This window comes from Cedecea sp. FDAARGOS_727 (assembly GCF_012273235.1).
Taxonomy (GTDB): Bacteria; Pseudomonadota; Gammaproteobacteria; order Enterobacterales; family Enterobacteriaceae; genus Cedecea; species Cedecea davisae.
This window is the reverse complement of sequence record NZ_CP050966.1, coordinates 3,847,854-3,963,196: the sequence shown is the minus strand read 5'-3', so window position 1 is coordinate 3,963,196 and position 115,343 is coordinate 3,847,854. Positions and strand designations below refer to the sequence as shown.

The 115,343-nt window shown below is 55.6% G+C and carries 109 protein-coding genes (2 of these 109 cut by a window edge); 33 read left to right on the top strand and 76 right to left on the bottom strand.

Features of this window, described 5'->3' with window-relative positions; translation table 11 throughout:
• The 5 genes in view from sirB1 to hemA are tightly spaced (at most 36 nt apart) and all read right to left on the bottom strand, a layout consistent with a single transcriptional unit that may run on beyond the window.
• On the bottom strand, positions 1-699 hold the 5' portion of the coding sequence (gene sirB1, locus FOC35_RS18730) for an invasion regulator SirB1 (protein ID WP_016536769.1). It extends 111 nt beyond the left edge of the window; 699 of the gene's 810 nt are visible here — the first part of the coding sequence; it begins with the start codon at positions 697-699; its stop codon lies beyond the left edge, outside the window.
• Between the two features lie 2 nt (positions 700-701).
• Positions 702-1,091, bottom strand: coding sequence for a SirB2 family protein (locus FOC35_RS18725; protein WP_172569796.1), 390 nt, complete (start codon positions 1,089-1,091; stop codon positions 702-704).
• A gap of 17 nt (positions 1,092-1,108) precedes the next feature.
• A complete protein-coding gene (prmC, locus tag FOC35_RS18720) occupies positions 1,109-1,939 on the bottom strand; it encodes a peptide chain release factor N(5)-glutamine methyltransferase (protein WP_172569795.1) in 831 nt (276 codons plus the stop codon).
• On the bottom strand, positions 1,939-3,021 hold the full coding sequence (gene prfA, locus FOC35_RS18715) for a peptide chain release factor 1 (protein WP_016536772.1): 1,083 nt from the start codon (positions 3,019-3,021) through the stop codon (positions 1,939-1,941). The genes prmC and prfA overlap by 1 nt, the downstream gene beginning before the upstream one ends.
• Positions 3,022-3,057: 36 nt before the next feature.
• Positions 3,058-4,314 carry a glutamyl-tRNA reductase gene (gene hemA, locus FOC35_RS18710; protein WP_172569794.1) on the bottom strand — a complete coding sequence of 419 codons (1,257 nt, stop codon included), beginning with the start codon at positions 4,312-4,314 and terminating at the stop codon, positions 3,058-3,060.
• Positions 4,315-4,516: 202 nt separating this feature from the next.
• Between hemA and lolB the strand changes: the two genes are divergently transcribed.
• From lolB to dauA, 4 genes are all read left to right on the top strand, one after another.
• Complete coding sequence (lolB, locus tag FOC35_RS18705; protein ID WP_172569793.1) at positions 4,517-5,140, top strand: lipoprotein insertase outer membrane protein LolB; 624 nt, start codon at positions 4,517-4,519, stop codon at positions 5,138-5,140.
• Positions 5,140-6,009, top strand: coding sequence for a 4-(cytidine 5'-diphospho)-2-C-methyl-D-erythritol kinase (ispE, locus tag FOC35_RS18700; RefSeq protein WP_172569792.1), 870 nt, complete (start codon positions 5,140-5,142; stop codon positions 6,007-6,009). The genes lolB and ispE overlap by 1 nt, the downstream gene beginning before the upstream one ends.
• A 124-nt stretch (positions 6,010-6,133) precedes the next feature.
• The gene (gene prs / locus FOC35_RS18695; protein WP_008454180.1) at positions 6,134-7,081 is read left to right on the top strand and encodes a ribose-phosphate diphosphokinase; all 948 of its coding nucleotides are present in this window, start codon (positions 6,134-6,136) and stop codon (positions 7,079-7,081) included.
• Between the two features lie 115 nt (positions 7,082-7,196).
• A complete protein-coding gene (gene dauA / locus FOC35_RS18690; RefSeq protein WP_172569791.1) occupies positions 7,197-8,879 on the top strand; it encodes a C4-dicarboxylic acid transporter DauA in 1,683 nt (560 codons plus the stop codon).
• Positions 8,880-8,891: 12 nt separating this feature from the next.
• On the opposite strand, the gene FOC35_RS18685 is transcribed toward dauA, so the two are convergent.
• Together FOC35_RS18685 and FOC35_RS18680 are read right to left on the bottom strand one after the other, a co-directional pair.
• Entirely contained in the window at positions 8,892-9,101 is a 210-nt protein-coding gene (locus FOC35_RS18685) for a 2-hydroxymuconate tautomerase family protein (protein WP_016536778.1), read from the bottom strand.
• A gap of 29 nt (positions 9,102-9,130) precedes the next feature.
• Positions 9,131-9,871 (bottom strand): SDR family NAD(P)-dependent oxidoreductase, encoded by a 741-nt coding sequence (locus FOC35_RS18680; RefSeq protein ID WP_172569790.1) that lies wholly within the window; start codon positions 9,869-9,871, stop codon positions 9,131-9,133.
• A gap of 118 nt (positions 9,872-9,989) precedes the next feature.
• Between FOC35_RS18680 and FOC35_RS18675 the strand changes: the two genes are divergently transcribed.
• Entirely contained in the window at positions 9,990-10,901 is a 912-nt protein-coding gene (locus FOC35_RS18675; protein WP_172569789.1) for a LysR family transcriptional regulator, read from the top strand.
• Here FOC35_RS18675 and FOC35_RS18670 read toward each other — a convergent pair.
• Together FOC35_RS18670 and ychH are read right to left on the bottom strand one after the other, a co-directional pair.
• On the bottom strand, positions 10,816-11,910 hold the full coding sequence (locus FOC35_RS18670) for a MerR family transcriptional regulator (RefSeq protein WP_172569788.1): 1,095 nt from the start codon (positions 11,908-11,910) through the stop codon (positions 10,816-10,818). The two genes, FOC35_RS18675 and FOC35_RS18670, sit on opposite strands and share 86 nt — an antisense overlap.
• Before the next feature lie 123 nt (positions 11,911-12,033).
• On the bottom strand, positions 12,034-12,312 hold the full coding sequence (ychH, locus tag FOC35_RS18665; protein ID WP_016536782.1) for a stress-induced protein YchH: 279 nt from the start codon (positions 12,310-12,312) through the stop codon (positions 12,034-12,036).
• Positions 12,313-12,585: 273 nt separating this feature from the next.
• Between ychH and pth the strand changes: the two genes are divergently transcribed.
• The 3 genes from pth (at position 12,586) to FOC35_RS18650 (ending at position 15,451) form a co-directional block, all read left to right on the top strand.
• Positions 12,586-13,170, top strand: coding sequence for an aminoacyl-tRNA hydrolase (gene pth / locus FOC35_RS18660; RefSeq protein WP_172569787.1), 585 nt, complete (start codon positions 12,586-12,588; stop codon positions 13,168-13,170).
• 138 nt (positions 13,171-13,308) lie between these two features.
• A complete protein-coding gene (gene ychF, locus FOC35_RS18655; protein WP_016536784.1) occupies positions 13,309-14,403 on the top strand; it encodes a redox-regulated ATPase YchF in 1,095 nt (364 codons plus the stop codon).
• Positions 14,404-14,560: 157 nt separating this feature from the next.
• The gene (locus FOC35_RS18650; RefSeq protein ID WP_172569786.1) at positions 14,561-15,451 is read left to right on the top strand and encodes a LysR family transcriptional regulator; all 891 of its coding nucleotides are present in this window, start codon (positions 14,561-14,563) and stop codon (positions 15,449-15,451) included.
• Here the strand turns inward: FOC35_RS18650 and FOC35_RS18645 are convergent.
• The 38 genes from FOC35_RS18645 to FOC35_RS18460 form a co-directional block, all read right to left on the bottom strand.
• Complete coding sequence (locus tag FOC35_RS18645) at positions 15,417-16,310, bottom strand: DUF6282 family protein (protein ID WP_055696363.1); 894 nt, start codon at positions 16,308-16,310, stop codon at positions 15,417-15,419. The two genes, FOC35_RS18650 and FOC35_RS18645, sit on opposite strands and share 35 nt — an antisense overlap.
• Positions 16,307-16,981 (bottom strand): RraA family protein, encoded by a 675-nt coding sequence (locus FOC35_RS18640; protein WP_254065310.1) that lies wholly within the window; start codon positions 16,979-16,981, stop codon positions 16,307-16,309. The genes FOC35_RS18645 and FOC35_RS18640 overlap by 4 nt, the downstream gene beginning before the upstream one ends.
• Before the next feature lie 4 nt (positions 16,982-16,985).
• On the bottom strand, positions 16,986-19,145 hold the full coding sequence (locus FOC35_RS18635) for an isocitrate/isopropylmalate family dehydrogenase (protein ID WP_172569785.1): 2,160 nt from the start codon (positions 19,143-19,145) through the stop codon (positions 16,986-16,988).
• Complete coding sequence (locus tag FOC35_RS18630; protein WP_172569784.1) at positions 19,142-19,858, bottom strand: alpha/beta fold hydrolase; 717 nt, start codon at positions 19,856-19,858, stop codon at positions 19,142-19,144. The genes FOC35_RS18635 and FOC35_RS18630 overlap by 4 nt, the downstream gene beginning before the upstream one ends.
• Positions 19,855-20,796 carry a 3-hydroxy-3-methylglutaryl-CoA lyase gene (locus tag FOC35_RS18625; RefSeq protein ID WP_172569783.1) on the bottom strand — a complete coding sequence of 314 codons (942 nt, stop codon included), beginning with the start codon at positions 20,794-20,796 and terminating at the stop codon, positions 19,855-19,857. The genes FOC35_RS18630 and FOC35_RS18625 overlap by 4 nt, the downstream gene beginning before the upstream one ends.
• Positions 20,793-22,007 (bottom strand): multidrug effflux MFS transporter, encoded by a 1,215-nt coding sequence (locus tag FOC35_RS18620; protein ID WP_172569782.1) that lies wholly within the window; start codon positions 22,005-22,007, stop codon positions 20,793-20,795. Before FOC35_RS18620 ends, FOC35_RS18625 begins: the two co-directional genes overlap by 4 nt.
• A 186-nt stretch (positions 22,008-22,193) precedes the next feature.
• On the bottom strand, positions 22,194-23,630 hold the full coding sequence (locus FOC35_RS18615; RefSeq protein WP_172569781.1) for a cytosine permease: 1,437 nt from the start codon (positions 23,628-23,630) through the stop codon (positions 22,194-22,196).
• Positions 23,631-23,917: 287 nt separating this feature from the next.
• Positions 23,918-24,301, bottom strand: a complete 384-nt coding sequence (locus tag FOC35_RS18610; protein WP_172569780.1) for a DUF6515 family protein — start codon at positions 24,299-24,301, stop codon at positions 23,918-23,920.
• 207 nt (positions 24,302-24,508) lie between these two features.
• Positions 24,509-25,144, bottom strand: a complete 636-nt coding sequence (locus FOC35_RS18605; protein WP_016536798.1) for a carbonic anhydrase — start codon at positions 25,142-25,144, stop codon at positions 24,509-24,511.
• A 96-nt stretch (positions 25,145-25,240) separates the two neighbouring features.
• Positions 25,241-26,611, bottom strand: a complete 1,371-nt coding sequence (locus FOC35_RS18600; RefSeq protein ID WP_254065309.1) for a VasL domain-containing protein — start codon at positions 26,609-26,611, stop codon at positions 25,241-25,243.
• A 38-nt stretch (positions 26,612-26,649) separates the two neighbouring features.
• Positions 26,650-27,105, bottom strand: a complete 456-nt coding sequence (tssE, locus tag FOC35_RS18595) for a type VI secretion system baseplate subunit TssE (protein ID WP_039898304.1) — start codon at positions 27,103-27,105, stop codon at positions 26,650-26,652.
• Positions 27,105-27,644: a type VI secretion system lipoprotein TssJ gene (tssJ, locus tag FOC35_RS18590; RefSeq protein ID WP_172569778.1), complete on the bottom strand. Its 540-nt coding sequence runs from the start codon at positions 27,642-27,644 to the stop codon at positions 27,105-27,107. The genes tssE and tssJ overlap by 1 nt, the downstream gene beginning before the upstream one ends.
• A complete protein-coding gene (gene tssG, locus FOC35_RS18585) occupies positions 27,622-28,704 on the bottom strand; it encodes a type VI secretion system baseplate subunit TssG (protein ID WP_172569777.1) in 1,083 nt (360 codons plus the stop codon). The genes tssJ and tssG overlap by 23 nt, the downstream gene beginning before the upstream one ends.
• Positions 28,668-30,422 (bottom strand): type VI secretion system baseplate subunit TssF, encoded by a 1,755-nt coding sequence (gene tssF, locus FOC35_RS18580; RefSeq protein WP_172569776.1) that lies wholly within the window; start codon positions 30,420-30,422, stop codon positions 28,668-28,670. The genes tssG and tssF overlap by 37 nt, the downstream gene beginning before the upstream one ends.
• Positions 30,423-30,449: 27 nt before the next feature.
• Entirely contained in the window at positions 30,450-32,051 is a 1,602-nt protein-coding gene (gene tssA, locus FOC35_RS18575; RefSeq protein ID WP_172569775.1) for a type VI secretion system protein TssA, read from the bottom strand.
• Positions 32,051-35,482, bottom strand: coding sequence for an ImcF-related family protein (locus FOC35_RS18570; RefSeq protein WP_172569774.1), 3,432 nt, complete (start codon positions 35,480-35,482; stop codon positions 32,051-32,053). Before FOC35_RS18570 ends, tssA begins: the two co-directional genes overlap by 1 nt.
• The gene (locus tag FOC35_RS18565; protein ID WP_172569773.1) at positions 35,475-36,557 is read right to left on the bottom strand and encodes a hypothetical protein; all 1,083 of its coding nucleotides are present in this window, start codon (positions 36,555-36,557) and stop codon (positions 35,475-35,477) included. The genes FOC35_RS18570 and FOC35_RS18565 overlap by 8 nt, the downstream gene beginning before the upstream one ends.
• A gap of 44 nt (positions 36,558-36,601) precedes the next feature.
• Complete coding sequence (locus tag FOC35_RS18560; protein WP_016536807.1) at positions 36,602-36,859, bottom strand: PAAR domain-containing protein; 258 nt, start codon at positions 36,857-36,859, stop codon at positions 36,602-36,604.
• Positions 36,860-36,876: 17 nt separating this feature from the next.
• Entirely contained in the window at positions 36,877-39,330 is a 2,454-nt protein-coding gene (locus FOC35_RS18555) for a DUF2235 domain-containing protein (RefSeq protein ID WP_172569772.1), read from the bottom strand.
• Positions 39,318-39,848: a DUF3304 domain-containing protein gene (locus FOC35_RS18550; protein WP_172569771.1), complete on the bottom strand. Its 531-nt coding sequence runs from the start codon at positions 39,846-39,848 to the stop codon at positions 39,318-39,320. The genes FOC35_RS18555 and FOC35_RS18550 overlap by 13 nt, the downstream gene beginning before the upstream one ends.
• A gap of 140 nt (positions 39,849-39,988) precedes the next feature.
• On the bottom strand, positions 39,989-40,519 hold the full coding sequence (locus FOC35_RS18545) for a DUF3304 domain-containing protein (protein WP_172569770.1): 531 nt from the start codon (positions 40,517-40,519) through the stop codon (positions 39,989-39,991).
• A gap of 140 nt (positions 40,520-40,659) precedes the next feature.
• Positions 40,660-41,190, bottom strand: a complete 531-nt coding sequence (locus FOC35_RS18540; protein WP_172569769.1) for a DUF3304 domain-containing protein — start codon at positions 41,188-41,190, stop codon at positions 40,660-40,662.
• 140 nt (positions 41,191-41,330) lie between these two features.
• Positions 41,331-41,861, bottom strand: coding sequence for a DUF3304 domain-containing protein (locus FOC35_RS18535; protein ID WP_172569768.1), 531 nt, complete (start codon positions 41,859-41,861; stop codon positions 41,331-41,333).
• A 140-nt stretch (positions 41,862-42,001) separates the two neighbouring features.
• Positions 42,002-42,526 (bottom strand): DUF3304 domain-containing protein, encoded by a 525-nt coding sequence (locus FOC35_RS18530; RefSeq protein ID WP_172569767.1) that lies wholly within the window; start codon positions 42,524-42,526, stop codon positions 42,002-42,004.
• Between the two features lie 141 nt (positions 42,527-42,667).
• The gene (locus FOC35_RS18525) at positions 42,668-43,204 is read right to left on the bottom strand and encodes a DUF3304 domain-containing protein (RefSeq protein WP_172569766.1); all 537 of its coding nucleotides are present in this window, start codon (positions 43,202-43,204) and stop codon (positions 42,668-42,670) included.
• Between the two features lie 23 nt (positions 43,205-43,227).
• The gene (locus FOC35_RS18520; RefSeq protein WP_172569765.1) at positions 43,228-43,446 is read right to left on the bottom strand and encodes a YceK/YidQ family lipoprotein; all 219 of its coding nucleotides are present in this window, start codon (positions 43,444-43,446) and stop codon (positions 43,228-43,230) included.
• Positions 43,446-44,222, bottom strand: a complete 777-nt coding sequence (locus tag FOC35_RS18515) for a DUF4123 domain-containing protein (protein WP_172569764.1) — start codon at positions 44,220-44,222, stop codon at positions 43,446-43,448. The genes FOC35_RS18520 and FOC35_RS18515 overlap by 1 nt, the downstream gene beginning before the upstream one ends.
• A gap of 3 nt (positions 44,223-44,225) precedes the next feature.
• Positions 44,226-46,604 (bottom strand): type VI secretion system Vgr family protein, encoded by a 2,379-nt coding sequence (locus FOC35_RS18510; RefSeq protein WP_172569763.1) that lies wholly within the window; start codon positions 46,602-46,604, stop codon positions 44,226-44,228.
• Positions 46,601-49,255 carry a type VI secretion system ATPase TssH gene (gene tssH / locus FOC35_RS18505; protein WP_172569762.1) on the bottom strand — a complete coding sequence of 885 codons (2,655 nt, stop codon included), beginning with the start codon at positions 49,253-49,255 and terminating at the stop codon, positions 46,601-46,603. Before tssH ends, FOC35_RS18510 begins: the two co-directional genes overlap by 4 nt.
• Positions 49,256-49,425: 170 nt before the next feature.
• On the bottom strand, positions 49,426-49,917 hold the full coding sequence (gene hcp, locus FOC35_RS18500) for a type VI secretion system effector Hcp (protein ID WP_016536820.1): 492 nt from the start codon (positions 49,915-49,917) through the stop codon (positions 49,426-49,428).
• Positions 49,918-49,922: 5 nt separating this feature from the next.
• The gene (locus tag FOC35_RS18495; RefSeq protein WP_172569761.1) at positions 49,923-51,632 is read right to left on the bottom strand and encodes an OmpA family protein; all 1,710 of its coding nucleotides are present in this window, start codon (positions 51,630-51,632) and stop codon (positions 49,923-49,925) included.
• Positions 51,629-52,318, bottom strand: coding sequence for a type VI secretion system protein TssL, short form (gene tssL, locus FOC35_RS18490; protein WP_172569760.1), 690 nt, complete (start codon positions 52,316-52,318; stop codon positions 51,629-51,631). The genes FOC35_RS18495 and tssL overlap by 4 nt, the downstream gene beginning before the upstream one ends.
• Positions 52,315-53,655, bottom strand: coding sequence for a type VI secretion system baseplate subunit TssK (tssK, locus tag FOC35_RS18485; protein WP_172569759.1), 1,341 nt, complete (start codon positions 53,653-53,655; stop codon positions 52,315-52,317). The genes tssL and tssK overlap by 4 nt, the downstream gene beginning before the upstream one ends.
• An 11-nt stretch (positions 53,656-53,666) precedes the next feature.
• A complete protein-coding gene (gene tssC, locus FOC35_RS18480; RefSeq protein WP_016536824.1) occupies positions 53,667-55,214 on the bottom strand; it encodes a type VI secretion system contractile sheath large subunit in 1,548 nt (515 codons plus the stop codon).
• 33 nt (positions 55,215-55,247) lie between these two features.
• On the bottom strand, positions 55,248-55,745 hold the full coding sequence (tssB, locus tag FOC35_RS18475; protein ID WP_172569758.1) for a type VI secretion system contractile sheath small subunit: 498 nt from the start codon (positions 55,743-55,745) through the stop codon (positions 55,248-55,250).
• Positions 55,746-56,281: 536 nt separating this feature from the next.
• Positions 56,282-57,160 carry a cycle-inhibiting factor gene (locus FOC35_RS18470; protein ID WP_254065308.1) on the bottom strand — a complete coding sequence of 293 codons (879 nt, stop codon included), beginning with the start codon at positions 57,158-57,160 and terminating at the stop codon, positions 56,282-56,284.
• 100 nt (positions 57,161-57,260) lie between these two features.
• Positions 57,261-57,968 (bottom strand): SDR family oxidoreductase, encoded by a 708-nt coding sequence (locus FOC35_RS18465; protein WP_172569757.1) that lies wholly within the window; start codon positions 57,966-57,968, stop codon positions 57,261-57,263.
• Between the two features lie 92 nt (positions 57,969-58,060).
• The gene (locus FOC35_RS18460; RefSeq protein ID WP_172569756.1) at positions 58,061-59,428 is read right to left on the bottom strand and encodes a formimidoylglutamate deiminase; all 1,368 of its coding nucleotides are present in this window, start codon (positions 59,426-59,428) and stop codon (positions 58,061-58,063) included.
• A 107-nt stretch (positions 59,429-59,535) separates the two neighbouring features.
• Between FOC35_RS18460 and hutC the strand changes: the two genes are divergently transcribed.
• On the top strand, positions 59,536-60,297 hold the full coding sequence (gene hutC / locus FOC35_RS18455) for a histidine utilization repressor (protein WP_016536830.1): 762 nt from the start codon (positions 59,536-59,538) through the stop codon (positions 60,295-60,297).
• The gene (locus tag FOC35_RS18450; protein WP_172569755.1) at positions 60,294-60,848 is read left to right on the top strand and encodes a HutD family protein; all 555 of its coding nucleotides are present in this window, start codon (positions 60,294-60,296) and stop codon (positions 60,846-60,848) included. Before hutC ends, FOC35_RS18450 begins: the two co-directional genes overlap by 4 nt.
• 31 nt (positions 60,849-60,879) lie before the next feature.
• On the opposite strand, the gene FOC35_RS18445 is transcribed toward FOC35_RS18450, so the two are convergent.
• The 8 genes from FOC35_RS18445 to FOC35_RS18410 are packed head-to-tail and all read right to left on the bottom strand — an operon-like array spanning position 60,880 to position 68,652.
• Complete coding sequence (locus FOC35_RS18445) at positions 60,880-61,647, bottom strand: enoyl-CoA hydratase-related protein (RefSeq protein WP_172569754.1); 768 nt, start codon at positions 61,645-61,647, stop codon at positions 60,880-60,882.
• Complete coding sequence (locus tag FOC35_RS18440) at positions 61,640-62,536, bottom strand: 3-hydroxyacyl-CoA dehydrogenase family protein (protein ID WP_172569753.1); 897 nt, start codon at positions 62,534-62,536, stop codon at positions 61,640-61,642. Before FOC35_RS18440 ends, FOC35_RS18445 begins: the two co-directional genes overlap by 8 nt.
• 16 nt (positions 62,537-62,552) lie before the next feature.
• On the bottom strand, positions 62,553-63,749 hold the full coding sequence (locus FOC35_RS18435) for a CaiB/BaiF CoA-transferase family protein (RefSeq protein ID WP_172569752.1): 1,197 nt from the start codon (positions 63,747-63,749) through the stop codon (positions 62,553-62,555).
• Positions 63,742-65,301 carry a histidine ammonia-lyase gene (hutH, locus tag FOC35_RS18430; RefSeq protein WP_172569751.1) on the bottom strand — a complete coding sequence of 520 codons (1,560 nt, stop codon included), beginning with the start codon at positions 65,299-65,301 and terminating at the stop codon, positions 63,742-63,744. Before hutH ends, FOC35_RS18435 begins: the two co-directional genes overlap by 8 nt.
• Before the next feature lie 10 nt (positions 65,302-65,311).
• The gene (locus FOC35_RS18425) at positions 65,312-66,196 is read right to left on the bottom strand and encodes an ABC transporter substrate-binding protein (protein WP_172569750.1); all 885 of its coding nucleotides are present in this window, start codon (positions 66,194-66,196) and stop codon (positions 65,312-65,314) included.
• Between the two features lie 33 nt (positions 66,197-66,229).
• Positions 66,230-66,910, bottom strand: coding sequence for an ABC transporter permease (locus tag FOC35_RS18420; RefSeq protein WP_172569749.1), 681 nt, complete (start codon positions 66,908-66,910; stop codon positions 66,230-66,232).
• Positions 66,911-66,913: 3 nt separating this feature from the next.
• Positions 66,914-67,558 carry an ABC transporter permease gene (locus tag FOC35_RS18415; protein ID WP_016536838.1) on the bottom strand — a complete coding sequence of 215 codons (645 nt, stop codon included), beginning with the start codon at positions 67,556-67,558 and terminating at the stop codon, positions 66,914-66,916.
• A complete protein-coding gene (locus FOC35_RS18410; RefSeq protein ID WP_016536839.1) occupies positions 67,555-68,652 on the bottom strand; it encodes an ABC transporter ATP-binding protein in 1,098 nt (365 codons plus the stop codon). Before FOC35_RS18410 ends, FOC35_RS18415 begins: the two co-directional genes overlap by 4 nt.
• Positions 68,653-69,147: 495 nt before the next feature.
• Between FOC35_RS18410 and hutU the strand changes: the two genes are divergently transcribed.
• The 5 genes from hutU (at position 69,148) to gap (ending at position 74,981) form a co-directional block, all read left to right on the top strand.
• Positions 69,148-70,821 (top strand): urocanate hydratase, encoded by a 1,674-nt coding sequence (gene hutU / locus FOC35_RS18405; protein ID WP_016536842.1) that lies wholly within the window; start codon positions 69,148-69,150, stop codon positions 70,819-70,821.
• 50 nt (positions 70,822-70,871) lie between these two features.
• Positions 70,872-72,080, top strand: coding sequence for an imidazolonepropionase (hutI, locus tag FOC35_RS18400; protein ID WP_172569748.1), 1,209 nt, complete (start codon positions 70,872-70,874; stop codon positions 72,078-72,080).
• Positions 72,073-72,870, top strand: a complete 798-nt coding sequence (gene hutG / locus FOC35_RS18395; protein WP_172569747.1) for an N-formylglutamate deformylase — start codon at positions 72,073-72,075, stop codon at positions 72,868-72,870. Before hutI ends, hutG begins: the two co-directional genes overlap by 8 nt.
• 41 nt (positions 72,871-72,911) lie before the next feature.
• A complete protein-coding gene (locus tag FOC35_RS18390; RefSeq protein ID WP_016536845.1) occupies positions 72,912-73,892 on the top strand; it encodes a GlxA family transcriptional regulator in 981 nt (326 codons plus the stop codon).
• Between the two features lie 78 nt (positions 73,893-73,970).
• The gene (gap, locus tag FOC35_RS18385; RefSeq protein WP_172569746.1) at positions 73,971-74,981 is read left to right on the top strand and encodes a type I glyceraldehyde-3-phosphate dehydrogenase; all 1,011 of its coding nucleotides are present in this window, start codon (positions 73,971-73,973) and stop codon (positions 74,979-74,981) included.
• A gap of 47 nt (positions 74,982-75,028) precedes the next feature.
• Here gap and FOC35_RS18380 read toward each other — a convergent pair whose 3' ends face one another.
• The 3 genes from FOC35_RS18380 to FOC35_RS18370 all read right to left on the bottom strand — a co-directional run bounded on the left by FOC35_RS18380 (position 75,029) and on the right by FOC35_RS18370 (position 79,041).
• A complete protein-coding gene (locus tag FOC35_RS18380) occupies positions 75,029-76,339 on the bottom strand; it encodes a serine hydrolase (RefSeq protein WP_172569745.1) in 1,311 nt (436 codons plus the stop codon).
• A gap of 183 nt (positions 76,340-76,522) precedes the next feature.
• Positions 76,523-78,181, bottom strand: coding sequence for a malate dehydrogenase (quinone) (gene mqo, locus FOC35_RS18375; protein WP_172569744.1), 1,659 nt, complete (start codon positions 78,179-78,181; stop codon positions 76,523-76,525).
• A 299-nt stretch (positions 78,182-78,480) separates the two neighbouring features.
• A complete protein-coding gene (locus FOC35_RS18370) occupies positions 78,481-79,041 on the bottom strand; it encodes an NADPH-dependent FMN reductase (RefSeq protein ID WP_172569743.1) in 561 nt (186 codons plus the stop codon).
• 98 nt (positions 79,042-79,139) lie between these two features.
• Between FOC35_RS18370 and FOC35_RS18365 the strand changes: the two genes are divergently transcribed.
• Complete coding sequence (locus tag FOC35_RS18365) at positions 79,140-79,910, top strand: AraC family transcriptional regulator (protein ID WP_254065307.1); 771 nt, start codon at positions 79,140-79,142, stop codon at positions 79,908-79,910.
• On the opposite strand, the gene FOC35_RS18360 is transcribed toward FOC35_RS18365, so the two are convergent.
• Positions 79,874-81,295 carry an MFS transporter gene (locus tag FOC35_RS18360; protein WP_172569742.1) on the bottom strand — a complete coding sequence of 474 codons (1,422 nt, stop codon included), beginning with the start codon at positions 81,293-81,295 and terminating at the stop codon, positions 79,874-79,876. The two genes, FOC35_RS18365 and FOC35_RS18360, sit on opposite strands and share 37 nt — an antisense overlap.
• Positions 81,296-81,406: 111 nt before the next feature.
• On the opposite strand from FOC35_RS18360, the gene FOC35_RS18355 reads away from it, so the two are divergent.
• From FOC35_RS18355 to FOC35_RS18330, 6 genes are all read left to right on the top strand, one after another.
• On the top strand, positions 81,407-82,282 hold the full coding sequence (locus tag FOC35_RS18355) for a helix-turn-helix transcriptional regulator (protein ID WP_172569741.1): 876 nt from the start codon (positions 81,407-81,409) through the stop codon (positions 82,280-82,282).
• A 502-nt stretch (positions 82,283-82,784) separates the two neighbouring features.
• On the top strand, positions 82,785-83,279 hold the full coding sequence (locus FOC35_RS18350) for an SH3 domain-containing protein (protein WP_172569740.1): 495 nt from the start codon (positions 82,785-82,787) through the stop codon (positions 83,277-83,279).
• 123 nt (positions 83,280-83,402) lie between these two features.
• A complete protein-coding gene (locus FOC35_RS18345; protein ID WP_016536855.1) occupies positions 83,403-84,365 on the top strand; it encodes a hypothetical protein in 963 nt (320 codons plus the stop codon).
• 38 nt (positions 84,366-84,403) lie between these two features.
• Positions 84,404-85,786, top strand: a complete 1,383-nt coding sequence (locus tag FOC35_RS18340) for a protein kinase (protein WP_172569739.1) — start codon at positions 84,404-84,406, stop codon at positions 85,784-85,786.
• Between the two features lie 177 nt (positions 85,787-85,963).
• Entirely contained in the window at positions 85,964-87,703 is a 1,740-nt protein-coding gene (treA, locus tag FOC35_RS18335; RefSeq protein WP_172569738.1) for an alpha,alpha-trehalase TreA, read from the top strand.
• A gap of 249 nt (positions 87,704-87,952) precedes the next feature.
• The gene (locus FOC35_RS18330) at positions 87,953-90,130 is read left to right on the top strand and encodes a TonB-dependent siderophore receptor (RefSeq protein ID WP_172569737.1); all 2,178 of its coding nucleotides are present in this window, start codon (positions 87,953-87,955) and stop codon (positions 90,128-90,130) included.
• Positions 90,131-90,194: 64 nt separating this feature from the next.
• Here FOC35_RS18330 and FOC35_RS18325 read toward each other — a convergent pair whose 3' ends face one another.
• Complete coding sequence (locus tag FOC35_RS18325) at positions 90,195-90,446, bottom strand: GlsB/YeaQ/YmgE family stress response membrane protein (RefSeq protein ID WP_016536859.1); 252 nt, start codon at positions 90,444-90,446, stop codon at positions 90,195-90,197.
• Between the two features lie 236 nt (positions 90,447-90,682).
• Between FOC35_RS18325 and FOC35_RS18320 the strand changes: the two genes are divergently transcribed.
• Positions 90,683-91,414 (top strand): flagellar brake protein, encoded by a 732-nt coding sequence (locus FOC35_RS18320; protein WP_016536860.1) that lies wholly within the window; start codon positions 90,683-90,685, stop codon positions 91,412-91,414.
• On the opposite strand, the gene emtA is transcribed toward FOC35_RS18320, so the two are convergent.
• Positions 91,415-92,026, bottom strand: a complete 612-nt coding sequence (gene emtA / locus FOC35_RS18315; RefSeq protein ID WP_039898321.1) for a membrane-bound lytic murein transglycosylase EmtA — start codon at positions 92,024-92,026, stop codon at positions 91,415-91,417.
• Positions 92,027-92,121: 95 nt separating this feature from the next.
• Here emtA and ldcA point away from each other — a divergent pair, with 95 nt between their 5' ends.
• Both ldcA and FOC35_RS18305 read left to right on the top strand, forming a co-directional pair.
• The gene (gene ldcA / locus FOC35_RS18310; RefSeq protein WP_172569736.1) at positions 92,122-93,033 is read left to right on the top strand and encodes a muramoyltetrapeptide carboxypeptidase; all 912 of its coding nucleotides are present in this window, start codon (positions 92,122-92,124) and stop codon (positions 93,031-93,033) included.
• A 105-nt stretch (positions 93,034-93,138) separates the two neighbouring features.
• The gene (locus FOC35_RS18305; protein WP_172570397.1) at positions 93,139-94,869 is read left to right on the top strand and encodes a potassium/proton antiporter; all 1,731 of its coding nucleotides are present in this window, start codon (positions 93,139-93,141) and stop codon (positions 94,867-94,869) included.
• A 97-nt stretch (positions 94,870-94,966) separates the two neighbouring features.
• Here the strand turns inward: FOC35_RS18305 and dadX are convergent, their stop codons facing one another.
• A complete protein-coding gene (dadX, locus tag FOC35_RS18300; RefSeq protein WP_172569735.1) occupies positions 94,967-96,040 on the bottom strand; it encodes a catabolic alanine racemase DadX in 1,074 nt (357 codons plus the stop codon).
• Between the two features lie 11 nt (positions 96,041-96,051).
• Positions 96,052-97,350 carry a D-amino acid dehydrogenase gene (locus FOC35_RS18295; protein ID WP_016536866.1) on the bottom strand — a complete coding sequence of 433 codons (1,299 nt, stop codon included), beginning with the start codon at positions 97,348-97,350 and terminating at the stop codon, positions 96,052-96,054.
• A gap of 325 nt (positions 97,351-97,675) precedes the next feature.
• Here FOC35_RS18295 and FOC35_RS18290 point away from each other — a divergent pair, with 325 nt between their 5' ends.
• A complete protein-coding gene (locus FOC35_RS18290) occupies positions 97,676-99,208 on the top strand; it encodes a SpoVR family protein (RefSeq protein WP_039898323.1) in 1,533 nt (510 codons plus the stop codon).
• 48 nt (positions 99,209-99,256) lie between these two features.
• Here the strand turns inward: FOC35_RS18290 and fadR are convergent, their stop codons facing one another.
• On the bottom strand, positions 99,257-99,976 hold the full coding sequence (gene fadR, locus FOC35_RS18285; protein WP_016536869.1) for a fatty acid metabolism transcriptional regulator FadR: 720 nt from the start codon (positions 99,974-99,976) through the stop codon (positions 99,257-99,259).
• Between the two features lie 228 nt (positions 99,977-100,204).
• Here fadR and nhaB point away from each other — a divergent pair, with 228 nt between their 5' ends.
• Positions 100,205-101,770: a sodium/proton antiporter NhaB gene (nhaB, locus tag FOC35_RS18280; RefSeq protein ID WP_172569734.1), complete on the top strand. Its 1,566-nt coding sequence runs from the start codon at positions 100,205-100,207 to the stop codon at positions 101,768-101,770.
• Positions 101,771-101,915: 145 nt separating this feature from the next.
• A complete protein-coding gene (dsbB, locus tag FOC35_RS18275) occupies positions 101,916-102,446 on the top strand; it encodes a disulfide bond formation protein DsbB (protein ID WP_016536872.1) in 531 nt (176 codons plus the stop codon).
• Positions 102,447-102,496: 50 nt separating this feature from the next.
• On the opposite strand, the gene FOC35_RS18270 is transcribed toward dsbB, so the two are convergent.
• The 6 genes from FOC35_RS18270 to FOC35_RS18250 all read right to left on the bottom strand — a co-directional run bounded on the left by FOC35_RS18270 (position 102,497) and on the right by FOC35_RS18250 (position 105,779).
• Positions 102,497-102,736, bottom strand: a complete 240-nt coding sequence (locus FOC35_RS18270) for a DUF333 domain-containing protein (RefSeq protein WP_016536873.1) — start codon at positions 102,734-102,736, stop codon at positions 102,497-102,499.
• Positions 102,737-102,760: 24 nt separating this feature from the next.
• Positions 102,761-103,003 (bottom strand): hypothetical protein, encoded by a 243-nt coding sequence (locus tag FOC35_RS22800; protein ID WP_371810769.1) that lies wholly within the window; start codon positions 103,001-103,003, stop codon positions 102,761-102,763.
• Between the two features lie 71 nt (positions 103,004-103,074).
• The gene (locus FOC35_RS18265; protein ID WP_016536875.1) at positions 103,075-103,521 is read right to left on the bottom strand and encodes a YcgN family cysteine cluster protein; all 447 of its coding nucleotides are present in this window, start codon (positions 103,519-103,521) and stop codon (positions 103,075-103,077) included.
• 89 nt (positions 103,522-103,610) lie between these two features.
• Positions 103,611-104,270: a fumarylacetoacetate hydrolase family protein gene (locus FOC35_RS18260; protein ID WP_172569733.1), complete on the bottom strand. Its 660-nt coding sequence runs from the start codon at positions 104,268-104,270 to the stop codon at positions 103,611-103,613.
• Positions 104,271-104,360: 90 nt separating this feature from the next.
• Positions 104,361-105,428 (bottom strand): lytic transglycosylase domain-containing protein, encoded by a 1,068-nt coding sequence (locus FOC35_RS18255; RefSeq protein ID WP_172569732.1) that lies wholly within the window; start codon positions 105,426-105,428, stop codon positions 104,361-104,363.
• 75 nt (positions 105,429-105,503) lie between these two features.
• A complete protein-coding gene (locus FOC35_RS18250) occupies positions 105,504-105,779 on the bottom strand; it encodes a YcgL domain-containing protein (RefSeq protein WP_172569731.1) in 276 nt (91 codons plus the stop codon).
• Between the two features lie 126 nt (positions 105,780-105,905).
• Here FOC35_RS18250 and minC point away from each other — a divergent pair, with 126 nt between their 5' ends.
• The 3 genes from minC to minE are packed head-to-tail and all read left to right on the top strand — an operon-like array spanning position 105,906 to position 107,732.
• Positions 105,906-106,616 carry a septum site-determining protein MinC gene (gene minC, locus FOC35_RS18245; protein WP_172569730.1) on the top strand — a complete coding sequence of 237 codons (711 nt, stop codon included), beginning with the start codon at positions 105,906-105,908 and terminating at the stop codon, positions 106,614-106,616.
• A 24-nt stretch (positions 106,617-106,640) separates the two neighbouring features.
• Entirely contained in the window at positions 106,641-107,453 is an 813-nt protein-coding gene (gene minD / locus FOC35_RS18240) for a septum site-determining protein MinD (protein ID WP_016536880.1), read from the top strand.
• Positions 107,454-107,456: 3 nt separating this feature from the next.
• Positions 107,457-107,732, top strand: a complete 276-nt coding sequence (minE, locus tag FOC35_RS18235) for a cell division topological specificity factor MinE (RefSeq protein WP_016536881.1) — start codon at positions 107,457-107,459, stop codon at positions 107,730-107,732.
• 145 nt (positions 107,733-107,877) lie between these two features.
• On the opposite strand, the gene rnd is transcribed toward minE, so the two are convergent.
• From rnd to FOC35_RS18210, 5 genes are all read right to left on the bottom strand, one after another.
• On the bottom strand, positions 107,878-108,999 hold the full coding sequence (gene rnd, locus FOC35_RS18230; RefSeq protein ID WP_115586359.1) for a ribonuclease D: 1,122 nt from the start codon (positions 108,997-108,999) through the stop codon (positions 107,878-107,880).
• Positions 109,000-109,068: 69 nt separating this feature from the next.
• Positions 109,069-110,754, bottom strand: coding sequence for a long-chain-fatty-acid--CoA ligase FadD (gene fadD, locus FOC35_RS18225; protein WP_172569729.1), 1,686 nt, complete (start codon positions 110,752-110,754; stop codon positions 109,069-109,071).
• 203 nt (positions 110,755-110,957) lie between these two features.
• Positions 110,958-111,548, bottom strand: coding sequence for a Slp family lipoprotein (locus FOC35_RS18220; protein ID WP_172569728.1), 591 nt, complete (start codon positions 111,546-111,548; stop codon positions 110,958-110,960).
• Between the two features lie 40 nt (positions 111,549-111,588).
• The gene (gene tsaB, locus FOC35_RS18215; RefSeq protein ID WP_172569727.1) at positions 111,589-112,284 is read right to left on the bottom strand and encodes a tRNA (adenosine(37)-N6)-threonylcarbamoyltransferase complex dimerization subunit type 1 TsaB; all 696 of its coding nucleotides are present in this window, start codon (positions 112,282-112,284) and stop codon (positions 111,589-111,591) included.
• 68 nt (positions 112,285-112,352) lie between these two features.
• On the bottom strand, positions 112,353-114,263 hold the full coding sequence (locus tag FOC35_RS18210) for an ATP-dependent DNA helicase (protein ID WP_172569726.1): 1,911 nt from the start codon (positions 114,261-114,263) through the stop codon (positions 112,353-112,355).
• A 128-nt stretch (positions 114,264-114,391) separates the two neighbouring features.
• Here FOC35_RS18210 and FOC35_RS18205 point away from each other — a divergent pair, with 128 nt between their 5' ends.
• A complete protein-coding gene (locus tag FOC35_RS18205; RefSeq protein WP_172569725.1) occupies positions 114,392-114,736 on the top strand; it encodes a RidA family protein in 345 nt (114 codons plus the stop codon).
• A gap of 21 nt (positions 114,737-114,757) precedes the next feature.
• Here the strand turns inward: FOC35_RS18205 and FOC35_RS18200 are convergent, their stop codons facing one another.
• Positions 114,758-114,958, bottom strand: a complete 201-nt coding sequence (locus FOC35_RS18200) for a YoaH family protein (protein WP_016536888.1) — start codon at positions 114,956-114,958, stop codon at positions 114,758-114,760.
• Between the two features lie 71 nt (positions 114,959-115,029).
• On the opposite strand from FOC35_RS18200, the gene pabB reads away from it, so the two are divergent.
• Positions 115,030-115,343, top strand: partial view of an aminodeoxychorismate synthase component 1 gene (pabB, locus tag FOC35_RS18195; protein WP_172569724.1) — the 5' end (the start) only. Its footprint extends 1,045 nt past the window's final position; 314 of the gene's 1,359 nt are visible here — the first part of the coding sequence; it begins with the start codon at positions 115,030-115,032; its stop codon lies off the right edge, out of view.

The following is a 115,343-nucleotide window of genomic DNA, read 5'->3' as shown; positions in this document are numbered from 1 at the left end:
CACATGTTCGCAGTCCAGCTGGGCGTAGATCAAACCGCGGTCGCGAATTTCGTACGGATCTTCCGGATTGAACTGCAACAGCACTTCGCTGGCGCGCAGAGCAAGCTCCATCTGGCGCTCTTCCATCAGCGCGGACTTCAGAGTGTCCAGCAGCTTGCGGATAACTTCGGCATTATCCGACTCGTCGAGATCTTCGTCGAACAGCTCGGCGGTCGGGTTAATGTTGCCCTTGATCCACACTTCCAGCGTGTGCTCGTCCAGCGTATCGCCGTTAAACGGATTGATGAGCCACATTTCGCCATCCATCCAGTCGGCGCGCAGGATCAGCTGCGTAGGGAAAATCACCGGCATCAGCGGGATGTCGAGCTGCCCGGCAACCCACAATAAAATGGCCCCAAGAGAGACGGCGCTCCCCTGGCGGCTTTCTAAGACATTATCCAGCCACAGGGCGTCGGACAGGCGGTAAACGCCGCCTGAATCCTTAAAACCCCATTCGCCGTAAAAAAGTTCCAGCAGTTTTTCCAGCTGCAAATCAGGGTGTGCCCCCTGGCAAATTTCTTCTTTTGCCAGGCTGACTAATTGCCCGAGCTGCGCCTGTACTTCTTCAGTCGGAAAATCGTCACGAATCAGCTGCGAAATTAAAATCATGCCCTCGCAAAGCGGTGCCTGATTAAATTCGAAATCGGCTAACGACCTCATGCTTACCCCAGTATCGGTATTTTAGTGGTGGCGAGTTTAATGATGATGTAGAGCACCACCAGCCCCAGCAGAAAAGCAAACCAACGGATCTGCTGGCTGCGCGGGCGTTTGCCCAGCGCGATAAAACCCAAAGCGATATAGATGATAACGCCAAACAGTTTCTCCGTCAGCCAGCTTCCTTGAGGCGTAAACGGATAGAAGTGCGTAATCAGAACCAGCCCGAAGCCGCTTAACAGCAGCACGGTATCATTTACGTGAGGCACAATGCGCACCCAGCGCTTAGCGGATATTGCCGAGCCGCGATATTGCCACCAATAGCGTAATACAAACAGGCTAATTGAAATTACGACGGTGAAAATATGCAGATATTTAAGTGAAAAATAAGTCGCCACAGCATCTGTTCCTTAATTCAAAGATAGCGTCCTGACGTCAGGCGTTCATTGCCGCCATAATCTTTGGTGGTTTCAACATCCTGAAAACCGGCTTCGCACAATAGCTGCCTCACCTGCTCTCCCTGCTTCCAGCCGTGTTCCAGCATCAGCCAGCCGCCGGGTTCAAGGAAGCGCCGTGAATCGCTCACCAGGATTTCAATGTCCGCCAGACCGTGATTGTCGGCCACCAGAGCGCTCTTTGGCTCAAAGCGAACGTCGCCCTCTGCCAGATGCGGATCTTGCTCATCGATATAAGGCGGGTTGCTGACGATCAGCGTGAAATGCTGATTATTGAGCGCGCTAAACCAGCAGCTTTGCAATACCTTAACATTGGTAATGCCCAGATTTTGTGCATTCGCGCGCGCAAGCTCTACTGCCTCCGGCACCAGGTCCAGCGCCGTCACGTCGCAGTCCGGGCGTTCGCTGGCAAGGGCCAGCGCTATAGCGCCCGTGCCGGTGCCCAGGTCGAGAATCGAGCACGGCGTAGAAGGCAGCTTTGTGAGCGCCTGTTCGACCAGGCATTCGGTATCGGGCCGGGGAATAAGCGTGGCCGGAGAAACGCGCAGCGGCAGCGACCAGAATTCTCGCTCGCCAACCAGGTGCGCAATCGGCTCACCGCGCTCGCGGCGAACCAGTAAAGCTTCAAGCTCGGTTTGCTGCTCCTGCGTCAGCCGGGTTTCGCCAAAGGCGAGAATATAGGTTCTCGCCTTGCCGGTAACAAACCCGAGCAAAATCTCCGCATCGCGCTTTGGGCTTTCGCTCTGCGCCAGGCGCTGTACGCCCTGGCGGAGCCATGACTGAAACTCCATTAATCCTGCTCGGACAACGCCGCGAGCTGGTCAGCCTGGAATTCCTGGACTATCGGCTCAATCAGGGCGTCAATCTTGCCTTCCATCACTTCATCCAGGCGGTAAAGCGTCAGGTTGATGCGGTGGTCTGTTACGCGCCCCTGCGGGAAGTTATAGGTGCGGTTACGGTCTGAACGGTCGCCGGAGCCAAGCAGGTTGCGGCGGGTAGAAGCCTCTTCCTGCTGACGCTTAGCCACTTCAGCGGCGCGAATACGCGACCCGAGTACCGAAAGCGCTTTGGCTTTGTTCTTATGCTGGGAACGTTCGTCCTGGCATTCAACCACGATGCCGGTTGGCAAGTGGGTGATACGGATGGCGGAGTCGGTGGTGTTAACGTGCTGGCCGCCCGCGCCCGAGGAGCGGAAGGTATCGATACGCAAATCCGCCGGGTTAATATCCGGCAGTTCTGCTTCCGGGATCTCCGGCATCACGGCAACGGTACAGGCCGAGGTGTGGATACGCCCCTGAGATTCCGTAGCGGGAACGCGCTGCACGCGGTGGCCGCCGGACTCAAACTTCAGTCGGCCATAGACGCCGTCACCGCTGATTTTTGCGATAACTTCTTTGAAGCCGCCGTGCTCGCCTTCGTTAGCGCTGATAAGCTCAACGCGCCAGCGGCGGGCTTCCGCATAGCGGCTGTACATGCGGAACAGGTCACCGGCAAACAGCGCGGCTTCGTCACCGCCGGTTCCGGCCCGGACTTCAACGAATGCGTTACGCTCATCATCGGGATCTTTCGGCAGCAGCAGAACCTGAAGTTGCTGCTCAAGCTCTTCGCTGTTGGCTTTAGCTTCTGCCAGCTCTTCCTGCGCCATTTCGCGCATTTCCGGGTCGCTGAGCATGCTTTCTGCGGTTTCAATGTCTTCCTGTACCTGGCGCCATTGCAGGAAACAGCGTGATACATCGCTTAACTGGGCATATTCACGAGACAACGCGCGAAAACGGTCTTGATCGGCAATCGTCGCGGCATCGCCGAGCAGGGCCTGAACTTCTTCATGGCGCTCCTGCAAGGCTTCCAGTTTGGCAACAATAGAAGGCTTCATGGGCGGTGGTTCACCTTGTAATAAGAGTTGTGTGTGCTAATCCAGCCCGAGGCTGTTACGCAGGATTTGCAGGCGTTCGTCGTCCCCGTCACGGGCGGCCTGCGTGAGCGATTTGGTTGGAGCATGGATCAGGCGATTGGTCAGTTTCCAGGCCAGATCCTGCAAGACGGATTCCGCGTCGCCACCCTGCTGAAGGGCGGCCAGCGCTTTGGCAGCGAGGTCGTCTCTCACCTGTTCTGCCTGACTACGGTATTCACGAATGGTTTCGGAGGCGCTTTGCGCGCGCAGCCACGCCATAAATTCGCTGCACTCCTGGGCCACGATGGTTTCAGCTTCAACCGCCGCAGCTTTACGCTGGGCGAGGTTGTTCTGAATAATGGCCTGCAGGTCGTCCACGCTGTAGAGATAGGCGTTGGCAAGCTTGCCGACTTCCGGCTCCACGTCGCGCGGTACGGCGATATCCACCAGCAACATCGGCTGGTTACGGCGGGCTTTCAGGGCGCGTTCCATCATCCCTTTGCCGATAATCGGCAGCGGGCTGGCGGTGGAGCTGATAATGATGTCGGCGTCCGCCAGGCGTTCGTCTATCTCACTCAGGCTAATCACTTCCGCGCCGACTTCGTCCGCCAGCACCTGAGCGCGTTCGCGGGTACGGTTGGCGATAATCATCTTCTCAACTTTGTGCTCGCGCAGGTGGCGGGCAACCAGTTCGATAGTCTCCCCGGCGCCGACCAGCAGCACGGTGACCGAAGAGAGGGATTCAAAAATTTGCCGCGCCAGAGTACAGGCGGCGAAGGCGACCGACACCGCGCTGGCGCCGATATCTGTTTCGGTGCGAACGCGCTTGGCAACAGAGAAGGACTTCTGGAACATGCGTTCCAGCTCGCTGGAAAGCGAATGGCCTTTTTGCGAGTCGGCAAAGGCTTTTTTGACCTGGCCGAGAATCTGCGGTTCACCGAGCACCAGCGAGTCCAGACCGCTCGCCACGCGCATTAAATGGCTGACGGCGTCGTTATCGTGGTGCCAGTAGAGGCTCTTGCGCACTTCCTCTTCATTGAGGTTGTGGTAGTCGCACAGCCAGCGCACCAGCTGTTCGTGAAGATTTTCCTGTTGCTCAACGCTCAGATATAACTCGGTTCTGTTGCAGGTAGAAAGTACCACGCCGCCCTGCACCATCGGCTGCTCCAGCAGGCTTCCCAGCGCCTGGTCGAGCGTGTCCGGCGAAAACGTAACACGTTCTCGCAGCGATATTGGGGCCGTTTTGTGGTTAATTCCTAGCGCTAACAGGGTCATGGAGCGGTCTGAGTAATACCGATGTTGATAAGGATTTCTGGTCGCATCATACAGGATGAGCACGGTCAATAAAAGAGAGCTTCCCCTTGCGGAGTATGCGGATGATTTATGATTTAAGACAACTTGACCGTAGACGCCTTCCCGCCTGGCCGCTAGCATGAACGGTTGACCACCAAAATGACTTTAAGGATTTGCTGCCGCTATGTTTATGCCCAAAGCCCGTCTGATGCGCCTTCTGCCCCTTGCCAGCCTGGTTCTGGCCGCCTGTTCAGTCCACCAGCCGAGCGGGCCGGGTAAAAGCCCTGACTCGCCGCAGTGGTTAGAACATCAGCAACAAGTGCAAAAAATCACCCAGTATCAAACGCGCGGCGCTTTTGCTTATCTTTCCGATAGCCAAAAGGTATATGCCCGTTTTAACTGGCAGCAAACCGCCCCGGACCGCTATCGGCTGCTGCTTACTAACCCGCTTGGCAGCACCGAACTTGAGCTTAATGCCCAGCCGAACCAGGTTCAGCTGACCGACCGCGACGGCAAGCGCTACATCGCAACGGATGCCGAAGAGATGATTGGCAAGCTGACCGGGATGCCTATCCCGCTTAACAGCCTGCGCCAGTGGATGCTGGGCCTGCCGGGCGAGTCCACCGACTACAAACTTGACGACCAGTATCGCCTGCGTGAAGTCAATTACACCCAGGGCGGTAAAACCTGGAAAGTGGTGTACAGCGACTACGACAGTAAAATCCAGCCTTCCCTGCCGTCCAATATGGAGCTGCGTGAGGGCGACCAGCGCATCAAGCTGAAAATGGATAGCTGGACGGTGAAATAATGATTTCCCGTTGGCCTGCTCCCGCAAAACTGAACCTTTTTCTCTATATCACCGGCCGCCGCGCGGACGGTTACCATAATTTGCAGACGCTGCTTCAGTTTCTTGACTACGGCGACACGCTGACAATTGAACCGCGCCAGGACGGCGTTATACGTCTGGTGACGCCCATCGCTGGCGTACCGGACGAAGAAAACCTTATCGTGCGTGCCGCCCGCCTGCTGCACACCTTTGCCGCTGCGAAAGGCACTTTGCCCGCGGGCGCAGGGGCCGATCTAGGCGTGGAGAAGAAACTGCCGATGGGCGGTGGACTGGGCGGAGGCTCGTCCAACGCCGCGACGGTACTGGTTGCCCTGAATCAGCTCTGGAATACCCGCTGTAGCGAAGACGAGCTGGCCGGACTGGGCATTCGCCTGGGCGCGGACGTGCCGGTCTTTGTTCGCGGTTACGCGGCCTTTGCCGAAGGGGTTGGCGAAATTTTGACGCCGGTCGAGCCGGAGGAAAAATGGTATCTGGTTGCCCACCCCGGCGTGAGTATTCCGACACCGATTATTTTTGGCGATCCGGAACTGCCGCGCGAAACCCCGATAAGGTCAATTGACACGTTGCTAAAATGTGAATTTGGCAACGATTGTGAGGTTATCGCAAGAAAACGTTTTCGCGAGGTTGATGCGGCGCTTTCCTGGCTGTTAGAATACGCGCCGTCGCGCCTGACCGGCACCGGCGCTTGTGTGTTTGCAGAATTCGACACCGAGCAGGCCGCCCGGCAGGTGCTTGAGCAAGCCCCGGAATGGCTGCATGGGTTTGTTGCGCGAGGCGTTAATAGATCTCCGCTGCATCAGGCCATATCCGGGCAAGCTGGGCATTGGTGACAACGTCACCTCGTTTCAGACGTTGCATCGTGCTCTTTAATACACCGCCTGGATGGGGGCTACCCCGCCCGCACATTTGCGGTAGCAACCATCCGCCACTGGACGCATGCCTGAGGTTCTTCTCGTGCCTGATATGAAGCTTTTTGCTGGTAACGCCACCCCGGAACTAGCACAACGTATTGCCAACCGCCTGTACACCTCCCTTGGTGACGCCGCCGTCGGTCGCTTTAGCGACGGTGAAGTAAGCGTACAAATCAACGAAAATGTACGCGGTGGTGATATTTTCATCATCCAGTCCACCTGTGCACCAACGAACGACAACCTGATGGAACTGGTTGTCATGGTCGATGCCCTGCGCCGCGCTTCTGCAGGCCGTATCACCGCTGTTATCCCTTACTTTGGCTACGCCCGTCAGGACCGCCGCGTGCGCTCCGCTCGTGTGCCAATCACCGCGAAAGTCGTCGCTGACTTCCTCTCAAGCGTAGGGGTTGACCGTGTTCTCACCGTGGACCTGCACGCTGAACAAATCCAGGGCTTCTTTGATGTGCCGGTAGACAACGTCTTCGGTAGCCCAATTCTGCTGGAAGATATGCTGCAAATCGGCCTGGAAAACCCAATCGTGGTTTCCCCGGACATCGGCGGCGTGGTACGTGCCCGTGCTATCGCTAAGCTGCTGAACGACACCGATATGGCTATCATCGACAAGCGTCGCCCACGCGCTAACGTTTCCCAGGTTATGCATATCATCGGTGACGTGTCCGGCCGTGATTGCGTTCTGGTTGACGACATGATCGATACCGGCGGTACGCTGTGCAAAGCGGCGGAAGCGCTGAAAGAACGTGGCGCGAAACGCGTATTCGCTTACGCAACTCACCCGATCTTCTCCGGCAATGCGGTTCACAACCTGCGTAACTCGGTTATCGACGAAGTTATCGTATGCGATACCATCCCGCTGTCTGACGAAATCAAAGCGCTGCCAAACGTCCGCACCCTGACTCTGTCCGGTATGCTGGCCGAAGCTATTCGCCGCATCAGCAACGAAGAATCTATCTCTGCGATGTTCGAACATTAATCGACATTGCTTTTAAAACCCGCTGCGGCGGGTTTTTTCGTTTTTGTATTACTCTTTTTAAATGCCTCCTTCACCTGCCTGAATGACAGATGATGCGCTCACGGATGGAATCATAGTGAAAACCGTATCTTCTTCTCACGTAATGCCTTTTCGCGCCCTTATTGACGCCTGCTGGCGCGAGAAATACACCCTTTCCCGCTTTACCCGTGATGCTATTGCCGGCATAACCGTAGGCATAATCGCTATTCCCCTGGCGATGGCGCTGGCTATCGGCAGCGGCGTAGCGCCGCAATACGGCCTTTACACCGCGGCAGTTGCCGGGATTGTTATCGCCCTGAGCGGCGGTTCGCGCTTTAGCGTTTCCGGGCCTACCGCAGCCTTTGTGGTTATCCTCTATCCGGTAGCGCAGCAATTTGGCCTGGCCGGGCTGCTGGTCGCCACGCTGATGTCCGGCCTGTTCCTGATCCTGTTCGGACTGGCGCGGTTTGGCCGCCTGATTGAGTACATTCCGCTTTCGGTCACCCTCGGCTTCACCTCCGGGATTGGTATCACCATCGCGACTATGCAGGTGAAAGACTTTTTCGGCCTGACGCTCGAACATGTGCCAGAGCATTATCTGAATAAAGTCGCCGCCCTTGCGATGGCGATGCCGACCGTGAACGTCGGCGATGCGGCTATCGGGATTGTTACTCTGGCGGTGCTTATCTTCTGGCCGCGCCTTGGCATTCGCCTGCCCGGCCACCTGCCTGCGCTGCTCGCAGGCTGCGCCGTAATAGCTATTGTTACCGCGCTCGGCGGCGAAGTGGCAACTATCGGATCGCGCTTCCACTATATTCTGGCCGACGGTAGCCAGGGCAACGGCATTCCTCAGCTGCTGCCGCAGCTAATGCTGCCGTGGGACATGCCAAATTCAAACTTTACCCTGAGCTGGGATTCACTCAGCGCCCTGCTGCCTGCCGCATTCTCTATGGCGATGCTGGGCGCGATTGAGTCGCTGCTTTGCGCCGTGGTGCTGGATGGAATGACCGGCACCAAACACAATGCCAACGGCGAGCTTATCGGCCAGGGGCTGGGCAATATTATTGCGCCATTCTTCGGCGGAATTACCGCCACCGCGGCCATTGCCCGTTCGGCGGCAAACGTGCGCGCCGGGGCCACTTCTCCCGTGGCGGCAATTATTCACTCTCTGTTGGTTATTCTGGCATTACTGGTGCTGGCACCGCTGCTCTCATGGCTGCCGCTTTCTGCCATGGCGGCCCTGCTGTTGATGGTGGCGTGGAACATGAGCGAGGCGCACAAAGTCGTCAGCCTGCTGCGTAAAGCGCCGAAAGACGACATTATCGTGATGCTCATCTGCATGTCGCTGACCGTATTGTTCGACATGGTTATCGCGATAAGCGTTGGGATTGTGCTGGCTTCATTGCTGTTTATGCGCCGAGTGGCGCGAATGACCCGCCTGGCTCCGCTGAGCAACGTTTCGGTACCGGAAGGTGTGCTGGCGCTGCGCGTGACGGGTCCGCTGTTTTTTGCCGCCGCCGAAGGATTGTTCACCGAGCTTTCGCGGCAGGTTGCCGGGCATCACCTGATTATTTTGCAGTGGGATGCGGTGCCGGTGCTGGACGCGGGCGGGCTCGATGCCTTCCAGCGCTTTGTTGAAAAACTGCCGGAAGGCTGCGAATTGAGAGTAACCAACCTGGAGTTCCAGCCGCTGCGCACGCTGGCCCGGGCTGGCGTACAGCCAATCCCTGGCCGTCTTGCCTTCTTCCCTGACGTTCAGGCGGCTCTGGCCGCTGAATAGCGGCTAGCCCGGCTACCCTCTGGCTTCCCGCCGCCGTCTGCTGGTGACGCTTTCGCGGTTAACGCCCCAGTTATCGGTTTCGACCTCGTCGATGATGACAAAGGTGGTGGCGGGATCTTTATTCAACACCCTCATCAGCAGGTCGGTGGTGCCTTCAATCAGCGCCTGCTTTTGCTCCGCGCTAACCCCTTCTTTCGTCACCCGAATATTCACATACGGCATAAATTTACCCTTTCATTAACGGCCAAACATCACCAGGTTCCGGCGGTGCTGCCGCCGTCCACCGCCATCACCGTCCCGCTGACAAACGTGGAATCAGTCAGGTAGAGCACCGCATCAACCACATCCTGCGTTTTACCGGTGCGCCCGCTCGGTGAAAGCGAGCTAAGAAAGCCGATAGATCCCGAGTAATCTGAATGCAGTGGCGTTTCGATGATCCCCGGCGCAACGGCATTCACTCTTACATTGTCAGCCGCCAGCTCAAGCGCCAGGCCGCGAGTGGCTTCGTTCAACCCGCCTTTAATCATCACCGGCAGCAGCGCGGGGACTTTAACATTCGGCTGGAGCGCAATGCTGGCCGTAATGTTAACGATATGCCCCGCTTTGTTTTTGCTCATATGGCTGGCGGCCTGCTGCGACGGGAACAGGAAGCCTTTCAGATTGGTATTGATCAGCGCGTCGATATCCTGCTCGCTATATTCGGTCGCTGGTTTGGGAATAAAAATGCCCGCGTTGTTGATCAGAATATCGACCTTGCCAAAAGCGGCAATCGCCTCTTTAAACAGCTTTTCTGCCGTAGCCGGCAGCGAAATATCACCGGCAATCGGCAGGAAGTTTGGCGGATTGCCCAGGCTTGCCGCTGCGGTCTGCAAGCGCTGAAAGGTACGGCCGTTGCCGACCACGTTATAACCGCGAGCCAGATACGCTTCGGCGATGGCAAGGCCGATGCCGCTTGAAGCGCCGGTGACAATAACGGTTGGTGATGCCTGCATGATAGTGCTCCTGTTTGTGGATATGGAGCCGACTATACTTGTGACATAATGGACGATAAATCAGCCACCTGTAACATGAATAGATACATTATGTAATAAATGCGGAGAGAAAACCGGCATGAAACGCCACTTCGAAGAGATGCAGCTCGGCACCATCGCACTGTTTTGCCAGGCAGCTGAACGCCTGAGCTTCAGCGCGGCGGCGAATTTTATCGGCATCACGCCCGCGGCGGTAAGCCGCTCCATTGCCCGGCTGGAAGAACGGCTGGGCGTGCGCCTGTTTGTGCGAACCACTCGCCAAATCCGCCTGACGGACAGCGGCGAGCGCTATTATCAGCAGTGCCGACAGGCACTTCAGCAGCTGAGAGAGGCCGAGCGGGAAGTCACCGGCGCGCAGATGGAGCCTGCGGGCATGCTTCGCATAAGCGTTCCCACGCCCTATTCTCATTACCGCGTTCTGCCGCTGCTGCCCGAGTTCAGGCGGCTTTATCCCCGCGTATCGGTACAAATTCATATCAGCAACCGTAATATCGACTTCGCCGACGAGAGCTATGACATAGCCATCCGCGGGCGCTCTCCGGCGGACTCGTCGTTGATAACCCGCAAGCTCGAAGACGCGGAGCTGGTGCTGGTCGCCTCGCCCGATTATTTGCGGCGTGCGGGAACGCCAAAAACGCTGGATGAGTTAAGCCAGCACGAATGCATTCAATTTGATTTGCCCAGCACCGGGCGCAAAGTCCCCTGGACGTTCAGCCTCGATGGCCAGAGCACCGACGTTTTTACCAGCGGAGGTTTTACCTGCTGTGAAGACTTCTTAGGACTAGTCACCCTGGCCCGCAGCGGCGCAGGCCTTGTTCAGACCTATCGGTTTATTGTTGAACAAGACCTGGCCGACGGAAGCCTGGTGGAGCTGCTACCCGAATACGGCGGCAGCTCGCGGCCTTTTATTTTGCTTTACCCTCACGCCCGCCACCTGTCGCTGCGGGTTCGCTGCCTTGTTGACTTCTTAGCCCAGCGGCTTGGAACATAATCCCCACCACCTGCTGTAGCCAGGCCAGCAACTCGGGCGTCATCCACGTTCCACGGGCCAGCTCAGGCTCCTGAGCCATAGCCGCGCGGAACTTCATCTGGGTTTGCGAACTTGTACCTGCAAAAGACTGGAAGAGTTCCAGCCAGCGGCGGGCCAGGCGCTGGGCCTCGTCCGACGAAGGGGCCACGCCTTGCTCTTTGGCCTGGCATACGGCAGCCACCAGCGGCGGCCACTCCTGCATCCGGTCAAAGTAGTGGCGGCTGGTGAACGCAAATTCCTCATCGTCCAGATAGCGACGATAAATATCCAGTTTGCTTTGCCCGAAAGCGCGGGTGACATAGCCGGTCATTTCGGCAGTGATGCCCGTTTGTTTGCTCATTTCCGGCTCAACCTGATGCATTGCATTCAGGCGCACCAGAAAATCTGGCTCGCCCGCGGTATCGCGTACCAGCATCTCCATCCAGCGGGCAGCCAGCTGCTGCGCCCGTTTATCCTCCGGGGGCACGTTTTGCTGGCGCAGGGCGGCCACTTCAGCAACAATCTGCTTCCACTCTTCATCGCGGCCGCTGTCGGGCTGCGCAAAGGGCAGACGCCCTAACTCTTCTTTTGAAAAATAGCGATCGTACATCGTCATTAACTCCAGGGTAGTTAGCCATTCCCCGAGGTCAGGCTCCGCGCCGCGGCTTAACGTCTCACGCAGCGAAACAAGGCGCTGGCGCAAAGTGGTGATTTCCGCCAGCTGGCCGTCCAGCATCGAGATTTGTGAATCAATGATCTCGTTAAGCGACACGGCCTGACTCTCAAGACAGTCGCGCACCTCGCTCAGGCTCATTCCCATGCGGCTTAACGCCTGAATGTGATGGAGCCTGGTAATATCCTGCCGGTTATACAGCCGGTATCCGGCGGCGGTGCGGGCAGAAGGGAGCAGCAGGCCCATCGCTTCGTAGTGGTGCAAGGTGCGTACCGTAATACCGGCGCGCTTTGCCAGTTCGCCTACTTTAAACAACATATACCTGCTCCTTGTGCTTCTGCTGCCGGGAAGTGTGCAGCCTGACGTTACGTTAGGGTCAACACGCTAAGCATAAAAAAAACGGCTCCTTTTCAGGAACCGTTTTTTTAAATCTGATAATTATTAACCGTGGCGGTGGTGTTCATCCCTGCGGCAGCGTTTATCGTAGTGGCGAACCCACCAGTAGCGGTCGCACACCTGCTCGCGGCCTCCTATACGGGCCCCGGCGAGCCACAGTACCGCCCCAACGAAGATGCTAAGCACGGCACCGTGGGCGAAAAACTGCGGCAAATTCAGTTGCGGAAGCTGGTTCAGAATCGAATAGCCTACGCCAACTACCATCACAACCAGCCCCAATCCCATGAGGACATTACCGAGTAACGAAGCGTTTTTGCGTTTCATATGTCACCTCCGCAAGATTACGGGTCGGTGGGGAACATCCCCTTCCTTGTGGCTAAAGTATAGACAATGCCCCTGCAAACCATATGCGCGGGCGATCACAATTACGAACGAAAGCTCTACAAAAGTTTACAAATAAGCCGCTGAGTTACATGAAATTCTAATGGTTCAACCCCTCAACTATTCAATATTTCAGCGCGGCGGCCATTGCGCTTTGTCAACGCGGCGGCAGCACAGTAAACTACGCGGCTGTGAACGGTTTTCAGGAAGCTAAACGTGAGCATTAAATTGATTGTCGGCCTGGCGAACCCGGGCGCTGAGTACGCGGCTACCCGCCATAACGCCGGAGCCTGGTACGTGGATTTGCTGGCCGAGCGCCATAATCAGTCGCTGAAAGAAGAAGCGAAGTTCTTTGGCTATACCGCCCGCATTAATCTCGGCGGAGAAGACGTGCGCCTGTTGATCCCGACTACGTTTATGAACCTCAGCGGTAAGTCAGTTGCCGCGATGGCCACTTTCTTCCGCATTGCGCCGGACGAAATCCTGGTCGCGCATGACGAACTGGATCTGCCTCCCGGCGTGGCTAAGTTCAAACTTGGCGGCGGCCACGGCGGCCATAACGGCCTGAAAGACATCATCAGTAAGTTGGGCAATAACCCCAACTTTCATCGCTTACGCATCGGGATCGGCCATCCGGGCGATAAAAACAAAGTTGTTGGCTTTGTACTTGGCAAACCGCCGGTTAGCGAGCAGAAGCTGATTGACGACGCGGTTGACGAAGCGGCGCGCTGCACCGAAGTCTGGCTGAAAGAAGGCCTGACTAAAGCGACCAATCGTCTGCACGCCTTTAAAGCACAATAATCCCGCCAGCGGGCGCCGGGCAGCGATTTCCGCCCCCGCTGACGGTGGTTTAAGTGTATAATGGGCAAAGTTATCTACATTTTTTCAATGAGCACAAACAAACTCATTGATTATCAAGCAATTAAGGTGATTTAAACCATGGGATTCAAATGCGGTATCGTCGGCTTGCCGAACGTTGGTAAATCCACTCTGTTCAACGCGCTCACCAAAGCAGGTATTGAAGCGGCTAACTTCCCGTTCTGTACTATCGAGCCGAACACCGGCGTTGTGCCGATGCCGGACCCGCGCCTGGACAAGCTGGCCGAGATCGTTAAACCGCAGCGTATTCTGCCGACTACCATGGAGTTCGTGGACATCGCAGGCCTGGTAAAAGGCGCTTCCAAAGGTGAAGGCCTGGGCAACCAGTTCCTGACCAACATTCGTGAAACCGAAGCTATCGGCCACGTTGTTCGCTGTTTCGAAAACGACAACATCATCCACGTAAACAACAAAGTGGACCCGGCTGACGATATCGACGTTATCAACACCGAGCTGGCGCTGTCTGACCTCGACACCTGCGAACGCGCTATTCACCGCGTACAGAAGAAAGCTAAAGGCGGCGATAAAGACGCAAAAGCCGAACTGGCCGCGCTGGAAAAATGCCTGCCGCAGTTGGAAAACGCCGGTATGCTTCGCGCCCTGAAAAATCTGACCGAAGAAGACAAAGCGGCGATCAAATACCTGAGCTTCCTGACCCTGAAGCCAACCATGTACATTGCCAACGTTAACGAAGACGGTTTTGAAAACAACCCGTACCTCGACAAAGTTCGCGAAATCGCCGCCGGGGAAGGCTCCGTTGTGGTTGCCGTTTGCGCCGCCGTAGAGTCCGACATCGCCGAGCTGGACGATGCCGACCGCGACGAGTTTATGGCTGAACTGGGTCTGGAAGAGCCGGGCCTGAACCGCGTAATTCGCGCGGGATACGAGCTGCTGAACCTGCAAACCTACTTCACCGCTGGCGTGAAAGAAGTGCGCGCGTGGACCATCCCTGTTGGCGCAACTGCCCCGCAGGCCGCCGGTAAAATCCACACCGACTTCGAAAAAGGCTTTATCCGCGCACAAACCATCGCCTATGAAGACTTTATTACTTATAAAGGCGAGCAAGGCGCGAAAGAAGCCGGAAAAATGCGCGCCGAAGGTAAGGATTACATCGTTAAAGATGGCGACGTAATGAACTTCCTGTTCAACGTCTAATCCCCTTCCCCGCTTCAACAAAAATCCACGCAAATGCGTGGATTTTTTGTTTTCTGAATCCTGTCCATCAATTCCCGAGCGCCGTCAGGATCTCTCCCGGTAAATGCGATACATTAACGCCACTAAAGTTATGGATTAACTGGAGGGTCGGGCCGTGATGGAAAACATGAAAGCGTTCAGAATGGTGGTGGAGTGCAAGGGGTTCAGGGCTGCGGCTCTGGCCATGAAAATCTCCCCTGCTATGGTCAGCCGCCGTATTGAGAAGCTGGAGCATGAGTTAAAAACGCAGCTTTTTAAGCGTAATTCGCGCAAAGTGCTGCTGACGACTGCCGGAGAACAGTTATATCAGCGCTGCGTATCCATTATTGATGACTACGAATCCTGCCTGCGGGACGTGAAAAGCTTTAATGCCGAAGTCAGCGGCTGTCTGAAGGTGGGTATTCCCCACTCCATCAATCACCTGCACGTTATCCCTAACCTCCGCCAGTTTTTCGAACTGTACCCCAGACTCCGGCTGGAGACGGTAACCGGCAATCACTGCATGGAGCTGTTCAGCCACGGTTTCGACCTGGCCTTACAATGTGGCCCTCTGCCGGACAGCAACCTTTACTATTCTCTACTCGGCTACTGGCGAAAGCACGCCTGCGTCACGCCCGATTATGTACGGCGCTGCGGCCTGCCCGGCCACCCTGATGAGCTGCTAAGCCACACCTGCCTGTTCCACTTCGATAATCACCGCCGCTCGTGGAAGTTTATGATTGACGGCGAGTTAACGGAGGTTCGCCCCGCCAGCACCTCGAGAGTGAGCAACAGCCTGGATCTCTACCAAATGGTGAAAAATGGCCTCGGCATTTCGTACCTGCCCGAATTTACCGTGAGGGACGGAATTAATTCAGGCGAGATAATTTCCATACTTGGCGAGTTTATGCCGCCCCCGCTCCCGATGTATGTGGTGCACGTCAATCCCAAACCTTCGCCAAAAGAGCAGGCATTTATCGATTTCATCCGCACGCTTAATCTGGCGACGGTTGCGGATCCAGCATCCTGAGAGGATTAAGCCGCCTGACCGCATCAACTTTATCCACTCCCAGCCCGGCCCGACGAAACCAGGTTTCGCTGTCGGCCAGCCAGTGGCTGATACCCGGCTGGTGCGGCTGGCCGAGATCGGAGCTGTAAACCACATTATTCACACCCGACAGCACGTCATACATATCTTCTTCGGTTTGATATTTAAGGTAAACCGTGAGCGCGCATTGCTCGATATAAAGCCAGCTGTAGCGCCCAAGCGCCTTAAGCTCGGGGGCGGAAAATCCGGTCATAGGATTAGCCGGCTGATTCAGCATTAACCGGCAGCCGCCCGCTTTTTCCACGGCCTCAATAAGCCGCAAAGTCTGCCCTTTGCCCGCATGCCCCGAAGAAAGCACTATATTGTGATGCCGGGCGAACGCTATAATCGCTTCCACCTCGGGGCGGATCCGGCCATCGTCGTCAGTAATAGATAACGGCTGTTGCGCATTTTCACGAGCATATTTATTAGCGAATGTCCGGGTTAACGCGCTCCGGTGCTCGCTGCTAACAATGGTCGGCAGGTGAACCAGCAGCCGGGGCGCCGCGTCGAACTGATACTGGCTTAGCGCCTGTTTTATCGCCTCAAGGCTGAACCCGCCTGCCAGAGCATTGAGAACGATTGAGCCAAAGACCGGCAATCCCTGCTGTTGCAGCCCGGCGGCCAGAGCCGATACGCTGCCCAGATGGCTTTTCAGCACCACGCCGCCCTTTAGTTCAGCATAGCGCTGCCCGGCCTCAAGCGCGGTGTAGCGCCGCAGGTAGCTGTCCGGGCTGGCATGATAATGTACGTCCAGAAAGCGCAGCCGTTGTGACCAGCGGGCAAAAAAAGGGTGGGTCATCCTTTTAGCCCCCATGGTGCCGCGTATCCCAGCGTGCGGCGGGCATCTTCAAGCCTTGTGCCTTCGTTAATACTACTGAGGATTTGATGCTCGGTTTTTTCAACATTTTCGGCAAGTAAGACGACTTCCATTAGCCTGTCGCGCGGTATCGCTACTACCCCGTTATCGTCGCCCATAATCCAGTCGCCCGGCTCTATTTTCACGCCGCTAATCTCCAGGCCGCACTGTACTGCCCTGACGCGCGCCCGATTTTTCCCGGAAACCATAAAAATATTGGCCGCAAACAGCGGATAATTCATATTGCGGATATCGGCGATGTCCCTTGCCGAACCGTGAATTACCGTGCCTGCTATTTTTTTCTGCAACGCTTTGGTCGTCAGGATGTTGCCCCAGCTGGTGCAATCCTTCCGCCCCTGATTATCAACGACGATAATCGCCCCCTCCGGCACATCGTCAATGTAGGTTCCGGCGTTCATAAAGGTGTTTTTTTCCGGCTCATAAGCTTCATACTGAACAGTGAAAGCCGGACCCGCAATTTTACACCCCGCAACCTGCGGTTTAATGCCCGGAATTCCCCCGGCGATATAAATGCTGTCCAGCGCATCCGATACCGCCGCCGTATCCAGCGCCAACAGGCGCCGGCGAATATTGGTCAGAGTTTTGTTCATCATGCGCTTATCCATTATCTGCGGCCAAAGCATTCAGAACGCACCATGCGGCATATTCCGGGATACTTTGCGGCAGTAAGGTTTTGTTATACGGGAAGGTAGCCGTTTGTATCATTCCGCTTTCAAGGCGCACCGACATCTTCATTTTCCCCAACAGGTTATCGCCGGTGACAACGCTTGCCAGCGTCGGGTTAACGTTGATTTCGGCAGCAAGCAGCGGCTTGCCTCCGGCCGTATCTCTCTCATTCAGGAGCAAAACTGAAAGGGCGGCGTCCGGCGTAGTCCAGCGGATATCGCAAATATCATTCAGCAGGTTAACGGCTGTTTTATTATTTTTACTGACCAGTTGCGCATCGAAGATTTCATCCAGGGTATTGAGCATCGCCTGCGGCATGGGCTGCGACGGCGGCGTTTCTATTTGCACCAGCACATACGGGCTTTTCCACAAAAAATGGATATCCCATTCGGTAAACGGCAGCAACTCCCTGACCTTCGACCCCACTTCGCCCTCTGAGATACCAATCAACATCCAGTCGTACTTGTTCTTGCCCGCCTCACGCTTCTCCGTGAGCGATAAAAAACCGTCCATCATCGGGGGCGCCTGAGACGGCGGCCCCGGCAACACAACAACCTGGCTACCTCCACAGGCAATATAGAACCCGGGAGCAGTACCGGAAGGGTTAGCGAGAATGCGGGCGCCCGAAGGGAATAAAGCCTGCTGGCGGTTCGATTTATCATCCTGCACTCCAAGCTGACGCAGCTGTTGCTGGATGGTTACCCAGACATTCTCGTGGTGAATAAGCGGCTGATTAGCGGCGTGCGCTACCGCCTCGCGGGTTTTATCGTCCGAAGTTGGCCCCAGCCCTCCGCACACCACAATTAGCTCATCCTGCCCGCAGCAGGCGTTAATCTCACCGCTGATTTGCCGGATATTGTCCGCGCAGACCGCCTGCAACCTGACCTGATAATTGGCCTTCGCCAGTTGCTGGCTCAGATGCTGCTGATTGCTGTTCTGATACTGCCCCGACAGCAGCTCGTCGCCGATGGTTATCACGCTGGCCGTGCGCATTACCGCAGGTGCAATAATGGCGCGGATTATAGCGTTGGCCATTTGCTGCGTGGTCGCCGCGCCCCCCAGATCATAGGTGGTTATTTTGCCTTCCCGAATAACCCGGTCAACGGCACGATTAATCGCCTCTGCCTGACGGTTAAATCCCAGATACTCCAGCATCAGGGCGATGCTGTAAAACATCGCGGAAGGGTTCGCTTTGCCCTTCCCGGCCATGCCCGGCGCGCTGCCGTGTACAGGTTCAAAATAGGGAATATGGCTCCCGACGTTGGCGCTTGGAGCCAGTCCCAGACCGCCCATAATACCCGCCGCGAGGTCGGATAAAATATCGCCAAACATATTCTCGGCAACAATAACGCCGTATTCATCAGGCTTGAGTACCAGCCGCAGCGCCACGGCATCAACGTTCTGGATATCCGCCGCGATATCTGAAAACTGCGCCGCAACCTCGTAGAAGACCTCTGCGGCGAACTGGCCGCTTTCGCGCATAACGTTGGGCTTATCGGCAAAGGTTACGCGGCTAAAATGGTGCTGACGGGCATAATCAAAAGCCGTATAAAACAGGCGCTCCAGCCCAAAACGAGTTTGCAGGCGCACCGTCCACGCGGCCTCTTCCGAGCCATATTGATCGATGTTTGGATGTTTTAGCCAGCCGGAAACCTCCTCGCCAACACCTTTAAAATCCAACCCGGCATAAAGCCCCTCGGTGTTTTCACGAATAACGCAGCAGCGGAAAGGACGCCGGTCGCCTTCAATATATTTAACCGGCCGGATATTGGCGAACAGGCCCAGCCTTTGCCGTAGCTGGATAACGGGCGACAAATAAGCAATATTCTCGCCCTGAAGGTGTGAAGGCAGAGCGCGCTCGGCTTCGGCTTTACCTTTGCTGGTAACCGCACCGAGCAGTATGGCGTCCACCTGCTTTATCTCGTCCCACGTTCGGGCCGGGACAGGGTCTCCTTCAGCTTTCCAGCACTCCCAGCCTATCTCTCCCCACGAGAGCATTATTGGCAAATTTAACGCGCTAATCACCGGCAGCGCCGCCTCGCAAACTTCCTGACCGATACCATCGCCAGGTAGAACCAGTACCTTTTTCATAGTTCTTCAATCCATTCGTTAACCAGCAGATTGATGGCGGAGGCGTTATCATTCCATGGCCGCATGCCCGCCCCCGGTATACGCTCATAGCGGTGATTTGGGTTACCGCTGTGGGTCTGGTTACCCCAGGTCGCCAGCTGTGATTTTTCCCCAACAATGCCGAGATATTTCCCGCTGAACTTTGCCATTGCGGGCCTGGCATCTAACCTGCGCAATAAAGAAAACCCGCGCAGCATTCTTTCTATCGCCACTTTCCGCTGCGACTCGGGGATAGTATTTACAGCGTGCAAAGACGTTTGCCCCTTGGGTACCACAAACTGATTCAGCGCCTCGACGGCCTCATCCAGATACCCTTTGCTCAGCAACGACACCAGATAACCGACGCGTTCATTTAATAGATAGTCAGCGAAGCCCGGCGCGCTGATAGAAATAACGCCGGTCAGGCAATCCATTCTTGGCGATAATATCTGCACCAGTGTCCCTGCCATTGCAAAACCCACCAGCAGGAAAGGTGAACCCGCTCTGGCAATAAGCTCATGATGGACCGATTCAATAGTTTCTTTTGGGTCAGCGGAGTGGATCAGTGATAACGTATCCACAAGCGATACCTTAAAGCCTTTATTCGACAGCAGCGAAAGCAACGGTTTACAAAACATGCCATCGTCCCAAAGCGGCATTACCGGCGCCATAATAACGACGTCCATTCTACTCATGCCACTTTCTCCGCCGTAAGTTTTTTAATTTCTTTAAAAACCGAAAGGACATCCTGCCCAAGGGTAGCTTCTACTATTGCCCTGTAATCAGCACTGAGGTTTGACAGCCCCATAATCATATCCAGCACGGAGCGCTTAGAAGCATTAAAGAAGTCGCCGGACTGTAATATATTAATTTGGTTTAAAACAACGCCGATGTTGTATTTCTCTTGCTGCTCATAAAAATTAAGCAATGCGAGCCAGCTTTCCAGGGCTAAATTCCCTGCGCCTTTACCCATCCCGGTCAGCGAGCTATCGATGAATGTGGCGCCTGACCTAACCGCCTCGATTGAATTAGCCACGGCCAGACCAAGATTATCATGGGCATGAAAGCCAACGTCCAGATGAGTCTTGAGCCTGATAAGACACACCATGTGCGACACCTGCTCCGGCAGTAAACTACCGTTTGAATCGGCAAGGTAAAAAATATCCGCCCCGGCATCCTGGTAAAGATGCGCAATCTCAATCATCGTATCGGTACTTACCTGACTTACGCGCACTAAATTAATGCTGACCTTCAGGCCAACTGATTTGGCAAACTTACATAATTCAATAGCACGTTGTGGTTTATCTGCTTTAATACAAAGGCGAAGCATACTTAAGCCACTCGCTTTCATTTCTTTAATATCTTCGGTCGTAATATTATGCGGGTGAGCAATCACTACTATTTTAACATTGGGGGCAGCGGCGTGAATAAAATGTATATAGCTGTCCGGAGACAGGCCGGTCATGCCAATATTTGGGATTGGTTTAAAAGATCCATTGCGATAGCCAACCTCAATCCATTCAACGCCGCTTTCGGTCAGCATCTGAGCATGTTTTGCTGCATAGTCAGAGGGAAAACAAAAACCGTTCTGATAGCCGCCGTCGCGCAAAGTTACATCAATATTATTTATCACTTTATTTCACTCTCTTTATTTTCCATAAAATTAACCAGCCGTGCCTGGCCGAGCAAATAAATCACAAACCCAATTACCGCTACGGCGGCGATAATAAGCGCCGTCACTTCAGGGTTATGCGCTGAGACTTTGCCGATAAGAAAGGCTGACAATGCGGCGCTACCAAGCTGTAGCGCCCCCATCACGCCGGACGCCGTGCCGGACGCCCGTGAGTGGGCAGCAATAGCGGACGCCGTGCCCAACGGCAGTAAGAAACCGTTGCCAAAAGTAAGAACAGAAATAGCAATCACGCTGGAAACCAAAGGCTGCGGACTGATAAACATCTGTAATGCAAATATAATCCCCCCGAAAACAAAAATGATATATCCCTTACGCAGAGTTGCCTCAACGCCTTCCTTGCGGGATATTTTTTTGGCCGTCAGGTTACCCGCCACATAGCTCACCGAAAGCAGCACGTAGGTATAACCCACGTACACGGGTGAGAGTCCCAGTTTACCCAGCATAAACGGTGACTCTACGATGTAGGCAAAGTAAGCCGCATAGGCAAAACAGGGAATGGCCGCGTAATAGAGAAATTTTTTATTCAGTAAAACATTGCAGGTATTAATAAGTGATGCGGACAAACTCAGCCTGTGTCTTTTTTCCGGCGGCAAAGTCTCTTTTAATGACGTAAAACAGAGCCCCAGCGTCAGCAAGATAAATAAGGTTAAGAAAATAAAACATGCATGCCAGCCAAAATACTGCGTCAGTACGCCACCTATCATAGGTGCAATCGCCGGCGACATGCCGACAAAAGGAAAAATCACCAGATACAATTGCGCGGCAGACTTTTTATCCATCATGTCATTTATCAATGCCCGGCTAATAGTTATCCCGGCGCAGGAGCCTATCCCCTGAAAGAGGCGTAAAACCAATAGCTGGTTAATACTGGTGGTGTAGATTACGGCTATCGTTGAAATCAGCCAAATAATGCCCCCGACGATGAGTACCCTCTTCCTTCCGAGACTGTCGCTTAATGGGCCATATATCAGTTGAGAAAAAGAGACGGCAAATAAAAATATTGCGATAGCATTCTGTATTTGTGCCTCGGTAACCTTATAGTAATGGCTCATGCTTCCGAGCGCAGGCAAGAAAATATCGGTAGATATTAACCCGCCAACGGACAGGCAAACGATCAACACCACCAGAGGCGTTGTGAGTGTTTTTTCCATCAGTATATCAATACTCTGGTTTAACTGGGTGGACAGACGATAGGTTAAAATTCCAGCTCTATAAATCCTTATCTGCTAAACGCTCTGTTGCCGATCGGTAAACATTAAATGGCCCGAAGGTGTCACAACCTTCAAATGAAAAAAATCCACGCAAAGGCGTGGATTCGGTTTAATTCTATAACCAGATTATTGGTCAGAATGTTCAGGATAGAGGGTTGTTTTTGGCAACACACGTTTATCCAGTCGATGAAGGCCGTAATACAGAATAGCCGTCCCAAACCAGCCGATAATCCAGGAAACGTCGTTACCGTCGAAAATCCACGTTAGCGATCCATGGAATAAAGGATTTTCAATAAAAGGCAGCTGAATAAGGACGCCGAAAACGTACACGCCAATGCCAAATAGATTCCAGCGCCCGTAGCGTTTATCGGCATCGAAAAGCGCAGGAATATCTACGGCGCGGGCTGAGATCAGGTAGTAATCGGTAAGGCCAATCGCGCTCCAGGGTACAAAGAATGCCAGTAGAAACAGCAGAAAATGCGTAAAGTGTTTGAGGAAAGCCGGTTCGCTAAGCAATGCAATAACGCAGGAGGCCGCCACCATCAGCACCACAAACAGAACGCGATTTTTTTGGCTCAGCGTAACCTGCTTGCGGAACCCGGAAACGATTGTCGTCAGCGACATAAAGCTGCCGTAGGCATTGAGCGTGGTAAAGGTAATTTTGCCGAAGCAGATGGCAAAATAGATGACCATCGCCATGGTTTCGGTTTTCCCCAACCCGACAATGTAGCTCACCTCGTGGCCCGAGAAAGCGCTGCCCGCGATGGCGGCGGTAATCACCCCAAGAGACATTGAGGCCTGGGTGCCTAACACCGTCCCGCTAAAGACAGAAAAGAACACCTTCGGGCCTGAAACGCCGCGCGGCAGGTAGCGCGAATAGTCGGAGACGTACGGGCAAAAAGCTATTTGCCAGGACGATGAAAGCGACACCGCCAGTAAAAACATCGGTAGAGAGAAATGGTTGTTTTGCATAATCACGCTGAGGTCGGTATTCAATAGCAGCGAGGCAAACAGCCAGGCGAATGCCAGCACGCCGACGATGCTCGCCACCTTGCCCAGCTTGTGAATAACGCGATATCCCAGCACGGCAATAACAACAATAATGGCGCTGAATAAGATCATCCCGCTAACGTCGCTTACCGACAGCAGCCGCGCCATAGCCTGCCCCGCCAGCACGGTGCCGCTCGCCGAAAAGCCGATATACATAATGCAAACCAGCACCAACGGAATGACCGCTCCGTATACGCCAAACTGCGCGCGGGTAATTATCATCTGCGGTAATCCCAGCCGCGGCCCCTGTAACGCGTGGAATGACATCACTACCGCGCCAATGATTTGCCCGACCAATAATCCTATAAGTGACCAGACCACGTCTCCGCCCAGCACAACCGCAAGCGCGCCGGTCACAATGGCGGTGATTTGCAGGTTGCCACCGAACCACAGCGTAAACTGGCTAAAGGGGTGCCCGTGACGCTCGCCGTCGGGGATATAATCGATGGAACGGGATTCCGTAAGCCGGGCCGCCCCCTTAGACTGCTCTTCTGTAGATGAAAGTGAAGACATAACTACCTCGCTAAAACCTGTTTAAACGGCGCCATATCGGGCAAACATCACATGACCAATCATGTATATACAACCACTCTCGCGAGTAGACACCTGCGAAAAAGTGAAAGTGAGAAGCTGATTGTAGATTTTATGTAACCAAATTGATGCTTACATGTGCCAATACAAAACGGTGATGGCTGCAAACCGAAGGATAAGCAAGATGTATGGAAAGGCGTGGAGAGGTTCACCGCGGGAATCTGCACAACTGCCGCGGTGAACACTCATACCAGGTGAACGGCTACCGGCTAAAGCCCTTCGGGGCGAGGCACTTCGAAGTAATTACCGTTGATATCTTTCTGGAAGTAGCTCCCGTTACGCACGTAGTATCGCTTGCCGTTATAATCCAGCACGCTGATGCCGGCCCCCGGGCTGGATGGGGTTTCAACCCGAACGTACTCCGCCCCCTGCCGCTGGTAATAAATACCGTTGACGACATAGTAAGTCAGCCCGCCGACGATAATCGCGGTTGCAAGACCGGGCAGAACGGTCAGGCGTGGCCCCGGATAAAAGTAGTGAGGCCCGCGATAGAATCCTGGCCCATGCCCCCACCATGGCCCCGGGCGAGCCAGTGCCAGCTGAGGCACAACCATCAACGCAGACATCGCTAAAACATAAAGTTGTTTTTTCATCTTAACCCCCCACTCCCGTGGCCGGGCGTAACTTTTAGCCCGTTATCTGTCGATTATATGCCCGCCCTGTCCCGGTTTACCGTAGAGGAATGGTAAATCCCCAAAATCTCCACAATCCTCCTTCAGGTGTTTTTATTTATCCCCAAATGTAAAAAATCCACGCCGGGGCGTGGATTTTTTAGTCGATGCGATGTGACCGGCGTTGATTTATTCGAAGTACACTTCCGGGTTATCGGCCAGGGAAATATAGGTCTTGCTGTTTCTGTCCAGCGTGCGAATTTCACCGCTTTCGATGTCATAAACCCAACCGTGAAGACGCAGGCCGCCGTTACGCAGGCCAACCGCAACCGATGGGTGGGTTTTAATGTTATTCAACTGGGCAATAACGTTCTCTTCCACCATGGCGTTAACTTTGTCGGTTTCGTTATTCCAGGTTTTCTTTTCAACCACCGCTTTCGCCGCGTCTGAATAGTGCAGCCAGTGCGCCACGGCCGGCATCGGGTCAAGACACTGGCAGGAGGCGATGGCCTTCATGGCTCCGCAGTTAGAGTGGCCGCAGATAACGATATCAGTCACGCCAAGCGCAACCACCGCGTACTCAATTGTCGCCGACACGCCGCCCGGCTCAGGGCCGAAGGAAGGAACGATATTGCCTGCGTTACGGATAACGAAGAGCTGCCCCGGATCCTGCTGAGTCACCAGCTCTGGCACCAGGCGGCTGTCGGAACAGGAAATAAAAAGCGCTTTAGGATTTTGGCTGGAAGCCAGGCTGCGGAAGAGTTCTTTGCGTTGCGGAAAAACTTCTTTCTGGAAGCTCAGAAAACCTTCAATGATATGTTGCATAGCACATTCTCTTATTCTGTATTGACCACGACATGATAAAGATCACATCCAGTTAGTCCAGTCCCTGCGGCCAAAAAGAGAGATTTCTGGTCGCCCTTAACCGCCACTTTGCTCATCCTCATGCCGCATTTTAATAAGCATATAGCTGTTAAGCAGTTGCCGTAGCCTGCTCTCCAGCTGGCCTTGTAACGCCTGCGGTACGGGCTCATCGGCGGGCAAATCCTGTAACCGGCGAACCAGCTCTTCGGCAGGCACTTCGTCATTCAGCGATTTTGAAACAGAAAACACCACGGTTTTTAGCTCGCTAACGGTCAGGTATTTTCCCTTCTTCTCATCCAGCTGGTTCAGGCGCTGCTGGAGCATTTGCAGTTCGGCCACGCCGTGACGCCAGCCTGCCGCGCCGGATGCCGGTAGCGCATTGGCCACCATCATCGCCCGCCATTTTCCTGCGGCGTTTTTCGCCATTTCTGAACCAGGGTAAAGCTGCCAGGTTTGCTCCACCAGCCGCTCCCCGTGCAGCAGCGGCCAGTACGGAGGGAGCCTGCCAAGCTCTTCAAGGCGCGACTGCAATTGGCTGCCATAGGCCACGTTCTGATGCAGCCAGCCCGGGGATTCACGGTGCAGTGTTTCGACCTCTGCCGCTGGCAGAGTTGCCGGTAATTCTGCAACCGAGGCCATCAACGCATTTTCCGCCGGATGATTAAGCAGAGCAGGAATGGCTACGCCAACTAGTCCCGCAAGGGCCGCCGAAACCGCGAGGCCGCAAACAAAGGCTTTAAGCGGCGTAATACGGCGTGGGGCTTCGGTTTTAATCTCAACTTCTACTTCTGGCCTGTCGTGTACCACATAAACCCAGCGCGGAGCGCCTTCACTCGCTTCTGAATTTACCGTATGGATCGGCAAAACCACGGCCTGAGGCTGATGTTCCTCGGGTGCTGCCGCATCGCTGTTTTCAAGCCGGGTAATGTCGTTTTGCAGCATCTGGCGCAGCGCCTCAATCCCTGCCGCATTACGCAATTCGAGGCGCTGCAATACCTCGCCTATAGCCGCCAGTAACCTTTCACTTCTGTAGAGCGCCGCAAGGTCCACGCGCTGGAGGCTCAGCGTGCGGAACACCTGCTGAAGCCTTTTACTCAGGCCGCTGATTATCTCAATTCTGGCGTGTACCGAAGCGGGCCACATGGCCGACCACTGGTAGCGAACCAGGGCATCCACTATCGCCAGCCCTTCGTTAAAACCGTAAACCCCCGCAAGCTGGGTTCTTGCCAGAGTGAACCAGGCCGCCGTCTGAAGATCGACGCCGTTAGAGTCAAATAAATTAAGCGCCAGGCGTTCAACATAGGCCCAGTTAACATCGGGCCGCGCCGGGTGGGAAAGCTTGCCGAGTTCATCGCGCAGCGCTGCGTAATCCGGCATTGTTCGGGGATCGCCCCCGGTTTTGAGTTGGCGTTCGTATGCCTGGGACATAGTGATATCCATTTCGACTGTAAATGACAAAGTGAGGATTAAATAAACTGGCTGGTTTCGAGATAGTTTTGCTGTTTAAGGTGCCTGAGCATCACCTTGCCCTCCGGCATAAACTCGGTGCCGTAGCGCACCAGCCCAATGCCTTTTAGCTCCGCATCTATGGCGTAGCGGAGTTCGCCGGGGATATTTTGCCCGAGCATCACCACCTTGATGGCCTTAAGCCTCGGCTCGTATTTCAGCAGCACTTCGGACAGCGTCGCCATCAGCTGATGAGCCGTACCCGGCATGCCCTGAAGGATTTTGGTCATATCCGGCAAGCCGTAATCCGGCAGGTGTGCCAGAGTGCCAGCCCGCGCGTTGAGGATGCGCTGCATATTATCCAGCACCGACAGCACCACCTGGTTTTCTTCGCTCACGTTGTGCAATTCAAGGCCGCCGCTGTAGCTGCCGGTCAGCATTTCATACAGCGAAGGGCCATTATGATTATCGGGCATCATTCATCCTTAAGCGGGAGGAGTTTCAGGCCATGGCTTCCTGCCTCAATAACTCTGGCCTTATCCGGGTCGAGCGCTTCGCGGCTCATCACCAGCTTCCAGTTATTTTTTTCCATGTCGGGATGGCGGAAGAACCCAACCACCGCAACAAATTTAGCCTCAGCCTCCATCGGCATATCCAGCGTGGCATCCTCACCCGGTTTTATCACCAGGCTGCGGCTCGCAAGCTGGTCGCCGTCCAGCAGGCTGTCTCCCTCGGCCAATAACTGCTGATACAGCGCTTTATCAAATACCTGGCGATCTTTTAGCTGGTAAATACGCACCACCATAGGTTCGGAAAATGAGCGAATTTCAGTTGGATCGGTGTTAAGCGCCTCACGGGCGGTAAAGTCGAGATGCAGCACTTTGATTTGCTTATAAAATACTGAACTAAATGCCGATTTAGTTCCGTCCGCAACGCTCTGGCCAAGACCACAGCCGGACAAACCGCAGGCAAGCAGCGCCATCAGCATTGATTTAGTCAAATTTGTAGGTAACACGTCGATTTCCTTTTTGCAGTGTTGCCGGTTTAAGGCCGCCGTAGTAGCCAAGCTCCGTGGTAAACGTTCCCGGCACTTCCTCTTCCGGGCAGCCCTCATCGCCCCCCAGAACGCCGTTCATTCCAGGCCAAAAAGGCGCTTCGCCCAGGGGCGGTATGGTTAACAAATGCGTCGCGGCCGTCAGCGTGATCCGCGCCTTAAAACGCCAGCCCAGATAGACGCGCAGCATCACCATAAAGTCCTGATATAGCTGCCCGTCTGGCATCCAGCCTTGAGCCTCGTCCGCAGATCCGGTCTTCAGCTCAATGAGAAGTTGGCTACTGGCGTCCATCACCTCATCGCCGAGGGGGGCGTTGCCGTCCAGCAGAATGTCCTCTTCGCCACTGAATGCCAGAGGGTGTGCAACGGCAACCGGCCTCAGCGAATAAGGGCTAACACAAGCCGTTGTTTCCGGGGCCAGAAGCTGAACCAGGGCCCGCACCCCTTCCTGCGTTTTACCGGGCTGGCGCAGTACGCCAAGCAGCGCGAGAAAACGGGACACCGGCGTGGCAATGTGGTTTGCCGTCCCGGGTATCCCCAGCCCCACCAGCCCCAACAGCGACTGTGAAATAGCATCCGTCCCGCCATTTTCAAAAGTGGCCGGATAGGAGTATTTCCGCCAGATGCGATAAAATTGCGTAAGGATGCGGTGGCTGAAAATATCAAGAAAATCCTGGAGCGCCTCGTGCCCTTCCCTGCGTTGGGTAATATCATCCAGGTAAGCGGTAGGCAGCGGGGAGTCCACGCCGTACAACCCCATGAACGTGGTACGAATAACCGGCGGCTTGTCGGCATTATCCTCATCGTATTCAACCGCTCTTAGCTCACCGGCCGGGAAGCCCATGCCCGGCCAGGGGCTGAATCGCACCGGATCGTTTGCCGGACTACCGCCCCCCAAAGGCGCATTCTCCGGGTGCTGCTTCTCAATGAGCTGGCAAAAACGATAAAAGTTAACCCGCGAAATATCTTTTGCCAGGTCGCGGCTTAACCCGGAATGCGGCGGTTGTGTTTCTCTTCCCATTCCAGGCGCTCTCCGGTTGGTTGCAAAATGATAATCAGGCGATTAAACAGGTAGATATCGGTATACAGGGCAAAAAATCGACTCAGCATTTCACCGAACAAACAGATATCGCCGTGCCCGGCAAAACCTCCGCTGTTGAGGGTCACTTCTATTTGTACGCCGCGTAACAAATGGCCCTGTTCGAAGCGCTCCGTTTCACCGTGGCTGACATCAATAATCGCTTCGAGGCGGCGACGGTTCATTTCACTGTCCGTCCATTCATAAAGAGCCAGCGTGCCGCGCAACACCTCTGCGTTATCCATCATGGAAAGAAAATTACTGCCGAGGTGGCTTAAAATACGCCAGTGAAAGCGATCTCTGTCCGGGGGGTAACAGGGCAGAGTTGGCGCACAAAGATTACGCACGGCAATACTTGCCGAGGTGGTTTTCATCACGCTATCAAGCACCGTACTTTGCAGCGCCCTGCGCGGGAGTTGCCCGTTAGTGCCGGTCAGCGTTAAAGACAGGCTTTCATCTGCCGGCACGGTATGGTTATCAAATGCTTCGCCGCCGAGGATTATCCAGGTATTGTGCAGCCCGGAAGGGCCGCGCCGTATGCGAGTATGGTAATAATATTCGGGCGCTTCGTGCCGCATCATCCCGCCCTTATGGCGGAAGCTGGAAAACGGCACATAGGTGTTTTTCCCCGAAGACAGGACCGAGTCAACCGAATAGATCTCGGTGTGCCCGTCCTGAACACGCATTGGGCGCAGAAGGTATTCCGTTTGCAAAGCGTTAATGGTCAGTGGGTCCGATTCCAGCAAAAATAAGTTAACCACCGGCACGCAGTTCAGCCGTAAATGCTTCTCGGTGAAACTAAAGTCATGCTCCCAGCGCTCAGAAAGCACGACCTCAATTTCAAACCAGGGTAATTGAGGAGGAAAATCAATGCTATCCAGTCCATGAAGACCGGCGAACATGAATTTTTCACGAAAGGTAAAATACTCCAGCAGCAGCTGGTAGCCGCTAAAGCTGGCACTTCCTTTTGGCCATAAGCCGCTCTCCTCGTCAAAACCTGAAGCCGTGAAATATCCCGCAAGAGGCCGACGCTCTGCTTCTCCGGCCAGACGTATCCACATGCGTTCAACATTCAAAGTAAAGGTTTCGTGCATCGCGCATGCCAGCGGCGCATCGGCGTTGAAATACAACGGCAGGCAGCTAAGATCGATGCGGCCCCAGTCCGCAAGGCTGCTGCACTGAAAGCGCATGTTAATCACCGACCGCCCCTCTGAGTCGGTCGTCAGATTGGCGTTTTCCAGCGACAGCGGCTGGAGGTTTATCTCCTGCGTGGTGCTATAACGGCAGCGGGTATTCTTCTCGCCGATGGGCCGGGAAAGAACCTCAAAGCCCTTTTCGATGCGCATCTTCTCTTTCATTTCCCGCCAGTCGGGCGTGAACTCCACAATCGACATAGAAGGAATGGTGCGTAGATAGTGTGGCCACAGCAGGCTGACCAGCCCCTCCGTCAGCTCGGGAATATCGTCGTCAAGCTTCTCGCGCAGCCGCCCCATAAGAAAGGCAAATCCCTCAAATAGCCGCTCCACATACGGGTCCCGCGCACCAGCTTTATCGAGGTTTAGCATTGCGGCACGTTCAGGGTGAGCGCGGGCGAACTCCTCCCCGGCTTCCAGCAGATAGCGCATTTCAGCGTCGTAATAACGCAGAGTTAAATCGTCCATAAATTTATATTCTGTTTGTTCGGTAGGTTAGCCGCACAATACTGCGGCGCGAGCGGGATCGAGAGACAGCAGCCCGGCAAGTAAAGTATCCATCTCTGGCTGGAGGCGGATTTTATCCGTCTCGCTACGTGCCGCCTTCATACGCAGCAGCTTCAGGCGGCGCGCCCTCACTTCAAACAGCAAATCTGGCGTCCATTGTTGCAGGGTTATCTGCCGGGCGGCGGCATCCAGCTCCCCGAGCAGATGCAGCGCCATCTCGTTTTTACCGTATTGTTCGGCGACCCGCGCCATAAGCAAACGCATCAGCCAGCGGTCACGCGGGGTTGCCATGCCCGGCCGATTTTGCAGCCAGTTGAGAGCAGACTCGATACCTTCCCCATCGGCTTTTGCCAGCACTTCCGGCTCAAGAGCGAGGATGTCATCCTGTGTTGCAGGAGCCGTACTAAGCGATTCGCTCTGCCAGCTGCCGGGCTCGGCGATGATCTTTTCACCTATCCAGCTAAGCGTCACTTCATCGGCAAACGGCGTGCCATCGTCAAAAGCAAGAGACTCCAGGCCCGGCAGACGGGCAAGCAGCCCTTTAAGGTCATGGCACAGGATATCTGCCCGGCAGCTATCGGAGTCCATCTTCAGCAGCGCCTGCCACGCATACCATTGCACGTCCAGCCAGAGGTGATTTACCCCACGCACAAACAGGCTGTCGGTTTGTTCAAGCAGCTCCAGCCAGCTTTGCTGCAGGTATAAACGCTTAAGCCGGGCGCGATGATCGGGCTTGGGTGCCAGCAACCGGGTACGGCTGTTAGCATCAAGCGGAGGAAGCTGTGTCAGCGTATCCCAGCGCACGCTTTTGATAAGGTGATGCCCGGCAAGCCAGCCGCCGGGCTGGTTACGGAGGTATTGAGCCAGCACTTTTGCCTGGTCAAGAAGATCGCGCCCGGACGCCACATCGGTCATGCCCGGGACTGCCGCGCCGCCGGGAGTTGACGCCGGAAGTGCATCTTCGTCCCGGCTGGTTTGCGGCACTATGCTCTGCGCGCCACCGCTTTGCGCCAGCCGGTTTTCGAGCGCCTGATATAAAGGATTGAGTTCAGGAAGCGCCTCTTCACTCCCTTGCTGCAAAATCTGCTCCGAGAGGAGCAATGCTCCCACCACGCGCTGCATCACGGCAACGTCCACTTCCGGGTACAGCGACAGGCTGTCCAGCATTCTGCTGCTGCCCAGCCACTGGAGAGCAGCTCTTCTACTGCGGTCGCGGAGCGGATGCAGCCTGGAGCCAAAATGCTTAAGCATTCCGGCCAGCAGCTCCAGCCCCTCAGCCAGACCGGTTTCGCCGTCCTGATGCAGGCGAGCCCACACGTAAAAAGTGACGACACGTAAATCCTTGCTGACGCCGGTCAGCAGCTTTTCAGTCAGAGAGCAAATCAGGCCGGTATCAATCCCCGAAAGCTGGTTAACTTCTTCACGAATGCGCTGAAAATCGTCGTCATAGCCGGGATCTTCCCCCACTGGATTGTCGTCGCTCAGCGGCTGAAGCCAGTTATCCCACAGCTGAAGACGCGTAAGAGATTGTTGGATCAGCTTATTTTCATCAGCCCCGCAGGCTAAAACTAAATTGTGTAGAGAGGCCATTAATTCACTCCATCCATGGGTATAGCATCGCCTTCATCGGCAAATTGCCCCAACACGCCAGGCTCCACGCTAAATATTTGCGCTGGCAGGGTAAAATTACGCAATGACAGCAGTTCCAGCGGGCCATTCCCCAACTGTGTGCGCAGCACCCACTGTAACGTTCGGCCATCTGGCGCGGTGAAGTTCATCATCCAGTGACTGCTGTCCAGCCGCTGCCGCTTGCTTTGCTCAAGCCAGCGAATAAAGCCCCATGTCCCCACATAGTCGCCAAACAGGCGGGCGCCGCTCCCGGTTGTAGTCCAGGTCAATAGCGTGCCGGGTTTATAGGTTTCACCCGGCCAGCGGAAGCTTTGCCAGTCAGCCATCTGGTTAAAATAATGCAGTTTTTGCCCATCAATGGTGAGCTGCGTTTCCACCACCTGCGGCACGGGGCGCGCCTGTAGCTCAAAACCGATCCCCTGCCCGCCGTCGGCGAAGAGAACGTCCGACAACTGGCTGAGCTGATTGACCGCCTTGAGGAACGCAGGATTAAAGGTCAGCCCCTGGCTATGAGCATTATCCGGAACCCACCGGCTGCCTTCTTTATGCAGCACGCCGTTGAGTTCGGTGGCGAGAAAACGATCGATGCGGCCCGTGTCTTTGCGGATAAACTCGGCCAGCATCGGCAAAGATGCATCGCTTTTGCTTGCCGCGAACGGAAAACGCCCGTCAAATGCCGTATGCCAGTTTGCCACTACGGCCCGGTTCCAGCGCTCGTTGAGGCTGGCCGCCGAGGGCTGCAACACGGTTTCCCAGGCCTGATTCAGAGGCTGGACAAACAACGTGTTGCCAAAACCACTCCACTCTTCCCCAAGGCTTGCGGCCACCAGGCTGCCGTACTGCTGAGTGTCGGTCAAATCGACACTTTTTCCCTGAAACACGGTTTGCGCCAGAGTCTGCATCATTTCCTGCGGGTCCGACGCGCTGGCGATCTGTTGCAGGCGCAGACGCACGCGGGTAATGCGGGTCAGGTATGTTTGCAGGCTCAGCGAACTGTCCGCCGATATCGCATCGTTGTTTTTATTTTTTCCCATAAGCTGAAGCAGCGGCCCAAAGCTTTCGTCCAGCGGGCCTTGTGGCCCCAAAGCGCTCTGGTCGATGGCCGGTTTATCTTTGCTGTTGATTAAGTCCTTAGCCGATTTGATTATCGAGTCTGACAAACCTTCACTTTTCTGCCCGGCCTGCCCCTGCCGCGCCAGGGTATTCATCAGCGCAATCAGCGGCGACTGGCGAACATCGCTCATCAACGTCAGTTGATCGGTGACATCCGCGATATTATTTGCCGGGTTAAGCCGCAGGCTATTGAGGAAGTTGAGCCAGCTGCCGGCGAAGTCGGTGAAATAACGCTGGGTTAGCCGCTCCCGAAGCGCTTCCGGAGCCAGGTCAGCGGAAACCGCCTTACGGCTGTCGCTCAGCACCCAGTCAATTTCATCCCGGCGGGTATTAGCAGCCTTATCAATGGCCTGCTTAACACCGCCTTCCCATGCCTCACGGGTGAACATGCCCGGCACGCTCTCGTCGGTCGAGAACAGACGGCGCGCGTCCGTGCCCGGGGTCATATCCTCAAGCGAAACATCGGCAAAATTACGGCGCACCGATTTGAGCATGTTTTCATACAGCGTGCTTTCGGCATTACGGCGGCCAATTTGCTGCAATAGCACCTGGCGACTTTGGTTAACCAGGGCGGCGTTCGGGGTGATTTTCCACTGCGGCTGGTGCGGCAGCTCAGAGATATAAAATGCCCAGAGGTCGGGCGACAAACTCTGCCATAAACCTTTGGAGACGCCGTTCAGCTCAGGCTGTACGGCCTTCATGGTTTGAGCATAAAATGCGCCGTCCGCTTTGTCCGGCCGCGCCATCATCAGCCAGGCTTTTAGCTGGTCGTAACCCGGTTTCGCAAGCTGGGCGCGCTGGTCGCTATTCGGGGCAGAATTGACCAATGCGCCAAGCTTACCGGCCAGGGCAGCATTGGCCGGGTCGCGAATCAGCCGATTGTTAACCACGCCATACCAGGGCAGCATCGCGCCAAGCAGCTGCTGGCTGTGATCCAGCCCAAAACGCTGATACCACGGGGAACCATGCAGTAGATGGTTCTGCAGGCTGCCCGCGTCGTTGCGCAGACTGTGGAGGGAAGTCAACTGAGCGTCAGAAACAGCAGGGTGTTCCACCAAATCCCGGGCTTTGCTTGCCACGGTAGATATTTGCTGCCAGTTCAGGGCGAAGGAGATAAGCAGCCCCGCGCCCCATATCCCGATAACGCCCATCACCCCCCAGGCAAGCATTCGCTCCCACGCAAAACCAACACGGCGCCCGCGCACGCGGCCACAATCGTCAATAATGGCCTGCCAGGTAGCGGGGAGTGCCAGCGTATTTTTACGGCCAGCGGCCAGCGGCGTCGCCGCGCTTTCCCCTGCTCCCTCGCTATTCTCCAGGCTAAAGGCCAAACCTCGTAGGGGAATGCGCTGCTGGCTGGCATACAGCCAGGGTGCCAGTTGCTGCCCCCAGAGGGAGATGCCTCCGTTCTTAAGATGTTGAGCTAGCCGCAGCAAAAAGTCATGGCCGTTATTCTCCACAACCTGACTCATGCCTCTGCTGCTAAGCTCCGGCAGTAAATTTTCCAGCTGGTGAGCAATATCATCCGGCGTGGCGCGCGGCGGGAAGGCAACGCCAACCGCCTGTTCGGTTCGGCCACTTTGAGACCAGCCGCTGGCACATAGCTGCCACAGCCAAACCGGCGGCTGGTAGCGCAGCAGCTCGCCAATCTTCTCCAGCCCGCGCAGGTCATCATCACTCTGCCCCGGATCGAGACTAAGCCCCTGACCAATAACCCGGACAATCCCGTCCAGCGGGCGGCCACGGCGTAGCTTGCGTAGTGAAGCATATTTTTCGGCATTAATTTCCGCAGACAGGCTGCCGCCGTAGATCAGAACGGTACGGTGACCTTCCAGCCACTGGTTTTCCTCTAGCCCCGGAAGCAGTTGATTAATGGCCGCCTGGTCACCGGTGACCAACAGCAGGCGGACTTTGCTGCGCCAGAAAAAACTGTAGCGGTCACGCATAGCCCGGCTAATGCGTCCTGTCAGCGTCATTTGCCCGGCTTGTTTATCTCGCTGGGTTTGCTTTATGCCCTCTTTAGAGGCGCGCTTTATTTGGTTGCGCACCCAAAGCTGCCAGCCGGCAAAAACCAGCGCGGCGACACAAAAAGCCATGGCCCAAACTATGCCGCAAATAATCAGGATAGGCAGAATTTGCGACCACTCGGTGGAGGCTTCCGTTGCGAAAAACCAATAAATAATGCCACCCAATAAAACAGCCAGCGTCATTGCGGCAGCCGCTATAAACGTTGTCGACGCCACGGTGATACTGTCCGGGTGTTTTTTGTCCTTATCCATGGGGCTTGACGATTCCAAGTGCGAGTGAGTGTTGAGGGTCGGTGGCTATCCAGCCGCAAGGCTCCTGCCGGGTACGGGCAAATAACGCAGCAAGGGAGATGACGACCAGGGCCTCCATTTCCCCCAGATCTCCCCAATAGGTGTCCTGCAGGTATTGATTGAGACTCCAGCCGCAGCTGTCCAGTTCAGGCCGTTCGGGCTGGGTAAAGAGAATGCATTGCTCCGGAGTCTTGTCGCTCTCGCTTTGTTCCTGTGCCCGCTGGCAAACCTGCAAAAGGGATTCAGAAGACGCAGCCTCGAAAGTTTCCCCACGGGTCAGCAGGACGGGGGCTTCAGCGCTAACCAGCCAGAGTGCTGCCGACTCCCCGACAGGGCGTGGCATTCCGGCAACCGCGGGGACAGACAGACACCCGGCAACCAGTATTAGCGAACCGGGTTCTGCTTCACTGAAAAAACCGGCAAGTTCAGCCAGGGTTTCTTCGCCTTTCCAGGCTTTTGGCTCAGCAGGCAGCGTAACCTGCGGAAGACTCGTCTTCATCTGCGCTAAAAAATCGCCCCACGCGGCACGGCTTCCGGCCCAGTAACATCTTGCGGGAAGGCAGGTGTCTGGTATCTCGCCCTCCTGCACCCACTGCAAAGCCAGCATTTTCGCAAGCTGCTTTTCACGCTCGGCCAGCGCCGGAGAAAAAGTGCGGGCAACCCGCAATGCGTCAATAGCGCCCTCCTTTCGTGGCTCCGGGGGCAAACTCTCGCGGCGCAACACACGCAACCATTCCGACTCCCGGCTTCCGGCAGGCCCAATCAGGATAATCGTCTGCAAACCGAACGGCTGCCGGTGCCCGGCCCACCACGCCTGTTGTGCCTTTTCCACCCCCTGGTGCCAGGTTCTGGCGTTTAATACCGCGCCCCGGTAATACCCCAGGCGAAAAAGCCACAGCGTCCCGATAACGGCACAACCCGCCAGCATCACCGCAACCAGGGTGCCGCCGCTGGCCCCCGATTGATGAACCAATGCGGCGCAAATACCTGCCGCCAGCGCCGCCGCAAAAGCCGCAACAAGCCAGCGCTTTGCCACCGGCGGCCGTGCAACCCGGTAAGGCGGGAACAAGGGAGGCGCTCTCACGTTTCAATACCAAAATCGGGAAATGAACTCACCAGCGTGCAGCCGCAGCGGCACTTATGCCCGTGAAGCGCAACCGGCTGGCCGTCGACTTCGGTAAGCGAGCTGCCTTCCGCGATAGTCGTCATGCCGTGTTTATTACATTTAACGGCATCGCCCTTAGCGGCAATACCTTTGCCAAAACAGAGATAGTGGCCGCCCAATACCCGGCCGCCATGCTCCTTCAGGGTGTCACCCTGACGAATAATGTTTTTCATATGACGTCTTCCCTGAGTCAGGAAATGAGCGTTGAAGCGGCTTCTTTCGCCCACTCTGAATGGATGATGGATTTTGCGAAGGCGAGGCGTTGCTCCTGCACGGCGGCCGTTTGCTCGGCGACCACAACGCCTGGCTGGGGAGTAAAGGCTTTGAGTTTTGCGGCATCCGGGCTCATGGCAATCGGCAGCCCGGTGAGCAAGTCAAGAGCCTCAGACTCCAGCGAGAATATACCGGCCGTTCCCGCCAGGCCTGCCAGCTTCGCGGTTGTGCCCTTCTGCCTGAAGCTGAAGATAACCCCGCCAACCAGCGTTGCGGCCCCAACGACATTCCCGGCGATGGCCAGCGGAGACAGAGATTTACTGCATTCGCGGCCAAAATAGATCATCCGATAGCGAAAATAGCCGCTCCATAGCTCTCTCCCCTCAAGGGCATAGTGCATAAACCAGGCTCGGGAATCATGAACCTGATCGTCAAACAGCGCCCTGACAAGCCCTCCAGGCTGGTCCGCATTACTTTCCTCCCCCAGCAGTGGAAACAGTACCCGGACTTTATCTTCACCTTCGCGTTTCATTGTTGCGAAGTCCTGCCGCTCGTCATCAGAATTCATCATAAAGATTGCGTTGCGTGGAATAACGTCCAGTACCAGTTGAGGGAGGCTTTGCACGCTGCGGAACTCGCCCCGATAGTCTTCACCAAACTCCTGCGCGGCCTGCTGAAGCTGGGTTTTAGAGACTTCAGGGTCGAAATCTTTTATTCCCGGCTCCAGCACCAGATCTTTTATTTTTTCCGGAGGCGTATTGTCGAGCATATTTTTTCGCCTGGCTCTCACCGCGCCCTGTTCAAGTTCCCTTCTCACCTCGGCCTCTTTAAGCACACCCGACACACCATGCTTTTCTGACGCATCCTTGTAAAAGTGAGTGCCCAGCATCGTCCCGCGAGCATAGCGGTTAATGCGCCAGGCCGTTATCCAGGCCAACTGATTCTGGACCGCTTTTTCCAGGCTAACGGTGGCCCGGGGCGCCTCATATTTAGCCGCCTGCTCATCGGTGACGGGTTCCTTCGATAAGGGCTGGTTAAGGGTTAACTCTCGCCAGGCATTAAAACGGTTAATTAAAATCTCGGAAATATAAAATTCGGAGGCTAAATCAAATGGCATTACCCTCCATTTATTCGATACTAAATTTGGAGGTAGTGCTTGCTTCATAACTTTTAGTGGAGCGCCAGATTTAAACGCTAGTGAATAGAGATCTTGTAATATGATTTGAGATAATAAGTATCCATCGTTTTTCCCATTAGCTTTTCCTTGATCTCCAGGCGGATAGCCTCCCCCAATATCCGAATGCATTCCCGGGTAAATCACCTCCACGCTATTAGCCGGGTATTTCCCGTTCGAGCGTCGAATAGAATCAAGCGGGAAGCAGAGCCGCTGCTCGTGGGCAGAAACCAGGTGTACGCAGTCTTTAATAAATCCGCCGTAGGTTTTCTCATCAGGTAGTTCCTGAGTATCGTCCGCCCAAGACATATGCCCCTCGGCAAGGGGGAGTATATGCGCAGCACCGACGGAGGCCACGGTATCCAGCAGCCCCAGAAACTCCACGCTTAGCGGGATCTTCAGGTTACCCACCGCCAGGCACTGGTCGGGTTTTTGTTTGCCCTTCTCGGGTTTCGGCAGTAGCTCGCTTAGCCAGCGAACGAAGGTTCTTGCCGCCGCCGCCCCGCGGGAAAACCCGTAAATATAAAGCTTAACCCCCAGCAGTTTGGGCTGGCCTGGGTTTGGCGGCTGTAGCGCAGTCCCCAGCTCCTTCTCCAGTTTTTTTAGCTGGGAAGAAAATTCCTCGTAGCGATTATGGCTGCCGGTTAGCCCAAATGAGGCCATAGAGGTCGCCATATTCTTTAGCGCATCACGTGTTTCTCCATCTGATAGCTTACTGCTATCGGTATTGCTCTTGGACAAGGAACGTTTGAGGGCATCGATAATTCGCAGTAGCCCCCAGTTAATGCGATCTTCCCCCCGGTCCGCAAAGGCCAGCCCCCTAAGGGAATAGTCCAGGTCGTTAATTTCCGGGAAAGGCGTACCAACCCCGGGAATATAGTATTTAAAATAGCTTCCTTTCAGAGAGGAGTCCGAATCAAACAGCCCGCCGGTGTTGCTTACCCCCCCTGCCGTACCGTTACCGATGCTGGCCCTGAATAACCGGGCAATATTGGTCGGGTGCTTAGGGTTTGAAAGATAAAAGTCGTTATTCAGATTATTGCCGGTACCGTCAAAAAACAGGCTGATATGCAGAGTCTTGCAGCAGGGTAGCTCCACCACCCTGTCCGCCGCCTCACAAAGCGAATCTCGGTACTCCCGCTCCATACTTGCCTGCTTTTTGCAGTTCGCTCCTATCAGCGCGGCGCGCGACGGCAACCTTCCCTGAGCCGGGAAAGGCGGCGGGTACCAGGCCAGATCTGTCGTTACCTTGGGCATACCTTCGGCTCCTTCATCTCAAGCGGCAGTTTAATTGGGTAAGATGGGCTACCGTAGGTAAAGCAGCTGGTAGTCACTTTTACTTCGTCACAGGGTAAAAAATGAACGGTGATACCACAGGTTTTCTGCCCGGTGTAGTCAGGGACAGGCACTGTTTTACTATGTTGCCTATTATCCGCCTTCATTTTTTTTTCCCATGCCAGATATTTGGCATCATCTCCAAACCCAGGAAATCCATCCGTGTCTGCTCGCCCAGTCTCCCAGTCAACTCTCACCGTCATACCCGGCTTCCAGACGGCAGGCACCCCGTAGCAGCAGCCCCCGCCTCCGCCGTCGAACGGCCCGATAATATCGATCCCCGACTGGCCGTTAACGCTGAAGTTGTTGATGGCCCATTTGGTATGGTTTATCGCTTCTAAGGTTCCGCCACCGCCGCCGCTTTGTGTCTCCGCATGCGGCTGGCTGCAGCCGCCAAGTAACGCGATACTCAGTACTATGCCGTAGCATTGTCTCTTCATTACCTTCTTCCTTTTGTTGTGCTGTCCGGTATCTGGAAAATCCTTTAACCCTGCCCGCAGCCGCAGGCACGGTTAAATAATCTGGCTGACTTATTCAGCTATTGCCGGAAAAGGTGGCGGGTACCAGGCCAGATCTGTCGTTATCTCGGGCATACCTTCGGCTCCTTCATCTCAAGCGGCAGTTTGATTGGGTAAGATGGGCTACCGTAGGTAAAGCAGCTGGTAGTCACTTTTACTTCGTCGCAGGGCAGGAAGTGAACGGTAATACCGCAGGTTTTCTGTCCGGTATAGTCAGGTACTGGCACGGTTTTGCTGTGCTGACGACGTTGCGCCTTTATCTTTTTTGCCCATTCCAGAAATTTTTTTTCATCTGCATAACCTGGGAAATCATCAGACGAACCTTGCCCAGTTTCCCAGTCAACCCGCACCGTCATACCCGGATTCCAGACGGCAGGCACCCCGTAGCAGCAGCCTCCGCCCCCGCCGTCGAATGGCCCGATAGCATCAATTCCTGACTGGCCGTTAACGCTGAAGTTGTTGATGGCCCATTTGGTATGGTTTATCGCTTTGATTGTTCCCCCACCGCCGCCGCTTTGTGTCTCCGCATGCGGCTGGCTGCAGCCGCCAAGTAACGCGATGCTCAGTACTATGCCGTAGCATTGTCTCTTCATTACCTTCTTCCTTTTGTTGTGCTGTCCGGTATCTGGAAAATCATTTAGCCCTGCCCGCAGCCGCAGGCACGGTTAAATAATCTGGCGGCCTTATTCAGCTATTGCCGGGAAAGGCGGCGGGTACCAGGCCAGATCTGTCGTTACCTTGGGCATACCTTCGGCTCCTTCATCTCAAGCGGTAATTTGATTGGGTAGTTTTTATTGGTCGGCGACCAGCAGCTGGTGGTCACTTTTACTTCATCGCAGGGCAAAAAATGAACGGTAATGCCGCACACTTCCTCTCCGGTATAGTCGGGTAGAGGTACGGTCTTACTATGTTGTCTATTATCCGCCTTCATTTTTTTTTCCCATGCCAGATATTTGGCATCATCTCCAAACCCAGGAAATCCATCCGTGTCTGCTCGCCCAGTCTCCCAGTCAATCCGCACCTTCATACCCGGCTTCCAGACGGCAGGCACCCCGTAGCAGCAGCCCCCGCCTCCGCCGTCGAACGGCCCGATAATATCGATTCCTGACTGGCCGTTAACGCTGAAGTTGTTGATGGCCCATTTGGTATGGTTTATCGCTTTGATTGTTCCCCCACCGCCGCCGCTTTGTGTCTCCGCATGCGGCTGGCTGCAGCCGCCAAGTAACGCGATGCTCAGTACTATGCCGTAGCATTGTCTCTTCATTATCCTCTTCCTTTTGTTGTGCTGTCCGGTATCTGGAAAATCCTTTAACCCTGCCCGCAGCCGCAGGCACGGTTAAATAATCTGGCTGACTTATTCAGCTATTGCCGGGAAAGGCGGCGGGTACCAGGCCAGATCTGTCGTTACCTTGGGCATACCTTCGGCTCCTTCATCTCAAGCGGCAGTTTGATTGGGTAGTTTGCATTGGTCGGCGACCAGCAGCTGGTGGTCACTTTCACTTCATCGCAGGGTAAAAAATGAACGGTAATGCCGCAGGTTTCTTTCCCGGAGTAGTCTGGTAATGGGACAATTGCACTATGTGTTTTTTTTTGCATGTCCATTTTTCTTTGCCACTTGAGATATTTTTCCCACTGTTCATATCCGGGGAATCCTTCTGTCCCTCCTAATCCAGTTTCCCAATCTATTTTTACCGTCATACCCGGTTTCCAGACAGCAGGTACCCCGTAGCAGCAGCCTCCGCCTCCGCCGTCGAATGGCCCGATAGCATCAATTCCCGACTGGCCGTTAACGCTGAAGTTGTTGATGGCCCATTTGGTATGGTTTATCGCTTTGATTGTTCCCCCACCGCCGCCGCTTTGTGTCTCCGCATGCGGCTGGCTGCAGCCGCCAAGTAACGCGATGCTCAGTACTATGCCGTAGCATTGTCTCTTCATTATCCTCTTCCTTTTGTTGTGCTGTCCGGTATCTGGAAAATCCTTTAACCCTGCCCGCAGCCGCAGGCACGGTTAAATAATCTGGCGGCCTTATTCAGCTATTGCCGGGAAAGGCGGCGGGTACCAGGCCAGATCTGTCGTTATCTCGGGCATACCTTCGGCTCCTTCATCTCAAGCGGCAGTTTAATTGGGTAAGATGGGCTACCGTAGGTAAAGCAGCTGGTAGTCACTTTCACTTCGTCGCACGGCAGGAAGTGAACGGTGATACCACAGGTTTTCTGCCCGGTATAATCTGGAACAGGAACCGTTTTTCTGTGCTGCCTGTTGTTTGCGCTCATTTTTTTTTCCCAGGCTTTATATTTTTCATAGTCTGCAAACCCCGGGAATCCGGCAGTTGACGCCTCTCCACTCTCCCAGTCAATCCGCACCGTCATACCCTGTTTCCAGACGCCAGGTACCCCGTAGCAGCAGCCCCCGCCGCCTCCGTCGAATGGCCCGATAGCATCGATGCCCGACTGGCCGTTAACGCTGAAGTTGTTGATGGCCCATTTGGTATGGTTTATCGCTTCTATGGTTCCGCCGCCGCTTTGTGTCTCCGCATGCGGCTGGCTGCAGCCGCCAAGTAACGCGATGCTCAGTACTATGCCGTAGCATTGTCTCTTCATTACCCTCTTCCTTTTGTTGTGCTGTCCGGTATCTGGAAAATCATTTAGCCCTGCCCGCAGCCGCAGGCACGGTTAAATAATCTGGCTGACTTATTCAGGCTATTGCAGGGAAAGGCGGCGGGTACCAGGCCAGATCTGTCGTTACCTTGGGCATACCTTCGGCTCCTTCATCTCAAGCGGTAATTTGATTGGGTAGTTTTTATTGGTCGGCGACCAGCAGCTGGTGGTCACTTTCACCTCATCACAGGGTAAAAAGTGAACGGTAATACCGCATACTTCCTGTCCCGTATAATCAGGTAATGACACGGTTTTGCTATGTTGCCTGTTATTAGCGCTCATTTTCTTTTCCCAGGCTTTATATTTTTCACGATCGGCAAAGCCAGGGAATCCGGCAGTTGACGCCTCTCCACTTTCCCAATCTATTTTTACCGTCATACCCGGCTTCCAGACGGCAGGCACCCCGTAGCAGCAGCCCCCGCCTCCGCCGTCGAATGGCCCGATAGCATCAATTCCCGACTGGCCGTTAACGCTGAAGTTGTTGATGGCCCATTTGGTATGGTTTATCGCTTTGATTGTTCCGCCCCCGCCGCCGCTTTGTGTCTCCGCATGCGGCTGGCTGCAGGCAGTAAGAGAGCAAATGCCAAGCACTGCGCTAATGATTTTTATATTCTTTACCATTACCTTACTCTCCGCTGCGGTATTCAATGAGTGCCGATACAAACAGCGTCAACAGGTAAAGTTAGGGTGTCGACAACGGCAGAAAAAGGGACATCAATCCAGAGGATCCAGGCCCAGTGGCCCAGGTTTACCATCCTTTCAGTTCCCTGATAATATTCCCGGTAACAGCCTTCCGAATGGGTGGCTATAGAACCGCACCCGCTCAAAAAAAATACCGCCGCCAGTACAATAATGTTTTTCATCAATGAATAACCTCTTCCTTTTGGTGTTTACAAAGGTGTTCCATAACCCAGGTGTCTCGTTCCTCCTCAAAGAGGATCCTTTTTTTAGTTGCCGTCTGCATCGCGTTAAAACATGCTGAAAATGCCGCCTCTTTGGTTGCAAAGATATGAGCAGGCAAACTCTGAGTACTTAAAAAATTCTCGGCATCGCACAGGCACATAAACGCTTCGAACTGAGCGTCGCTAAAATCGATTTTCTGACATGTTTCCTTAGACGTGACTGCGCCATTTCCCTCAAGCATCGCGGGCCGCCGGTCCCTGTCCATCCAACTCCAGAAAAGAGCCGGCCGTTTAAGCTGCGCTTTCCCCGCCTCATCAAGAATATCGGTAAATAATTCAGGGAAAACACGCGTATCCCAGAAGCGGAACACTCCGGGTCGCCCTTCATGGCTGGCGTCTATACACCGCCTTAGCCAGTCTGCAAGGTCGGAAAACGGCCAGCAGGAAACCACCACAAGCAGGGGAGCCTTGAGCGAAACCTCCCGTGCAAGCTCATACAGCCAAAGAACCTGCTGCTGGTCAGCAAGATCGATGCGAATTAATAACGGTGCCTGCTCCCTGTAGATATCTTCAGGCAACCCTTCATAGAGGGAACACCATGTTATCTCTGGGGAAAACCCGGATAATGCCGGGATAACGGAGATCTCGCATTGATCAACGATGATGTCGATATACCCCTGGTCAAATTGCCTGCAGGTATGCTGAATTTTATCCAGCCAGATTTTCGTGCTGTCCATCAGTTAGCCCTCCCTTGTGACAAACCCCTGAGCGCGCTCCTGCGCTCGCTTCAGGCACTCTTTGCAAACAGACGATGGCAGCTCGGGGAGCGGAAATTCCTCGCTCGCCGGTGCCTCCATTTTGTGCTGCCCCTTGAAACTAAGAAGACCAGGGCCATGAATTTCCACCTCTCCTCCCGGAGCCAGGCGGATATACGCGCCGCCACAGCCCAGGGTGATGCCATTTTTTGCAGTAAGCTGCAAATGCCCCTGGGTAGATTGCACAACAACGTCTTTCAGAGAGGTCAGGGAGAGAGTATCGGCATGTGACTCAATGGCCAGAGGCCCCTTGCCTGAAACCAGCCGCATTCCCATTTGCTGCGCAAGAAGAGAAATTTCTTTACTTGAAACAACAGAATGCCGCTGAGCGGTAGTAATATTGACTTCGCCCAGACTTTGGAGGCTTAGCCCTTTACCGCTGTGTAACAGCGTTGACTGCGGCGTAACCGCAGCTATGCCATCTGGCGCGCTCATTAACAGCGCCGCCGACTTCAGGTCAGTTGCCCCTTCAACCAAAGCCTGAAGAGGCCCTTTATCGGGCACCACATTGTTATGCGACTGGGCAATGCTTCCCCATTCCGTTAGTTGATTGAGCGCACCTTTGAGCAGGCTAATAGCCGCCCCCATTTCCAGCGCTTCCCCCTGCGCTTTTTCCTGCCCGTCCGCGCTGATGAACATGCCGTTGCGGGCGCGGATGGCCCCCCAGCTGTCGGTTCTTAGCTCGAAGCCCTCGCCGCGCTTTTGTTTCTCGCTGTCGACAAGGTAGCCGAGGTTTAGCTGGCTCTTACCCCCGTATTCGGTCGAAACCTTAATGTGCTCCTGGCCGCGGTTATCATCGAGGCGGATTTTGTTATTGGACGGGGTGCGCAGCACGTTGCGCTTATAGTTACGAATGGTGACATGGTCGCCGTGCGCCGAGTCGTGCAGCACGCCGGTGATGTATGGCCTGTCCGGGTTGCCGTCTTCAAACCCAATCGCCACCTCTGTGCCCGCCAGCAGCGGCAGATGCAGGCCGTAAGTGTCTCCGGCATACGGCCGGGACTGGCGTACCCACAGGCTTTCAAACCCGGTTTCCCAGTTGTCGCGGTCAAACAACATGTTGACGCGGTAGCGGCCCTCTTTGTCGATATGGCCATAGGTATCATTTTCGGTGGTGCTGGTGACGCGAGCGGGCAGCGTGCCCGCCATCACCGGTCGCCTGCCCGGCTGAGGGCGAAAGCCGTAGTCACCGTCGGCCGGAATAGCGCTGAAATGAACGTCAAAATCGCTGTCGCGCCGGGCGTGGCTGCTCATTCCGGTGATAACCACACCTTTAGCAAATACCTCCGTCACTTCATCCCCACCGCTGACTGCCAGCACCGCGCCAGGAGAGAGCGTCGGGCAGCTGGTTATCCCTGCCAGCTTCGTCTGTCCGTTGAGGTAGCGTTCATGCCGCAGCCTGGCGTAAAACGCCCCCGACTCCGGAGCGGGGTTACGTTCCTGCGGGCTGCCCGGTGTCAGATAGTTGTCGGCATAATGGTAGGCGTCTCCGTAGGTTGTGCTGTCATCCCGGGTGGCATCCACCTGCACATTCATATCTTCGGTCGCCAGACGGTAGTTATAGTCCCGGGTGCTGACCTGCTTCTCGACCACATGGTAATGGCTCTCCATCCCCCACACCGAGTCCACGCCTTTAGCATGTTGCCCCGAAGGCGGAACGGACGGCAGCGCCAGGCTCTTCTCGTAACCCTGCTGGCTGTCGTAAAACTCAACCACATCAATATTAAGGCGGGTATCCGCGGTAAAGCGGAACCAGATACCCACCTCTCCCAGAAGGCGGGTGATGAAGTGCAGGTCATCCTCGCCGTACTGCATCACCTGCTCCCGCCGCGGGTACTCTCTGCTGAGAGAAAACAGAAAGTCCTGCCCCTGCATGCCGTGCCGCTCGCGGAGGATTTTCTCCACTATCTGCGGCACGGAAGCATCCTGGTAGATGGCGTTCTGGTGCGAGCGGCTGAGCAGCGCCAGGCGTGGCTGGAGCGTGAGCGCATAGTGCGTTTGATCTTCTGAGGTGGCAAAACGCTCGAAAGCGGTTACCACACCCTGAACCACTCTTACGGGCTGCTGGATTTTAATGCCCGCCCCCTGATCAACCGGGGCCTGCAGCGTCAGAGAAGCGGTTTTCATCAGCATCGCTTCCCGGCTGATGGCGTGATCCGGGCTGGTAAACTCTATACGGTAGCCGAACGGCAGGCTCAGGGCTTCCCGGCCTTCAAACGCCAGCACGTCAAGAGAACCGTCGTAATCACGCACCGCAAGCAGGTGGTGGCTATGGCTGAACATCACTAAGGGATGGGTACTCATACGCTTTCATCCTCCGAAGGATCGAACTCCAGCACAATGCCCTGTTCTTCATCCCAGCCGAGCGCCAGTGATTTTGGTTTTTGTTTTGCCGCCATCCAGGTGAGCAGCTGCTGGCTAAGTACCGGCAGGATTTGCTGATTAAGCAGGCTGTCTACGTTGCGCGCTCCGGTGTCCGGCAGCAGGCAGGCGTCGGTCAGGGCGCCATACAGGCTCTCTTCAATATGGGTTGCCAGACCGTAATGGCGGTTCAGGCGTTTGCTAACCTGCGCCAGCTTCATTTCGACTATGGTGCGCATCGCCGCCCGATCCAGCGGGCGGTAAATTACCGTCTGGAAGCGGGCAAGCAACGCGGGCTGGAAGTGATCCCTGAGGAGGGGGCGCAGCAGCTCCTGGAGATCTGACTCGCCAGCTTCGGGCTGCTCATCCAGAAGCTGCATCAGGTGGTCACCGCCGAGATTGGAAGTCATCAGAATAACGGTGTTACGGAAGTCGATCTCACGCCCTTCGCCGTCGCGCATAAAGCCGCGGTCGAATACCTGATAAAAGAGGTTCATCACGTCGCGGTGCGCTTTTTCCACTTCGTCCAGCAGCACTACGCTGTAAGGCCTCTTGCGCACGGCCTCGGTAAGAATGCCGCCCTGGCCGTAACCCACATAACCAGGAGGCGAACCTTTAAGCTGGGAAACGGTGTGCGGTTCCTGATATTCAGATAGGTTGATCGTGATAAGCGATTTTTCGCCGCCGTACAGGGCATCCGCCAGCGCCAGCGCCGTTTCCGTTTTGCCCACGCCGCTAGGGCCAACCAGCAGGAACACGCCCTGCGGTCCGCTTTCCGAGGTTAGACCGGTTTTTGCGGCACGCAGCCGTTGAGCAATAGCGTTGAGGGCAACGTCCTGGCCCACTACGCGTTTGGCGATTTCATTTTCCAGCGTCAGCAATTCCGTCTGCTGGTCCTTCATCAGCGAAGACAGCGGCACGCCCGTCCAGTCGGCAATCACGTTGGCCACTGTGCGGGTGTCCACATCCACGGAAAGCAGCGGGTTACCGGACTGCATCTCGTTCAGCTGTTGTTGCAGGCGGTGAGTTTCGCTCTGGCGGGAGATATCCTGCCGGCTTTCCAGCAGTTGTTCCGTCAGCTCCAGCGCCTGGCCGTACTGCGTCTCCAGCTCATCCAGCTCAACAATCAGGCTCACTTCTTCCTGCTCGATTTCCGCCAGCCGTTCACCACAGGCATCGTTGCCCACGGCAATGTCTTCCAGCAGCGCCTGTTTTTCTACTTCCAGGGCGGTGATCTGCACGCGGATTCGGGTTAGCGGTTCCGGCACGGTATCAAGGCTCATCCGCACGCGAGCGCTGGCGGTATCGAGCAGATCAACGGCTTTGTCCGGCAGCTGGCGGCCTGTTAAATAGCGGCGTGATAACGTAACGGCCGCTTTTACCGCGTCGTCGGTTATGTGCACGCCGTGGTGCTCCGCATAGCGGGATTTCAGGCCCCGGAGCATCAGGCAGGCGGTGTCGTCGTCCGGCTCATCCACTTTCACCATCTGGAAGCGACGTTCCAGGGCAGCATCGCGCTCAAAATATTGTTTGTATTCGCTCCACGTCGTGGCGGCGATGGTCCGCAGCTCACCGCGAGCCAGAGCTGGTTTCAGCAGGTTAGCCGCATCCGCGCCGCCCGCCTGGTTGCCCGCGCCGATGATAGTGTGCGCTTCGTCGATAAACAGCAGGACGGGCGTGGGGGACTGCTGCACGGCATCAATCACGTTTTTAAGCCGCTGCTCAAACTCGCCCTTAACTCCGGCCCCGGCCTGCAAAAGACCGAGATCGAGAGTACGCAGGCTAACGCTTTTCAGGCTTTCCGGCACATTACCTTCGGCGATACGCAGCGCCAGCCCTTCCACCAAAGCCGTCTTGCCCACGCCGGGTTCGCCCACCAGAATGGGGTTGTTTTTACGGCGACGGGAAAGAATATCCACCATCTGGCGGATTTCCGTGTCGCGGCCAAACACCGGGTCAATATTGCCCTCTTTCGCTTTAGCTGTAACATCCAGAGTGAACTTGTCCAGCGCGTTTTGCAGCGCCGGATTCAGCTCACCCTCTTTGATTTCCGCCCCTGCCGGGCGGCCAACAAACTCAACTTCACCGCCGTAGTTTTGCGCCAGCTCAGCTTCCTGCTGCACTTCAGGGCGTTCGTCCGACTGCATATCCAGCAGCGGGCGCAGCCGCTCCAGCTGGCTCTGCCCGAGGCTCAACATCGGCCACAGGCCGTCGCAGCGCAGCAGTTTGGGTTTATCGACCAGCGCCATCAGCAGATGCACGCTGCGAATTTGTTCTTCCCCCGCCAGGGAAGCCCGCAGCCAGGCTTCCTGCATCAGAGCCTGAATGCCGTCCGAGAGTTTTGGGCGGCCGCGCACCGAGCGAGGCAAATTGTTCAGCCAGCCCAGCAGCTCCTGCCAGAGCGTATCCATATTCCATTCGTAACGCCGGGCCAGTACCGTCAGGTCGCCTTCGCCCTGTTCCAGCAATTTCAGCAGCCAGTGTTCGGGCTGGATCTCCGCATGAGCGCGGGTCTGGCACAGGGAGGCGGCACCTTCCAGCGCGCGGGCGCAGTAAGGGTTAAGGCGGCGTAGCAGGATGGCTGAATTTTCCATAATTCTCTCTCTTTCTCGGTTCCGGGCACGCTACCGCCCATCGCTTTCCCGGTAATCAGGAACCCAAGCGCATCAGGTCAGGCAGGTGGAATGATGTGATTTTTTGCTCAACATCCGCACGGCAGACTCTGGGGAAAAAACTGCGGACGGGCTGCCCCGTCCGCATCGGCTTACGCGGTAGCGCGTTCGTTCCAGGAGTCGGAATGAATGATGTTGCCGTCTTTGTAGGTCCAGGTGATTTTTTCGTAACGCAGTTCAATGCGCTCGAGGTGGTTGTGTTTCTCTTTCGATGGGTCTTTCACGTCGTACATTTCAGGATTCACTTTCACCACCTTCACGTTTTCCAGCTTGGTGTTGAAATACTCCACTTCCTGGCCCGCATCGTTAATTTTGTACCACTTGAATTCAGCAGACTTGAGGGTCTGGCCGGTGGTTACCGCTTTGTAGAGATACGGGCTGGAAGAGTCGATTTCCTTGGTGAACAGGAAAGGCGTGTGGATACGGGTGCCGGTCAGCTTGCCGGTATTGTTGTCGGTTGGGATATACAGCTTATGCTCCTGAGCGACTACCTCGATGCTGCCCTCGCGGTCCTGCACATCAACGGACCCCTTAATGTCCGCACCGCCGTCGTCCTTCAGCCAAAGATAAACAGGAATTGCCATGAGATTTACTCCATTTCGTTTTTTAATACGCCATCATCCTGCGATAGCGCGAGGGTTTCGCCCGGTAACCGGCAGGCATCCGCCTGCGGAACCAGACTGATTTCGACACGGCGGTTAAGCGCGCGGCCTTCCGGCGTGTCGTTGGTTGCGGCAGGGCGGCCTGCGCCATAGCCCTGAACCGCAAAACAGCTTTCCGGTACGTCTCCGGTGTCACGCATCCAGTCACGTACCGCTTCGGCACGCTTCAGGGAAAGCGTCTGGTTCAGCTTTGCATTACCGGTATTGTCGGTGTGGCCGCTGACCACAATCAGCCAGCCGGGTTTGGCTTTAATACCCATCAGCGAGTTAACCAGCAGCTTCGTGGAGCCGGGTTTGAGCAATGCTTTACCCGAGTCGAAAAGCGACATACTGTCCAGCCGGATGATTGCCGGAGCCGGTTTTGGTTTCGGCGCCTTAGGTGGCGGAGGCGGCGGAACGTAGCTGCGTAGAGCGTTAATCAGCGGCAGGCGCAGCTGTTCGCCCCTGTACAGCCCTAACCCCAAATGGGCGGGAAGCCCGTTGCGCGCATAGTTATCAAGCTGAGTCGCATGCTCGCGCAACCGACCGACCGCCAAGGCCTTCGGGTCATAATCATTCATGGGGATTTGGCTGTAGTGCTGAATATCGAAGCCCACCCGCAGCAGCAATTGCCGATTATTCCAGGCACTACCGCAAAGCGCCGCAATGGCGGCCAGGGTGAAGATCGCCCCGGCCCAGCAAAAAGCCCTCTCTCCGGGCGTAATGCTTCTGCGTACGGGCAGCAGGGGCAGGATAAAATCTGGCAAAATTGCTGCATCTGCTGCCCCAGACTCCACGGGATGCCAGCCCGCCACGTTTGGCATGGCCGTCTGCATTGTTAACCAATCGGACCATGACGAAACGCTCAGGCCGCGGGCAAGCACGGGGAATAACCCCCATAATTTTGCCGCAGGCGGGAGCACGTCAGCGTCCTGGTTTTTATCCGTAAAGATGCTTTCGACATAACGATGACACCAGGCTACCAGGCTATTCATCAGCACCTGAGATGAAGTATCCATCACGTTGCCAGTCGTTATCAAAGCAGCGGAAGCACCCGGTAATGTAGACGCTCTCCATACGCTGGCTCCTTCGCCCGGCACCACTGCCTGCCAGAGAACATCCTTAACAAGGGGGGTTCCGGCGTAGCAGCTAAGCACCAGCGGAAACGCATGCCCCGTGTCGCGGCGGAGTTTGGCTATCTGCCAGCGCACCGCCAGCAGTTGGCTGGTAAGAGCCTCCGCATCGTTATGCCTCTGCGGGCAAACGTTAACCATTATCGAAAGCTGGCCACCCCAGCCGGGCCGCCGGTAGAGAACCTGCCGTGCAGTCTCTGCCAGGGCCTGAGCCTCTTCGACCCGAACCCAACACCCCTGAGTCACCGTCAGGACGCTGACCCCTTCCGGCCAGTCGTGCGGTAAATCACCGCAGACCAGAACGACGGGCTGCCTGTAGGTAGCGTCCGGCAGGTTGTCCAGTTGCTCCGTTTGGGCGGGCTTCGTTTTGCGGCTTAGCGCGAACCAGACCAGCGCCACGCAGGCCCAGGCAGCAAGCAAAATTAAAACTTTTGCCAGCACGGAGACCGTCAGGTATCCAACGCAAACGCAGCCAGCCAGCAGCGCGGCCCACAAAGCCAGGAAACGGAGTTGATTTTGGCTCATTCCACTATTCCCGGTAGCAATGCGGCCAGAGTCCTGTCCAGCCAGCTATCCAGGCCCCACCACACTCCAGCGAGCACCAGCACGCTCAGGAAAATCACCGCGGGCCATGAAGTGAGCCAGCCGCTTCGCCCTAAACTCAGCGGGCTTTCCACCATAACCGGGTGGCTTTGCGGTAATGAAAACGGCGTCACTTTAGCTTCCAGGGCTTTCACCAGCTTGCTGCGTTCCGGGTCGTTCAGAGAGCTAAAATCGCCCACCAGGCCCAACATCATCACGCGATGAAAACAGGTCAACACCCTGTCGTTTGGCTGCGGCTCACGCAGAACTTCGCGCATTCGGGTAGACAGCGTGTCTCCGGATTCAATGGTGCCCAGAAAGTGGCCCTGCAAAGGAATGTCATACCACTGAACGCAGGCATCATCCTGAGTCCCACGGGTTTTGACTGCCTCATCCAACAAAGCGCATTGCGCCAGCAGAATATCCTTGCGGCTGACTTCATCCACGCCTTGTTCTTTTAGCGACTGCTGAATGTGCTCAACATTTGCCACGCAGCGATCCCAAAGCACTCGCCCTTCACCATCCTGAAATACCGCCCCTTTCCGCAGGCTGATGACCTGTAACCAGGTATCCTGTAGCAGCATATCGATATCGCCATCGGCGGTTGTCGCTCGTTTGTTCTCTTTCATGATCTGAGTACCGCAAAGAGTTCAAGGTCAACCTCGCCAAGCGTGCCGGGGGTGTAGAACATACAGTTACCCTCCTCAAGCATTGCCTGTGCCGACGGATGAGAGAGATCCAGCGAGAAATACTGATTTTCCAGGCGCAGCGGAATGGCCGCAGGCACGTGCTGCATAGGTTTGAGCAAAATGCCCTGCCGGGAGGAATTGACCAGGCTTGTCACCTCGTCCGGGCTCCCGACTTTGCATTGGCGCGGGAACTGCTCTTGCAGCTGTGCCACCGGCAAAGAAGAACGCACAGAGACATAGTAATCAGCCCCTTCACGCAGGCGCGGCTCCTGAAGGCGAGCCAGCCACTGGCGAAGACGTTTATCGTGAGTAAGCTCAATAGAAACCACGCGCGAAGGCAGGCTCGCTTCCAGCAGAGTACCGAGCAAATCGAAGAGCGGAGGAAATGTCGCATTCAGCTGTTCATGCTGATACACAGGAATGGCGCTGACCTGATGCTCCAGAGAGAAAGTCAGCAAGCTCCCCGCCAGCCGGGCAAGTTCAGTGAATAAACGCTCACTGGAACTTTGAGGGGCACGCTGGAACTGCCCCAGTACCGGCTCGGCGCTGTTAAGCGCATTCAGCAGCCAAAAAAGAGACACATCAGCGACGGCAAAATCGGCCATGCGCTCATTGCTTTCTCTACGCATAGCCATCAGCCGCTTAAGGCGCGCGCGTAACTGAGTCATCAGCTGTTCGAGCTGCATCATCAACCAGTGGCTGCTTTGCACCATCAGTACAGGAGGCAGGAAATGGCTATCCAGCTCCCAGCTTCCCTGCGAGTTCTGCCTCAACCGGGCAACGGGACAGGTCAAGTAATCACTGTTATTTTGATGAGCGTAGCGCAGCGTCAGCTCAGGCTGGAGAACGGCAATTTGCCGCGTATCTTCGCCAAATTGGTTGCGAACATCACGCCAGCGCTGGCGATAACGGATTGGGCGTTCGGCAACCTCATCGGTTCTCAGGCAGTTGCCACCGTTGGCGCGCAACAAAGGGAGCGCCAGCACAACCAGAACGTCCTGCTGTTCAGCGTTAAGCTGCAACGCCTCAGGGAGCGCGTCGGCATTGTCGGTATCAACCAGCGTTCCGTCCTGAAAACGCAGATGCAGCCTGCGGGCATGCAGGCGCCCCAGCTTCAACGCATCCGGTTCAAATGAAACATCAATCACCCCCCATGGGTGATTGAGGCCCATCTGCGCAATGCATTCGGTGAACCAGGCCGTGTGGGCGGCCTGTTGTTGAAAATGCTGGGGCGAGACCATGATCCCTCTCCCCCATAGCGGCTGTTCTGTCTTCACAAGTAGCCGCCTTACGCTTTCGCTTTCGGCATTTGAGAAACCAGCGACAGGTTGACGTCCATCCCTTCCACCTGGAAGTGCGGCACGGCGTAGAGTTTCACGCGGAAGAAGCCCGGATTATCTTCGATATCTTCTACGGTCACTTTGGCATCGCGCAGCGGGTGGGAAGCCTGCAGGTCGTCGCCCGGGTCGGTCATTTCGGTCACCAGGCTGCGAACCCAGGTGTTCAGCTCCAGCTCAAGCAGGCGGCGGTCTTTGGTGGTGCCGATATTTTCACGCTGGATAAGCTTCAGGTAATGTGCAATGCGTGAGAGCAGGAAGATATACGGCAGGCGCGCGTTGATCCTGCTGTTAGCCGTTGCATCCGCCGTGTCGTAAAGCGCCGGTTTCTGCGTGGAGTTAGCGGAGAAGAAGCACGCATAGTCGCGGTTTTTGTAGTACGACAGTGGGATAAAGCCCAGGTTAGCAAACTCGAATTCGCGGGTTTCCGGGATCATCACTTCAGACGGAATTTTCACCTGGTTGCCGGTGCCGAGATCGTAGAGGTGAATCGGCAAGTCCTGCACCGCACCGCCGGCCTGTGGACCACGAATTTGCACGCACCAGCCATTATTGATAAAGCTGCGCACCATATTGGCAGCAAAGGCAAACGAGGCGTTGGTCCACAGGTATTTATCGTGATCCGGGCCTTTGACCTCTTCCACATAGTTAAAGCTGCGCACCGGCACGGTATCCGGGCCATACGGCAGGCGGCCCAGCACGCGCGGCATCACCAGGCCGATGTAACGGCTGTCATCGGTGTCGCGGAAGGACTTCCATTTAATGTATTCCGCACGGTCGAAATAGTTCCCGATGTCTTTAATAGCGGCGACGTCTTCCATATTGTCCTTAAGGAAGAACTGCGGCCCGGCGGAGCCGATAAACGGCATGTGGGCAGCGGCAGATACCTTAGAGATATTACGCAGCAGCGCCACGTCCTGAGCGGAGGCGTCGAACTCATAGGCTGAGATCAGCGCGCCAATCGGCTCCCCGCCAGGGGTGTCGTATTCTGCCACGTAGGTTTGCAGGTAAAGACCGCTCTGGATAATTTCCGGGCTGTCTTCAAAGTCCTGGCGCAGAGCGTCTTTAGACAGGTCGAGCAGTTCAATTTTCACGTTCTGGCGGAAGTCGGTTTTATCCACCAGCGACTTAACGCCGCGCCACAGGGACTCAACGGCCTGGAAATCGTCATGATGCATCACCGCATCCAGCTGGCGACCAATTTGCTGGTCAAGCTCGGCGATGTGATGGTCAATCAGCGTCTTATCCAGCTTATCCACTTTGGTACCCGCTTTGCTCAGGCACTCCAGGAATACCTGCATCCCGGCGGTAAGGCGCTCGTCGGCGGTCGCGTCAGACATCGCCTGGCTGTCCTGCCAGATATCCAGCGCGCTCAGCTCGGAAACGGGGCTAAGGTTAATTTTTTCAAACAGGGAAGCATAAACGCCGCCCGCTTCCGGGCGTTCCAGAACCACGCTTTCGCCGGAAGTTGCATTTTCATTTTTTACAGACATCAGCATTTTCTCTCGTTAATCCGTTAAACATCGCCGCCGCTATACCTGTTTTGGCGCCAGGGCAGAAAGCTCGCTGCGCAGTTCTGCGCTCAGGGAAGAGTCGAGCAGGATTTTTTCCAGCTCTTTACGGAAAGCCTGGTTGTCCAACAGGTTGGCTTTTAAATCACGAAGGAGATTGCGCATGGCAAGCATGGCTTTTAATTGCGGGATCTGGCGGGCAACTTGCTCGGGTGTGAAATCATTCATATCACGGAAGTTCAGATTTACATTTTCTTCGCTACCGTCACCTGCCAACGTATTTTCAACCGTCAGGTTCAGCGCAGGAGAATAATCTGCCAGAACGCTGTTAAAGTTATTTTTATTAATGTTCATCTTGCTGCGTTCGGATAACGGAGCCGTTTCTCTTCCGTTACTGAAATCACCGGTAACCAGCAATTTCAGCGGCAGTTCAGTTTTTTTCTGTGCGCCACCGGTATGTAAATCAAGTTTTAAATTAATACGCGCCTTGGGTATCTCTCTCTGGAAGCTGTCGCTCATAGTTCCCTCTTTTCATCGCCATGTGGTAGCCGTCTGACTACATTTCTTTACGCGCCGATGATAGAACATTGCTCTGCCAATGAGCAAATGCAAAGATCTAAGATCTGACATTTCGATTTATTAAGAATTTTCCACCAACAAGTGAGTAAATGATCACCAAATGAGACGCTTTTCATGGCACTTATCACCATAATGAAAATAAATAGCAGCAGACTAAGCTATAAAAAATCACAATACCGGAGAACAAAGCTTAACTTCACTTTTACTTGATCTAAATCAAAGATATATCCTTTCTGACATCAGAGTTAGGAATTATCTTAATATTTCCAGGATAATTACCGCCGAAAGAATAAAAACCATGAAACATCCGAACAAAAATGTGCAATGGATAAGCGTTTTTATATAGCTTCAGGAAATAACAGGATTAAAAACTCCAATAAAAATAACCTCAACGTTTCCACAAATAAATTTAACCCGCCACTTACGCCATAAAAAAATCCAGGCCAAAACGTGGATTTTTTCAGAGGTGATGAAAATCAGGCGCAGCGGGCTTTAATTAATGTCATATTCTTTTCAAGATTTTTAGGAGAATATTCGGCCAGCTGGAAGTTAAAACTGTTGTTCTTATGCATGTTGAGGCGTTCCGGGCGCAGCATCTTCACGTTGCCGTCAATATCAAACAGCTTTGCGATATGCTCGGGATCCACCTTGCCGCTCGCCATGTTATTGAAATGCTTATTGATATCGTTAAGAGCAATCGGATGTGCGGCTTTGCGGCTCATCCAGTCCTCCAGACGAAGCGGCCTGGTAGCGCCGTCACCGAGATCGGACTGATAAAGAAAAGCGTCACGATGAGGTTTTGCGCTGGCCGGGAGATCGATAACGTAGGCGTGTCCCATCCCGCCGTCGTTTACCCGCAGAATAAAATGCTTATCGGCCGGCAGCTTCGCCAGTTGGTGTTGCAGTTGAGAAAGCGAAATAGAATGCCCTTTTTCAAAACTGTAGCTGTGCCGATCGTCATCAAGAAACAGTTTCATCACGTTGTTGGCGGTCACCCCACATACCGGCGCGTTAAAGCGCTTACTGCTGCCCAGCATCGCCTCAACCTCCGTTTTGGAGCATCCCCAGTCGCGGGCGGTCTGTTCAATATTGTCATCAATGGCTTTCAGCAACGCTGAAGGGCTTTTGCGATGAATCGGCGTATCGCCGTCGTCGCTATTTAGCAATACGTTGGCCCTGAGGCTGGTAGCGCTCAGCTTTGCAAAGTCCTGCAAATGCCGGGTTGAGGGGTTATTGGCGCTCCGCGAAGCGGATGCCGGAGCGTTGGTACGGGCAACACGGCTATGCTGGCCGCTCTGGGTTTGCAGGCGTGGGTCAGGTTGCGATGGGCGAAAAGTGTTAATGAAGTTTCTCATAAGGTGGATTCCACTCGTTGTACTTGTCAGGCTGAGTGGAGTCTTGCCGGGGCAGGTTCCCGGCGGGAGAAACTAAAAAGCCACGCCGAAGCGTGGGCATCTAACGTAGTGTGTAACCGCCGTCGCAGTACAGCGTGCTGCCCGTCATATTGCCGTTATCGAGTAAAAACAATGCCGAGGCTGCCTGCTCCTGCACGCTGGCCGGGCGGCCAACCAGCGCAAGGCTGTTCCAGTATTGATAAGCGGACTCGCGCTGCGCCGCATCACGGTTACGCCACAGTTCGCTGTCGGTGGTGCCGGGAGACAGGCAGTTTACCCGGATAGGGTTAAGTTCAACCGCCAGCCCACGAGCCAGCCCCTCTAACGCCGCATTACAGGCCGCATAGGCGGCTGCGCCAATCGGGCGAGCGGACGCCGCACCAGACATAAGCACCACCGCAGCAGACTCCTGCAAATAGGGCAAAGCTTCATAGACCGCCCAGTATTGAGCCCAAAATTTTGCCTGGAATAGGCCTTCAGAAGTAGCGATATCGCCGTCGCGGAAGTTACCGGTGGAGTAGGAAGCGGCGGGGGTAAACAGGCCGGTCAGCGTTGCGCTCCCGGAAAAGAAAGCTTTCAGAGAATCCCGGTCGGTGATATCAACCGTTTTCCCTTCCGCCAGCGGGCCAAGCTGCTCTATCGCGGCGTTCAACTTGCCTTCAGAGCGGCCGCCAAGCAGCACTTTGTTACCGCGGGCGGTGAGTTTATGCGCCAGCGCCAGCCCAATGCCCGAGCTGCCGCCGACGATAACGTAAAGAGAGTCTGCCATGTTTGCTGCCTTGTTGAGTCGCAAGGCAGCATTAGAACCTGAAACCGGGAGGCGGGATATCTCAATAACGGATAAGCATTCTTACCCGCAGACTAACGGGTCAGCTGTTTCAGAACCCGGGTAAAGTCAGCTTTTATCTCTTCATCTTTTGCATGACGCCCATCGCGGATAACCCAGCTTCCGCCGGTCATCACATCCTTAATCGGGTTAGCCGCGCAGGCAAAAATCCAGCGATTAAGCAGCTCGCTATCCTGCGCGGTGGCAAGGAACGGGTCACCGCCGTCCAGCACCAGCAGGTCAGCGCGCCCGCCCACGGCCAGCTCGCCAATATTCTGGCCCAGCGCCATTTTCCCGCCTCGTAATGCCCCCTGGTACAACACGTTGCCCACATAAGGCTCGTTTGCCAGGTAGAGCAGGTTGCGGCGGCGGTTATTCAGCCGCTGCCCGTATTCAAACCAGCTCAAGTCTTCGCTGACGCTGACGCTAATGTGGCTGTCGGAGCCGATGCCCCAGTTCCCGCCCTGGTGCAGATAAGCCTGCCCCGGGAAAATGCCGTCACCCAGGTTTGCTTCGGTCGTCAGGCAAAGCCCGGCCACCGCACCGGACTCAGCGATGAGCTTAGTTTCGCTCCCGGTAATGTGCGTGGCGTGTATCAGGCACCAGTTTTCATCGACAGGCATATTCTCATAAAGCCACTCCACCGGGCGCAGACCGGACCAGGCCAGGCAGTCGTCCACCTCTTTTTGCTGCTCTGAAATATGGATGTGAACAGGCTGAGGATGAGGCTGGCTTTCCAGTACGGCCCGCATTTGCTCGGGCGTAACGGCGCGCAGCGAATGGAAGCACAGCCCGGCGCGCTGCATGGGCTCGGCGGCAAGCTTAGAGACAATGCTGTCATACAGCTTAAGGTAACCGTCAGTCTGGTTGATAAAGCGGCTTTGCCCCGCAGAGGCAGGCTGCCCGCCGAAGCCGGAATGGGTATAAAGCACCGGTAGCAGGGTCAGGCCAATTCCGCTAGTCTTTGCGGCCTGAGAAATACGCAGCGCCAGTTCGGCAGGCTGGGCGTAGGTTTTGCCGCCGCTGTCGTGGTGCAGGTAATGAAACTCTGCCACCGAGGTATACCCGGCTTTGAGCATTTCGATATACAAATAGCTGGCGATGGTTTCCAGCTGTTCCGGGGTGATTTTACCCACCAGCCGATACATCAAATCTCGCCAGGTCCAGAAGCTGTCCGCCGGGTCGCCGACCACTTCCGTCAACCCCGCCATTGCGCGCTGAAAAGCGTGGGAGTGGAGGTTAGGCATACCGGGAACCACAAAGCCTTCCAGCCGGATGCTTTCGTCATCCGCTTTGGCGTTAACTTCAACGGCGGTGATAGTGCCCTGCCCTGAAACGCTTAGTTTGACATTCTCTGCCCAGCCCTGCGGCAGAAGCGCCTTCGCCGCGAAATATACCGCCATATCAGCACCCCGGTTCGATGTTAATCAATTGTATATACATGCATGTATATATACATCCAAATAACGGTAGAGTAAACTTTAAAGCATACCCGGGCGAGGAATGATGAATGGCACAAAGCGACGTTTTTAAAGCAGCGGCAGAGACGGAAAGTCTGGAGCAACCGGCCCCCTATTATGAGCGGGTCAAAAGCATCATTAAGACCAATATTCATAGCGGACTTTGGCCGGTAAATTACCGCGTGCCGTCCGAAAGCGAGCTGGTAAATCAGTTCGGTTACAGCAGGATGACCATCAACCGCGCCCTGCGCGAGCTGACCTCCGAAGGCCTTCTGGTGCGCATGCAGGGCATCGGCACTTTTGTAGCCGAAGTCCGCGGGCAGTCTGCGCTGCTGGAAATCAATAATATTGCCGACGAGATTGCCAGCCGTGGCCACCGCCACCACGCACGCGTTTTGGAGCTGACTCAGGTCTATGCCGACGCGCAGCAGGCGCTGGCGTTCAACCTGCCAAAAGGCAGCCGCCTGTTCCACTCGCTGATTTGCCACTACGAAAACGGCGTGCCGGTGATGCTGGAAGACAGGCTGGTTAACTCGCTCATCGTGCCCGACTATTTCCAGCAGGATTTCACCCGCATTACGCCAAACGCCTATCTTTCTTCTATCGCGCCTATTGTCGAAGGTGAGCACATCATCGAGGCGGTAAACGTTACGCGCGAAGAGTGCGTTTATCTGGAGATAGACGAGCAGACACCGTGCCTGCAAGTTAACCGCCGCACCTGGACCGGGCGGCAAAATAAAAAAATCGTCACCAGCGTGCGCCTCGTATATCCCGGCTCGCGCTACCGCCTAGAAGGGAGCATGCACAAATGATTCGCCTGCTGCCCTATGCCGACTGCCCGGAGATGCCGTGGAAAAACGGCCTGGGCGTAACGCGCGAGATCTCTCGCCATCCGGCTGTGGAAGCCTATGACTGGCGTATTTCGGTCGCCACTATTCGCGACGATGGCCCCTTCTCTCGTTTCAGCGGCTATCTGCGCAATATCAGCGTGCTGGAAGGCGAAGGCATGTTCCTGACTATCGACGGCGAAGAAAGCGGGTTAATTGCGCCGTTTCAGGCCACCGACTTTAACGGCGAGAGCGAGGTTTCCTGCAAAATTCACGGCGGCCCGCTGCTGGACTTCAACGTTATCTATAAAGCAGAAACAACTACGGCTGCCGTAAACTGGCTGCGTGGTGGAGAATGGACGGAGCAACAAAATACCCAGTTGCTGTTCAATGCCGGAGAAACTCTGGAGCTTGAGGTGAACGGCCAGCATTATGCTCTGGGGCATTATGACAGCCTGTTGATTGGCGCTCCGGCAAGCGTGGCGGTCGCATCAGGCCAGAATGCCCGGTTCGCCCGCGTAGTCATCGGGCAGTAAATACCGGCAGCCAGGCTGCCGGGCGCAATCTTCAGTGGCCTTTGAACTCGGGCCGCTGTTTGTTTTTAAACGCTTCAAGCCCCGCCGTGCGGTCCTCGCTGTCGGCAATTAACGCCGAAAGCACTCTTTCATAAGCTACGCCCGCGCTGAGCGGCATTTCGTAGCTGGCGGCCACCGCTTTTTTAATCATTACCGCAGCCAGCGGAGCCGCTTTTGCAACCTGCCAGGCCAGCGCCAGCGCCTGCTGTTCAAGTTCTTCGCTGGCAACAATGCGGCTCACCAGCCCGGCCTGAATAGCCTCCTGAGCGTTGATCCTTCTACCGCCGAGCAGCATCTCCATCGCCAGCGACTTGCCCACCGCCCGCACCAGCCTTTGCGTGCCGCCCGCGCCTGGGATAATGCCAATATGGCTTTCCGGCAGCCCGAACTGCGCCGTCTCGTCGGCGATGATGATATCGCACAGCAGCGCAAACTCCAGCCCGCCTCCCAGCGCATAGCCGGAAACGGCGGCAATCAGCGGTTTTTCAATTTCCCCAACCCGGTCCCATTTTTCACTAAAGCCGCTGCGCCATAACTCAGTGGCGGAAGCGGAGGCCAGGGTGCCGGTGTCCGCTCCGGCGCTAAAAGCCTTCGGAGAGCCAAGCAGCACAATTGCCCGGACTTCCGGCTGCCCATCCAGCTGCTTTAAGGTGTTTACCAGCTCGTCCAGCATGTCAGCAGTCAGCGCATTGTATTTCTGCGGGCGATTAAGCGTGACGACGGCAACCGCGCCTTCGAGGCGGCATAAAATGTCACTCATCTGCCGCGCTCCCGCCGGTGAGTCCCTTCACAGTTTCATCACGCTTGCGCATTGCGGCGGCGGCCGTTTCCGGCGTCCAGGCGTAGAAGCCTTCCCCGCTTTTGACCCCAAGCTGATTATCCGCAACCTTTTGCTTCAGCCACGCGGGCAGGCTGTCGCTATTGTCCAGCGCCGGAAGCAGAATCCCCGCAACCTTCTCAACCGTGTCCAGACCGGCAAAATCCATCAGCTTCATCGGCCCCATCGCCGCCCAGCGCGGAGCCAGCGTGCGCTGTACCGCCCGGTCAACGTCCTCGACCGAGCCGATCCCCGCATCCACCAGATACAGCGCCTCCCGCAGCATCGCGTATTGCAGCCGATTGATGATAAAGCCGGGAATATCCTGGTTAACGGTAATCGTCTCTTTACCCAACTGGCGGCAAATATCACGTATCCGCTCGCAGACCTCATCGGCGGTTTTCTCGCCGCGCACAATTTCAATCATCGGCATGGTATCCGCCGGGTTAAACCAGTGCATACCGATAAGCCGCTGCGGCTGGCTAAGGCCCGAAGCCAACAGCGTGATAGAAACGCTGGAGGTGTTGGTCGTTATCAGGCACTCAGGGCCGACCAGCTGTTCGACGGTTTTCAGCACGTTTTTTTTGAGCGCCACGTCTTCCGCCACGTTTTCAGAGACCAGGTTGGCCCCGGCGAGGCAGGTTTCAAGCCCGGTGGTAAACTCAACGCCGCCCTGCGCGCCGAGCGATGCCACAATCGAGCGAGCTTTATCCAGCGTCTGCTCCGAGCGTGACCACAGACTTACGCTAAACCCCGCGCGGGCCATCACTACGGCAATCCTGGCGCCCATCGTTCCTGCACCCACAACCGCCACCTTTTTCATTTGAGCCATTTGCTTTCTCCGCCGCTTAAATCACGCCCTGCGCTCTTAGCTGAGTAAGAGTGGCCTGGTCGATAGCCAAAATTTCACTCAGCACGCTGTCGGTGTGCTCCCCAAGAGACGGCGGAACCAGGGACGGTTCGACCGTTACCGCGCTCATTTTTACCGGCTGCGGCACGATAGCAATATCACCCGCGGTTGGGTGCTGAACCCGCTTAACCAGTTCGCGCTCGCGCGCATAATCGCTGGTAAGCATCTCCTCAAGACGCAGAACCGCAGAGGCAGGAACCCCCGCGTTATCCAGCAGGGCCTGAGCGTCGCTAACGGTTTTATCTGCCAGCCAGCGTTCAATTTCTTTACGCAATGGCTGCTGGTTAGCCAGCCGCAGCGGATCGGTAAGGTAGAGCGGATCGGCTGCCAGCTCCGGCCTTTCCATCGCCGTACACAGCTGGCGGAACAGCTTGTCGTTAGCCACGGCAATCACGATATGTCCGTCCTGGGCCGGATAGCTGTCCATCGGGGCGCTGATGGGGTGCGCGTTGCCCAGCCGCCCGGCGGAAGGCTGGCCGCCAATCCACTGGGTCAGGGAAACCATTTGCAGCGTCACCATGGTGTCGAGCATTGAGACATCCAGATGCTGGCCTTTACCGCTAATTCCGCGCTGCAACAACGCGGCAAGTACCGCCCAGCTGCCGTATAGCCCGGCGACCACATCCCCGATGGCGTCGCCCACTCGGGTCGGCTCGCCTTGCGCCCAGCCGGTCACCTGCATAATGCCGCCGTAAGCCTGCACAATGTGGTCGTAGGCGGCCTTATGCGCCATCGCCCCCTGCTGGCCAAAGCCGGAAATACTGGCGTAAACCAGCCGCGGGTTAATCTCCTGAAGGGTCTGGTAATCAATGCCGAGACGCTTAGTCACGCCGGGGCGAAAGTTCTCCACCAGCACGTCGGCTTGTGCCACCAGCTGTTTAAGAATTTCCAGCCCTTCCGGCGTTTTTAAATCCAGCGTGACGCTTTTTTTGCCGTGGTTGAGCTGCATAAAATAGCTGCTCTCCCCGGCGATATGCGGGGTAAAGCTGCGCGAGTCGTCGCCGCTGCCCGGCATTTCAATCTTAATAACCTCGGCACCGAGGTCATTGAGCAGCGAGGCGCACCACGGCCCGGCCAGCACGCGGGACAAATCAAGCACCCGAATGCCCTTCAGCGGCTGCAAACCTTCACTCATTTTCGTTCTCCTCAATCAGGGAGCACAGCCTGCGGCTGAGTTCACCGGCCGCAATCAGGTCGCGGACGGCGTGCATGTCGGGATAAAGCGCGGTGTCCGTTTCGCGGAACGGGACGCGTTCACGAACCATACCCAGCGTCAGCTCGCTGCCGACGGAGGCCCGCAGCGGCCGATGAAATTCCAGCGCCTGGCAGGCGCACAGCAGTTCAATGGCGACAATATCCACCGCATTCGAAACGCCCAGCAAAGCCTTACGCGCGGAGGAAACGCCCATACTGATGTGGTCTTCCTGCCCGGCGCATGTGGTAACGGTATGCACGCTGGCGGGCGCGGCCAGGCTGCGGTTATCCCCGGCAAGCGCGGCGGCAACATAAGGCGGGATCATCATGCCCGAGTTGGCACCGCTTCTGCCCACAAGAAAGGCGGGTAGCCCGCTGAGATGCACGTTGGTAATGCGGTCGGAGCGAGCCTGCGAAGCGGTACTGACCTGCGCGATAGCAACCGCCAGCGAGTCCAGCGCCAGAGCCAGCGGTGCGCCGTGCCCGTTGCCGCCCGGCAGAATAACCAGCTCGTCGTGCTCAATTAAAAACACCGGGTTATCGGTGACCGAGTTCAGTTCGATTTCAACAATACGGCGGCAATGAGCCAGCTGGTCACGCACCGCACCGTGAATTTGCGGAATACAGCGCAGGCTGAGAGCATCCTGCACGCGGTGGTCGCGGTAACGAGCAAAAATTTCACTGCCGTCCAGCAGGCGACGCAAAATGGCGGCGGTTTGCCGCTGCCCGTCATGCGGGCGCAGAGCATGCAGCCGCGCGTCGTAACCGCGAGTATTGCCCTTCAGCGCCTCCAGACACATGCCTCCTGCCATATCGGCCACCGGCAGCAGGCGTTCAAAATCATGTACCGCCAGGCAGGCAAGACCGGTTATTTCATAGGTGCCGCTGATAAGCGCATGCCCTTCACGCGGGCCGGGAATACGTGGCGCAATCCCCGCTTTTTCCAGCGCTTCGGCAGAGGGCAGCAGCTCGCCCTGATACCAGCATTTTCCTTCGCCAAACAGCGACAGGCCAATGTGCGCGGTAGCAATCAAGTAACCCACGGAGCCGCTGGCCGGTGACCAGGGCGTCACCCTGCGGTTAAGCATTTCGGCCATACGCTGTACCAGCTCAGGGCTAACCCCGCTGTACCCCTGCAACAGCGACTTAAGCATCACCGCCATCATGGCGCGCACCTCGCGCACCGGCAAATCTGGCCCCATTCCGCAGGCGTGGCTGCGCAGCATATTGAGCTGCACGCTGGCAATTTGGTCCGCAGAAAGCCTTTCCGTGACCAGGTCGCCCACACCGGTGGTCAGCCCATAAATAACCTTCCCTTCATCAATTGCCCGGCGAATATAGCCGCTCACATTCTCCATGTTCGCCAGCGCGTCAGGCGCGAGTGCAACCTGCGCGCCGTCGGCAATGCGCACCAGCTGTTCGATGGTGGTCGGTGTGATGCCCAGGGGTACGGCATTATGCTGCTGCCCGGAGGAGCCAGTTTGTGTTGTCATCTTACAGTCCTTACTTGCTCAGGCCGTGTTTAACCAGCCACTGGTGAGCCACGTCATCAATATCCACAAACTCGGCAAGCTGCCCGTTCATGGCGATTAAATCTGCGGTGGTCAGCTGGGCGGAGACTTTGTTCAGGGTGTTTTCAATCGTCGGATTGAGCGTGGCGCTGGCTACGATCGGCACAATATTCTGAGCGGCAAACAGGTTTTTAGGGTCACCCAGCGCCACCAGATGATCTTTCTGGATTTCCGGCGTGGTGGACGTTAAGTCCGCGGCCTGAATCTGATTGTTTTTCAGCGCGGTCAGCGTCAACGGCCCCGCCACGTCCAGCACTTTGAAGTTTTTGAAATTCAGACCATAGACTTCTTTCAGCCCCGGCACGCCTTCATGGCGAGTCTTCCACTCCGCGGGGCCGCCCAGTACCAGCTCGCTGGCATAAGGCTTCAGGTCTTCAATGGTTTTGAGCTTGTATTTATCTGCCGTTTTTTTGGTTACCGCGATAACGTCACTGTTTTGCGCCACCGAGGTGTTAAGCATCTTCACGTTAGCAGGCAGTTTGGCCGCCAGCGCGCTCGCCACTTCTTCTGAGCTATGGGCTTTGTTATTGGCATCCAGGTAACTAAGCAGCGCGCCGCTGTATTCCGGGATCACATTGATGGAGCCGTCCAGCAGCGCCGGGATATAAACTTCGCGGCTGCCAATGTTGAGTTTTTTCTCCACCGGAATGCTTTGCGCTTCCAGAGCTCCCGCGTAGATGGTCGCCAGCAGCTGGTTTTCAGGGAAGTCAGCCGATCCGATAATCACTTTCTGAGCAGAGTCTGCCGCCCAGGCGGAGGAGACAACGGACAGCATCGCGGCACTTAACAGCGTCAAACAACGTTTCTTCATATTCATCGCATTCACCTTGTGTAATTAACGGGCTGGAGATCACTGGGTTTTGATACGTCGGGAAATGCCGCGCGACACAACGAATTTCACCGCTACTGAAAAGAACACGTCAACAAACAGCGCCAGCAGGGCAACCAGCAGCGCACCGGCGGTCATTTGGGCAAAATCGTTCGCCGCCCTGCCGTCGATAATCAGGCGGCCAAGACCGCCCAGAGAGACATAGGCCGCGATAGTGGCGGTAGAAATAATTTGCAGCGTGGCGCTTCGAATGCCGGAAAGGATCAGCGGCGTGGCGCACGGCAGCTCAACCTGGGTCAGGGTCTGGAAAGGCGTCAGGCCGATGCCCTTCGCCGCATCATGAACGCTGGGGTCTACGGAGCGAATTCCGGCGTGAACGCCGAGCGCAATCGGCGGCAGCGCCAGCACCACCAGCACGATGATGCACGGCAGGATAAACGCCATATCCGACTCGAAATAGCCCGCCATCACGATGACCAGCAGGATTATCAGGCCAAAGGATGGCAGCGAGCGCAGCGCGTTAGTGGAGCCAATCAGCAAGGCTTCCCCCTTCCCGGTGTGGCCGGTATAGCAGCCAACGGGGAAAGCAATAGCGATAGCAATCGCCAGCGCGGCGGCGCTGTAGCCGATGTGCTGCGCCAGCAGAGGAAAGATGCCGTCGTCGCCATACCAGTGGCTAAGCGTGAAGAACCAGTCAGACATACGTTATCCCCTTACCGGCTGCCAGCGGCTTAATGAGCGGGTGCCGGCGACCACCAGGCAGTCCAGTACAAACGCCAGCACGATACACAGCACGATGCCGGCGATGATTGGCGTAAGAAATTGCAGCTGGAACCCCTGAGTAAACAGCGAACCCAGCTGCGGCGCGCCGATGAGTGCGGCAACGGAAACAATGCTGACGTTAGACACCACGGCCACGCGCAGCCCGGAACCTATGACCGGCACCGCCAGAGGAAGGTCAACCTGGAAGAACTGATGAATCGGCTTATAGCCCAGGGCAAACGCCGACTGCCGGGTGTCGGTTGGCACCGAGTCCAGCCCGTCGCACACCGTTCTCACCAGCAGCGCAAAGCTATAAATGGTCAGCGCCACCACCACATTTATCGGGTCGAGGATCTGCGTATTCAGCAGCGGCGGGAGCAGCACAAACAGCGCCAGGGACGGAATGGTGTACAGCAGCCCAAACAGGTTGAGCACCACGCCCTTCACTCGCGGCATGCTGTTGACCAGCCAGCCCACGGGAATAGCCAGTAGCAGGCCAATCAGAATCGGCGTTACCGACAGATAGAGATGCCACAGTAGCAGATTGAAGATCTTGTCGCTTTGCGACCACAGCCAGTCAAACCTCATACCGCCTCCCGGGCCATGCTCTTGCAGGCGTCCAGCACATGGTCGAGCGCCAGGGTGCCCAGCACTTCGCTGCGCTCGCCAATCACTACCGCCCGGTGGCAGGGGGAGCTAAGCGCGGAGTCCAGCATCTGGCGCAACGTGCCGCTTTGCGGGTAGAAGGTCGCCCCGAGATTAACGTGTTCCGGCACAACGGCCTCAACCTGCTGATGGGTGTCGAACCAGCCGCAGGCTTTCCCCTCGCGGGTGACCAGCAGCCAGCGCTGGTCGGCAATATTGCGCGCCATCTCAATCGGCGTTCCCAGTTCGGCGGTGGGTTCCATCAGCATTGAGGCCAGCGGCCCGGAGTTGTAGAAGCTCAGCTTGCGGTAGCCGCGGTCGCGGCCGATAAAGTCCGCCACAAAATCGCTCTGCGGCGCATTAAGCAGCTCCCCCGGCGAAGCCAGCTGCCCGAGTTTGCCGCCGGGTTTCAGCACCGCCACCAGGTCACCTAACTTCATCGCTTCATCGATATCGTGGGTGACCATAATGATGGTTTTACTCACCTCTTTTTGAATACGCAGAAACTCTTCCTGGAGCTGTTCACGCACGACCGGGTCTACAGCGCTGAAAGGTTCATCCATCAGCATAAACTCCGGGTCGGCGGCCAGGGCTCTGGCAACGCCAACGCGCTGCTGCTGCCCGCCCGAAAGCTGCCACGGGTAACGCTTTGCCAACTGCGGCGCAAGGCCCACCACTTCCAGCAGCTCGGCCGCTCTGGTCCTGGCCTTGTTTTTGCTCGCACCATTGAGGATTGCCGTGGTGGCAATGTTGTCGATGATGTTTTTATGCGGAAACAGTCCCGCGTTCTGGATGACATAGCCGATACGCCGCCGCAGCTGCACCACATCCATTCCTGAAGTGGACTCGCCGTTAAGCAGGATTTCACCCGATGAAGGCTCAATCAGCCGATTGATCATGCGTAATGACGTCGTTTTACCGCAGCCGGAAGGGCCAACCAGCACGGTGATTTTGCCCCCGGGAGCGACCAGGTTCAGGCCATCCACCACTACCGTTCCGTCGTCGTAAAACTTGGTCACATTGTTGAAAGTAATCATCGCTACGCCTCATGGTCATCTGGCTGCCGAATAAATGAACGGCTGCGTAAAAAAGCTATGTATAGCATTGTATGTACAATCTGCAAAGCCTGTGCCATAACAAAATAGCAACATCAGAAAAAACAAATAATATCGTTTTAAAACATGCAGATAATTATTTTTAGTGATTTTAATTGTGATCAATACGTGATTTTTATCAGGATTAAACGGGGTCTGAAAAGTGATTTACCAGCTATCTGAACTGCTATTTTTGCCCTAAAAAGGATCAATCTCTTTGTAAAGCGCGCCAAATTGGTGCGTAAAGTGGGGTTAATGAAAGCATATATGATGTACATACAGCCACAGCTAGCAATAACAACATGTTTTTATTGATAAATAATTTCAATATTGCACCCGGCATGAAATATGCTAATCATGTATATACAAGCAGACGAAAAAATGACATGTTATTTTTCGTGAGCATTTCTCCCGCTATTCCTAAACAAGGTGAACCCCATGAAGAGTGAGTTTTCTCGTTACCGCGATGTTGAAATCAGGGCGCCGCGTGGCACAAAGCTGAACGCAAAGAGCTGGCTGACCGAAGCCCCGCTGCGCATGTTGATGAATAACCTCGATCCCGACGTCGCCGAAAATCCAAAAGAACTGGTGGTGTACGGCGGTATTGGCCGGGCGGCGAGAAACTGGGAATGCTTCGATAAAATGGTTGAAGCCCTTAAAGAGCTTAATGATGACGAAACCCTGCTGGTGCAGTCGGGCAAGCCGGTCGGGGTATTTAAAACCCACACCAACGCGCCGCGCGTGCTGATTGCCAACTCCAACCTGGTTCCCCACTGGGCAAACTGGGAGCACTTTAACGAGCTGGACGCCAAAGGGCTGGCTATGTACGGGCAGATGACGGCAGGCTCCTGGATTTACATCGGCAGCCAGGGGATTGTGCAGGGCACTTACGAAACCTTCGTTGAAGCTGGTCGCCAGCATTTTGGCGGCAGCCTGACCGGGCGCTGGGTACTGACGGCGGGCCTCGGCGGCATGGGCGGCGCTCAGCCGCTGGCCGCAACTCTGGCCGGAGCCTGCTCCTTGAATATTGAGTGCCAGCAGTCGCGCATCGACTTCCGCCTGCGTACCGGCTACGTGGACGAGCAGGCCAAAGATCTCGACCATGCGCTGGCCCTTCTCAAACGCTACACGTCCGAAGGCAAAGCGGTTTCTATCGCCCTGCACGGCAATGCGGCGGAAGTTTTACCCGAGCTGGTCAAGCGCGGCGTACGCCCGGATATCGTCACCGACCAGACCAGCGCCCACGATCCGCTCAACGGCTACCTGCCGGTTGGCTGGAGCTGGGAAGAGTACCGCGAGCGCGCCGCCGCTGAACCTGCGGCAGTGATTCAGGCGGCTAAAGCCTCTATGGCGGAGCACGTCAAAGCGATGCTTGCCTTCCAGCAGCAGGGCATTCCGACCTTCGATTACGGGAATAATATCCGCCAGATGGCAAAAGAGATGGGCGTCAGCAACGCCTTTGACTTCCCCGGCTTTGTGCCGGCCTATATTCGCCCGCTGTTCTGCCGCGGCATCGGCCCGTTCCGCTGGGCCGCGCTGTCCGGGGACCCGGAGGATATCTACCGCACGGATGCTAAAGTGAAAGAGCTGATAGCGGACGACAAGCACCTGCACCGCTGGCTGGATATGGCGAGAGAGCGCATCAGCTTCCAGGGTTTACCGGCCCGCATCTGCTGGGTAGGCCTGGGCCAGCGCGCGCGCCTGGGTCTGGCGTTTAACGAAATGGTCAGAAGCGGCGAGCTTTCTGCTCCGATTGTTATCGGCCGCGACCATCTGGACTCCGGCTCCGTTGCCAGCCCGAACCGCGAAACCGAAGCCATGCAGGATGGCTCCGATGCGGTTTCCGACTGGCCTCTGCTGAACGCCCTGCTGAATACCGCCAGCGGCGCAACCTGGGTTTCTCTGCACCACGGCGGCGGCGTAGGCATGGGCTTCTCCCAGCACTCCGGGATGGTCATCGTTTGTGACGGCACGGATGAAGCAGCCGAACGTATTGCCCGCGTGCTGAATAACGATCCTGCGACCGGCGTAATGCGCCACGCGGACGCTGGCTATGAAATTGCTATCGAGTGCGCAAAAGAGCATGGCCTGAATCTGCCTATGCTTAAGTAATGTCCCCGTGGCGCGGCAAATGTCGCGCCACATCCTCAAGAGAGAATGCTATGCGGATTTTATGGCACAACTGCCAAATCGTCACCATGGCCGAAGGCCGTTACAACCTGATAAAAGAGGCATCACTGATTACCGGAGACGGCAAACTACTGTGGCTTGGCGAAGATGCCGACCGGCCTGACATTGCCGTTGATGAATACAAAGATTTGCAGGGCAGACTGGTCACGCCGGGGCTTATCGACTGCCATACCCACAGCGTGTTTGGCGGCGACCGCAGCCAGGAATTCGAAATGCGCCTTAACGGTGCAACCTATGCCGACATTGCCGCAGCCGGCGGCGGCATCGCCAGCACGGTGAAAGCCACCCGCGAGGCCAGCGAGCAGCAATTGCTGGAAAGCGCCCGCCGCCGCATTAACGCCCTGCGCAAAGACGGCATTACCACCCTTGAAGTGAAATCGGGCTACGGCCTGAGCCTCGAAGATGAGCGCAAAATGCTGCGCGTTATTCGCCAACTGGGGCAAAGCCTGCCGTTAACGCTACACAGCACCTGCCTTGCCGCACATGCCCTGCCCCCTGAATTTAAAGGCCGCAGCGACGAGTTCATCGCCGAGATTTGCGACAGCTGGCTACCGGCGCTGCACGCCGAAGGCCTGGTTGATGCGGTAGATGCCTTCTGCGAACACCTTGCGTTCTCGGTGGCCCAGGTTGAACGTGTGTTTATTAAGGCCCGCGAACTTGGCCTGCCGGTAAAACTGCACGCCGAACAGCTCTCGTTGCTGCACGGAGCCGGGCTTGCCGCCCGCTACAATGCGCTTTCTGCCGACCATCTTGAATACCTGTGTGAAGAAGATATTGCCCTGATGGCCGAACACGGCACCACCGCCGTGGTGCTGCCGGGTGCATTTTATTTCCTGCGTGAAACCAAAAAACCGCCGATTGAGCTGCTGCGCCAATATCAGGTGCCGATGGCGATTTCCAGCGACCTTAATCCCGGCACTTCTCCGGTGCTGTCCCTGCGGCTGATGATGAACATGGCCTGCACGCTGTTCGGGCTAACGCCGGAGGAAGCCCTGGCTGGCGTTACGCTGCATGCGGCACGTGCGCTTGGCGTCAGCGATACCGCAGGCTCGCTGGAACCGGGGAAAGAAGCGAACTTCGTGGCGTGGGAAATCGACCATCCCGCAGAGCTCAGCTACTGGCTGGGCGGCACATTGTCAAAACAGGTTATTTATCAGGGTAAAGAGGTGTGGAATGACTAACGCATTTGAGCTACACAAAGGCAACCTGCCGCTGCTTATCAGCATGCCGCACCCCGGCACTCGCCTGACGACGGAAGTAGCAAACGGGCTAACCGAACGAGCCAAAAAGCTCGAAGACACCGACTGGCATATTCCGCAGCTTTATCAACCCATTCGCGAAATGGGCGCCAGTATTCTTAGTGCCGGTTATTCACGCTATGTGGTTGATCTAAACCGCCCTGCCGACGATAAACCGCTTTATAACAGCGCAACCACCGGCTTATTTACGGATATTTTCTTTGACGGTGAACCGCTGTTTGAGGCCGGTAAAGCGCCAGATGAACAGGCCAAAGCGGCAATCCTGGAAAACATCTGGCAGCCCTACCATCAGGCTCTGGCTCAGGAACTGGCGCGGCTGCGGGAAACCTTTGGCTATGCCCTGCTCTGGGATGCACATTCGATAAAATCCGTGGTGCCACGCCTGTTTGAAGGCCGCCTGCCGGACCTTAACTTCGGCACCGCCGACGGCACCAGTTGCTCCCCGGAACTCAGCGATGCCCTGCTCCACGCCAGCGCTGACTTTACGGATTACAGCAGGGTGCTTAACGGGCGCTTCAAGGGCGGCTATATCACCCGGCATTACGGTTCGCCGCAGAACAATATTCATGCGGTACAGCTTGAAGTTGCCCAGTGTTGTTACATGGATGAAGAAACCTTCGTGTACTCCGGCGAGAAAAGCGTTCCGTTCCAGCAGTTGCTGACCCGTTTGATTGGCACCGCGCTCGACTGGGGAAAACGGCACTACGGCTAACCGCTATTGACTTAATTTGTCAAAAGAGTACGTTTCAGGACATGAAAACGATTCTGATCATTGTTCCTGACGGCGGCATGTTGTTCGAGGCCGCCGGTATCGCCGATATTCTGATGCAGGCTAACTGCCTGCATGTGGATGAATCCGCCCCGCCGCGCTACCGGGTAAGCATCGCCACCACTCAACCCCACCACGTAGTTCATGGCCGTTCGGGACTTAACCTTCTGGCCGACCACCGGCTGGCGGATCTCGACCCGAATGAGCCGCGCGACACCATCATGATAACCGGGAAAGGTCTGAGCGAGCCTGAGGGCAGCGAGGTAGTTAGCTGGCTGAAACGAGCAGCGCCAAACGCAGAGCGCATCGCCTCTATTTGCGGTGGCGCGATTTTACTGGCCCAGGCGGGGCTGCTGGACGGCCGCAGGGCAACCACCCACTGGCGGCTACTCGAGAGCATGCAGGCCAGCTGGCCGAAGGTAAAAGTGGAAGCCGGGCCGCTGTATATTCAGGACGGCCCCGTCTGGACATCCGGCGGCGTCAGCTCCGGGTTTGATCTCACCCTTGCGCTGGTTGAAGCCGATTACGGCTTTACCCTCGCCCGCGACGTAGCGCAGGATCTGGTGATGTTTCTGCATCGCCCCGGCGGGCAGCTACAGTTTAGCCGCTACCATCTGCGGCAGGCGGCAAACTCAGGGCCGGTATCTCAGTTACAAGACTGGCTGCTGGATAACCTGACCGAAGATCTGTCGGTGGAGAAACTGGCGGAGCGCCTCGCCATGAGTCCGCGCAATTTTACCCGCGTGTTTACCCGTGAGACCGGCGTATCGCCCGCCCGCTATGTTGAAGAGGCCAGGCTCGCCGCCGCTCGCCATCGTCTCGAGCAAACCAACGAAACCCTGGAGCGGGTTGCCATTGCGGCCGGTTTTGGCAGCGCGATTAATCTGCGTCGCGTTTTCGAGCGCCATCTCCACCTGACGCCAGGGGAGTATCGCGAGCGTTTTCACTGCCGCAGAATGGCCTGAATTGATCCTTTTTCGTCGTTTACGCCATCGGGCTCCGGGCATACAGTGACTCCAGACATTAAAGAGAAGGAGTCAATCATGGTTAAGGTCGGCATTAATGGTTTTGGCAGGATCGGACGCAACGTACTGCGTGCCGCGCAGGGTAACCCGAATATTCAAATCGTGGCGATTAATGACCTGACGGACAGTAAAACGCTCGCTCACCTGCTGAAGCACGATTCCCTGATGGGGAAATTCCCTGCTCCGGTTGAGGCGGGTGTTGGCCAGTTGCTGGTTGACGGTAAACCTATCCGCGTATTTAGCGAAAGAGATCCTGCGCGTATTCCGTGGCACGAGACCGGCGCTGAAATCGTTATCGAAGCAACCGGTTTCTTTACCTCCCGCGAGCAGGCGGCGGTGCATATCACCAGCGGCGGAGCAAAACGCGTCATTATTTCCGCTCCCGGAAAAGATGATGACCTCACTATCGTCCTGGGCGTGAACCACGACAGCTACAACCCTGAAAAGCACTTTGTCGTCAGCAACGGCAGCTGCACCACAAACGGCCTGGCCCCGGCGGCTCAGGTGCTGCATCAGGCATTCGGCATTGAGCACGGACTGATGAACACCACCCACGCCTATACCAACAGCCAGGCACTGCATGACCAGCCTGAAAAGGATTTGCGCGGCGCTCGCGCGGCGGCACTCTCCATCGTGCCCTACTCCAGCGGTGCGGCAAAGGCGCTCGGCAAGGTGATACCGGAGCTGGACGGCCGCCTGACGGGTTATTCCCTGCGCGTGCCGGTACCGGTGGTCTCTATCGTGGATTTGACCGTAACGCTTAAACGCGACGTCACGGCTGAAGAAGTGAATGCGGCATTCAAAGCAGCGGCTCAATCCGGCCCGCTGAAAGACATTCTTGGCTACAGCGACGAACCGCTGGTATCCAGCGACTATCAGGGCGACCCGCGCTCGTCGATTATCGACGGGCTTTCTACCCTCGTGATTGGCGGCAACCTGGTCAAAATTCTGGCCTGGTATGACAATGAATGGGGCTTCTCGAACCGCCTGGTTGACCTGGCGGTGCTGATGGAAAAACGCGGGCTGTAATTCACCCGCGCGGTGAGAAAAGCCAGTCATTTGACTGGCTTTATTTTTTATTTCAGATGGTTGGCAATGGCGTTAAACATCAGCGAAGCCTCAAGCGGCTGAGCGCTGAAGGAGGGTTCCGCCTTCGGCCAGGTTGACCACTGTACGATGACCAGCTTCTCTTTCTGGTTGACCATAATTATCTGCCCGTAGATGCCAAGCGCCCACATGGAGTCTTTGCTTTCCAGGCCGTGCTTCGGCCCCACATCGCCCGCATTAGCCGGAACGCTATTGTTCCACCACTCATAGCCGTAGCTGCCGTCCGGATGCGCGGCGGTGACGGATTTCTCGGCTTTATTCCAGCTTCGAGCCTGCTCAACCCAGTTATCCGGGAGCATTTTCTTGCCGTTCGGCAAGACGCCGTTATTCATAATGAACAGGCCAAATTTGCCCCAGTCTTCAAGAGTGGCGTTAAAGCCGTGCGCGCCCACGTCGTGTTTACCTTTCAGGTAGCTGTGCCAGACGCCGTCATTCGTCATGCCGTACGGCTGCCAGATAGCGTCCTGCAGGTTCTGCGCCAGCGACTTGCCGGTGGCTTTTTCCAGGGTATCGCCCAGCAGCCACGCGCCGCCGGAAGAGTAAGACCAGGCCTCGCCGGGCTTAGCGTAAGCTTTACGCTGCGGATCTTTTACCAGCTTATTCACGCAGTCGTAAGTATTGCTGCTGGCTTCGCACTGGGTGAGTTTGGCAAAGTCCGACTCTGGATTAGTGTAATCTTCACCCCAGGTCACGCCTGAAGTGTGTTGCAACAGCTGGCGCACGGTGACGTGCTCCCAGGCTGTCCCTTTGACGTCAGGATTATATTTAACAATTTCGTCATCCAGCGAGGCGATCTTGCCCTCTTTGAGCGCCACGCCCACCAGCGTGGAAACCACCGACTTACCTACCGAGCGTGAGGTCCAAAGCGTGGTCGGCGTATTTCCCTCAGCGTAATAATCCGAGACAACTTTACCGTCTTTAATCACCATCATACCGGTCACGCTGTTGCGCTTGAGGTAATCCGCCAGTTTAAAATCGTGCCCCTGATATTGATAGCTTACGCCGGATAAATCCCGCCCGGCACGCGGGATTGGCACCGCCTTTCCGGCTTTAAAGACATCGCCTTCATAAGAGCGATAGTCATTGCGAAAACCAATCACCCGCTGCTGTTGGTTCCACGTCAGCATATCTTTTACCGCGGGCAGCTGAGAGTCAGCCGGTGCCGGACAGTGGGTCAATTGCAGAGTCTGGCAGTCGCTCGTTGCGGGAGCCGCATTTGCCTGCATGGCGGCACCCAGGCAGAGCGCAAGCAGGCAAATTCCGGTTTTCATTTTAGTCATAGTGTTTTCCTTCAGATTGGCGTAATGGCCTGTTAACCCGAGGAACTTTAGGGCAGAGATCTCAATAATTGATATCGGTTAGCGGGGGAATATCCCCCGCCAGATAGCGTTGTCGAGCCTGAGATGCAAAAAAAAGCCCCCGCGCTGGCGGAGGCTTGATTCAGTTAGCTATAGCGAGGAGGTTTAGAGCGCCATATCGTGCTGCGGGGATGCTTCAGCTTTTGGCTCCGCCGGTTTGGCCTGCGGGATCGCGCTCTGGTCATTCATCTGAATAACCGGAGGTTTGGTCAGTTGCAGCGTCGCCGCGGTGTCGTTCCAGACCTTCTGGGTCAGTTCAACATTGCCGTTCATCTCCTGGCCGTAGCTTGGCACCACGGAGCGGATTTTGCTCTGCCATTCCGGCGAGTTGAACTGCTCAGGGAACATTTTCTTAAGCACGTTCAGCGTAATTGGCGCTGCGGTAGAAGCACCAGGAGATGCGCCCAGCAGTGCAGAAATGGTTTTCTGCTGGTCAACAACCACTTCGGTACCCAACTTCAGCACGCCGCCTTTATCTTCATCTTTTTTGATGATCTGTACGCGCTGGCCCGCCTGAATAAGTTTCCAGTCTTCTTTACGCGCGTCCGGGTAGTACTCTTTCAGCGCTTCAAAACGGTCTTCATCGCTCAGCATAACCTGGCCAATCAGGTATTTAACCAGATCGAAATTATCCAGGCCCACGTCGGTCATCGGCATAAAGTTGCTGGTGGTCGTGGTGCTCAGCAGGTCAAAGAACGAGCCGTTTTTCAGGAACTTGGTTGAGAAGGTTGCGAATGGCCCGAACAGCACAACGCGCTTGCCGTCGATAAAGCGGGCATCGATATGCGGGACGGACATTGGCGGTGCGCCAACGGAAGCCTGGCCGTATACTTTTTCCAGATGCTTGCTTGTCACCGCCGGGTTTTCGGTCATCAGGAACGAACCGCCTACCGGGAAGCCAGCGTAATTTTTAGATTCCGGAATGCCGGTTTCCTGCAATAATTTCAGCGCGCCGCCGCCGGCACCGATGAACACATATTTAGCGTCGATAGCGTGCTCTTTGCCGCTATTTACGTCTTTAATAGTGACGTGCCAGGAATTGTCGCCGTTGCGTTTGAAGTCGGTAACTTCAGAAGAGGTTTGCAGCGCAAAGTTCGGGCTTTTTTTCAGGCTGCCGATCAGCTGGCGGGTAATTTCGCCGTAGTTAACGTCGGTGCCTACCGGCGTCCAGGTGGCGGCGACTTTCTGGTTTGCGTCGCGGCCTTCCATTACCAGCGGAGCCCATTGCTTAATTTGCTGGTGATCGGTGGAGAATTTCATCCCCTGGAACAAGGTTGTTTTTTGCAGCGCATCATAACGTTTGGTCAGATACTCGACGTTTTTATCGCCCCAGACAAAACTCATATGCGGAGTGGAATTAATAAACGAATGCGGGTCATTCAAAATACCGCGCTGAATTTGCGCCGACCAGAATTGTCGGGAAATCATAAACTGTTCGTTAATTTCCAGCGCTTTGCTCACGTCGATAGAACCGTCCGGACGCTCCGGCGTATAGTTCAGTTCCATATTCGCCGAGTGGCCCGTACCGGCGTTATTCCAGCCGTTAGAGGACTCAAGCGCAACGCCGTCCAGCTTCTCAACCATGACCTGTTTCCAGTCCGGTTGCAGCTCCTGAAGCCAGGTGCCAAGGGAGGCGCTCATGATCCCACCGCCAATTAGCAGGAAGTCGGTTTTTTGCGCGGCATCGTCTTTAGCGTAGCTAGCTGAGCTTGCCAATAACGCAAGTGTAGTCAGGGAAATAATTGTCTTTTTCATTGCAGGCATAATATTAATATTGCATCGCAGGTGAATGAAGTCATTCTATGTTAACCCAGTTTCACGATATTTTAAAATCTCATTCACAATTTTAATAATCCATACAATTAATGCCGATGATTTTTTTAATTAAAAAAACCAAATATCTTTCAGCAATTTGATTTAATATTCCGGTAAAATATATCCTGTAACGTTGCGTTATTATCGGCTAATCCGCTTATTTATCGGGACGTTATTAGCAAAAAAATCCACGCCGCGGCATGGATTCTGAATCCCGAATGCAGGACATTAATGATTTGCTTTCAGGGTTAGCCGTTTGTGCTATTTTTCTCTACTACGTTTAAAAACACCTCCAGCTGAGCGCGAATATGCGCCATCGTCGCCGGGTCGGTCAGACGGCCATTCTCAATTTTTTGTTCGGCAAAACTTATCGCGATTTCCGGCAGCGGCACCATATTGCACAGCATGGATGCCAGCGTTTCACGCAGTTGATACTGCGCGCGAACCCCGCCTAATGCCCCCGTGGACTGCGACACAAAGAAGACATATTTGCCCATCATGCAGCTGGCGCGCACGGGCCGTGAGAGCCAATCAAGCGCGTTCTTTAATACTCCCGGCATGCCGTGATTGTATTCCGGGAGCGTAATAATGACGGCGTCGGCCTCTTCAACCCGCCCTCTCGCGGCGATGACGGCCGCCGGAAGTTCACCTTTTTCCAGATCCTGACAATAATGCGGTAAAGCACCGATATCGAGCGCATCGAGGCTTACCTGCGGCGGCAGGCACTCGCCAATGCTGGTCAATATCGCGTGGGAGGCAGAAGCCGCCCGCAGGCTGCCAGCCAGCCCAATAAATCGTAATGTTTTCATATTTACTCTCCTTAGATATTATCGATGGGCGTATTATCTGCGAAAGAAACATGAACTTCTTTCGCCAATCCGCCATGATTATTTGCTGGAGCGCCACTATGTCTGGATCGCCGCTGCCGACCATCGTCGCTTCGGGAATGTCCCATCCCCGGGGGGATGAGGTTACCTTTCATCACCATTTACAGGGGCAATTGAGCATTGCGCTGCAAGGCACCATCAGGCTGCAAACAGAAAGCGGATGGTGGCTGGCAACGCCGGGTAATGGCATCTGGGTGCCGCCGGGGGTTCCACACAGGGCTGTGTATGCCGAGCAATCGCGGCTCATTAATCTGCGCTTTGCCGGAGGGTTTGAGAGCCAGTTGCCTCAGCTTTGCACGCTGGTAGTGGCGTCTACGCTATTAACCGAACTGGCGAAAGAGGCGCTGGCTATTTACGAAACGGGCGAAGCTGACGCTCAGCTCGAGCCTATTTCGCAGTTAATTCACTTTCAGATCCGTAAACATATGCTGAAAGTGGAGCTGTTTGTGGCCGAAGGGAAGGATAAGCGCTTGAGGATAATCACTCAGTTGCTCAGGGAAGATCCGGCCTGCAATAAGACCCTTGATCAACTGGCCGCGGAGGCATTTACCAGCCCACGGACGCTCGGCAGGCTGTTTGAGAATGAAACCGGCATGAGCTTTACCCGCTGGCGCGAGCGGCTGAGGATGATCGGTGCCGTAGAAAAATTGGTTAATGGTGAGCCCATCATCCGGGTGGCCGGAGATATGGGCTATCAAAGTGCCAGCAGCTTTACTACCGCTTTTACCCGAATAATCGGCTCACCGCCTGCACGTTACCTTAAAGCGACCTTAGGGCCAGATAAGAGCTGACGCCGGGTAACGGCCGCAGCGCCCAGCGCGAGCATCATCACAACTTCCACGGCCAGGAAGCCAATCATCGCCAGCGAATAATCCCCGCTTTGCTGGTGCAAATGCAGGAATAACGCCCCGAGAATGGCAGGCCCAAGGCCCAGAGCCGACTGCTGTAAAGTGCTGAGGATGGCGCTCGCCGCTCCGGCATCATTTAGCTCGATGTCACGCATCCCGATGCGGTAGAAACTGTTGACTATCAGCGCCTGCCCGTAGCCCACCACCAGCGTAGCAGGCGCAATGGCCAGCGGCCCGGCATGAACGCCAAAGTGATAAAGCGTTGCTATCAGCCCCAGCAGGCCAGCCACCTGAATGGCTACCCCGCTAAGCAAAATCGTGCTTAGCGAATGGCGAACAATCAGCTTTGGCGCAAACCAGGCCGAGACAAAATAAGAGATACCCATAGCGATAAAACTGTTGCCCGACTGCCAGGGTACCATGCCCATTCCAGACTGCAACGTCAGCGCCATGCAGAACATAAAGCCCGACCAGCAGGTGAAGAACAGCAGCGCAATCAGCAAGCCGAAGCGAATGCTGCCCAGTTTGAGCAGGCGCGGCGGCAATAGAGGCTGCAAGCCGCGCTGCTGCTGGTTAAGCGCGCCAACGCGCATCAGATAGCCCAGCGGGAGCGTCGCCGCCAGCATCAGTTGCAGCTGCCACGGCCAATGTAGCTCCGGTCCGAGCGCCATCGGGAACAGCAGGCAGCAGAGCATCAGCGCCAGAGTCAATGTGCCCTGCCAGTCGATACGAGAATGAGCGTCACTCCGGGTTTCGGGAATATAGAAACGGCTAAGCAGCAGCACCAGCAGGCAAATCGGCACGTTAATAAAGAAAGCGTTACGCCACCCCAGCCCGGCAATATCCGCCGAGACCAGCCAGCCGCCGCCCATCTGGCCGATAATAAACGCGATACCGCCTATTCCGCCGTAGAGACTAATGGCGCGGGCGTGCGCCGTCCCCTTCAATGTAACGTGCAGCGTGGCGAGGATCTGTGGCACGATAAGCGCTGCCCCCATACCCTGAAGCGTGCGCGCCGCCAGCAGTTCGCTTACCGACCCGGCTATCCCGCATAGCAAAGAAGCAATGCCGAACAAGGCCACGCCCCAAAGCAAAATGCGCCGCCGGCCGTGGTTGTCGCCCAGCTTGCTGCCTACCGCCAGGCTAACGGCAAACGCCACGCCGTACAGCGCCACAATTAGCTCCAGCTGGGTCGGCGTGGTGCCGAGTGACTGGGTAATAGAGTCCAGCGCAACGTTGGTTATCGAGGTGTCGATTAGCGGCAGCATCTGGCCCGTTAACAACAGCACCAGGCCAGCGCGGCCGGGTGAAACAGGCGAATTATTCATCAGGGACTCCATTGCATAGTTCGGGATACCGACGTAGCATTCCTGATAATTTAACCGGGTACCAGTTCCTGCTTATACTGGTACTGGCACTACTATTCTGGAGTATTTGTGATGCTGCTCACTCAACCGGAGATGCGAACCGGCCCGCTGGACGACAGTCGAAAAATGCTGGCGCTGTTTTTACGCACCCGGCGCGAAAGCCTCGATCCCCAGCGGCTCGGCCTGCCGCGCAGCGGGCGGCGGCGGACGCCGGGCCTGAGGCGTGAAGAAGTTGCGCTACTCGCCGACATCGGCGTGACCTGGTATACCTGGCTTGAGCAGGGGCGTGAGGTAAACCCTTCTTCCGTCGCCATGGCGGCCATTGCCAGCGCGCTCCAGTGCTCCCCGGCGGAAACCCGCCACCTGTTTATTCTCGCCGGATTACCGCCTTCCGAAGCGCCCGCGGCGGCCCAATGTGAAAACCTCAGCCACGCCTCGCGCCGCATGCTGGACGCGCTGATGCCCAACCCGGCCAGTATTCAGAAGCCAAACTTTGACATCCTTGGCTATAACACGCACTTTTGCCGCCTGATGGGCGTTAATCTTGACGACGTTGAGCCGGAACATCGCAACTGTATTTATCAGTATCTGACCAATGAAACCTGGCGCAGCCGGGTAGACTGCAATGAAGATGTGCTCCCGAAGTTCGTGGGCTGGTTCAGGGCGGGAATAACCGAGTATCGGGGCGATCCCCGCTGGGAGGCGCTGCTGGAGCAGTTTTTCAGCGTCTCGCCGGCTTTCCGGACGCTCTGGGAGCAGCGCTACGAAATTCGCAATATTGAAAACCACATTAAGCACTATACACACCCGCAGATTGGCACTTTCGGTATGCAGCAGGTTAACTGGTATTCGGCCCCGCGCGACGGCTCGCGCCTGCTGGTTTATTTACCGGTAGATGAAGTTGGAGAGCGCGCTTTGCGGCTATTTTCGGAATTGAAAGACGTTTAGCGATCCGCGCCGGGGCCAAATCGTTTCTGCACTGACCTTTAGACGACAAATCCCGGCATTTTTTTTGATTTAAGAATAACCTCAGGGAAACCCGCCCCGCCCGCAGAGATTGACCAAAGAATGAAATTTATGCCACGGCGAAATAGTTAAATTTATCAAATAAATTCAAAAAATTAGCCTTATTTCACTGTTTATCGCCGCCGTTAGCCAAACCGCCGTTCAATTTTACAACAGGCAAAAATTCCCCTTCGCCCTCACGGCGTGAAACATGCATCCGGCTTATAGGTTACTCAGGTGTTATCTCGCCATTGAATTGTTAACCAGGCTATGTAAAATCACGCTACTATGCTGAAACCACGTAAATTCCTTTAACGCGACGAGCCGATAAAGCCGTTGCACGGTTTTGCGTGGCCGTATCTCACGTCGTGGACCATTTTCCTGTGCGGCGCTCCTGGCATCCCGCGGCGGTTGGGTTTTAACCTTTTTCTCAGGGAACGTCTCAATGAAATTGCGAAGCCTGTTAGTCCTTCTTGTTGTCACTACGGTTGTCGGCTGCAAAGCGCCACCGCCTAAGATGACCGACGACACCATTGTGACCAGCACGGTGAACGGCGTCACCCTTACACACCGCTATATTGTCGAAGCTCCTGGCGAATTTACGCCGGTTGATGCCAGCTATCGCGCACTTTACCCCGGCTCCATTATGAGCAAACCTGACTTTAGCGGTAAGGTGATTGGCCAGCTTGAAAACGGCCAGAGTTATACGGTACTTGGCGAAGTTGAAAATCATTGGTTCGCTATAGCCGAGCAGGATAAGCAGGAGCTGCTGGGCTACGTTCCGCTAAGAGCGCTGGTAAAAAGCGAGCTGTACGCCCAGACTCTGAAAAAAGATCGCCCACGCCCGCGTCGCGCATCAAAAAAATCAACCTGCGTTGCGGTAGATGACAAAAGCAAAGCGTGCCAGAACGCGGATAGCGGAACCTGGATTATTAATTAAGCTTCCCGCAGGGGAAGCTGATAAAAAGTTGTTTCCGTGAGAGCACGGCGACGGTCGGCCGGGCAGTCTGAGCAGGCATTGATTGTAGCCCTCCCCCCTACACACAGGCTAACAAGGATTTTTATGAAACTCTGGCTTTCGGGTATGGCGCTGCTGTTTGCCTCCACTACCGTTTGGGCAGGGAACTACCGCATCGTTCAATCCCCGTCACAGAAGCTGGACGTCTGGATAGACAACGTCAAAAGCAACTCTCCGCAAAGCTGGTGCGGCAGTGAACTCCCGCTGCGCATCGTGGCCAACGGCGATAAAAACCCTCAGGTTCTGAAAAGCTTTATGCCCCGCCTTGGGGTTTTGCTGGAAAACCAATGCAGCGAGATTGAGCGCGTAAACTGGCAGCTGGAAGATACCGGCGGCACCACCGTCGCCCACGGTACGGCCAGCAAAGCTAAAGATTGGGAGCTCTCGGTTGACTCGCAGCTCTCTTCCCTTGCCGCTACCAGCGAGCGCCCTGAAGATCTTTCTACGCCGTTGGACCGCACGCCGTGGCTGGAATTTACCCTGCAGGATGGCTGCCATTTGCGCACCTTCTGGCAGGGCGATGCCAGCAGCAGCGCGCTGTTTATTCCGAGTAAAGTAAACGGCAAATGTGAAAAGGGCGGCTGGCTAAACGGCAGCAGCGAAGTGGTGCAAAACGCCAGCAACGGCGCACAAAAGCGCATGACGATGTCCTTTGTACACGGTTTCCCGGTGAGCGGCCTTAATCCGGCGGCAGATGCCGACAGCCTGCTTATCACCAGCGTGAATAATGAGCGTATGGTGGTCAGCAATGAGCATGCCCCGCAGAGCTGGCTGATTTTGCCCTACCGCCCGGAAATTAACGGCTGGAAAACCAGCGGCACCGTCGCCGTCGAAGTGCCTCGCGACATGGCTCTCGATGAACAACGCCTCCAGGCGAGGCTAAACGACGTGCGTAAGCTATGGGCTGGCTGGCTGACGCCCAATACCACCATTACGCTGGTGTTGATCGAGTCTCTGCATCCGCAGCTGCGCGATCCGGCAGCCGGTGCGTGGCGCGTCCAAAAATAATCATTTTGCATGTTGCACGATTTCGCGCAGAGAACATCATGACAGATAACGATTTTATTCCCAAAGTGCCCAACGCCCTGCCGCCAGGCTATCGCTTTGATGAATTCGAAATTCAGGAAGCTATCGACGCCAGCATGACCAGCATTCTGTATCGGGCGTGGGATAGCCAGCTCGAGCGGATAGTCGCGATTCGCGAATACATGCCCAAAGCCTACGTCACGCGCAATGACGTAATGGAACTGGTGCTGCACAGCGAGCGCGATCATCTGGTGTTTGCTACCGGGCTGAACGAATTTATCCAGGAAGCGCGCCAGCTGGCGCATTTTAATCACCCCAATCTGCCTCAGGTATTACGGGTCTGGAGCGATAATAATACCGCCTATCTGATTACGCTTTTCTACAGCGGAGTGAGCCTCGACGAACTGCAAAAACAGCAACCTTCGGTCATCAATGAGGCATGGATCCGCCGCATGCTGCCGATGTTATGCGGCGCGCTGGCCACACTTCATTCGGCGGATCACCTGCACCGTAATGTGTCGCTAAAGAGCATTCTGATTCAGGATAACGGGTTGCCTATTCTGCTCAATGCCGGGGCTACGCGCCGCTGCCAGGGGGCTTCTCTCGATGAGGGCAACACCTTGCTCCATCCCGGTTTCGCCCCGCTGGAGCAATACACCGGCGATTTGGCAAGCCAGCTTGGCCCGTGGACCGATATCTACGCTGTTGGCGCGGTGCTTTACACGCTGATTGTCGGCAGCGCGCCTCCGGCAAGCGTCGCCCGCAGCATCCAGGACAGTTGCCTGATCCTCGCGGAAAATCACCCTGAAGGTTATTCGCTTAATCTATTGCAGGCGATAGATAAGGCGCTTTCGCTCAAACCGGAAGACAGACCCCAATCCATCGATGAGTTCGCCGCGCTGCTGGATATCCCGGTTGGCGACGTGCGTGAACTGGTGAGCAATAAAAAAACCGGCACCGCGCTGGTCGCCGTTGAAGAGCCGGAAACCGCGACTTCCCTTCCACTTTGGCAGCGCCACCGGTCAACGCTGCAAACTGCCGCTGCCGCCGTCGCTGGCCTGGTGGTTGGCGCTCTGCTATTTGGCCGGAGCCCGGAGCCTGCCGCGCCGCAGGTGAGTTCAGCCGAGCCTGTTGTCGCCGCCAGCACAGCGCCTGCCAGCCCGGCACCTGTCGCCGCCGCTCCTGACGGCTCGGTTGCGCGGATTTATATCCGCATGAACGACGGTGAGCAGTTGCTGATTAATGGTAAAGAGCAAAAAGTCACGCCTGCGGCCAACGGTTTCGCCTCATTACAGCTACCCGCCGGGAAGTACCTGCTGACGCTTAGCGGCGGCGAGCAAACAAGAAAGCAAACCATCGTGGTGGCGAACCCCGGCACCTGGTTGGTTAATCCGCAGGGGTGATGATTCGCCACCCGACTTTTTACTCAGCCCCGCATGCGGGGCTTTTTTACGCCGGTAAATAGTCTGGATTTTGCTATTTTGCCACCCACACCCCGCGAAATTCGGAAAATTCAGCTAAGGTTTTCAGAGGGTTGATCGCAACTTACTTTCGTTGCGTCCCGTTAAGGAGATTTCAAGATGACAAAACCCGTTTTGCGCCGATCCCACACGCTATTTCTTGCCGTCCAGGTGGCGCTTACCGGCGCCGTTTTTAGCTTCACGCCGCTTACCGTTAATGCCGCTGAAGAGAGCAAGCCTCAAACCCAGCCCCAGGGGCCTGATGAGCTATTTGGCCCGCTGTTTGTTGATGTTCAAACGGCAAAACTGTTCCCGGATCAGAAAACCTTTGCCGATGCGGTGCCCAAAGGCGACCCGCTGATGATCCTTGCCGATTATCGCATGCAGCGGCGGCTCTCCGGGTTCGATTTACGTCATTTTGTGGAGGTTAACTTTATTCTGCCTCAGGAGCCTGAGAAGTACGTTCCTCCTGCCGGGCAAAGCCTGCGCGAGCATATTGACGGGCTGTGGCCGATACTTACGCACCCGGCGGACAACGTGACTAAATGGGACTCTTTGCAGCCGCTTCCGAAGCAGTATGTGGTTCCCGGCGGGCGCTTTCGCGAGGTTTATTATTGGGACAGCTACTTTACCCTGCTTGGCCTGGCGGAAAGCGGCCAGTGGGATAAAGTACAGGATATGGTGGACAACTTCGCCCACGAAATTGATAGCTGGGGACATATTCCTAACGGCAACCGCAGCTACTACCTGAGCCGCTCCCAGCCGCCGTTTTTCGCGATGATGGTCGAACTGCTGGCGCAGAAGAAAGGCGATGAGGTCTACAGCACTTATCTGCCGCAGCTGAAACAGGAATATGCTTACTGGATGGAAGGCGCAGACGCCCTGAAGCCGGGGGAAGCCCACGAACGGGTGGTAAAACTTAAAGATGGCTCTCTGCTGAACCGTTACTGGGATGACAAAGACACGCCGCGCCCGGAAGCTTACCTCGATGACGTCGCCACTGCGAAAAATACCCCAGCCAGACCGGCAACCGAGATTTATCGCGACCTGCGGGCCGCCGCGGCCTCGGGGTGGGACTTTAGTTCGCGCTGGATGGATAACCCGGCCCAGCTCGGCACCATTCGCACCACCAGCATTGTGCCGGTTGATTTGAACGCCCTGCTCTACCAGCTCGAACAAACTCTCGCTCACGCAAGCCTGATAGCGAAAGATGACGCCGCCGCGAATACCTATAAGCAAGCAGCAGCCGCTCGTCAAAAAGCTATTGAAGCAAACTTGTGGAATGCAAAAGAAGGCTGGTACGCAGACTATGATCTTAAAAGCCATAGCGTGCGTAATCAGCTAACCGCCGCGGCATTATTCCCACTTTATGTTCATGCGGCTTCCCAGGAGCGGGCGGACAAAGTGGCTAAAGCAACGCGCCAGTCTCTGCTCAAAGCCGGCGGCCTGGCCACCACCAGCGTCAAAACGGGCCAGCAGTGGGATGCGCCAAACGGCTGGGCGCCGCTGCAATGGGTCGCAACCGAAGGCTTACAGAACTATGGGCATAAAGACCTGGCGCTGGAAGTCAGCTTCCGCTTCCTGAACAACGTGCAGCAGGTTTATAACAGCGAGCAGAAGCTGGTTGAGAAATATAATGTGTCCACAGCAGGAACCGGCGGCGGCGGCGGTGAATACCCTCTTCAGGACGGATTCGGCTGGACCAACGGCGTCACCCTGAAGATGCTGGATTTACTCTGCGGCACGCAAAAACCCTGCGACAACGCCCCGGATAAATTACCTTCCGCAACTCCGGGGCCGGTAACAGACGCGGCTGCCGGGAAGCCTGCCGCGACTACGGAAGCGGCTCCCACCCGTTAATAATACGGCGGCTGCGGCCGCCTTTTCCTTCCTGAACTATTTCATTTTCAACAATCAGTGGCCTAAATCACCAATCATTTCATGGACTTTACGCGCAAAAAAGATCATAACTTCGCTTGAATGAGATAATAATAACGATAATAATTCGCATTCGAAATCGCATGTAGATACTTTGCGCTTTCCCGCCTTCCGGCACGGCGGTGGAATTCCATCAGGATGATGACCCCAATACTTCCCTGGACAAATAAAATGATAAAGGCTTTTACCGTAAAGCGCTCCGCTTTACTCTGCGCGCTCGCCCTCATCGCCCCTGCATCCGCGCTGGCTGAAGAGACCCTGGTTGTCACGGCGAAACCCGCCGATACCGCTACCTCCCCAACGCTCGGCTACACCGCTACCACCACCCGCGGCGCAACAAAAACCGATGAGCCGCTGATAACTACCGGGCAAAGCATCTCCGTGGTCACCCGTCAGCAGATGGAAGACCAGGGCGCGATGACGATTAACAGCGCCCTTAACTACACGCCGGGCGTGTTCACCGGCTTCTCCGGCGGTGCAACCCGCTACGATACCGTTGCGCTGCGCGGATTCCACGGCGGCGACGTCAACAATATCTTCCTCGACGGCCTGCGCCTGATGAGCGATGCGGGCAGCTTTAACGTCGTTCAGGTCGACCCGTGGTTCCTTGAGCGCCTCGACGTGATTAAAGGCCCTTCTTCCGCGCTCTACGGCCAGACCGTGCCGGGCGGCCTGGTGATGGAAACCTCTAAGCGCCCACAGTTTGTTGAAGAAGGCCACGTACGGGCGATGTACGGCAACCACAATACCAACGGCACCGCTTTCGATTACACCAACGCCATCAACGACCAGTGGGCCTTCCGTATTACCGGCCTGACCAAAAATAGCGATACCCAATACGAAAACACCCGCGACGAACGCTACGCTATTTCACCTTCTTTGCTGTGGCAGCCGGATGATGCAACTTCGCTGGTGCTGAGAGCTTATCTGGAAAAAGATCCTTCAGGCGGTTACCACGGCTCGGTGCCGGGAGACGGCAGCCTGTACACCACCACCGGGCGCAAGCTTGATACCGGCTTCTCCGACGTGCAGCCCGGCGATGACGCCTTCAAGCGCCACCAGCAGATCTACAGCTATGAGTTCGCCCACGCCTTCGACAGCGTATGGTCGTTCCGCTCTAACGCCAGCTATACCCACTCCAACGTAGCGCTGCGCCAGGCTTACCAGATTGGCTGGGCGGATACTCAACACAATGAACTCAACCGCTATTACAGCAGCGAAAACTCATCCCTCGATGCCTGGGCCATCGACAACCAGCTGGAAGCAGACTTCGCCACCGGCGACCTTCAGCATAAAGTTGTGCTGGGCGGCGAATATCATCGATTCACCAACGACCTGACCGACGGTACGGGCTATACCACTAAGCTGAATCCATGGACCGGCGTTTCCGGCGGGGTTGGCGGCTACTATTATTACGATCCGCGCGACACTAGCTACGCGACGATTAATCAGGGGCTGCTGGTGAAATCTGGCCGCCGCCAGTATGAGCAAACCGGGGCGTACCTGCAGGACGAAATGAAGTGGGATCGCTGGCATATGACGCTGTCAGGCCGCTACGACCATCTGACCACCAAAAGCCACCTCGTGGCCCCGGAAATCGACAGCGACGTGACGGACAACCGCAGCGATAATCACTTCAGCGGACGCGCCTCCCTGCTGTATGCCTTCGATAACGGTATTTCGCCTTACGTGAGCTACAGCCAGGCCGTGACGCCGCAGGTGCTTTCCGATGCCCAGGGCAAGCTGCTGAAACCGACAACCGCCGAGCAGTATGAAGCGGGGATTAAATATCAGCCGCTGGGAACCAGCGATCTCTACAGCGCGGCCGTTTACGACCTGACTCAGAAAGACGTCGGCAACCGTAACGTTCAGGGCGGCTACTTTGAGCCTGCCGGGAAGGTTCATTCCCAGGGGCTGGAGCTTGAGGCCCGAACTCAGTTGACCTCTCGCCTGTCCACTATTGCCAGCTATACCCTCAACCGCGTTCGTTACAAAGATGCGATTGACGGCAACGACGGCAACACGCCTTACGTGACCCCAAACCAGATGGCCAGCCTGTGGAGCACGTTCAAAGCAGATTACGGCATCAGTTTCGGGGCTGGTATTCGCTATATTGGCCGCCAGTGGGCCGACAACGAGAATACCCTGCGCGTGCCTTCTACGACCTTATTGGATGCGATGGTTCGCGCCGATATGGGCGCGTGGACGCCGTCGCTGAAAGGCGCGTTTGTGCAGCTTAACGCCACCAACCTGACCGGCCGCGATTATGTTGCAGGCTGCTACGGCACGGGCTATTGCTACTGGGGCGCAGAGCGCTCTGTAATGGCTACCGTTGGCTACGATTTCTAACGCCCGGCGCTAAATGTAAAAACGGCCCCGAAGGGCCGTTTTTTTTATAATGTATGACCCGCTGTTACCGTCGAACCATCCTGAAAATTGCCAGCACAATAATGGCGCCAATCACCGCAACAAAGAAGCTCGGCCAGTTGAAGCCGGTTACCGGCCCGCCAAGGTGCAGCGCGGTTGCCACCCAGCCGCCAACTACCGCACCCACTATCCCAAGAATACAGGTAAGGATAATGCCGCCGCCGTCTTTACCAGGCATAATCAGCTTAGCAACCACACCCGCGATGAGACCAAAAATAATCCAGGCCAGGATACCCATTTTAGAACGTCCTCTTCTATATTGTGAGCGTTAGCAGGCCCGCCCTGACGCCATACGCGTCGAGAAAGCCGCCTGCTGTCAGAATGATTATAGCCCTGTTGGCAAAAAATGTGATGCATCTCACCTGGTTATGCTCATTTTCAGACAAAAAAAATCATAAATTTGTATTAAGTTTTGCCCGGTTTTGCCGATAAGCTTCGATACCACAACCTGAAAACACAACAAGGACTTGAGCCTTGAGTCACTATAACGAGCAGTTTTTGAAGCAGTCCCCTCTGGCTGTATTAGGTGTGCTACGAGACTTACACAAACAGCAGGTTCCTGTCCGGCTTGAATGGTCGAACGGCCAGTTCATCAGCAAAATTCTCGACGTTTCGGCCCAGGGTCTGGTGCTGGACTTCGGTAGCCAGGCGCAGGAAAACCTTTCCGTGCAAAAGGCCACCCACATCGAATTTATCGCCGAAACGCAGGGCGCAAAGGTGGAGTTTTCCCTGCCGGGCCTGAAGGCGATGGAATATCAAAAATTACCGGCGTTTACCACGCCGCTGCCGCCGTCGCTGTGGTTCGTTCAGCGCCGCGAATACTTCCGCATCAGCGCCCCGATGCAGCCGCAATATTACTGCCGTACCGAGCTGCCGGACGGTTCTCAGTTCGCTTTCAGAATGTGCGACCTTTCGCTGGGAGGCCTGGGCGCGCTGGTTGAGGGCGCGCTGCCGCCGGGGCTTTCACCGGGCCTGCGCTTTGGCCGCGTAGAGATGGATCTCGTCGAATGGGGCAAGTTCTATTTTGACATGCAGCTGGTGATGGTGTCGGAGCGTAAAGTGGTGGACAGCAAAAATGAAACCATCTCTACGCCGCGCCTGAGTTTCCGCTTTTTGAACGTCAACCCGGCGGTTGAGCGGGAATTGCAAAAGATTATCTTTTCACTGGAGCGGTCGGCCCGGGAAAAGGCCAACCGCGTTAAATAATCAGATAGCGTTCATGGCCCGCGTCACCTTATACAGGTAGCGCGGAGCCTGCGGCGCAGGGTGATTGGTCTCGATGTGGCGGTAGAACTCGTCCGGGCTGAGCCGGTTTATCTTGTCGATAGCGTCCTGTCGGTCTGAGTCGAAGGTTCTGAGCAGCGCGCCCGCCCCGTTAACGTATGAAACGATCAGCGCATACTGCATCACCTGCGGATCGTTAATCCCTCGCAGAATTCCGTGCTCCAGAATGCTAAGATACGCCGTGCCGATATCAATATTGCGCGCCGGATCTCTCAGTTCGCTGTTGGAGGGCTGCCCGCTAAACCCCTGATTGCGATAAACATCTTTACCGGCAGTCGAGGCTTTGATCTGCATCAGGCCGATGGCGTTCGATCCGCTAACCAGTTGAGGATTGCCGCCGGACTCAACGGCGATAATAGCGGTGATCAGACGCGGGCTTACGCCCCACTGCTGCCCGGACTGCTCGGTGAGCGGCATCCACGTCAGCGCTCGCTGGGTAGGAATGGTCGGGTCCCACGGCGCCTGCTGCTGCGGCGAATGGCTGGAACAGCCGGCAAGAAATAGCACCAGAACGATAAACCATCTTAATTTCACGCATCTATCCTTATTGATATGGCTCGCCATAACGGCGATGACAAGCGCTCTCGATAGCGGCATGATAACCAATTCATATTCAGCAAGGAAATGCCATGTCTCTGATTCATTTAATCGCCCCGTCGGGCTATTGCATCAACCAGCAGGCCGCCGCACGCGGCATCCGCAGGCTTGAAGAGGCCGGGCATCAGGTAGCGAATCAGCAGGCCGTAACGAGACGTTTTCAACGCTTTGCCGGAACCGATAGCGAACGTCTGGCAGAGGTAAATCAGCTGGCCTGCCTGCCGCCGGAGACTGATATTGTGCTGGCGGTGCGCGGCGGTTACGGAGCCAGTCGTCTGCTTGAAAATATTGATTTTGCACGCATTGGTGCCGCGCTGCGCGCCCGCCCGCAGATTATTTGCGGCCATAGCGACTTTACCGCCATTCAGCTTGGACTACTGGCCCAGTGCGGAGCTATCACCTTCAGCGGGCCAATGCTGGCCGGAAACTTCGGCGCTGATGAGGTGGATGAATACACTTTGCGCCATTTCTGGATGGCGATGCGCAACCCGGAGTTCACCGTCACCTGGCAAAGCGATGCCCCGTCAACGCAAGCCGCTGGCACGCTCTGGGGCGGCAATCTTGCGATGCTAATCTCGCTGATCGGCTCTCCCTGGCTGCCGACGATTCAAGGCGGTATCCTGGTGGTTGAGGATATTAATGAGCATCCGTTCCGCGTCGAGCGCATGCTTTTGCAACTGCACCACGCCGGAATACTGGCGCGCCAGAAAGCGATTATTTTAGGAAGCTTTAACGGTACAACGGCAACGGATTATGACGCAGGATATGATTTCGACGAGATGCGCCGTACCCTACAGCAGCGCTTAAGGGTGCCAATTCTCTCCGGGCTGCCGTTTGGTCACGAACCGCAAACCGTAACGCTGCCTCTCGGTGCTTTTGCCGAGCTACAGCACGACGGCCACACCGCCCGCCTGAGCGTTAGCGGCCACCCGGTACTGCGCTAAAGAAAAGAGCTTTAAGCGCCCTTTTTGGGCGTTTAATCCGCAACTTACGTGTTAACCTTTTGCAACACGCTAAACAGAAATATTAGATGAAGGAGAGTGATGATTTTGGACGCAGGGGCGATAGTCAGTCTGTTTATTTTGGGTTCCGTTCTGGTAACTTGCAGTATTTTATTAAGTTCTTTCTCCTCTCGTCTGGGCATCCCCATTCTGGTTATCTTCCTGGCTATCGGCATGCTGGCCGGTATTGATGGTCTGGGCGGTATCCCGTTTGATAATTATCCCTTCGCTTATCTGATAAGTAACCTGGCGCTGGCAGTTATCCTGCTTGATGGCGGGATGCGCACTCAGGCAAGCTCCTTTCGCGTTGCCCTGGGCCCTGCGCTTTCGCTGGCGACCGTTGGCGTACTCATTACCTCGGGGCTGACCGGCCTTGCCGCAGCCTGGCTGTTTCATCTCAACCTGATAGACGGCTTGCTGATAGGCGCTATCGTCGGCTCTACCGACGCTGCGGCGGTGTTTTCGCTGCTGGGCGGGAAAGGCCTGAACGAGCGCGTGGGCGCTACGCTTGAGATTGAGTCCGGCAGTAACGATCCGATGGCGGTATTTCTTACCATCACGCTGATTGAGATGATCCAGCAGCACCAGACGGGCCTGAGCTGGCTTTTCCTGGTCCATATTATTCAGCAGTTCGGCCTGGGTATTGCGCTCGGCCTCGGCGGCGGCTACCTGCTGTTGCAGATGATTAACCGCATTACCCTGCCCCAGGGGCTGTACCCAATGCTGGCGCTCAGCGGCGGTATCATGGTGTTTGGCGTGACCACGGCCCTGGACGGCAGCGGCATTCTGGCGGTTTATCTCTGCGGCTTTGTGATGGGCAACCGCCCAATCCGCAACCGCTTTGGCATCCTGCAAACCTTCGATGGCCTGGCGTGGATGGCGCAAATCGGTATGTTCCTGGTGCTCGGCCTGCTGGTTAACCCCTCCGACCTGCTGCCGATTGCGGTTCCGGCGCTGCTGCTTTCTGCCTGGATGATTTTCTTTGCCCGCCCGCTTTCCGTTTTTGCCGGACTGCTGCCGTTCCGCGGCTTTAACCTGCGCGAACGTGTGTTTATCAGCTGGGTTGGCCTGCGCGGCGCGGTGCCTATCATTCTTGCGGTTTTCCCGATGATGGCCGGGCTGGATAACGCTCGTCTGTTCTTCAACGTGGCATTCTTCGTGGTACTGGTTTCCCTCCTGCTTCAGGGCACATCCCTTGGCTGGGCGGCCAAAAAAGCGAAAGTAGTGGTGCCGCCCGTCGGCTGGCCAGTTTCCCGCGTAGGGCTGGATATTCATCCTGATAACCCGTGGGAGCAGTTTGTTTACCAGCTTAGTGAAGAGAAATGGTGCGTGGGCGCGGCGTTACGCGACCTGCATATGCCCAAAGAGACGCGAATCGCGGCGCTGTTCCGGGATAACGCCCTGCTGCACCCGACGGGCAGCACCCGGCTGCGCGAAGGTGATGTGCTCTGCGTCATCGGCCGGGAACGTGACCTGCCTGCGCTCGGCAAGCTATTTAGCCAGTCACCGCCCGTCGATCTCGACCAGCGCTTCTTCGGCGACTTTATTCTGGAAGCCAGCGCGCAGTTCTCTGACGTCGCGATGATTTACGGCCTGACGCTGGACGAGACCGTTGATACTCAGCAGTCGCTGGGTGACTTTGTTCTTGGCATGCTGGGCGGTGCGCCGGTCGTGGGTGACCAGGTAGAGTTTGCCGGAATGATTTGGACGGTTGCCGAAAAAGAAGACAATCTGGTGCGCAAAATTGGCGTCCGCGTGATGGAAGAGGAAGAGGAGTAATATCCCCTCGGCCAGCTCGGTCTCAGGAGAAAACGGCACCTACTCTTCCAATAAGGATTTCATTTAGCCCCCTCTCCCTCCCGGGAGAGGGTTCGAGTCACTGACTTACCACCACAGGCACACGCGGCGCTAACGCACACATCAGCTCATAGCCAACGGTTCCCGCCGCGCTGGCAACATCGTCAATCTTGACGTTTCTCCCCCACAGTTCAACCGGGCTGCCGATCCCCGCCTGCGGGCAAGGGGTGAGATCTACGGTTATCATATCCATCGAAACTTTACCCACCACGCGGGTCATCACGCCGTCTACCATAATCGGCGTTCCATCCGGAGCGATGCGTGGATAACCGTCCGCGTAGCCGCCGGCGACGATGCCGATTCGCTGCTCGCCGCCTGCGGTATAACGGCTGCCGTAGCCTACTGTATCCCCGGATTTTAGATTCTGAACGCCAATAATTTCGCTGCTCAAAGTCATCACAGGCTGAATGCCGCTGGTGGCAACGTCCTGCCACTGGCCGCTCGGGGAGGCGCCATAAAGGATAATGCCGGGGCGAACCCAGTCAAAATGCGCTTCGGGGTGCCACAGGGTCGCCGCCGAGTTAGAAAGCGAGCGCGGGGCGTCGATGCCTTCCGCAGCCTGCTCTATGCGCTTCATCGGCTCGATGATGCCTTCCGGCAGTTCCGCATCGGCAAAGTGCGCCATCAGCGTAAGCTGCCCAACGTTGTCAACGGAACGCAGTTTCTGCCAGATGCCGTGAACGCGGTCCGGCGTAAAGCCAAGGCGATTCATCCCGCTGTTGATTTTAAGGTAGACATCCAGCGGCGCGCTTAACTTCGCGTTCGCCAGGGCCTTCACCTGCCAGTTGCTGTGCAGGCTGGTGGTCAGCCGGTACTTATCAAACAGTTCGAGCTCGTCGGCGTGGAAGAAGCCTTCCAGCATCAGAATTGGCCCCTTCCAGCCGCGCTCACGCAGCAGGATAGCTTCTTCGAGGTTAAGCATCGCAAAACCATCGGTAGCGCCAAGCGCGGACCAAATTCTGTCCAGGCCGTGCCCATAGGCATTGGCCTTCACGACCGACCAGACCCGGGAATGAGGCGCGGCTCTGCGCACCACATCGAGATTATTGCGCAGCGCGCTGAGACTCAGCGTCGCCACCACAGGACGGGACATGACTGCTCCTTTTAATTATGTGCGCCGTGAAGATGTTGAGCACCTGACGGCGTAAAGCCCGGCGCATAGCGTGCGACACCCAGATCTTCACTCGGGATAGCCGGAGTACGCCCGGAGATCAGGTCACTCAGCATCTGGCCGGAGCCGCAGGCCATGGTCCAGCCAAGCGTGCCGTGGCCGGTGTTGAGCCACAGATTTTTAAACGGCGTACGGCCTACAACCGGCGTGCCGTCCGGCGTCATCGGTCGCAGGCCGGTCCAGAATGTCGCCTGCTCTACATGCCCGCCGCGCGGATACAGGTCGCGCACCACCATCTCCAGCGTTTCACGGCGAGGTTGCAACAGTTTGGTATTAAAGCCGACGATTTCCGCCATGCCGCCGACGCGGATTCGATTATCAAAGCGGGTAATGGCGATTTTGTAAGTTTCATCGAGGATAGTCGAGACCGGTGCGCCCTGCTCGTCGGCAATGGGAATAGTAAGAGAGTAGCCTTTTAGCGGGTACACCGGAATGTCGACAATCCCCTTGAGCAGCCCGGTGGAATAAGAGCCGAAGGCCACGACGTAGGCATCTCCCTTCACTACTTCCTGCCCGCACTGTACGCCTGAAATCTGCTGATTTTCACACAACAGACGGTCAACAGGCGTATTGAAACGGAACTCAACGCCCGCCTCCGCCGCCATGCGCGCAAGATTTTGGGTAAACAACTGGCAGTCACCGGTTTCATCATTGGGTAAGCGCAGCCCGCCGGTGAGCTTGTGGGCGACATCCGCCAGCGCCGGTTCAACCCGATTCAGCTGGCTGGCTTCCAGCAGTTCATACGGCACCCCAGCCTCTTCCAGCACGGCGATATCTTTTGCCGCGCTCTCATACTGCTGCGCGGTGCGGAACAGCTGCAACGTGCCGCCCTGGCGGCCTTCATACTGAATGCCGGTGCTGTGACGTAGCTCTTTCAGGCAGTCTCGACTGTATTCCGCGAGGCGCACCATGCGGCCTTTATTTTCCATGTAGTGACGGGTGTCGCAGTTGCGCAGCATCTGCCACATCCATTTGAGCTGAAACTGCGTGCCGTCGAGGCTGATGGCCAGCGGAGCATGGCGCTGGAACATCCACTTGATGGCTTTTAGCGGTACGCCAGGAGCCGCCCACGGCGCTGCGTAACCCGGTGAGATTTGCCCTGCATTGGCGGCGCTGGTTTCCTGCGCCGGACCTGATTCGCGATCGATGACGGTGACTTCATGCCCGGCCTGACGTAAATACCAGGCGCTTGCCACGCCGACAACACCACTTCCCAGCACCACAACACGCATATCTGCTCCGCATTTAGCTAAAAGAATAATCTTCTGATTACATATTGATAACTCAGTTGAAAATGTTATTCAACATACGGCTTTATTATGGTGACTAAACTCACATCTTTGCCCGCCAGGACTGGCACGGGATAATTAGCATCTCCTGCGAGGGAAAATATTTTCGCCAAAATAAAATGCTGGGCATGCGGCTGAAATCGCGTCATCGGGATCGATAAATCGTGCAGAAAAAATTTTACTTGTCGGCGCTATCTTTCAGGAGTTGTCTATTCTTGAAAGTGAGGCTTTCCATCCAGAGAGAGCCGTAAACAATGAGGGCGCGCTGATGGCTACCGTAACTGATTTCGCCACAAAGGATCCCAACCGTCTGAGTGACGGCCCCGACTGGACGTTCGAGCTACTGGACATCTACCTGGCCGAGATTGACCGGGTAGCAAAGCTTTACCGGCTCGACACCTATCCCCATCAAATTGAAGTGATTACCTCGGAACAAATGATGGACGCCTACTCCAGCGTCGGGATGCCGATTAATTACCCGCACTGGTCTTTTGGCAAGAAATTCATCGAAACCGAGCGCCTGTATAAGCACGGGCAGCAGGGGCTGGCGTATGAAATCGTCATCAACTCTAACCCTTGTATCGCTTACCTGATGGAGGAGAACACCATCACCATGCAGGCACTGGTCATCGCCCACGCCTGCTACGGCCATAACTCATTCTTTAAAAACAACTATCTGTTCCGCAGCTGGACCGATGCCAGCTCGATTATCGACTACCTTATTTTTGCCAAAAATTACATTACCCAATGCGAAGAACGTTACGGGGTGGATGAAGTTGAGCGCCTGCTTGATTCCTGCCACGCGCTGATGAACTACGGCGTTGACCGCTATAAGCGCCCGCAGAAGATTTCGCTGCAGGAAGAGAAAGCTCGCCAGAAGAGCCGGGAAGAGTATCTGCAAAGCCAGGTGAACACGCTGTGGCGTACCCTGCCGCGTAAGGAAGAAGAGAAAACCGCCGAGTCCGCCCACCGCTTCCCTTCAGAGCCGCAGGAGAACCTGCTGTACTTTATGGAGAAGAATGCGCCGCTGCTCGAACCGTGGCAGCGCGAGATCCTGCGCATCGTGCGTAAGGTAAGCCAGTATTTCTATCCGCAGAAGCAGACCCAGGTGATGAACGAAGGCTGGGCGACCTTCTGGCATTACACCATCCTCAACCATCTTTATGATGAAGGAAAAGTCAGCGAGCGTTTTATGCTGGAGTTTCTCCACAGCCATACCAACGTGGTGTTCCAGCCGCCCTACAATAGCCCGTGGTACAACGGCATTAACCCATATGCCCTTGGCTTCGCGATGTTCCAGGACATTAAACGAATTTGCCAGACGCCTACCGAAGAAGACCGTTACTGGTTCCCGGATATCGCCGGTAAAGACTGGCTGGAAACTCTGCATTTTGCGATGCGCGACTTCAAGGATGAAAGCTTTATCAGCCAGTTCCTGTCGCCCAAGCTGATGCGCGATTTCCGCCTGTTTACCGTGCTGGACGACGACCGCAATAACTATCTCGAGATTGCGGCTATCCATAACGAAGAAGGCTACCGCGAGATCCGCGCCCAGCTTTCGGCTCAGTACAACCTCAGCAATCTTGAGCCGAATATTCAGGTGTGGGATGTGGATCTGCGCGGTGACCGTTCGCTAACGCTGCGCTATATCCCACATAACCGCGCGCCGCTGGACAAAGGCCGTAAAGAAGTGCTCAAGCATGTGCATCGCCTGTGGGGGTTTGACGTGATTATGGAGCAGCAAAACGCGGATGGCAGCGTGGAGTTGCTTGAGCGTTGCCCGCAGCGAACGTCGCTTTAAGAGACAAAAAAAACGCTTCCGTCTGGAAGCGTTTTTTATTTCAGGCTATTAGCGACCGTGCATCGCTAAGTCACCCGGCAGATTCTTCTGCATCCTGTGCCAGATCTCACCGCTCTCGCGACCGTAGTTACGCACGGTATCAAACACCTGATCGTGAAGGCTCTGCTGGCAGATTTCCGCCAGACGATGATAGAAACCAAGCGCCAGGCTGCGGGCTTCCGGGTTAGAGAAGTAGTGCCGCCCGATACGGGTATACAGCCCTTTCATCCCGTTGAGGATCAGGCCGTAAATTGGGTTCCCGGAGGCAAATGCCAGGCCGCGGAAAATGTTGTAATCAAGATCGGCAAACGCATCGGCATGGTCTTCAACCTGGTTGGCCGTCGCCAGCACTTCCTGCGCTTTATCCGGGTGTTGGCGGATCGCCGTGCGGATAAAGATGGTTGAAATATTGGTACGCACCGACAGCAGGTTATCAATAAGCTGCGGCACGCTGTCATGATCGAGACGAGCCAGAGTTTCCAGAATATTCAGACCTGAAGTTTCCCAGAAATTGTTAACCTTGGTCGGCTTGCCGTGCTGGATAGTCAACCAGCCGTCACGGGCAAGGCGCTGTAACACTTCACGCAATGTCGTTCGGGTTACGCCAATAAGCTCTGATAATTCACGTTCTGCCGGGAGAATTGACCCCGGAGGAAAACGACTATTCCAGATGCTTTCTATAATATACTCTTCCGCGAAACCCGCTGGGCTCTGCGCCTTAATGACCATAGTAAGATTTCCATTACTCAGGTTTTGCAAATTGGACTCATCATACCAGATGCCATACGCTCCAGATAGCGGGGGCAAGGGGCAAATGCGGGATCGGTGTTGAATTTTGAGGATAAATGCCTTAACTCGGGATTTTCTGCGGCTTGATAGCCCACCCCATATAGGAGTAACCTGAGAGGTTATTTTCCTATACATCAATATAATACAACCGATAACGGTAACTTAACGATGGAAATGTCTGCCGGGCGGGCTTTGTACCGCAATTTTCTGGGTCAATCTCCTGACTGGTACAAATTAACGCTGATGCTCTTTTTAGTGGTTAATCCGCTGGTCTTTTGGTTTGTCAGTCCATTTATCGCGGGCTGGATGCTGGTTGTGGAGTTTATTTTTACGCTGGCGATGGCACTCAAGTGCTACCCGCTGCTGCCGGGCGGCCTGCTGGCCATCGAAGCGGTTATCGTCGGTATGACCAGCCCCGACCACGTTCGCGCCGAGGTTGCATCCAACCCTGAAGTCCTGCTGCTGCTGATGTTTATGGTCGCCGGGATCTATTTTATGAAGCAGCTTCTGTTGCTGTTGTTCACCCGCCTGCTGCTGGGTATTCGTTCAAAAATAGCGCTTTCGCTGGCCTTTTGCGTGGCTGCCGCTTTTCTCTCCGCTTTCCTCGATGCCTTAACCGTTGTCGCCGTGGTCATCAGCGTCGCGGTCGGCTTCTACAGCATTTACCACCAGGTGGCCTCTGAAGGCACGGAAAGCGGCAATTTGCAGGATGACAGCCGCATTAAAACCGAAAACCGCGAGGTGCTTGAGCAATTCCGCGCCTTCCTGCGCAGCCTGATGATGCATGCGGGCGTGGGAACCGCGCTCGGCGGCGTGATGACGATGGTAGGAGAACCTCAGAACCTTATCATCGCGAAAAATGCCGGCTGGCACTTTGGCGATTTCTTCCTGCGGATGATGCCGGTCACGGTTCCGGTGCTGGTTTGCGGCCTGCTGACCTGCGTGCTGCTGGAGTACTCAAAAGTGCTGGGCTACGGGCAAGTGCTGCCGGAAAAAGTGCGCGGCATTTTGCAGGAGTTTGATACCCGCAGCGCTCAGAAACGTACCCGGCAGGACAAAATGAAACTGCTGATTCAGGCGCTGATCGGCGTTTGGCTGATTATCGCCCTTGCCCTGCACCTTGCGGAAGTCGGCCTGATTGGCCTGTCGGTGATTATTCTGGCGACTTCGCTGTGCGGCGTTACCGACGAGCACGCCATCGGCAAAGCTTTTACCGAGGCACTTCCGTTTACCGCCCTGCTGACCGTGTTCTTTACCATTGTGGCGGTGATTATCGACCAGCATCTGTTTAGCCCGATAATTCAGTATGTGCTCGCCGCTTCCCCACACTCTCAGCTCTCGCTGTTTTATATCTTTAACGGCCTGCTTTCTTCGATATCGGATAACGTTTTTGTCGGCACCGTTTATATCAACGAGGCAAAAACCGCGCTGCAAAATGGCGCTATCGATATCAAGCAGTTTGAACTGCTGGCGGTGGCTATCAATACCGGTACAAATCTGCCGTCGGTGGCTACGCCGAACGGCCAGGCTGCGTTCCTGTTCCTGCTAACCTCCGCGCTTGCACCGCTGATTCGTCTCTCATACGGGCGGATGGTCGTCATGGCGCTGCCGTATACGCTGGTGCTGACTCTGGTCGGCCTGCTCTGCGTTGAATATACGCTTGCGCCCGCAACGGACTGGATGCTTGCCAGCGGCTGGTTAACCACCCCGGAAACCGTGGTTGCACCGCACTAAGGCAATTTAACGGGAAGTCCGCTTCCCGTTACATTTTTTTTCCTTATAAACATCCGATTAGTACGTTATTTTCATCTACGCTACTGGCGCAGAAAAGGATTTGGTTTACACTGCCGATTCTACGCATGCTGCAGGGAAACTGATTATGTTGCGATATTTAAACCAATGCTCCCAAGGACGTACCGCCTGGCTGCTTCTGGCCTTTACGGCGTTCGTTCTTGAAATGGTGGCATTGTGGTTCCAGCACGTTATGGGGCTGAAACCTTGTGTGATGTGTATTTATGAACGTTGCGCGCTGTTCGGCGTGATGGGCGCGGGTCTGGTTGGCGCAATCGCCCCAAAAACGCCGCTGCGCTATGGCGCACTGGCTATCTGGCTGTACAGCGCAGGGAAAGGCGTTCAGCTCGCGTGGGATCACACCATGCTTCAGCTTCATCCGTCGCCGTTTGTGACCTGTGATTTCTTTGCTCGTTTCCCGAGCTGGCTGCCGCTGGATAAATGGCTGCCGCAGGTATTTGTTGCTAACGGCGACTGCTCCGTTCGTCAGTGGGAGTTCCTGTCGCTGGATATGGTGCAGTGGCTGCTGGGGATCTTTGCCGTGTTCCTGGTGATTGCGGTTCTGGTACTGATTGGCCAGTTTTTCAAACCGAAACGCCGCGATTTGTTTGGCCGCTAATTTAGCCGCCCGCAGATAACAATAACCCACCTCTCGGTGGGTTATTTTTTTTATGAATGATCGCGTCGGTACAGCGCCCACTCGTCGATTCGTTCGCCGCCCGGTAGCAGGCAATCGGCTCGCTCGCCCTGCGGCGTTTTCACCGCAATGGATTTACCGCCTTTCTGCTGGCAGTAAACCGATGCCGGGTTCGCCATTCCGATACTGCCCGGTGGTTTTGGCGCTTCGCGCTCGGCGGTTGCACAGCCGCTTAACAGCAGCATGCCCATTATTATCGTCAGTTTTTTCATTATCCCTCCTGTGAAGAAGGAATATTAGCAGCGAGGCTGGGAAGAAGGCAAAGCCTGTTGCGCCAGCGGGCTAAAACCGGAGAAGGTCGCATTTAACGGACGATGAGCGGAAACCTGCATTGCGGATTTGCAAAAGATACAGACTGCGCCATGGGGATTTGATTCTCGGACATCGTAGGAGGAAGTGCGATACTGCGATCCGCCGCATGACGGACACTGGAATAGTAAATTCAGGATAAAACTCTCTTGTTTTTGGTTATTGAAAATCCATCCTATCACAAAATTAGTTATAAGAAGGATTTATTTATCTGCCGACTCGCATCGGCAGAAGCGGGCTATCAATCCGCCCACTCGGGCTTGTTCAGGATATGGTCCTGCCAGTCGCGAACCTCGGACTCTTTCACCGCAATATGGCGTACAGAAATACGCTCGCCGTGCATTGCAGCCTTTGAGCCGGTAATCAGCGGATGCCATTCAGGCAGCGGTTTTCCTTCGGCCAGAAGGCGGTAGGCGCAGGTATGCGGCAGCCACTCAAAGGTCGGCAGATTGTCACGCGTGAGCTTGATGCAGTCCGGCTCATATTCAAAGCGGCGGACGTAATTTTTGCACTGACAGGTTTTGATGTTGAGCTGCTTACAGGCGACGTTGGTGAAATAAATTTCGTCGGTATCTTCGTCCATCAGCTTATGCAGGCAGCACTGGCCGCAGCCATCGCACAGTGATTCCCACTCGGCGTCGCTCATTTCGTCGAGAGTTTTACTTTGCCAGAAGGGAGTGGGTGTCATAGCGGTTCCTGCATTTAAAAATTAAGCTGCACCTTATAAACAGTCTGACACCCGGATGCAAGTTTTGCCGCCCTGAAGCGGCAAATTGTTTACAGCACGCGCGTCGTCAGAGCGTGTCCGGCAAAGCTGACTTCCAGCTCGTCGCCGCTGTTTAGCGGGCCAACGCCTTCGGGCGTCCCGGTCAGGATAACGTCTCCGGCGCGCAGGGTGAAGAATTTGCTCATATAGGCAATAAGCGGCACTATCTTGTGGATCATGTCTTCGGTATTGCCCTGCTGGCGCACTTCACCGTTAATTTTCAGCTCAAGCGGCGTATTTTGCGGATCGTGAGTGAATTGCGCGGCCGGAATAAAACCGGAAATTGGGCATGAGTTATCAAAGCCCTTCGCTTTTTCCCACGGCTGGCCTGCCTTCTTCATTTTGGCCTGCAGCTCGCGCAAAGTGAGATCCAGCGCGACGCCATAACCGGCAATCGCTTTGCGCACATGCTCTTCACTCGCCTGTTTCAGGGTCGAACCAATCAAAACTGCCAGCTCAACCTCGTGATGCACCAAACCAAAGTCATGCGGCAGCGCCAGCGGCTGGCGGATGTCGCACAACGCGCTTTCCGGTTTGATAAACACCACCGGTTCGTCCGGGGTTGCACTGCCCATTTCTTTAATATGTTTGGCATAGTTGCTGCCAACACAGACTACTTTATTAACCGGAAAATCCAGCAGCGCACCCTGCCAGTTATGATGTTGATACATGCCTTTCCTCTGCGTCGTTTGTGTTAACTCAGCTTGATACTAGATAAAAATATTCCCGGTGAATACCGGGGAAGTGTTTCTAACCGTAGCTTATTTAGCAATCGCGTCCGCCATCTTGCCGATGCTGATGGCGAAGTAATAAGAGCGATTCCAGTGCATCAGAGTGCGGAAGTTGTTGAACACCAGAAACGTTCGCCCCTGGCTATCATCCGGCGTCACCAGCCAGCCTTTTTGCGAGGAGGCTGGCAGCATTAAACCGCCCGGCAGCGTTACCCCCAGTTTTTGCCAGCGGGCTACGGTTTTCCCCTGCCCCGGCCGGGTGCCCGCCAGCGCGCTGTTAAAACCGGAGGGAAGCCTGACTTCAAATCCCCAGTTGCCTCCAGAGCGCCATCCCTCGGTCACCAGATAGTTGGCCGTGGAGGCAAAAACGTCGCTGGTGTTGTTCCAGATATCAATCTTGCCGTCTCCGTCGCCGTCTTTGCCATAGCGCAGCAGGGAGCTGGGCATAAACTGGTTTTGCCCCATCGCCCCGGCCCATGAACCTTTCATCTGCTCCGCGCTAATATCACCACGCTGAATAATTTTTAGAGCGGCCATCAGTTCTTTAGTGAAAAACGCCTCGCGCCGACCTTCAAAAGCCAGCGTTGCCAGGGCGGAGATAACATCCTCTTTGCCCTGAAGCTTGCCAAAGTGACTTTCCATCGCCCATAGCGCGACAATGTAGTTACTCTGTACCCCGCTTCTGGCGCTGACTCTGGCAAGCTCTTCACGGTGCTGTAACGCCAGGCTTCGCGCCTGCTTTATTTTTGCCGGAGTAATAACCCGCTTCAGGTAATCATCGAGAGTTATTTTTTTCTCCAGCTGATTACGGTCGGATTTAATTACCCGGTCAACAAAATGAATATGGGCAAAGGCCGACTTCAGGGTGGCATTACCGATCCCCTGAGCTTTGGCTTCGGTTTTTAGTTTTGCCACAAAGGCAGGGAATTCAGCGGGGTCGCGCCCTTGTTCGGCCAGTGTGGTAACGGGCGGCGCGGGAGATGCTTTTGCCTGAGGAGTCGCGGAGGCGGCGGGTGCCGCCTCTGCTTTAGACGTTTGGCCGTAACAACTGGCAAGCATTAAGGCGCTGAGGGTCAAACAAAATGCTGAAGTTTTCATCATCCTTCCCGCGATTATTTGTTTTACACATCTTCATGCTTAATGCCCGGAAAAGATTTACCGGCAGTCCGAATTTTATTTTTTAGGACTATTTTCCAGGTGCATTGTCAGCAAACTTTCAATCGGCGGCGGCAATTGCAAATAATAACCTTCACTTTCCAGTGCCTGTTTAACTTTTCCCAGATCGGCGTTAACCAGTTTCTTACTGCCATCCAGCGGCAGCAGCATCGACAGCACGGGTTTACCAAAGCCTTTCATCAGTTCTTCCGGCACGCGGGAGAAATCGTCCTTTTTTTCGACATAAAGATAAGTCTGGTCACGTTTGGTACTTCTGTAGATCACACAAAACATTTTTTTTACTCTATTTTCGCCAGCTTGTGGCTTGCCTGAATATAAGCTGGACTATAACATGCCTGGTGTACTTCGGAATATCGTCCCACAATTGTGGGGATTGAAACTGAATTGAGTAAGGCCAGGATGTCAAACACGCCAATCGAGTTAAAGGGCAGCAGTTTTACCTTATCTGTGGTTCATTTGCATGATGCACAACCCGAGGTTATTCGCCAGGCTCTGGAAGACAAAATCGCCCAGGCGCCGGCGTTTTTAAAAAATGCCCCGATAGTGGTTAACGTCGCCAGCCTCGATGGTTCCGTCAACTGGAAAAAAGTACAGCAGGCCGTGACCTCCACCGGCCTGCGAGTGGTGGGGATCAGCGGCTGTAAAGATGAGGCTTTAAAAGCCGAAATCGAGCGGGCTGGCCTGCCATTATTAAGTGAAGGAAAAGAGAAGGTTGTCAGAACGCCAAAGGCTGCCCCCGCTGAGCCGGTAGTGGTCGCTGCGCCAACTGTTACTCCTGTCACAAAAACACGCTTAATTGATGCCCCCGTGCGTTCCGGGCAGCGCATTTATGCGCCAAACTGTGACCTGATTGTGACCAATCATGTTAGCGCCGGTGCAGAACTGATAGCAGATGGTAATATTCATATCTACGGCGTGATGCGTGGCCGTGCGCTGGCCGGTGCCAGCGGCGAACGTGATGCACAAATATTTTGTACTAACCTGGTAGCAGAGCTGGTCTCTATAGCGGGCGAATACTGGCTGAGTGAGCAGATCCCAGCCAATTATTATGGAAAAGCGGCCCGCCTGAGCCTGGCGGGTGGCGCACTTTCCGTTCAACCTTTGAATTAAGCCCTTTTAACAAGGAAATCCTTTATGGCACGCATTATTGTTGTTACATCGGGTAAAGGGGGCGTCGGTAAGACCACGTCCAGCGCGGCCATCGCTACGGGTTTGGCCCAAAAGGGAAGAAAAACCGTGGTTATCGATTTCGACATCGGCCTGCGTAACCTCGACCTGATTATGGGTTGTGAGCGCCGCGTGGTGTACGACTTCGTTAACGTTATTCAGGGTGACGCGACGCTTAACCAGGCGCTGATCCGCGATAAACGTACCGAACAGCTTTATATTCTGCCTGCTTCACAAACCCGCGATAAAGACGCACTGACCCGCGAAGGCGTGGCCAAAGTGCTGGAAGACCTGAAAAACATGGACTTCGAGTTTATCGTTTGTGATTCCCCGGCAGGCATCGAAACCGGTGCGCTGATGGCGCTCTATTTTGCGGATGAAGCGGTTATCACCACCAACCCGGAGGTCTCCTCGGTGCGTGACTCAGACCGTATTCTCGGCATCCTTTCTTCCAAATCCCGTCGCGCTGAAAACGGTGAAGATCCGATTAAAGAGCACCTGCTGTTAACCCGTTACAACCCGGGCCGCGTCAGCAGAGGCGACATGTTGAGCATGGAAGATGTGCTTGAAATTCTGCGTATTCCGCTGGTCGGGGTTATCCCGGAAGACCAGTCGGTGCTGCGCGCGTCTAACCAGGGCGAGCCGGTTATTCTTGACGCCGAGTCTGATGCGGGTAAAGCCTACTCAGATACCGTTGAACGCCTGCTCGGAGAAGAACGCCCTTTCCGCTTCATTGAAGAAGAGAAGAAGGGTTTCCTGAAACGCCTGTTCGGAGGATAAGTTATGGCATTACTCGACTTTTTTCTGTCACGAAAAAAGAACACCGCCAACATCGCCAAAGAGCGTTTACAGATTATCGTGGCCGAGCGCCGTCGTAGTGATGCAGAGCCGCACTACCTGCCTCAGCTACGCAAAGATATTCTTGAGGTGATTTGTAAATACGTGCAGATCGACCCGGAAATGGTCAGCGTACAGCTGGAACAAAGGGACGGTGATATTTCGATCCTGGAGCTGAACGTTACGCTGCCGGAAGCGGAAGAAGCAAGCAAGTCTGCCTGAATTAAAAAAAACCCCCTGCATTTGTCAGGGGGTTTTATTTTTCAGAGATCGCTAAAATCTTATTAAGATCTTTCTTAGCAACACCCTGCCAATATATTTCAACCTGAAAATAATACTGTGATTATTTCCAGGTGACGAGACTTTCTTAATAATCAGCCAGCAGTTTTGTTAACGCCTCGGCCATTAATTCAGCGCGCCAGCCGCTAATTAATTCCGGCTCAACGGCCTGTGGCTTCAATTTCCAGTGCCAGTTCAGCAGCTGGTTTATTTGGCGGCGTGAAGCCAGCAGCTCGGCGCTAAGCCCTTTTGCTTCGCTAACTTCCTGCACCAGCGCCTTGATAGCTTTAAATACCCGGCGGTAACCCGGCATATCTACCAGATTTTGTAACGGCTCCGGCAATTCACTCTCAGGCAACGCCTGAGCTTCGGCTACCATCGCCACCAGCGCTTTACCGTGGAAGCGGATTTCGCTGCCGCTAAGGCCCAAAGCGTCCAGCTCTCCGAGCGAGCCAGGCATATAACGCGCAACCTGCCAGAGATTTTCCTCGCGTACCACGAAGTTGACCGCCATATCGCGCTCGCGCGCCTTACGCAGACGCCAGGCCGCCAGCTTTTTGAGGCAGGCAAGCTGGCGAGTGCGCAGCTGCCACGCGTTGCTAATTTCGCGCCATGCCTCTTCCGGATCCAGCTGATCGCGACGGCGAGTACACATCAGGCGGCATTCATCCAGAGCCGCGCTCATCCAGCCTGCCGCTTCGGTTTCTGCCATCAGCTTTTGCGCGATCGGCAGCAGGTAAAGCACGTCCGCTGCGGCATATTCACACTGGCGCTCGGTCAGCGGGCGTGCCAGCCAGTCGGTGCGGGATTCGCTTTTGTCCAGCGCGATGCCGGTATATGACTCAACGATGGTAGCGAAGCCGCAGGAGAGCGGGCGCCCGGTGAATGATGCAAGAATTTGGGTATCGATAAACGGATCCGGCAACATGCCAAAAGCGTTCAGGAAGACTTCGAGATCTTCGCTACCGGCGTGCAGGTATTTAACCGTATCGGGATCCTGCAGAAGCGCTTTAAACGGCGACCAGTCGCTAATGGCTAGCGGGTCTATCAACGAGGCCTGCTGGCCGTCATAGAGTTGGATCAGGCCCAGCTGCGGGTAATAAGTACGGGTGCGGACAAATTCGGTGTCCAGCGCCAGCGCGGGGAACTGACGAGCGGCCTGGCAGACGGCGGCCAGTCCTTCATCGGTAGTAATCATCTGGTAGGTCAAATTCAGTTCTCTTAGGTTGCGCCCATAAAAAATGCCGGCGAACCGGCATCAGGACGAGTGACTTGGAGCTCAGGCGTTATTGTTGCCTGTCTTGCTCGCTTCGTCACGTAGTTCTCGTCGTAAAATCTTCCCGACGTTAGATTTAGGCAGTTCCGTGCGGAATTCTACCAGTTTAGGCACCTTATAGCCGGTCAGCTGGCGGCGGCAGAAGGCAATCAGCGCCTCTTCGGTCAGGGCCGGATCTTTTTTCACCACGAAGATTTTTACGTTCTCGCCGCTAACGCCAGCAGGAACGCCCACGGCGGCAACTTCCAGCACGCCTTCGTTCTGCATCACCACATCTTCGATTTCGTTTGGATAAACGTTAAACCCGGAAACGAGGATCATGTCTTTTTTGCGGTCAACGATGTTCATAAAACCTTCGTCGTTCATTACCGCAATATCACCGGTGCGCAGCCAGCCATCCTTGAGGATCTCATCGGTCTCTTTAGGGCGCTGCCAGTAGCCAAGCATCACCTGCGGGCCTTTAACGCACAGTTCGCCAGGCTCGCCCGGCGGCACTTCGTTGCCTTCATCATCAATGAGCTTCACGTCGGTTGACGGCACGGGCAGGCCGATAGAGCCGCTGTGGTAATCAATGTCGTGCGGGTTTGCGCTGACCAGAGGCGCGCACTCCGTCAGCCCGTAGCCTTCAAGCAGGTAACGGCCGGTAAGCTTTTCCCAGCGCTCGGCAACGGCATGTTGAACCGGCATCCCGCCGCCTGCCGAAAGATGCAGGCTGGAGAAGTCGAGCTGCTGGAAATCTTTATTATTCAGCAGCGCGTTAAAGAGCGTGTTTACGCCGGTCATGGCGGTGAACGGATATTTCGCCAGCTCCTTCACCAGGCCCGGAATATCACGCGGGTTGGTGATTAGCAGGTTTTGCCCGCCGATGTCGATAAACAGCAGGCAGTTAATGGTCAGAGCAAAAATGTGGTACAGCGGCAGCGGGGTCACAACCAGCTCTTTACCCTCGTGCAGCAGCGGGCTGTATGCCGCCCTCACCTGTTCGAGATTAGCCAGCATGTTGCGGTGGGTAAGCATTGCGCCCTTCGCCACGCCGGTGGTGCCGCCGGTATATTGCAGGAAGGCAAGATCGTCATTGAGGATCTCAGGCTTGATGTACTGCATGCGGTAGCCGCTTTGCAGCGCCCGGCGGAAGGAAATAGCGTGTGGCAGATGGTATTTTGGCACCAGACGCTTAATGTACTTCACCACAAAGTTAACCAGCGTGCCTTTTGCCCCGGAGATTTGATCGCCAAGCCGGGTCAGGATCACATGCTTAACCTGCGTTTTTTCGACAACTTTTTCCAGCGTGTGGGCAAAGTTCGACACTATCACGATAGCGCTGGCACCGCTGTCGTTCAGCTGGTGCTCCAGCTCGCGCGGGGTATAAAGCGGGTTAACGTTAACCACCACCATTCCGGCACGTAAAATACCAAATAGCGCCACCGGATATTGCAGCAGGTTTGGCATCATCAGCGCTACGCGGTCGCCTTTCTTAAGACCCAGCCCCTGCTGTAAGTAAGCGGCAAACGCCCGGCTACGCTCTTCCAGTTTACGGAAGGTCATCACCTCACCCATATTGATAAAGGCGGGCTTATCGGCATAGCGAGTCACGGCCTGCTCAAACATATCAACCAGGGATTGATAGCGATCGGGATTTATTTCAGCCGCAACGTCGGCCGGGTAGCGGTTAAGCCAAACCTTATTCAAGGATCCACCTCTGAAATTATTATTTGTCGTCATCACAACCCCAGGCAACACACATTTCGTTAACATAATATTAACTCAGCGTACCAGTTTATTAATTAGCCTGATTAAAGGTTGCGAAGCGCATCACTAAATTTTTTCATCCGTCCTGGATAAAAACAAACAGCGGCCAGGCCGCTGTTTGAAAGTATTTTTAAAACAACAGATTATTCGGTTACAACGGTTTGCACCTGTGCGGGCCCCGGGTTATACCATCCGCCCCACATGCCGTAGTGGCCGCGGTACGGATAAGGGCCGCCCCAGAACCATGGGTCGATTGGCTGCGGCGGCATCACCACCTGCTGGGTAACGTTCCAGCGTTTATAGCCGATGGCCTGCATGGTCATAAACTTATAAGGCGTCTGGCCGATTTTGCCCTCGGTGGTGCCGGTAATTGGCCCAACTACGGTCACCAGCTGGTTGCGGAAGTCTACCGGATCGAGGAAACCGATCACGTCCGCATAAATGCGGCCATGAGAAGGCTCGTTCAGGGCCGGTCGGGCACCTTCATCCAGGCTAACGGTGGCAATCTCCAGACGGGTTTTCCCCTTCAGATTATCCACATTGACCACCCGACCACCGAAGCGAGCTTCCTGCCCTACATAAAGATTTGGAGCGCTCATTACCGCCGTCAAATCTTGCTGAGGCGTCGCGGAAGTCCCTTTAATGGCATCCGGCACGCTAACGCAGCCGCTTAAAACCAGCGCTGCCGTGGCGGCAAGCAGCCAACTGCACTTTTTAACATTACGAACAGCCATACCTCATCTCCTTACCTCTGCCCCGTTCAGGGCGCGGGCATTACTCTCTGCCGGGAAGCTTTTTCCAGGTCACTTCATTGCGCAGATAGACCGGCTCGGCGTGCTCAACGGCGACGGTTTGCCCGGCGTTGAAGGCCAGCAGCGCGAGCGGCAGCATATCTTCCGCTTCGGGCAGCGTGGTTTCACCGTCCTGCAATACAAGCCCGCTATCCTGAGCCATATCAGGCCAGGCCTGCCAGCCTGTACCGACTGTAGCCCAGCTCCCGCTGAGTTGTTTCAACCGGGCGGCAACGGCGTCCGGCTTAAGCACGGCTTCACTTTCTTCACCGTGCCAGACGCCCTGCTCGTCTCGCTGATATTCGGCCCAGTAAACTTCACCCATGCGGGCGTCGATAGCCGCCAGCACGCGGGTCGCCCCGGTACGGCGGAACGCACCCTGTGCCATTGTGGCAAGCGTCGATACGCCAATCATCGGCAGTTCGGCACCCAGCGCCAGTCCCTGCGCAATACCAATACCAATTCGCACGCCGGTAAAACTCCCCGGGCCGCGCCCGTAGGCGAGTGCGTCCACATCAGACAAAGTAATTTCGCCCTGGTTCAGGATGTCCCGCACCATTGGCAAAATTCTTTGAGTATGCTCGCGCGGGCAGAGTTCGAAATGGGCGTACGACGCCGCGTCGTTTTGCAGGGCAACAGAACAAGCTTCTGTTGCGGTATCGATGGCTAAAATTCGCATGGACTTGCCAACCTCTGGCGGAGATAAGGTCAAAAAACGGCGCGCATCATACCACAGCCTGGCACAAATTACTGCCGGGCTGTGGCATTGAGGAACTCAACTGCCTGATTTATGTCCCGCGTGCGGGGCGTCGGCGGCAGGCTATTGAGGAAAACCGCGCCATAAGGACGCATTACAAGGCGGTTGTCGCAGATAACCAGCACGCCTCTGTCTTCCACGTCGCGGATCAGGCGGCCAACACCCTGTTTTAGCGTGATAACCGCATCCGGTAGCTGGACGTCGTCAAACGGCTCGCCGCCGCGCAGGCGGCAGTCTTCCATGCGCGCTTTAAGCAGCGGATCTTCCGGCGAGGTAAACGGCAGTTTGTCGATTATCACCAGCGAGAGCGCGTCGCCTCTTACGTCAACACCTTCCCAGAAGCTGCTGGTCGCCACCAGCAAAGCATTACCGGCCTCAACAAACTGCTGTAGCAGCTGCCCTTTGCTGGTTTCGCCCTGTAACAGCACCGGCAGCGTCATGGTCGCACGGAACTGCTCGGCCAGGTCCCGCATCATCGCGTGGGAGGTACACAGCATAAAACAGCGCCCGTTGTTGGCTTCGATAAGCGGGCGCAGCAGGTTTGCCAGATGGCGAGCGCCGTGCGGCTGGTTTGGCGTTGGCAGCCCGCGAGGCACGCACAATAGCGCCTGCTTTGCATAATCAAACGGGCTTGCCAGCAGCAGCGTTTCCGCCTCTTCTATCCCCAGACGCTCGGTGAAATGGCTCATTTTGTCATTCACCGACAGCGTGGCCGAGGTGAATATCCAGCAGCCGGACTTCTCTCGAATCACTTCTTTGAACTTGTCGGCGACGGAAAGCGGCGTTAACGCGAGAGTAAAATGGCGCGAGTTGCATTCGTACCAGTAGCTGTAGCCCGGCTGGTTAATCTCTTTCAGGCGCTTGATGCGCCCGCGGTAAACTACCGCTCGCTCGAAGGCGGCATCCAGCAGCGCTGAGCGCCCAAGGGAGAGCTTCGCCACATCGTAGCAAAGCTCCAGCGCGTCATCTAACAGCAGCAGCGCACGCTGAATGGTAGGTTCGGCCAGCAGCTCGCGCAGGTTGCCCCGGTAGCCGGGGTCGCCGAGCTGGAGCCGGAAGTCCTGGGTACGCTGCGCCAGGCTGTCGGCGCTTTTTTGCAGTTGCTGAGCGTCACGCACCTCGGTGCGGTAGGCAATTGAGATATCTTTGGCAAGGTCCAGAAGCTGGCGGCTGGAGATCGACTGGCCAAAATACTGGCTGGCGATATCAGGAATTTGGTGCGCTTCATCGAAGATAGTGACTTCTGCTTGCGGGATAAGCTCCGCAAAACCGCTCTCTTTCACCACCATATCGGCCAGATAGAGGTGATGGTTTACCACCACTACGTCGGCATCCATCGCTTTTTTGCGCGCCTTCACCACAAAGCAGTCCTGATACTGCGGGCAGTCCTGCCCCAGGCAGTTATCGTTGGTGCTGGTGACCATCGGCCAGACGGTGGAATCCTCGGCTACCGAGCCGCAGGTGCTGATATCGCCGTCTACGGTTTCAATCGCCCAGTTGCGCAGATGAACAACGTCGCTTAGCGCCTGTACCGGGAGATCGCCCCCCGCCAGCGCCTGCTGTTCAAGCCTTTCAAGGCAAAGATAGTTGGAGCGGCCTTTCAGCAACGCCACGCGCCCGTTGAATTTCAACGCGCCCGAAATGGTTGGCAGGTCGCGGGAGAACAGCTGATCCTGTAACGCCTTGGACCCGGTGGAGATAATGACTTTTTTACCAGAGCGCAGCGCGGGAGCAAGATAAGCGTAGGTTTTACCCGTCCCGGTTCCCGCCTCGACTACCAGCTCGCTGCCGGCTTTAATTGCTTTGCTTACCGCCTGCGCCATCTCGCGCTGGGCCTCTCGCGGCCTGAAGCCGGGGATCACCGTAGCCAGTTGGCCGTCTGCTGCAAAATCGTCCGTCACGTTACCCCCTGGTTAAATTGCCAGTGATTATGTCAGCCCCGGCCCGGTTAATCCAGCAAGCCGGTGGAACCCAAAGCGGGATTGTGGCAGGCTGTGCACCACATATCGTTTGTTGTTAAGGAGTTGCCATGAGTATTGTGCGTATAAAACCTGAAGCCCGCTGGTCTGATGCTGTTATTCATAACCAGACCCTGTACTACACCGGCGTACCTGAAAACCTCGATGCCGACGCCTACCAACAGACGGCCAATACCCTGGAACAGATAGACACCCTGCTGGCAGAACTGGGGAGCGACAAAACGCGCATTCTCGATGCCACCATTTTCCTGCCGGACGGCGCGGATTTTGGTGCGATGAATAAAGCGTGGGATGAGTGGGTGGTGGCAGGTCAGGCGCCGGTACGCTGCACCGTACAGGCTAAATTGATGAACCCGCGTTACAAAGTGGAAATCAAAATCATCGCAGCGGTGTAACGCAGAGCCGTTGAGGCCCGGCTAGTCCTGCGGGTCTTCTTCTTCGTCGTCCTCGTCTTCAAAACGTGCGACGACGTTACCGCCGGTATGGGAGGCACGGATTTCACTGGCAACAAGAGCGATAGCTTCGCCGCTGCTCATGCCATCGGCCATCAGTTCGTGAATACGATCGACAGCCTGCTGCTGCTGTTCGTGGCTAAGTGCCGGTAATCCTGAAATCATGTTGAACTCCTGTTACATTGCACAATCCGCCATTTTACGCCGCATCCACCTACACCACCAAGATGAAAGTTATGATGTTTCCTGCTTTTCATGAACTTTGCTGGCAACCTGACGCCGTACAACACTATTTTCGCCCCCTCGCTCATCAACCGTGGGCGATGATGTTGCATTCTGGTTTTGCCGACCACCCGCATAACCGTTTTGACATTATGGTGGCAGAGCCGCTTGCCACCCTGGTGACCCGCGGGCAGCAAACCGTTATTAAACAGCATGGCAGCACGACGACGCACGAAGATTGCCCCCTCGCCCTGCTGCAAAAAACTCTGGACGGTTTCGGACTTAAGGCTCAGCCCCGACCGGATATTCCTTTTTGCGGCGGCGCGCT

Coding starts and splice junctions, on each gene's coding strand:
- minD (WP_016536880.1), top strand. CDS start 106,641: ATGGCACGCATTATTGTTGTTACATCGGGTAAAGGGGGCGTCGGTAAG.
- FOC35_RS18450 (WP_172569755.1), top strand. CDS start 60,294: ATGATTCGCCTGCTGCCCTATGCCGACTGCCCGGAGATGCCGTGGAAA.
- FOC35_RS18295 (WP_016536866.1), bottom strand. CDS start 97,350: ATGCGTGTTGTGGTGCTGGGAAGTGGTGTTGTCGGCGTGGCAAGCGCC.
- FOC35_RS18460 (WP_172569756.1), bottom strand. CDS start 59,428: ATGGCGGTATATTTCGCGGCGAAGGCGCTTCTGCCGCAGGGCTGGGCA.
- FOC35_RS18615 (WP_172569781.1), bottom strand. CDS start 23,630: ATGTCTTCACTTTCATCTACAGAAGAGCAGTCTAAGGGGGCGGCCCGG.
- FOC35_RS18510 (WP_172569763.1), bottom strand. CDS start 46,604: ATGAGTACCCATCCCTTAGTGATGTTCAGCCATAGCCACCACCTGCTT.
- FOC35_RS18610 (WP_172569780.1), bottom strand. CDS start 24,301: ATGAAAAAACAACTTTATGTTTTAGCGATGTCTGCGTTGATGGTTGTG.
- FOC35_RS18635 (WP_172569785.1), bottom strand. CDS start 19,145: ATGAAAAAGGTACTGGTTCTACCTGGCGATGGTATCGGTCAGGAAGTT.
- FOC35_RS18670 (WP_172569788.1), bottom strand. CDS start 11,910: ATGTTGTTTAAAGTAGGCGAACTGGCAAAGCGCGCCGGTATTACGGTA.
- FOC35_RS18465 (WP_172569757.1), bottom strand. CDS start 57,968: ATGGCAGACTCTCTTTACGTTATCGTCGGCGGCAGCTCGGGCATTGGG.
- FOC35_RS18290 (WP_039898323.1), top strand. CDS start 97,676: ATGGCTACCGTAACTGATTTCGCCACAAAGGATCCCAACCGTCTGAGT.
- treA (WP_172569738.1), top strand. CDS start 85,964: ATGACAAAACCCGTTTTGCGCCGATCCCACACGCTATTTCTTGCCGTC.
- FOC35_RS18445 (WP_172569754.1), bottom strand. CDS start 61,647: ATGAGTGACATTTTATGCCGCCTCGAAGGCGCGGTTGCCGTCGTCACG.
- FOC35_RS18390 (WP_016536845.1), top strand. CDS start 72,912: ATGAAAACGATTCTGATCATTGTTCCTGACGGCGGCATGTTGTTCGAG.
- dsbB (WP_016536872.1), top strand. CDS start 101,916: ATGTTGCGATATTTAAACCAATGCTCCCAAGGACGTACCGCCTGGCTG.
- FOC35_RS18640 (WP_254065310.1), bottom strand. CDS start 16,981: ATGATGAACAAAACTCTGACCAATATTCGCCGGCGCCTGTTGGCGCTG.
- FOC35_RS18370 (WP_172569743.1), bottom strand. CDS start 79,041: ATGAAAACATTACGATTTATTGGGCTGGCTGGCAGCCTGCGGGCGGCT.
- hcp (WP_016536820.1), bottom strand. CDS start 49,917: ATGGCAATTCCTGTTTATCTTTGGCTGAAGGACGACGGCGGTGCGGAC.
- FOC35_RS18205 (WP_172569725.1), top strand. CDS start 114,392: ATGAGTATTGTGCGTATAAAACCTGAAGCCCGCTGGTCTGATGCTGTT.
- FOC35_RS18220 (WP_172569728.1), bottom strand. CDS start 111,548: ATGGCTGTTCGTAATGTTAAAAAGTGCAGTTGGCTGCTTGCCGCCACG.
- FOC35_RS18520 (WP_172569765.1), bottom strand. CDS start 43,446: ATGAAAAACATTATTGTACTGGCGGCGGTATTTTTTTTGAGCGGGTGC.
- FOC35_RS18255 (WP_172569732.1), bottom strand. CDS start 105,428: ATGAAAACTTCAGCATTTTGTTTGACCCTCAGCGCCTTAATGCTTGCC.
- FOC35_RS18340 (WP_172569739.1), top strand. CDS start 84,404: ATGACAGATAACGATTTTATTCCCAAAGTGCCCAACGCCCTGCCGCCA.
- FOC35_RS18620 (WP_172569782.1), bottom strand. CDS start 22,007: ATGGAAAAAACACTCACAACGCCTCTGGTGGTGTTGATCGTTTGCCTG.
- mqo (WP_172569744.1), bottom strand. CDS start 78,181: ATGCCTGCAATGAAAAAGACAATTATTTCCCTGACTACACTTGCGTTA.
- hutH (WP_172569751.1), bottom strand. CDS start 65,301: ATGACAACACAAACTGGCTCCTCCGGGCAGCAGCATAATGCCGTACCC.
- ychH (WP_016536782.1), bottom strand. CDS start 12,312: ATGAAACGCAAAAACGCTTCGTTACTCGGTAATGTCCTCATGGGATTG.
- FOC35_RS18570 (WP_172569774.1), bottom strand. CDS start 35,482: ATGGATAAGGACAAAAAACACCCGGACAGTATCACCGTGGCGTCGACA.
- FOC35_RS18435 (WP_172569752.1), bottom strand. CDS start 63,749: ATGAGTGAAGGTTTGCAGCCGCTGAAGGGCATTCGGGTGCTTGATTTG.
- tssC (WP_016536824.1), bottom strand. CDS start 55,214: ATGCTGATGTCTGTAAAAAATGAAAATGCAACTTCCGGCGAAAGCGTG.
- FOC35_RS18425 (WP_172569750.1), bottom strand. CDS start 66,196: ATGAATATGAAGAAACGTTGTTTGACGCTGTTAAGTGCCGCGATGCTG.
- FOC35_RS18680 (WP_172569790.1), bottom strand. CDS start 9,871: ATGCAGGCATCACCAACCGTTATTGTCACCGGCGCTTCAAGCGGCATC.
- FOC35_RS18675 (WP_172569789.1), top strand. CDS start 9,990: ATGAAACGCCACTTCGAAGAGATGCAGCTCGGCACCATCGCACTGTTT.
- FOC35_RS18495 (WP_172569761.1), bottom strand. CDS start 51,632: ATGAGCCAAAATCAACTCCGTTTCCTGGCTTTGTGGGCCGCGCTGCTG.
- FOC35_RS18410 (WP_016536839.1), bottom strand. CDS start 68,652: ATGATTACTTTCAACAATGTGACCAAGTTTTACGACGACGGAACGGTA.
- ldcA (WP_172569736.1), top strand. CDS start 92,122: ATGTCTCTGATTCATTTAATCGCCCCGTCGGGCTATTGCATCAACCAG.
- FOC35_RS18555 (WP_172569772.1), bottom strand. CDS start 39,330: ATGCCCAAGGTAACGACAGATCTGGCCTGGTACCCGCCGCCTTTCCCG.
- FOC35_RS18355 (WP_172569741.1), top strand. CDS start 81,407: ATGCTGCTCACTCAACCGGAGATGCGAACCGGCCCGCTGGACGACAGT.
- FOC35_RS18530 (WP_172569767.1), bottom strand. CDS start 42,526: ATGAAGAGACAATGCTACGGCATAGTACTGAGCATCGCGTTACTTGGC.
- tssE (WP_039898304.1), bottom strand. CDS start 27,105: ATGCCCGATAATCATAATGGCCCTTCGCTGTATGAAATGCTGACCGGC.
- FOC35_RS18605 (WP_016536798.1), bottom strand. CDS start 25,144: ATGCAACATATCATTGAAGGTTTTCTGAGCTTCCAGAAAGAAGTTTTT.
- tssG (WP_172569777.1), bottom strand. CDS start 28,704: ATGGGAAGAGAAACACAACCGCCGCATTCCGGGTTAAGCCGCGACCTG.
- FOC35_RS18360 (WP_172569742.1), bottom strand. CDS start 81,295: ATGAATAATTCGCCTGTTTCACCCGGCCGCGCTGGCCTGGTGCTGTTG.
- FOC35_RS18265 (WP_016536875.1), bottom strand. CDS start 103,521: ATGACACCCACTCCCTTCTGGCAAAGTAAAACTCTCGACGAAATGAGC.
- ychF (WP_016536784.1), top strand. CDS start 13,309: ATGGGATTCAAATGCGGTATCGTCGGCTTGCCGAACGTTGGTAAATCC.
- FOC35_RS18685 (WP_016536778.1), bottom strand. CDS start 9,101: ATGCCGTATGTGAATATTCGGGTGACGAAAGAAGGGGTTAGCGCGGAG.
- FOC35_RS18365 (WP_254065307.1), top strand. CDS start 79,140: ATGTCTGGATCGCCGCTGCCGACCATCGTCGCTTCGGGAATGTCCCAT.
- minC (WP_172569730.1), top strand. CDS start 105,906: ATGTCAAACACGCCAATCGAGTTAAAGGGCAGCAGTTTTACCTTATCT.
- hemA (WP_172569794.1), bottom strand. CDS start 4,314: ATGACCCTGTTAGCGCTAGGAATTAACCACAAAACGGCCCCAATATCG.
- minE (WP_016536881.1), top strand. CDS start 107,457: ATGGCATTACTCGACTTTTTTCTGTCACGAAAAAAGAACACCGCCAAC.
- tssL (WP_172569760.1), bottom strand. CDS start 52,318: ATGAAAGAGAACAAACGAGCGACAACCGCCGATGGCGATATCGATATG.
- FOC35_RS18470 (WP_254065308.1), bottom strand. CDS start 57,160: ATGAGAAACTTCATTAACACTTTTCGCCCATCGCAACCTGACCCACGC.
- FOC35_RS18260 (WP_172569733.1), bottom strand. CDS start 104,270: ATGTATCAACATCATAACTGGCAGGGTGCGCTGCTGGATTTTCCGGTT.
- FOC35_RS18380 (WP_172569745.1), bottom strand. CDS start 76,339: ATGACTAAAATGAAAACCGGAATTTGCCTGCTTGCGCTCTGCCTGGGT.
- dadX (WP_172569735.1), bottom strand. CDS start 96,040: ATGTCCCGTCCTGTGGTGGCGACGCTGAGTCTCAGCGCGCTGCGCAAT.
- tssB (WP_172569758.1), bottom strand. CDS start 55,745: ATGAGCGACAGCTTCCAGAGAGAGATACCCAAGGCGCGTATTAATTTA.
- hutU (WP_016536842.1), top strand. CDS start 69,148: ATGAAGAGTGAGTTTTCTCGTTACCGCGATGTTGAAATCAGGGCGCCG.
- FOC35_RS18600 (WP_254065309.1), bottom strand. CDS start 26,611: ATGTCCCAGGCATACGAACGCCAACTCAAAACCGGGGGCGATCCCCGA.
- fadR (WP_016536869.1), bottom strand. CDS start 99,976: ATGGTCATTAAGGCGCAGAGCCCAGCGGGTTTCGCGGAAGAGTATATT.
- FOC35_RS18350 (WP_172569740.1), top strand. CDS start 82,785: ATGAAATTGCGAAGCCTGTTAGTCCTTCTTGTTGTCACTACGGTTGTC.
- hutI (WP_172569748.1), top strand. CDS start 70,872: ATGCGGATTTTATGGCACAACTGCCAAATCGTCACCATGGCCGAAGGC.
- tsaB (WP_172569727.1), bottom strand. CDS start 112,284: ATGCGAATTTTAGCCATCGATACCGCAACAGAAGCTTGTTCTGTTGCC.
- tssH (WP_172569762.1), bottom strand. CDS start 49,255: ATGGAAAATTCAGCCATCCTGCTACGCCGCCTTAACCCTTACTGCGCC.
- nhaB (WP_172569734.1), top strand. CDS start 100,205: ATGGAAATGTCTGCCGGGCGGGCTTTGTACCGCAATTTTCTGGGTCAA.
- FOC35_RS18440 (WP_172569753.1), bottom strand. CDS start 62,536: ATGGCTCAAATGAAAAAGGTGGCGGTTGTGGGTGCAGGAACGATGGGC.
- FOC35_RS18515 (WP_172569764.1), bottom strand. CDS start 44,222: ATGGACAGCACGAAAATCTGGCTGGATAAAATTCAGCATACCTGCAGG.
- FOC35_RS18645 (WP_055696363.1), bottom strand. CDS start 16,310: ATGACCCACCCTTTTTTTGCCCGCTGGTCACAACGGCTGCGCTTTCTG.
- lolB (WP_172569793.1), top strand. CDS start 4,517: ATGTTTATGCCCAAAGCCCGTCTGATGCGCCTTCTGCCCCTTGCCAGC.
- gap (WP_172569746.1), top strand. CDS start 73,971: ATGGTTAAGGTCGGCATTAATGGTTTTGGCAGGATCGGACGCAACGTA.
- FOC35_RS18525 (WP_172569766.1), bottom strand. CDS start 43,204: ATGGTAAAGAATATAAAAATCATTAGCGCAGTGCTTGGCATTTGCTCT.
- FOC35_RS18545 (WP_172569770.1), bottom strand. CDS start 40,519: ATGAAGAGACAATGCTACGGCATAGTACTGAGCATCGCGTTACTTGGC.
- tssF (WP_172569776.1), bottom strand. CDS start 30,422: ATGGACGATTTAACTCTGCGTTATTACGACGCTGAAATGCGCTATCTG.
- tssA (WP_172569775.1), bottom strand. CDS start 32,051: ATGGCCTCTCTACACAATTTAGTTTTAGCCTGCGGGGCTGATGAAAAT.
- prmC (WP_172569795.1), bottom strand. CDS start 1,939: ATGGAGTTTCAGTCATGGCTCCGCCAGGGCGTACAGCGCCTGGCGCAG.
- FOC35_RS18200 (WP_016536888.1), bottom strand. CDS start 114,958: ATGATTTCAGGATTACCGGCACTTAGCCACGAACAGCAGCAGCAGGCT.
- FOC35_RS18550 (WP_172569771.1), bottom strand. CDS start 39,848: ATGAAGAGACAATGCTACGGCATAGTACTGAGTATCGCGTTACTTGGC.
- prfA (WP_016536772.1), bottom strand. CDS start 3,021: ATGAAGCCTTCTATTGTTGCCAAACTGGAAGCCTTGCAGGAGCGCCAT.
- FOC35_RS18540 (WP_172569769.1), bottom strand. CDS start 41,190: ATGAAGAGACAATGCTACGGCATAGTACTGAGCATCGCGTTACTTGGC.
- FOC35_RS18270 (WP_016536873.1), bottom strand. CDS start 102,736: ATGAAAAAACTGACGATAATAATGGGCATGCTGCTGTTAAGCGGCTGT.
- FOC35_RS18650 (WP_172569786.1), top strand. CDS start 14,561: ATGGAAAACATGAAAGCGTTCAGAATGGTGGTGGAGTGCAAGGGGTTC.
- hutG (WP_172569747.1), top strand. CDS start 72,073: ATGACTAACGCATTTGAGCTACACAAAGGCAACCTGCCGCTGCTTATC.
- FOC35_RS18420 (WP_172569749.1), bottom strand. CDS start 66,910: ATGTCTGACTGGTTCTTCACGCTTAGCCACTGGTATGGCGACGACGGC.
- FOC35_RS18345 (WP_016536855.1), top strand. CDS start 83,403: ATGAAACTCTGGCTTTCGGGTATGGCGCTGCTGTTTGCCTCCACTACC.
- FOC35_RS18560 (WP_016536807.1), bottom strand. CDS start 36,859: ATGAAAAACATTATTCGTCAGGGTGACACCCTGAAGGAGCATGGCGGC.
- FOC35_RS18630 (WP_172569784.1), bottom strand. CDS start 19,858: ATGAGTAGAATGGACGTCGTTATTATGGCGCCGGTAATGCCGCTTTGG.
- hutC (WP_016536830.1), top strand. CDS start 59,536: ATGGCACAAAGCGACGTTTTTAAAGCAGCGGCAGAGACGGAAAGTCTG.
- ispE (WP_172569792.1), top strand. CDS start 5,140: ATGATTTCCCGTTGGCCTGCTCCCGCAAAACTGAACCTTTTTCTCTAT.
- FOC35_RS18330 (WP_172569737.1), top strand. CDS start 87,953: ATGATAAAGGCTTTTACCGTAAAGCGCTCCGCTTTACTCTGCGCGCTC.
- FOC35_RS18325 (WP_016536859.1), bottom strand. CDS start 90,446: ATGGGTATCCTGGCCTGGATTATTTTTGGTCTCATCGCGGGTGTGGTT.
- FOC35_RS18535 (WP_172569768.1), bottom strand. CDS start 41,861: ATGAAGAGACAATGCTACGGCATAGTACTGAGCATCGCGTTACTTGGC.
- FOC35_RS18250 (WP_172569731.1), bottom strand. CDS start 105,779: ATGTTTTGTGTGATCTACAGAAGTACCAAACGTGACCAGACTTATCTT.
- FOC35_RS18415 (WP_016536838.1), bottom strand. CDS start 67,558: ATGAGGTTTGACTGGCTGTGGTCGCAAAGCGACAAGATCTTCAATCTG.